Source organism: Streptomyces sp. NPDC045955, from assembly GCF_056430805.1.
Genome location: NZ_JBWKKY010000005.1, coordinates 286,363 through 401,705, shown reverse-complemented (window position 1 = coordinate 401,705; position 115,343 = coordinate 286,363). Strand labels below are relative to the sequence as shown.

The 115,343-nt window shown below is 70.8% G+C and carries 96 protein-coding genes, 4 tRNA genes and 1 pseudogene (1 of these 101 running past the window's edge); 29 read left to right on the top strand and 72 right to left on the bottom strand.

The genetic code is table 11. The annotated features are described in order from the left end of the window. The 4 genes from AC07F0_RS13325 to leuS all read right to left on the bottom strand — a co-directional run. Nucleotides 1-384 carry the 5' portion of a ComEA family DNA-binding protein gene (locus AC07F0_RS13325; RefSeq protein WP_478978022.1) on the bottom strand. 633 nt of this gene lie to the left of the window's left edge, so 384 of the gene's 1,017 nt are visible here — the first part of the coding sequence; it begins with the start codon at nt 382-384; its stop codon lies off the left edge, out of view. 129 nt (nt 385-513) lie between these two features. After that, nucleotides 514-1,359, bottom strand: a complete 846-nt coding sequence (locus AC07F0_RS13320) for a DegV family protein (protein ID WP_436727042.1) — start codon at nt 1,357-1,359, stop codon at nt 514-516. A 72-nt stretch (nt 1,360-1,431) separates the two neighbouring features. Beyond that, nucleotides 1,432-2,193: a hypothetical protein gene (locus AC07F0_RS13315; protein ID WP_478978019.1), complete on the bottom strand. Its 762-nt coding sequence runs from the start codon at nt 2,191-2,193 to the stop codon at nt 1,432-1,434. A gap of 138 nt (nt 2,194-2,331) precedes the next feature. Next, on the bottom strand, nt 2,332-5,211 hold the full coding sequence (gene leuS, locus AC07F0_RS13310) for a leucine--tRNA ligase (protein ID WP_478978016.1): 2,880 nt from the start codon (nt 5,209-5,211) through the stop codon (nt 2,332-2,334). Between the two features lie 468 nt (nt 5,212-5,679). On the opposite strand from leuS, the gene AC07F0_RS13305 reads away from it, so the two are divergent. Together AC07F0_RS13305 and AC07F0_RS13300 are read left to right on the top strand one after the other, a co-directional pair. Then, a complete protein-coding gene (locus AC07F0_RS13305) occupies nt 5,680-6,945 on the top strand; it encodes a cytochrome b/b6 domain-containing protein (RefSeq protein WP_478978013.1) in 1,266 nt (421 codons plus the stop codon). Then, on the top strand, nt 6,942-8,558 hold the full coding sequence (locus tag AC07F0_RS13300; protein WP_478978010.1) for an NADH-ubiquinone oxidoreductase-F iron-sulfur binding region domain-containing protein: 1,617 nt from the start codon (nt 6,942-6,944) through the stop codon (nt 8,556-8,558). Before AC07F0_RS13305 ends, AC07F0_RS13300 begins: the two co-directional genes overlap by 4 nt. A 126-nt stretch (nt 8,559-8,684) precedes the next feature. Here AC07F0_RS13300 and AC07F0_RS13295 read toward each other — a convergent pair. The 10 genes from AC07F0_RS13295 to AC07F0_RS13250 all read right to left on the bottom strand — a co-directional run bounded on the left by AC07F0_RS13295 (nt 8,685) and on the right by AC07F0_RS13250 (nt 13,891). Further along, nucleotides 8,685-8,757, bottom strand: a tRNA-Ala gene (locus AC07F0_RS13295). 127 nt (nt 8,758-8,884) lie between these two features. Continuing rightward, nucleotides 8,885-9,118, bottom strand: coding sequence for a hypothetical protein (locus AC07F0_RS13290; RefSeq protein WP_006136074.1), 234 nt, complete (start codon nt 9,116-9,118; stop codon nt 8,885-8,887). Nucleotides 9,119-9,121: 3 nt separating this feature from the next. Then, a complete protein-coding gene (locus tag AC07F0_RS13285) occupies nt 9,122-9,295 on the bottom strand; it encodes a hypothetical protein (protein WP_356924112.1) in 174 nt (57 codons plus the stop codon). A 203-nt stretch (nt 9,296-9,498) separates the two neighbouring features. Beyond that, nucleotides 9,499-9,571, bottom strand: a tRNA-Ala gene (locus AC07F0_RS13280). A 75-nt stretch (nt 9,572-9,646) separates the two neighbouring features. Beyond that, nucleotides 9,647-10,321, bottom strand: coding sequence for a histidine phosphatase family protein (locus tag AC07F0_RS13275; RefSeq protein ID WP_478978007.1), 675 nt, complete (start codon nt 10,319-10,321; stop codon nt 9,647-9,649). After that, nucleotides 10,312-10,758 (bottom strand): ribosome silencing factor, encoded by a 447-nt coding sequence (gene rsfS, locus AC07F0_RS13270; protein WP_436727048.1) that lies wholly within the window; start codon nt 10,756-10,758, stop codon nt 10,312-10,314. The genes AC07F0_RS13275 and rsfS overlap by 10 nt, the downstream gene beginning before the upstream one ends. A gap of 104 nt (nt 10,759-10,862) precedes the next feature. Continuing rightward, nucleotides 10,863-12,557, bottom strand: coding sequence for an LCP family protein (locus AC07F0_RS13265; protein WP_478978004.1), 1,695 nt, complete (start codon nt 12,555-12,557; stop codon nt 10,863-10,865). 16 nt (nt 12,558-12,573) lie between these two features. Then, nucleotides 12,574-13,317, bottom strand: coding sequence for a nicotinate-nucleotide adenylyltransferase (nadD, locus tag AC07F0_RS13260; protein WP_399408900.1), 744 nt, complete (start codon nt 13,315-13,317; stop codon nt 12,574-12,576). An 85-nt stretch (nt 13,318-13,402) separates the two neighbouring features. Further along, nucleotides 13,403-13,567 (bottom strand): hypothetical protein, encoded by a 165-nt coding sequence (locus AC07F0_RS13255; RefSeq protein ID WP_010041970.1) that lies wholly within the window; start codon nt 13,565-13,567, stop codon nt 13,403-13,405. A gap of 162 nt (nt 13,568-13,729) precedes the next feature. Next, a complete protein-coding gene (locus AC07F0_RS13250) occupies nt 13,730-13,891 on the bottom strand; it encodes a hypothetical protein (RefSeq protein WP_356924107.1) in 162 nt (53 codons plus the stop codon). A 125-nt stretch (nt 13,892-14,016) separates the two neighbouring features. Between AC07F0_RS13250 and AC07F0_RS13245 the strand changes: the two genes are divergently transcribed. Beyond that, a complete protein-coding gene (locus AC07F0_RS13245; RefSeq protein ID WP_478978239.1) occupies nt 14,017-15,141 on the top strand; it encodes a M48 family metallopeptidase in 1,125 nt (374 codons plus the stop codon). Nucleotides 15,142-15,216: 75 nt separating this feature from the next. Here the strand turns inward: AC07F0_RS13245 and AC07F0_RS13240 are convergent, their stop codons facing one another. From AC07F0_RS13240 to proB, 5 genes are all read right to left on the bottom strand, one after another. Then, nucleotides 15,217-16,287 carry an SCO2583 family membrane protein gene (locus tag AC07F0_RS13240; protein WP_478978001.1) on the bottom strand — a complete coding sequence of 357 codons (1,071 nt, stop codon included), beginning with the start codon at nt 16,285-16,287 and terminating at the stop codon, nt 15,217-15,219. Between the two features lie 90 nt (nt 16,288-16,377). Further along, nucleotides 16,378-16,953 carry an SCO2584 family spore wall biosynthesis protein gene (locus tag AC07F0_RS13235; RefSeq protein WP_478977998.1) on the bottom strand — a complete coding sequence of 192 codons (576 nt, stop codon included), beginning with the start codon at nt 16,951-16,953 and terminating at the stop codon, nt 16,378-16,380. A 157-nt stretch (nt 16,954-17,110) separates the two neighbouring features. Continuing rightward, nucleotides 17,111-18,397 (bottom strand): glutamate-5-semialdehyde dehydrogenase, encoded by a 1,287-nt coding sequence (locus tag AC07F0_RS13230; protein WP_478977995.1) that lies wholly within the window; start codon nt 18,395-18,397, stop codon nt 17,111-17,113. An 84-nt stretch (nt 18,398-18,481) separates the two neighbouring features. Then, nucleotides 18,482-18,940: a hypothetical protein gene (locus tag AC07F0_RS13225; RefSeq protein WP_478978236.1), complete on the bottom strand. Its 459-nt coding sequence runs from the start codon at nt 18,938-18,940 to the stop codon at nt 18,482-18,484. A 134-nt stretch (nt 18,941-19,074) separates the two neighbouring features. Further along, a complete protein-coding gene (gene proB / locus AC07F0_RS13220) occupies nt 19,075-20,181 on the bottom strand; it encodes a glutamate 5-kinase (RefSeq protein WP_478978233.1) in 1,107 nt (368 codons plus the stop codon). Nucleotides 20,182-20,506: 325 nt separating this feature from the next. Between proB and AC07F0_RS13215 the strand changes: the two genes are divergently transcribed. Beyond that, nucleotides 20,507-22,579 carry a hypothetical protein gene (locus AC07F0_RS13215; protein ID WP_478978230.1) on the top strand — a complete coding sequence of 691 codons (2,073 nt, stop codon included), beginning with the start codon at nt 20,507-20,509 and terminating at the stop codon, nt 22,577-22,579. A gap of 127 nt (nt 22,580-22,706) precedes the next feature. Here AC07F0_RS13215 and AC07F0_RS13210 read toward each other — a convergent pair whose 3' ends face one another. The 26 genes from AC07F0_RS13210 to AC07F0_RS13085 all read right to left on the bottom strand — a co-directional run bounded on the left by AC07F0_RS13210 (nt 22,707) and on the right by AC07F0_RS13085 (nt 60,418). After that, nucleotides 22,707-23,915 (bottom strand): glycosyltransferase family 2 protein, encoded by a 1,209-nt coding sequence (locus AC07F0_RS13210; RefSeq protein ID WP_478977992.1) that lies wholly within the window; start codon nt 23,913-23,915, stop codon nt 22,707-22,709. A gap of 204 nt (nt 23,916-24,119) precedes the next feature. Beyond that, the gene (locus tag AC07F0_RS13205; protein WP_478978227.1) at nt 24,120-26,201 is read right to left on the bottom strand and encodes a hypothetical protein; all 2,082 of its coding nucleotides are present in this window, start codon (nt 26,199-26,201) and stop codon (nt 24,120-24,122) included. 202 nt (nt 26,202-26,403) lie between these two features. Next, nucleotides 26,404-27,900, bottom strand: coding sequence for a bifunctional cytidylyltransferase/SDR family oxidoreductase (locus AC07F0_RS13200; RefSeq protein ID WP_193505205.1), 1,497 nt, complete (start codon nt 27,898-27,900; stop codon nt 26,404-26,406). A 573-nt stretch (nt 27,901-28,473) separates the two neighbouring features. Continuing rightward, nucleotides 28,474-30,024, bottom strand: a complete 1,551-nt coding sequence (locus AC07F0_RS13195; protein WP_478977989.1) for an alkaline phosphatase D family protein — start codon at nt 30,022-30,024, stop codon at nt 28,474-28,476. 168 nt (nt 30,025-30,192) lie between these two features. Next, nucleotides 30,193-31,677 carry an FG-GAP-like repeat-containing protein gene (locus AC07F0_RS13190; RefSeq protein WP_478977986.1) on the bottom strand — a complete coding sequence of 495 codons (1,485 nt, stop codon included), beginning with the start codon at nt 31,675-31,677 and terminating at the stop codon, nt 30,193-30,195. Nucleotides 31,678-31,733: 56 nt separating this feature from the next. Beyond that, on the bottom strand, nt 31,734-33,254 hold the full coding sequence (locus tag AC07F0_RS13185) for an FG-GAP-like repeat-containing protein (protein ID WP_478977983.1): 1,521 nt from the start codon (nt 33,252-33,254) through the stop codon (nt 31,734-31,736). A gap of 83 nt (nt 33,255-33,337) precedes the next feature. Then, a complete protein-coding gene (locus tag AC07F0_RS13180) occupies nt 33,338-34,789 on the bottom strand; it encodes an FG-GAP repeat domain-containing protein (RefSeq protein WP_478977980.1) in 1,452 nt (483 codons plus the stop codon). 242 nt (nt 34,790-35,031) lie between these two features. After that, a complete protein-coding gene (gene obgE, locus AC07F0_RS13175; protein ID WP_478977977.1) occupies nt 35,032-36,468 on the bottom strand; it encodes a GTPase ObgE in 1,437 nt (478 codons plus the stop codon). Nucleotides 36,469-36,594: 126 nt separating this feature from the next. Next, complete coding sequence (gene rpmA / locus AC07F0_RS13170; RefSeq protein WP_059424124.1) at nt 36,595-36,849, bottom strand: 50S ribosomal protein L27; 255 nt, start codon at nt 36,847-36,849, stop codon at nt 36,595-36,597. A 14-nt stretch (nt 36,850-36,863) separates the two neighbouring features. Continuing rightward, nucleotides 36,864-37,184, bottom strand: coding sequence for a 50S ribosomal protein L21 (rplU, locus tag AC07F0_RS13165; RefSeq protein WP_004931419.1), 321 nt, complete (start codon nt 37,182-37,184; stop codon nt 36,864-36,866). Nucleotides 37,185-37,451: 267 nt separating this feature from the next. Next, on the bottom strand, nt 37,452-41,663 hold the full coding sequence (locus AC07F0_RS13160; protein ID WP_478977975.1) for an Rne/Rng family ribonuclease: 4,212 nt from the start codon (nt 41,661-41,663) through the stop codon (nt 37,452-37,454). 254 nt (nt 41,664-41,917) lie between these two features. Then, nucleotides 41,918-42,700, bottom strand: a complete 783-nt coding sequence (locus tag AC07F0_RS13155; RefSeq protein ID WP_478977973.1) for a TIGR03936 family radical SAM-associated protein — start codon at nt 42,698-42,700, stop codon at nt 41,918-41,920. Nucleotides 42,701-42,748: 48 nt separating this feature from the next. After that, nucleotides 42,749-43,936 (bottom strand): hypothetical protein, encoded by a 1,188-nt coding sequence (locus AC07F0_RS13150; RefSeq protein WP_478977971.1) that lies wholly within the window; start codon nt 43,934-43,936, stop codon nt 42,749-42,751. Between the two features lie 98 nt (nt 43,937-44,034). Then, nucleotides 44,035-44,505: an N-acetyltransferase family protein gene (locus AC07F0_RS13145; RefSeq protein WP_478977969.1), complete on the bottom strand. Its 471-nt coding sequence runs from the start codon at nt 44,503-44,505 to the stop codon at nt 44,035-44,037. A gap of 144 nt (nt 44,506-44,649) precedes the next feature. After that, entirely contained in the window at nt 44,650-46,614 is a 1,965-nt protein-coding gene (locus AC07F0_RS13140) for a TIGR03960 family B12-binding radical SAM protein (protein ID WP_478977966.1), read from the bottom strand. A 98-nt stretch (nt 46,615-46,712) separates the two neighbouring features. Then, nucleotides 46,713-48,218, bottom strand: coding sequence for a CYTH and CHAD domain-containing protein (locus tag AC07F0_RS13135; RefSeq protein WP_478977963.1), 1,506 nt, complete (start codon nt 48,216-48,218; stop codon nt 46,713-46,715). Between the two features lie 132 nt (nt 48,219-48,350). Beyond that, complete coding sequence (locus AC07F0_RS13130) at nt 48,351-48,485, bottom strand: hypothetical protein (protein ID WP_478977960.1); 135 nt, start codon at nt 48,483-48,485, stop codon at nt 48,351-48,353. A 30-nt stretch (nt 48,486-48,515) separates the two neighbouring features. Next, entirely contained in the window at nt 48,516-49,718 is a 1,203-nt protein-coding gene (gene rodA, locus AC07F0_RS13125; protein ID WP_478977957.1) for a rod shape-determining protein RodA, read from the bottom strand. Beyond that, on the bottom strand, nt 49,715-51,961 hold the full coding sequence (gene mrdA / locus AC07F0_RS13120; RefSeq protein WP_478977954.1) for a penicillin-binding protein 2: 2,247 nt from the start codon (nt 51,959-51,961) through the stop codon (nt 49,715-49,717). Before mrdA ends, rodA begins: the two co-directional genes overlap by 4 nt. Nucleotides 51,962-52,163: 202 nt before the next feature. Next, nucleotides 52,164-52,835: a rod shape-determining protein MreD gene (gene mreD, locus AC07F0_RS13115; RefSeq protein ID WP_307175164.1), complete on the bottom strand. Its 672-nt coding sequence runs from the start codon at nt 52,833-52,835 to the stop codon at nt 52,164-52,166. 13 nt (nt 52,836-52,848) lie between these two features. Further along, nucleotides 52,849-53,796 carry a rod shape-determining protein MreC gene (mreC, locus tag AC07F0_RS13110; RefSeq protein WP_478977951.1) on the bottom strand — a complete coding sequence of 316 codons (948 nt, stop codon included), beginning with the start codon at nt 53,794-53,796 and terminating at the stop codon, nt 52,849-52,851. 144 nt (nt 53,797-53,940) lie between these two features. Continuing rightward, nucleotides 53,941-54,960: a rod shape-determining protein gene (locus AC07F0_RS13105; protein ID WP_030569938.1), complete on the bottom strand. Its 1,020-nt coding sequence runs from the start codon at nt 54,958-54,960 to the stop codon at nt 53,941-53,943. Between the two features lie 265 nt (nt 54,961-55,225). Then, nucleotides 55,226-55,639, bottom strand: a complete 414-nt coding sequence (gene ndk / locus AC07F0_RS13100; protein WP_274816273.1) for a nucleoside-diphosphate kinase — start codon at nt 55,637-55,639, stop codon at nt 55,226-55,228. Between the two features lie 65 nt (nt 55,640-55,704). Then, nucleotides 55,705-56,061, bottom strand: a complete 357-nt coding sequence (locus AC07F0_RS13095) for a DUF4233 domain-containing protein (RefSeq protein ID WP_478977948.1) — start codon at nt 56,059-56,061, stop codon at nt 55,705-55,707. 5 nt (nt 56,062-56,066) lie between these two features. Further along, a complete protein-coding gene (folC, locus tag AC07F0_RS13090; RefSeq protein ID WP_478977945.1) occupies nt 56,067-57,590 on the bottom strand; it encodes a bifunctional tetrahydrofolate synthase/dihydrofolate synthase in 1,524 nt (507 codons plus the stop codon). 203 nt (nt 57,591-57,793) lie between these two features. Beyond that, nucleotides 57,794-60,418, bottom strand: coding sequence for a valine--tRNA ligase (locus AC07F0_RS13085; RefSeq protein WP_478977942.1), 2,625 nt, complete (start codon nt 60,416-60,418; stop codon nt 57,794-57,796). Between the two features lie 138 nt (nt 60,419-60,556). On the opposite strand from AC07F0_RS13085, the gene AC07F0_RS13080 reads away from it, so the two are divergent. Beyond that, nucleotides 60,557-61,531 (top strand): hypothetical protein, encoded by a 975-nt coding sequence (locus AC07F0_RS13080; protein ID WP_478977939.1) that lies wholly within the window; start codon nt 60,557-60,559, stop codon nt 61,529-61,531. 60 nt (nt 61,532-61,591) lie between these two features. On the opposite strand, the gene clpX is transcribed toward AC07F0_RS13080, so the two are convergent. The 5 genes from clpX to AC07F0_RS13055 all read right to left on the bottom strand — a co-directional run bounded on the left by clpX (nt 61,592) and on the right by AC07F0_RS13055 (nt 66,416). Further along, the gene (gene clpX, locus AC07F0_RS13075) at nt 61,592-62,878 is read right to left on the bottom strand and encodes an ATP-dependent Clp protease ATP-binding subunit ClpX (protein ID WP_010041898.1); all 1,287 of its coding nucleotides are present in this window, start codon (nt 62,876-62,878) and stop codon (nt 61,592-61,594) included. Between the two features lie 182 nt (nt 62,879-63,060). After that, entirely contained in the window at nt 63,061-63,768 is a 708-nt protein-coding gene (locus AC07F0_RS13070) for an ATP-dependent Clp protease proteolytic subunit (protein ID WP_020271909.1), read from the bottom strand. A gap of 109 nt (nt 63,769-63,877) precedes the next feature. Continuing rightward, on the bottom strand, nt 63,878-64,483 hold the full coding sequence (locus AC07F0_RS13065; protein ID WP_030240055.1) for an ATP-dependent Clp protease proteolytic subunit: 606 nt from the start codon (nt 64,481-64,483) through the stop codon (nt 63,878-63,880). A 259-nt stretch (nt 64,484-64,742) separates the two neighbouring features. Further along, nucleotides 64,743-66,146, bottom strand: a complete 1,404-nt coding sequence (tig, locus tag AC07F0_RS13060) for a trigger factor (RefSeq protein ID WP_436727078.1) — start codon at nt 66,144-66,146, stop codon at nt 64,743-64,745. Between the two features lie 193 nt (nt 66,147-66,339). Beyond that, nucleotides 66,340-66,416: transfer RNA gene (locus AC07F0_RS13055), tRNA-Pro, on the bottom strand. Nucleotides 66,417-66,582: 166 nt separating this feature from the next. Between AC07F0_RS13055 and AC07F0_RS13050 the strand changes: the two genes are divergently transcribed. Beyond that, nucleotides 66,583-66,653 (top strand) — tRNA-Gly (locus AC07F0_RS13050). A 131-nt stretch (nt 66,654-66,784) separates the two neighbouring features. Here AC07F0_RS13050 and AC07F0_RS13045 read toward each other — a convergent pair. From AC07F0_RS13045 to AC07F0_RS13030, 4 genes and pseudogenes are all read right to left on the bottom strand, one after another. Then, a complete protein-coding gene (locus AC07F0_RS13045; protein WP_478977936.1) occupies nt 66,785-67,183 on the bottom strand; it encodes a squamosa promoter-binding protein 15 in 399 nt (132 codons plus the stop codon). A 10-nt stretch (nt 67,184-67,193) separates the two neighbouring features. After that, entirely contained in the window at nt 67,194-67,487 is a 294-nt protein-coding gene (locus AC07F0_RS13040; RefSeq protein WP_478978257.1) for a PQQ-binding-like beta-propeller repeat protein, read from the bottom strand. A 156-nt stretch (nt 67,488-67,643) separates the two neighbouring features. Further along, nucleotides 67,644-68,171, bottom strand: a pseudogene (locus AC07F0_RS13035) (protein kinase domain-containing protein); the annotation flags it as partial. 92 nt (nt 68,172-68,263) lie between these two features. Next, the gene (locus tag AC07F0_RS13030; RefSeq protein WP_031114136.1) at nt 68,264-68,458 is read right to left on the bottom strand and encodes a hypothetical protein; all 195 of its coding nucleotides are present in this window, start codon (nt 68,456-68,458) and stop codon (nt 68,264-68,266) included. A gap of 694 nt (nt 68,459-69,152) precedes the next feature. Between AC07F0_RS13030 and AC07F0_RS13025 the strand changes: the two genes are divergently transcribed. Continuing rightward, nucleotides 69,153-70,271: an acyltransferase family protein gene (locus tag AC07F0_RS13025; RefSeq protein ID WP_478977933.1), complete on the top strand. Its 1,119-nt coding sequence runs from the start codon at nt 69,153-69,155 to the stop codon at nt 70,269-70,271. Nucleotides 70,272-70,286: 15 nt separating this feature from the next. Here the strand turns inward: AC07F0_RS13025 and AC07F0_RS13020 are convergent, their stop codons facing one another. Further along, nucleotides 70,287-70,748: an HD domain-containing protein gene (locus tag AC07F0_RS13020; protein WP_478977930.1), complete on the bottom strand. Its 462-nt coding sequence runs from the start codon at nt 70,746-70,748 to the stop codon at nt 70,287-70,289. Nucleotides 70,749-70,778: 30 nt separating this feature from the next. Beyond that, nucleotides 70,779-71,957 carry a SpoIIE family protein phosphatase gene (locus tag AC07F0_RS13015; RefSeq protein ID WP_478977927.1) on the bottom strand — a complete coding sequence of 393 codons (1,179 nt, stop codon included), beginning with the start codon at nt 71,955-71,957 and terminating at the stop codon, nt 70,779-70,781. Between the two features lie 161 nt (nt 71,958-72,118). On the opposite strand from AC07F0_RS13015, the gene AC07F0_RS13010 reads away from it, so the two are divergent. After that, entirely contained in the window at nt 72,119-73,375 is a 1,257-nt protein-coding gene (locus tag AC07F0_RS13010; RefSeq protein ID WP_478977924.1) for a GNAT family N-acetyltransferase, read from the top strand. Between the two features lie 13 nt (nt 73,376-73,388). On the opposite strand, the gene AC07F0_RS13005 is transcribed toward AC07F0_RS13010, so the two are convergent. After that, entirely contained in the window at nt 73,389-74,198 is an 810-nt protein-coding gene (locus AC07F0_RS13005) for an Fpg/Nei family DNA glycosylase (protein WP_478977921.1), read from the bottom strand. A gap of 757 nt (nt 74,199-74,955) precedes the next feature. After that, complete coding sequence (locus tag AC07F0_RS13000) at nt 74,956-75,441, bottom strand: ribose-5-phosphate isomerase (RefSeq protein WP_478977918.1); 486 nt, start codon at nt 75,439-75,441, stop codon at nt 74,956-74,958. 276 nt (nt 75,442-75,717) lie between these two features. Between AC07F0_RS13000 and AC07F0_RS12995 the strand changes: the two genes are divergently transcribed. Next, the gene (locus AC07F0_RS12995; RefSeq protein ID WP_478977915.1) at nt 75,718-77,226 is read left to right on the top strand and encodes an amino acid permease; all 1,509 of its coding nucleotides are present in this window, start codon (nt 75,718-75,720) and stop codon (nt 77,224-77,226) included. 57 nt (nt 77,227-77,283) lie between these two features. On the opposite strand, the gene AC07F0_RS12990 is transcribed toward AC07F0_RS12995, so the two are convergent. After that, nucleotides 77,284-79,179, bottom strand: a complete 1,896-nt coding sequence (locus AC07F0_RS12990; protein ID WP_478977912.1) for a serine/threonine-protein kinase — start codon at nt 79,177-79,179, stop codon at nt 77,284-77,286. Between the two features lie 253 nt (nt 79,180-79,432). Between AC07F0_RS12990 and AC07F0_RS12985 the strand changes: the two genes are divergently transcribed. After that, nucleotides 79,433-80,173: a hypothetical protein gene (locus AC07F0_RS12985; RefSeq protein ID WP_478977910.1), complete on the top strand. Its 741-nt coding sequence runs from the start codon at nt 79,433-79,435 to the stop codon at nt 80,171-80,173. 119 nt (nt 80,174-80,292) lie between these two features. On the opposite strand, the gene AC07F0_RS12980 is transcribed toward AC07F0_RS12985, so the two are convergent. Next, a complete protein-coding gene (locus tag AC07F0_RS12980; RefSeq protein WP_436727569.1) occupies nt 80,293-80,874 on the bottom strand; it encodes a biotin transporter BioY in 582 nt (193 codons plus the stop codon). A gap of 381 nt (nt 80,875-81,255) precedes the next feature. Between AC07F0_RS12980 and AC07F0_RS12975 the strand changes: the two genes are divergently transcribed. After that, nucleotides 81,256-82,638 carry an amino acid permease gene (locus AC07F0_RS12975; RefSeq protein ID WP_478977907.1) on the top strand — a complete coding sequence of 461 codons (1,383 nt, stop codon included), beginning with the start codon at nt 81,256-81,258 and terminating at the stop codon, nt 82,636-82,638. 149 nt (nt 82,639-82,787) lie between these two features. After that, nucleotides 82,788-83,435 (top strand): superoxide dismutase, encoded by a 648-nt coding sequence (locus AC07F0_RS12970; RefSeq protein WP_436727571.1) that lies wholly within the window; start codon nt 82,788-82,790, stop codon nt 83,433-83,435. Between the two features lie 128 nt (nt 83,436-83,563). Here AC07F0_RS12970 and AC07F0_RS12965 read toward each other — a convergent pair whose 3' ends face one another. From AC07F0_RS12965 to AC07F0_RS12955, 3 genes are read right to left on the bottom strand one after another with little or no spacing between them, the layout of a single operon-like run. After that, a complete protein-coding gene (locus tag AC07F0_RS12965; RefSeq protein ID WP_478977904.1) occupies nt 83,564-84,340 on the bottom strand; it encodes an SAM-dependent methyltransferase in 777 nt (258 codons plus the stop codon). A gap of 13 nt (nt 84,341-84,353) precedes the next feature. After that, entirely contained in the window at nt 84,354-84,977 is a 624-nt protein-coding gene (locus AC07F0_RS12960) for a histidine phosphatase family protein (protein WP_478977901.1), read from the bottom strand. Beyond that, nucleotides 84,974-86,485: an FGGY-family carbohydrate kinase gene (locus AC07F0_RS12955; RefSeq protein WP_478977899.1), complete on the bottom strand. Its 1,512-nt coding sequence runs from the start codon at nt 86,483-86,485 to the stop codon at nt 84,974-84,976. Before AC07F0_RS12955 ends, AC07F0_RS12960 begins: the two co-directional genes overlap by 4 nt. 162 nt (nt 86,486-86,647) lie before the next feature. Between AC07F0_RS12955 and AC07F0_RS12950 the strand changes: the two genes are divergently transcribed. The 10 genes from AC07F0_RS12950 to AC07F0_RS12905 are packed head-to-tail and all read left to right on the top strand — an operon-like array spanning nt 86,648 to nt 96,490. Then, entirely contained in the window at nt 86,648-88,069 is a 1,422-nt protein-coding gene (locus AC07F0_RS12950) for an ABC transporter substrate-binding protein (protein WP_478977897.1), read from the top strand. Between the two features lie 2 nt (nt 88,070-88,071). Continuing rightward, nucleotides 88,072-88,947, top strand: a complete 876-nt coding sequence (locus AC07F0_RS12945; RefSeq protein ID WP_478977894.1) for a carbohydrate ABC transporter permease — start codon at nt 88,072-88,074, stop codon at nt 88,945-88,947. Further along, on the top strand, nt 88,948-89,772 hold the full coding sequence (locus AC07F0_RS12940; RefSeq protein ID WP_086601815.1) for a carbohydrate ABC transporter permease: 825 nt from the start codon (nt 88,948-88,950) through the stop codon (nt 89,770-89,772). Continuing rightward, nucleotides 89,769-90,857: an ABC transporter ATP-binding protein gene (locus AC07F0_RS12935; protein WP_478977891.1), complete on the top strand. Its 1,089-nt coding sequence runs from the start codon at nt 89,769-89,771 to the stop codon at nt 90,855-90,857. The genes AC07F0_RS12940 and AC07F0_RS12935 overlap by 4 nt, the downstream gene beginning before the upstream one ends. After that, nucleotides 90,854-91,678 (top strand): DeoR/GlpR family DNA-binding transcription regulator, encoded by an 825-nt coding sequence (locus tag AC07F0_RS12930; protein WP_436727579.1) that lies wholly within the window; start codon nt 90,854-90,856, stop codon nt 91,676-91,678. Before AC07F0_RS12935 ends, AC07F0_RS12930 begins: the two co-directional genes overlap by 4 nt. Beyond that, entirely contained in the window at nt 91,656-92,735 is a 1,080-nt protein-coding gene (locus tag AC07F0_RS12925; protein ID WP_478977888.1) for an ABC transporter ATP-binding protein, read from the top strand. The genes AC07F0_RS12930 and AC07F0_RS12925 overlap by 23 nt, the downstream gene beginning before the upstream one ends. Continuing rightward, the gene (locus AC07F0_RS12920; protein ID WP_478977885.1) at nt 92,732-93,763 is read left to right on the top strand and encodes a 2-hydroxyacid dehydrogenase; all 1,032 of its coding nucleotides are present in this window, start codon (nt 92,732-92,734) and stop codon (nt 93,761-93,763) included. Before AC07F0_RS12925 ends, AC07F0_RS12920 begins: the two co-directional genes overlap by 4 nt. 20 nt (nt 93,764-93,783) lie before the next feature. After that, nucleotides 93,784-95,208 carry an FGGY family carbohydrate kinase gene (locus AC07F0_RS12915; protein WP_478977882.1) on the top strand — a complete coding sequence of 475 codons (1,425 nt, stop codon included), beginning with the start codon at nt 93,784-93,786 and terminating at the stop codon, nt 95,206-95,208. A gap of 26 nt (nt 95,209-95,234) precedes the next feature. Then, nucleotides 95,235-96,269, top strand: coding sequence for a glycerophosphodiester phosphodiesterase family protein (locus AC07F0_RS12910; RefSeq protein ID WP_478977879.1), 1,035 nt, complete (start codon nt 95,235-95,237; stop codon nt 96,267-96,269). Further along, complete coding sequence (locus AC07F0_RS12905) at nt 96,269-96,490, top strand: hypothetical protein (RefSeq protein WP_306966953.1); 222 nt, start codon at nt 96,269-96,271, stop codon at nt 96,488-96,490. Before AC07F0_RS12910 ends, AC07F0_RS12905 begins: the two co-directional genes overlap by 1 nt. 3 nt (nt 96,491-96,493) lie before the next feature. Here AC07F0_RS12905 and AC07F0_RS12900 read toward each other — a convergent pair whose 3' ends face one another. Continuing rightward, nucleotides 96,494-97,132, bottom strand: coding sequence for a mycothiol-dependent nitroreductase Rv2466c family protein (locus tag AC07F0_RS12900; RefSeq protein WP_478977876.1), 639 nt, complete (start codon nt 97,130-97,132; stop codon nt 96,494-96,496). 137 nt (nt 97,133-97,269) lie between these two features. Between AC07F0_RS12900 and pepN the strand changes: the two genes are divergently transcribed. Further along, complete coding sequence (gene pepN / locus AC07F0_RS12895) at nt 97,270-99,849, top strand: aminopeptidase N (RefSeq protein WP_478977873.1); 2,580 nt, start codon at nt 97,270-97,272, stop codon at nt 99,847-99,849. A gap of 195 nt (nt 99,850-100,044) precedes the next feature. Then, a complete protein-coding gene (locus tag AC07F0_RS12890; RefSeq protein WP_478977870.1) occupies nt 100,045-101,085 on the top strand; it encodes a hypothetical protein in 1,041 nt (346 codons plus the stop codon). A 68-nt stretch (nt 101,086-101,153) separates the two neighbouring features. Here the strand turns inward: AC07F0_RS12890 and AC07F0_RS12885 are convergent, their stop codons facing one another. From AC07F0_RS12885 to AC07F0_RS12875, 3 genes are all read right to left on the bottom strand, one after another. Then, a complete protein-coding gene (locus tag AC07F0_RS12885; protein ID WP_478977867.1) occupies nt 101,154-102,293 on the bottom strand; it encodes a serine hydrolase domain-containing protein in 1,140 nt (379 codons plus the stop codon). A 91-nt stretch (nt 102,294-102,384) separates the two neighbouring features. Beyond that, entirely contained in the window at nt 102,385-104,139 is a 1,755-nt protein-coding gene (locus AC07F0_RS12880; protein WP_478977864.1) for a TIGR03767 family metallophosphoesterase, read from the bottom strand. A 232-nt stretch (nt 104,140-104,371) separates the two neighbouring features. After that, complete coding sequence (locus tag AC07F0_RS12875) at nt 104,372-104,830, bottom strand: NUDIX hydrolase (protein ID WP_478977862.1); 459 nt, start codon at nt 104,828-104,830, stop codon at nt 104,372-104,374. A 224-nt stretch (nt 104,831-105,054) separates the two neighbouring features. Here AC07F0_RS12875 and AC07F0_RS12870 point away from each other — a divergent pair, with 224 nt between their 5' ends. After that, a complete protein-coding gene (locus tag AC07F0_RS12870) occupies nt 105,055-108,360 on the top strand; it encodes a S8 family serine peptidase (RefSeq protein WP_478977859.1) in 3,306 nt (1,101 codons plus the stop codon). A gap of 109 nt (nt 108,361-108,469) precedes the next feature. On the opposite strand, the gene AC07F0_RS12865 is transcribed toward AC07F0_RS12870, so the two are convergent. Next, nucleotides 108,470-108,976, bottom strand: coding sequence for a hypothetical protein (locus AC07F0_RS12865; RefSeq protein ID WP_478977856.1), 507 nt, complete (start codon nt 108,974-108,976; stop codon nt 108,470-108,472). After that, nucleotides 108,964-109,668, bottom strand: a complete 705-nt coding sequence (locus tag AC07F0_RS12860) for a hypothetical protein (protein WP_478977853.1) — start codon at nt 109,666-109,668, stop codon at nt 108,964-108,966. The genes AC07F0_RS12865 and AC07F0_RS12860 overlap by 13 nt, the downstream gene beginning before the upstream one ends. A 238-nt stretch (nt 109,669-109,906) precedes the next feature. Here AC07F0_RS12860 and AC07F0_RS12855 point away from each other — a divergent pair, with 238 nt between their 5' ends. The 3 genes from AC07F0_RS12855 (at nt 109,907) to AC07F0_RS12845 (ending at nt 111,732) form a co-directional block, all read left to right on the top strand. Beyond that, the gene (locus AC07F0_RS12855; RefSeq protein ID WP_478977850.1) at nt 109,907-110,887 is read left to right on the top strand and encodes a LuxR C-terminal-related transcriptional regulator; all 981 of its coding nucleotides are present in this window, start codon (nt 109,907-109,909) and stop codon (nt 110,885-110,887) included. Between the two features lie 113 nt (nt 110,888-111,000). Continuing rightward, nucleotides 111,001-111,393 (top strand): hypothetical protein, encoded by a 393-nt coding sequence (locus AC07F0_RS12850; protein ID WP_478977847.1) that lies wholly within the window; start codon nt 111,001-111,003, stop codon nt 111,391-111,393. Nucleotides 111,394-111,471: 78 nt separating this feature from the next. After that, on the top strand, nt 111,472-111,732 hold the full coding sequence (locus AC07F0_RS12845) for a hypothetical protein (protein ID WP_478977844.1): 261 nt from the start codon (nt 111,472-111,474) through the stop codon (nt 111,730-111,732). Between the two features lie 104 nt (nt 111,733-111,836). Here the strand turns inward: AC07F0_RS12845 and AC07F0_RS12840 are convergent, their stop codons facing one another. Beyond that, on the bottom strand, nt 111,837-112,697 hold the full coding sequence (locus tag AC07F0_RS12840) for a hypothetical protein (RefSeq protein ID WP_478977841.1): 861 nt from the start codon (nt 112,695-112,697) through the stop codon (nt 111,837-111,839). 1 nt (nt 112,698) lies between these two features. Beyond that, on the bottom strand, nt 112,699-113,223 hold the full coding sequence (locus AC07F0_RS12835) for a sigma-70 family RNA polymerase sigma factor (protein ID WP_478977838.1): 525 nt from the start codon (nt 113,221-113,223) through the stop codon (nt 112,699-112,701). 536 nt (nt 113,224-113,759) lie between these two features. Between AC07F0_RS12835 and AC07F0_RS12830 the strand changes: the two genes are divergently transcribed. Next, nucleotides 113,760-114,776, top strand: coding sequence for an aspartate-semialdehyde dehydrogenase (locus AC07F0_RS12830; protein ID WP_478977835.1), 1,017 nt, complete (start codon nt 113,760-113,762; stop codon nt 114,774-114,776). Here AC07F0_RS12830 and AC07F0_RS12825 read toward each other — a convergent pair. Beyond that, nucleotides 114,773-115,273, bottom strand: coding sequence for a DUF1203 domain-containing protein (locus tag AC07F0_RS12825; protein WP_478977832.1), 501 nt, complete (start codon nt 115,271-115,273; stop codon nt 114,773-114,775). The two genes, AC07F0_RS12830 and AC07F0_RS12825, sit on opposite strands and share 4 nt — an antisense overlap. Nucleotides 115,274-115,343: the final 70 nt, after the last annotated feature.

Below are 115,343 nucleotides of genomic sequence, written 5' to 3'. Positions count from 1 at the left end.
CTCCCCGTCGGCTGTTCCGGCGCCCGCCCCACCGTCGACACCGACATCGACACCGACGGGGACACGGACGGACTCCGCATCAGGTTCCACACCGGCTTCCGCGATGGCCCCCGGCCGATCCAGTCCGTGCCCAGCACGTCCTACCGCAACCGTCTCCTCGGGCGGGCCATGCCCCGACTCCCGCCGCTCCCCGGCCCCTTCGGCATGCTCGCCGAAGAGCGCCTCCGCGCGTCGGCGGAGTTCCTCCGCCGAGGCCTGACGATGCCGTGCCCGGCCGCGCGCGACAGGCCGGTGGCGACGGTGGCGGACGCGGCCGTCGGACGCCGGTCCACGGCCCGGCCCGCTGGTCGCAGTCGCTGTGCGTGAACGTGATCGAAGTGCCATGCGACGAGGATCGGCCACCTCGGCACACTCGCGATGATCTTGGTCAATTCCCGGGGACAACAGCCGGCTTGTGGATAACGCGGCCACTCACACGGGTGATCAGAGGCCGCAGTGTCCCGCCGTGACCGTTCACTGCGGCGAAACCACGACCCCCAGCAACCCGGGCCCCGTGTGTGCGCCGATCACCGCCCCGACTTCGCTGACATGCAGATCGGCGAGCCCGGGCACCCGTGCCCGCAGCCGGTCGGCGAGGGCCGACGCCCGGTCCGGGGCGGCGAGATGATGGACGGCGACGTCGACCCGGGCGCTGCCCGCACGCTCGGCCGCGATCTCCTCGAGGCGGGCGATCGCCTTCGACGCGGTCCGCACCTTCTCCAGCGGTTCGATACGGCCGTCGGCCAGTTGCAGCAGCGGTTTCACCGCGAGCGCCGAGCCCAGCAGGGCCTGCGCGGCACCGATACGGCCGCCGCGGCGCAGGTAGTCGAGAGTGTCGACGTAGAAGTAGGCGGACGTGCCCGCGGCCCGCTTCTCCGCGGCCGTGACGGCCTCGTCCATGGTGCCGCCCGACTCCGCCGTCTCCGCCGCGGCGAGCGCGCAGAAGCCGAGCGCCATCGCGATCATGCCGGTGTCCACCACCCGCACCGGCACCGGCGCCTGCCGCGCGGCGACGACGGCCGCGTCGTACGTACCGGAGAGCTCGGCGGAGAGATGGAGGGAGACGATGCCGGTGGCGCCGGACTCGGCGACCTTGCGGTACGTCTCCTCGAAGAGGACAGGGCTGGGCCGCGAGGTCGTCACCGGGCGCCGCTTCTGCAAAGCCTGGGCGAGGGCGCGGGTCGAGATCTCGGTGCCCTCCTCCAGCGCGCGGTCGCCGAGGACGACGGTCAGAGGTACCGCTGTGATGCCATGGCGCTCCATCGTCCGGGCCGGCAGGTAGGCCGTTGAATCGGTGACGATCGCGACATGGCGGGACATGAGCTGGAGGTTACCTGCCGTAGTGCCCGTGCGGCAGCCCGGCCCCCGCGCCTTGTGACGCGAGTGGCCGGATCAAGTGGTGCTCTCGGGGCGGGGCTTCTTCTGCCAGGGGTAGGTCGGGCGCGGTCCCGCCGGGCTGATGGCGGGCCGTGCCGGCTCGTGCGCCGGGCTCGGCTGCGGGGTCTCCGGCCAGGTCTGCCCGGCCGTGGCGGCGTCGGCGGCGGGGGCCTCGGGCCACGGCCTCGCGGCCGGCTCCGGCTTCTGCGAGGCGGCGGGCCGGGACTCCGGCCCCGTCGTCCAGTGCCGCAGCGCCCCGGCCTCCATGTCGATCTGGGCGCTGAGCGTGTCCAGGTCGTCCCCCGCGAAGCGGTGGGCGCGGTCGCGGGCCGCCCAGCGCAGGGCGTCCGCCGACTGTGTGATGCGGTCGGCGCGCTCACGCAGCTCGGGCAGCCGCTCGGTGAGCGTGGCGCGGTCGGGCTCGGACTCCAGGCGTTTCAGCTCGTCGTCCAGCTCGTGGCCGTGCGCACTGAGCCGTTCGAAGAGGCCGACGGACTCCTTCAGGGACTCGTCCTCGGCGACGGCCGCGTGCAGCGCCTCCTGGGTGGCACGCATCGACGTACGCAGTTTCAGCCGGAGTTGGGCGAGCTCCCCCGCGGCGCCCGGCTGGGCGAAGGACTTGGCGCGCAGGGTGTGGTCCTCGACCGTGCGGCGGGCCTGGGTGAGGCCGCGGTCCACGCCGCGCTTGGCGGCGCCGACCACCTTCACCGTGGCGTACGCGCCCAGCCCGAGAAAAAGTACGAAGAGCAGGGCGAATACTGCGATCACTGCTTCCACCGGCTCCTCCTCGGGGCGTCTCGGGACATCTCACGCCGCTCTTCAACGGTAAACGCAACAGGCAGGCCCGGAGTTCCAGAAAAACCCCGAACCTGCCCGTAGGGGACCACCCCGAGAGGGTTCCGCGGTGCCCGGCGCCTACGCGGGAACGATGTTCACCAGCTTCGGCGCCCGCACGATCACCTTCCGGATCCCGGCCCCGCCCAGCGCGGCGACGACCTTCTCGTCGGCCAGGGCGACCTTCTCCAGCTCGTCCTCGGCGATCGACGGCGGGACCTCCAGCCGCGCCTTGACCTTGCCCTTGATCTGTACGACGCAGGTCACGGTCTCGTCGACCACGTACGCCGGGTCGGCCACCGGGAAGTCCTGGTGGACCACCGAGTCCTCGTGTCCCAGCTTGCGCCACAGCTCCTCGGCGATGTGCGGGGCCAGCGGGGCGACCATCAGCACCAGCGGCTCGGCGACGGACCGCGACACCGGCCCGCCCGTCTTGGTCAGGTGGTTGTTCAGCTCGGTGACCTTGGCGATGGCGGTGTTGAACCGCATGCCCTCCAGGTCCCCGCGCACGCCGTCGATCGCCTTGTGCAGGGCGCGCAGCGTCTCCTCGTCCGGCTCGGCGTCGACGACGGTCACCTCGCCGGTCGCCTCGTCGACGATGTTGCGCCACAGCCGCTGCAGCAGCCGGAACTGGCCCACGACCGCGCGCGTGTCCCAGGGCCGGGAGACGTCCAGCGGGCCCATCGCCATCTCGTACAGTCGCAGCGTGTCGGCGCCGTACTCGTCGCAGATCTCGTCCGGAGTGACCGCGTTCTTCAGGGACTTGCCCATCTTGCCCAGCAGCCGGGAGACCTTCTCGCCCTGGTAGTAGTAGGCGCCGTCGCGCTCCTCCACCTCGGCGGCCGGCACCGCGATGCCACGGCTGTCGCGGTAGACGTAGGCCTGGATCATTCCCTGGTTGAACAGCTTGTGGAACGGCTCGGCCGAGGAGATGTGCCCCAGGTCGTACAGCACCTTGGACCAGAAGCGCGCGTACAGCAGGTGCAGCACGGCGTGCTCGGCGCCGCCGACGTACAGGTCGACACCGCCGTGCGGCTGCCCCTCGCGCGGGCCCATCCAGTACCGCTCGATCTCCGGGTCGACCAGCTGCTCGCTGTTGTGCGGGTCCAGGTAGCGCAGCTCGTACCAGCAGGAACCGGCCCAGTTGGGCATGGTGTTGGTCTCGCGCCGGAACGTGCGCGGACCACGGCCGTCGCCCAGATCCAGCGTGACGTTGACCCAGTCCTCGTTACGCGACAGCGGCGTCTCGGGCTGGGTGTCGGCGTCGTCCGGGTCGAAGGTGCGCGGCGAGTAGTCCTCGACCTCGGGCAGTTCCAGCGGCAGCATCGACTCGGGCAGCGCGTGGGCGATGCCGTCCTCGTCGTAGACGATCGGGAAGGGCTCGCCCCAGTAGCGCTGACGGCTGAACAGCCAGTCCCGCAGCCGGAAGTTGACGGTGCCCTCGCCGATGCCGGACCGCTCCAGCCACTCGGTGATGCGCGTCTTGGCGTCGACGACCCCCAGGCCGTCCAGGGAGACGCCCTCCCCCGTGGAGTTGACGATCTTCGCGTCGTACGACACGAAGGCGGCGTCCCACGTCGAGGTGTCGGTGCCGCGGCCGTCGGTCGGCTCGACGACGCAGGTGATCGGCAGCTCGAAGGCGCGCGCGAACTCGAAGTCACGCGTGTCGTGTGCCGGGACCGCCATGATCGCGCCGGTGCCGTAGCCCATCAGCACGTAGTCGGCGATGAAGACCGGGATCTGCTCGCCGTTGACCGGGTTGGTCGCGTACGCGCCGATGAAGACGCCGGTCTTGTCCTTGGCCTCGGCCTGCCGCTCCACGTCGGACTTGGACGCGGCCTGCGCACGGTAGGCGGCGACGGCATCCCCGGGGGTCGCGTGGCCGCCGGTCCACACCTCGTGGGTGCCCTCCGGCCAGGCGGCCGGGGTGAACTTCTCGACCAGCGGGTGCTCGGGCGCCAGCACCATGTAGGTGGCGCCGAACAGGGTGTCCGGGCGGGTGGTGAAGACGGTGATGCGCTCGCCGTCGATGGGGAAGTCGACGCGGGCGCCCTCGGAGCGGCCGATCCAGTTGCGCTGCTGCAGCTTGATGGCCTCGGGCCAGTCCAGCTCCTCCAGGTCCTCCAGCAGCCGGTCGGCGTAGGCCGTGATGCGCATGTTCCACTGGCGCAGCTTGGCCTTGAAGACCGGGAAGTTGCCGCGCTCGGAGCGGCCGTCGGCGGTGACCTCCTCGTTGGCCAGCACCGTGCCCAGCCCGGGGCACCAGTTGACCGGCGCGTCGGAGGCGTAGGCCAGCCGGAACTCGCCCAGGACGTCGGCCTTCTCGGCGGCGCTCAGCTCGCTCCACGCGCGCGTGTGGCCCGGTACGGGCCGCTCACCCGACTCGAACTGCCCGATCAGCTCGGAGATCGGACGGGCCTTCTTCGCTTCGTGGTCGTACCAGGAGTTGAAGATCTGCAGGAAGATCCACTGGGTCCACTTGTAGTACTCCGGGTCGATCGTGGCGAACGACCGGCGGTTGTCGTGGCCCAGGCCCAGCCGGCGCAGCTGGGACTTCATGTTCTCCATGTTGGCTTCGGTGGACGCGCGCGGGTGCGTGCCGGTCTGCACCGCGTACTGCTCGGCGGGCAGGCCGAAGGCGTCGAAGCCCAGGGTGTGCAGGACGTTGTGGCCGGTCATGCGCTGGAAGCGGGCGAAGACGTCCGTGGCGATGTAGCCCAGCGGGTGGCCGACGTGCAGGCCCGCACCCGAGGGGTACGGGAACATGTCCATGATGAACTTCTTGGGCTTGGCGACGGTCCCCTGGTCGCCCGCCAGGTCACCCTTCGGGTTGGGCGCGCCGTAGGTGCCGTCGGCGTCCCAGAAGTCCTGCCAGCGTGCTTCGATCTCGGCAGCCGTCGCGGCCGTGTAGCGGTGCGGCGCTGCCACCTCGGAGGCGGCAGCGGGGTTCGTCTCGCTCATGATCCTCAAAGCTCCATCGATCGTCTCTGCCTGCGGCTGTGTCGTTCGAGAAACGAAAAATCCCCTCACGCAGGAGGGGACGCCGCGCCGATTCCGGCCACTCGACTCGTCCGGTGGCCGGGACTGATCAGCGCGGCCCGCTAAGCAGAAGGCGTACGGCACGCATGGCGTTAGGGTACCGCAGCCCCCCAGCGCACCGCGACGCGCTTCCGACTGGGCTGTCTCGGCACCCAAAAAGCTGAACATGGGTCAAAAGTTACTTCGCGTAACAACCGCTATGGGACATCACAGCAGCCACATTGTCCTTTGGTAACAACGCAATAACTCAAACCTCGTACTCATGGGTATGGCGCCGCTTAGAGTGCGACAGCGGGACCGCTTTCCCGAACCGCTCGGAGTTGCCCCCATGAACCCTCATCGCAGTAACACCTCGCTACGCCCGGTCACCGGGATGCGAGGAGGCCGGCCGTGACGAACTACGACTCCACGGCAGACGACACGTTTGCCGAGTTCCTCAACTTCGGCGCCGGCGTGCTGTCCCTCGTGTTCCTCACCTGCTCGGTGATCTGGGGCCTCGTCGCCCAGGACCGGGTCCTGCTGGACACGCGCAGGCGCATCCTGGCGCAGGCCGTGCACCGGACCACGGCGGTCGCCTCGATCGTCTTCCTCCTGGTGCACATCGGAGTCAAGCTGGCTCTCGCCCACACCACGTGGGTCGCGGTGTTCATCCCCTTCGGGCTCATCGCCAGCGACAACGACGAGCTCATGGGCCGGTCGTTCCTCGTCGGCCTCGGTACCCTGGCCAGCATGCTCATGATCTTCGTGGGCGTCACCGGCGTGCTGCGCAACCGTTTCGCGTCCCCGGCGCCCGTCGCGGCCCGCTGGCGGGCCATGCACATGCTGGCCTACCCGGCCTGGTGCGCCGCCCTGATCCACGGCCTCTACGCGGGCCGCCAGGCCAAGCCGATCTTCGTCATCCTGTACTGCCTGTCCCTGGCCGGCGTGGCCGGAGCCCTCGCCCTGCGCGCCGCTCCGCGCCCGGTCAAGCGCAAGGTCGCCGACAAGTTCGCCCAGTTCATCGGCCCCGGGGAGGGCCAGGGACGCAGGGACCTGGAGGAGAGCCGGGCCCGGGCGCGCACGGGCTCCGCGCTGCCCGGCTTCGAGAGCCGGGACACGCCCGTGGGGGCCATGGCCTCCCCGTCGGGCCCGCTGTACGAGAAGGCGGAGCGCCCCGCGCCGCAGGAGTCCACGAATGGCTTCGCCGCGGCGTACCGGGCCGTCTCGAGCCCGCCCCTGGGTCAGCAGGCGTTCGCACCGGGGCCGACCGACCGCGCGGAACTGCCGCTGGACATGCAGCCCACCCAGACCATCCCGACCGTGGACGGCCCCTCCAGCACCTCGGGCAACTGGCCGATCCCGTCCCCGCCGCCGGTCGGCGAGGCCCCGCCGTCGGCCTACGACCCGCTCCAGGACACGGGCTTCAACATCCCGCCCTACGACCCCCTGCAGGACACCGGACAAAGCATCCCGGCCTATGGCAATCCAGGCGCCGCCGGCTATGGATCGAGTGACGTGTACGACACGGGTGAGACGAACGCCGTCTACGACACGTACTACCCGAACGACACGTACAACAGCGGTCCCGCCACTGAAACACTGCCCGGTGCGTCCTACGACTTCGACGCACCGGGATCGGGCGAACCTTGGAACACGCCTTCCGGAGGCTTTAAGTGAACGAGGCTTTGCCTGACGTACCCGAAGTCCGCGTGGTCGGCCTTCCCCAGCTCACGTCTGGCTTCGACCTTGTCGATCGGCTCGATCTGCCCATGCACCTGAAGGTGCATGGGCCACTCGAGCCGATGGGCGGCGAGCAGCTCGCGCAACTCGCCGAACGCATCAACCTCAAGGGCCGCGGCGGCGCGGGCTTCCCCTTCCACAAGAAGCTGCGCTCGGTCGCCGAGGCGGCGATCAAGCGCGGCGTCCGCCCGGTCGTCGTCGTGAACGGCAGCGAGGACGAGCCGGCCTGCCGCAAGGACACGGTGCTCATCAACCGTGCCCCGCACCTGATCCTGGACGGCGCGCTGCTGTGCGCCGAAGCACTGGGTGCCCGCACGCTCGTGGTGGGGGTCACCCGTGAGTCCACACAGCGCTCCATGGAGGCCGCGCTCGCCGAACGCGGGCTCAGCAACGGCCGCAGATCGGCTCTGCGCGCGCGTGTGCAGCGCAACCCGGTCCGTATGGTCACCGGCGCCGCCGCGTCGCTGATCCGCTCCATCGACGGTGGCCCGGCCATCCCGCCGGGCCGCAAGGTCAGCGCCTCGCAGAACGGCGTCGGCGGCGCGCCCACGCTGCTGTCCAACGCCGAGACCTTCGCCCAACTGGCCATCGCCGCCCGCATCGGCCCGGAGCGCTACGGCAACACCGGCCTGTACGACGAGCCGGGCACGGTCATGCTCACGGTCTCCGGTGCGGTCGCCCGCCCCATGGTGATCGAGGTCCCGACGGGCGTGCCGCTGCGGTACGTCCTCCAGCTCGCCGGCGCCCCGCCGGTGCCCCAGGGCGTGCTCACCGGCGGCTACCACGGCAAGTGGATCGACGCGGCGACGGTCAACGAGGCGATCGTCTCGCGCAATTCCCTGGACGCCGTGGGCGGTGCGCTCGGTGCCGGCGCGATCCTGCCGATCACTCAGGACACCTGCCCGCTGGGCGAGTCACTGCGCGTGGCCCAGTGGCTGGCGGAGGAGAGCGCGGGCCAGTGCGGTCCCTGCTACCTCGGCCTGCCGGCCGCCGCGCGCGGCATGGAGGACATCCTCAACGGCGGCGGACCGGCCGCCCTGGAGGCGCTCAAGCAGGTCGCCAAGAACGTGAAGCGGCGCGGCGCCTGCTCGCACCCGGACGGCTCCGCGATGTTCCTGGAGTCGACCATCAAGGCGTTCACGGACGACCTGGCCGCCCATGTCCTCGGAAACGGCTGCGGACGGCCCGTGGAGGGCGTGCTGCCGCTCTTCGAGGGCGGCAGGGCCCCTGCGGGCATCCCGGGCGGCGGCGAGTCCGAGGAGAACGGCCCCAGCCGACAGAAGATCTACGTCGACTGGACGCTGTGCCGGGGCCACGGCCTGTGCGCGGACATCCTCCCCGAGGTGTTCCAGCTCGGCGCGGACGGATTCCCCACCGTGGCGCAGGCGCAGGTGCCGCGGTACGCCGAGGCCAAAGCTCTACGCGCGGTGCGCCGCTGTCCGGCGCTGGCCCTGCGCATCGAGGAGGACACGCGCGCTCAGGGCGGCGCGCCGTCCCGCAACCTCCCTGTCCTGTCCCAGGGCCGCGGCCGCCGCGCTCTCGGCCGCTGAACAGACGTCGTACGGCGGGCTTCCCCCAGGGGAGCCCGCCGTAGGCGTACCAGGACTACCGCGCCTGGAGACCGCACACGAAGAAGGCGGGCCATCCGATCGGATGGCCCGCCTTCTCATCTGCTGTGGAGCTAAGGAGAATTGAACTCCTGACCTCCTGCATGCCATGCAGGCGCTCTACCAACTGAGCTATAGCCCCTTGCTGCGCCCCTCCGGGTTTCCCCGGCGGCGACGCCAACATTACTGGTCCTCCGGGCCCAACACCAAATCCATTTCGCCTCGCACGGAGATGCCCGTTATGCCCGACTTGCGCCAACCGTGCGGAGCTAAGCCGTGACGAACGAATAGAACCGCTTGAGCGTGCAGTGCTCCTCCAGAAGCCGGCCGTAGATCGGCTCACCCTCCAGCTCGCGGTACGTCTCGATCGGGTCGCCCTTTATGATCAGCGCCCGTGCGCACTCCTCGCACCAGTACTGGTAGTCGGGATTGATCGGCTCCATGTCGCGGACGATCGGAGTCCCGCTGCCACACCAGTCGCATTTCCGCCTGTGTGCACCCATCGATCAGCTCCAGCTGTGGCCGCAGGCCGTGCACACGTAGGAGATCCCGCCGTTGTCGCCGAGCATCTGGGCCACGTGCGCGGATCCGCAGGAAGGGCAGCTGAGGCGGGTGGACATCTCCCATGTCAACGCTGCTCCGAGGAGGTGGTCGACCTCCTCGAGGATGCTCGCAGGCATCGCTACTCCCTCCCGTCGGGCCGCGCCCCCTTCCGGCCGTTTGATTCTGCCACGACCGGACCAATACGGTCAGCGACGCCTCAGTACCAGTCCGGACACGGCAACCCGGCGGGGCCGTAGAGGTATACGCCTCAGAGTGCCCCGGTGACTCAAGAGGGAGCATGAAAAATCCCGCCCCCTGACGGGAACGGGATCTTGAAGCGTGGAGCTAAGGAGAATTGAACTCCTGACCTCCTGCATGCCATGCAGGCGCTCTACCAACTGAGCTATAGCCCCTCATGTTCCTTCCCGGCGGGCCGGGCGAACAAGAAGAACTTTAGCCTGCGACCTGCCGGAAAGTGAAATCCGGGGTCAGTCGTCGTCGCCGAGCACCGGTTCCGGCAGGGTGCCGGCGTTGTGCTCCAGCAGGCGCCAGCCGCGGGCGCCTTCACCGAGGACGGACCAGCAGCAGTTGGAGAGTCCGCCGAGGCTCTCCCAGTTGTGGGAGTCCAGCGCGAGGAGGCGGCCGATGGTGGTGCGGATGGTGCCGCCGTGGCTGACCACGACGAGCGTGCCGTCCTGGCGGAGCTTCTCGGCGTGCCGCAGCACCACGGGGGCGGCGCGGTCGGCGACCTCGGTCTCCAGCTCGCCGCCGCCACGGCGCACCGGCTCGCCGCGCTTCCAGGCGGCGTACTCGTCGCCGTACCGGGCGATGATCTCCTCGTGCGTCAGGCCCTGCCAGGCGCCCGCGTACGTCTCGCGCAGCGCCTCGTCGTGGGTCACGTCGAGGTCCGTGAGCGCGGCGAGTTCGGCGGCCGTGTCCGCGGCGCGCTTCAGGTCGGAGGCGACGATCGCGTCCGGCTTCAGGGCGACCAGCAGCCGGGCCGCGCGCCGGGCCTGGGCGACGCCGGTCTCGGTGAGCTCGACGTCCGTGGTGCCCTGGAAGCGGCGCTCCACGTTCCACGCGGTCTGGCCGTGCCGCCAGAGGATGATGCGGCGGCCCCGGCCCGTGCCGGCGGACGCCTCAGTGAAGGAGGTCACCGCCACTCACCGTCCAGCTCCGCCGCCTCCTCGGCCGCTCGCAGCTTGGCGTGCTCCTCGGCCTTGCCGCGGGTGGCCTTGGCGTCCTCGGGCAGCTCCAGCTCGGGGCAGTCCTTCCACAGCCGCTCCAGGGCGTAGAAGACGCGCTCCTCGCTGTGCTGGACGTGGACGACGATGTCGACGTAGTCGAGCAGCACCCAGCGGGCCTCGCGGTCGCCCTCGCGGCGCACCGGCTTGGCGCCGAGCTCCTTGTTGAGGCGCTCCTCGATCTCGTCGACGATCGACTTGACCTGGCGGTCGTTGGGCGCGGAGGCCAGCAGGAAGGCGTCCGTGATGGACAGCACGTCACTGACGTCGTAGGCGACGATGTCGTGTGCCAGCTTGTCGGCGGCCGCCTGGGCGGCGGTGTTGATCAGCTCGTGAGAGCGGTCGGTCACGGTCACTACAAGGCTTTCCGTCGGCGGTCACTTGCCACCAAGGGTCTCACGGACCGCCGTGCGCCCCCCACGCGATTACGTGGACCACGTGGGGAGCGCACTCCTGCCGGCTAGTCGGACGACGGCTTGTAGTCCTGCCCGAGGACGACGGCGACGTCGGCGCTCGCCGAGACCCTGCCCTTGGTGACGGAGCCCGGGGGCAGGCCCAGGGTCTTGGCGACCTCGGCCGCGTCGGCCTTGTCGGCGGCGTCGGAGTAGGTGACCTTGGACGTGGCCTGGGCGGAGCCGGGCGTGCCGCCCTCCAGGAAGGTGAAGCCGCCGTTGAGGAGCACGACGCGGGCCTTCTCCGTGTTGTCCTTCACACCGCTGGCGTTCTGGACGGCGACGCTGACGGCGGCGCCCTTGTCGGGGCTCTTGGCGGTGCCGCCGAGGACGTTCTTGACCACCCCCGCACTGGCCTGGGCGCTGAGCGTGCCATCGCCCTGGACGGGCAGCAGGTCCGTCCGGTAGTCGCCGCCCTTGGCCAGGTCGGAGAGCCCGGCGAGGAAGGTGCCGAGGTCCTTGTCGGTCAGGGACGGGTCGAGGATCTGCTGCAACGTCTGGATCGTGGTCGTCGCGGCCTGCGGGTCGGAGGACAGCTTGCGCAGGACGCCCTGCAGGACCTGCCCGAAGCGCTCCAGCTGGGCGTTCTGGGCCTCGCCCGGGGCGCGGTAGGTGGCGTAGGCGACGGCCATCTTGCCGCTGAGGGTCTGGGCCTTGCCCTTGTTGACCAGGGGGGCCTCGCCCTTCTTCTTGGCGTCGGGGTCGGGTACGGCCGTGTCGGTGTCGACGTCGATGTTGCCGACGAGGTCGACGAGGTTCTGCAGGTAGGGGGTGTCCAGGCGCCAGGTGCCCTCGATGTCGGTGCCGAGGACCGTGTCGAGCGCGTCGCGGGTGCCGTCGGAGCCGTCGTCCTCGACCGACTTGGCGAGCGTCGTCGTGGTGCCGTCGTCACTGGTCAGGGCAAGGGAGTTGGGCAGCAGGACGGTGGTGCCCCGCTTGGTGGTCGTGTTGTCCACGAGGAGGGCCGTGGCGGTGCCGCTGCCCTTGATGTCGTGCAGGTGGACGACGATCACGTCGCGCTTCTGGGCGCCCGCGGCCGTCGCCGTGCCCGTCGCGGGGCCGTCGGAGGACAGGCCGGGCAGCTTCCCCGCGTACCAGAGGTAACCGACGCCTCCGACCGCGGCGAGCGCGAGGACGACGGCGAGGGCGACGATCCGGCTGCGGGCGCGGCGCCGGGCCTCCTCGCGGCGCTCGGTGCGGTTCTCGGTGAACTTCAGCCAGTCGATGACGTCTTCGGAGTTGTCGTCGGGCTCCTCGACGAAGGCGAACTGTTCGGTGTGGTAGTCCCGCTGGGGGCCGCCCCGGACGTCACCTTCGTCGGCCGGGCCCGCCTGCTGGGGGATGTGGGCGGTCTGCTCGGCGACGCGGGGCTGCTGGGCCGTACCGGCGCCGGCCGCGGCCCGGCCGTAGGGGTCGTGAGCGGCGGTGCCGCCCTGGTGCTGCCCGGAGGCGTAGGGGTCGTAGGAGCCGTAGCCGGGCTGCTGCCCGCTCGTGCCGTAGTCGTACGCGGGCGGGTGCTGCTGCCCGGCCTGGGCGTACGGGTCGTAGCCGTAGCCCTGCTGTTGCTGCTGGGCGTACGGGTCGTACGGCTGCTGCTGGGTCTGCTGTGCCTGGACCTGCCGGTAGACAGGCCGGCCGTACTCGTCGTAGCCGACGAGTTCGTACTGGTCGCCCCCGTACCCCGGGTCGTATCGGTCGTTCACCGGTGCCCCTCTCGGCTCACTCGCCGCGGTACAGCTCGCGCTTGTCGATATAGCGCACGACTCCGTCCGGCACCAGGTACCAGATGGGGTCGCCCTTGGCGACTCTCGCACGGCAGTCCGTGGAGGAGATGGCGAGGGCGGGCACCTCGACGAGCGAGACACCGCCCTCCGGGAGTCCTGGGTCGTTCAGGTGGTGCCCCGGCCGGGTGACCCCGATGAAGTGCGCGAGGGAGATCAGTTCCTCGCTGTCCCGCCAGGTGAGGATCTGGGAGAGCGCGTCGGCGCCGGTGATGAAGAACAGGTCCGTGTCGGGGTTGAGCGCGCGCAGATCGCGCAGCGTGTCCACCGTGTAGGTGGGGCCGCCGCGGTCGATGTCGATGCGGCTCACGGAGAACTGGGGGTTCTCCGCGGTCGCGATGACCGTCATCAGGTAGCGGTCCTCGGCCGGGGAGACCTTGCGGTGGCTCTTCTGCCAGGGCTGGCCGGTCGGGACGAAGACCACCTCGTCGAGGTGGAACGCAGCGGCGACCTCGCTGGCCGCCACCAGGTGCCCGTGGTGGATCGGGTCGAAGGTGCCGCCCATGACGCCGAGGCGGCGCTTGCCCGGCTGGGGCCGGCCGTTTCCGGGACCGTCGATCTGGCGGTGCTCCGTCGCGGCACGCCGGGGCTCCGAGTGTCGCTCGGTGCCGCTCGCCGTGTCCTGTGCCGGGTCGTACGGCGTCTCGTTCGCCGGACCGGTAGGCATGTCCTGCTCTCCCATGCGTGCAGACCCTACCGGCCCCGCCTGAGGGCTCCGGCCGCCCCCGTGGTCCCCGGGGCGCCCCGCGCGGGGCGCCCGGCCGGGCTCAGCGGTCGCGGTTGAAGCGGGTGGTGATCCACAGCAGGAGCAGCAGGGCGAAGAGGGCGCCGCCACCGGTGAGGTAGGGGCTGAGGCTCTCGTGGTTACCGCCGTGCTCCTCGCCCTCGGCGGCGAGGGTGACCAACTGGGCAGCGGTGCTGTGGAAGCTCATCTTCGGCAGGACCTATCGCGTGTGGGCGGGTTAAAGACGTCGGCTCATCGTAAGCGGGCGCCCCGACCGCGATCACCCCGACTCCGCCTGTTGTGACACGGAGACGGTGCGCGGTCCCGCCCGGCCCGGTCCCGGGGCCCGGCGGGGAACCTTCCCGGTGGCTCAGTCGTCCTTCCGTCTGTAGCCACGCAGCAGGAACCACGCGGTCAGCACACAGCCCACGATCATCACGAGCAGGACGTACCGCAGCATCCCCGGCCCCCCTTGCCGCTCGGCGGCGGTCGCGGCCTCGGCGAGCCAGGCGGCTGCGGGGTGGTGCTCCATGGCGGTGGTCTCCTTCGCTGCACTGCCCGACCACCGTAACTCCGCCTAGGCTGGGCTCTGCCTCGGGGAAGCAAAAGGCCGCACAAGGGGCCGCAAAGGCCATACAGACGCACATGGGGGAAGACATGTCCGACGGCCACGAGCACAACGGGCACGAGCACGTGCCGAGCAGGCAGCGCAGGCGCTTCCCCGGAATCTCCTCGCGTACGTACGAGCACCCGGCCGACCGCTCCGCCCTGGTCGCCCTGCGCAAGCTGAGCGGTTTCGACACGGTGTTCAAGGCGCTCAGCGGCCTGCTGCCCGAGCGCAGTCTGCGGCTGCTGTTCCTGTCCGACTCGGTGCGGGTGTCGGACCAGCAGTTCTCGCATCTGAACGTGATGCTGCGGGACGCCTGCTACATCCTGGACCTGGAGAAGGTCCCGCCGATGTACGTGAACCAGGACCCGCAGCCGAACGCGATGTGCATCGGCCTGGACGAGCCGATCATCGTCGTCACGACGGGGCTCGTCGAGCTGCTCGACGAGGAGGAGATGCGGGCGGTCATCGGGCACGAGGTGGGGCACGCGCTGTCCGGGCACTCGGTCTACCGAACCATCCTGCTGTTCCTGACCAGCCTCGCCGTCCGGGTCGCCTGGATCCCGCTGGGCAACCTCGCGATCATGGCGATCGTGACCGGGCTGCGGGAGTGGTTCCGCAAGTCGGAGCTGTCCGCGGACCGGGCGGGGCTGCTGGTCGGGCAGGACCTCCAGGCCTCCATGCGGGGCCTGATGAAGATCGCGGGCGGCAACCACCTGCACGAGATGAACGTGGACGCGTTCCTCGCCCAGGCCGATGAGTACGAGGCCGGGGGCGACCTGCGCGACTCGGTGCTGAAGATCCTGAACGTGCTGCCGCGCTCCCACCCCTTCACCACCGTGCGGGCCGCCGAGCTGAAGAAGTGGGCGGAGTCGCGGGACTACCAGCGGATCATGGACGGCCACTACCCGCGGCGCGACGAGGACAAGGACACCTCGGTACGGGACTCCTGGCGGGACTCGGCGAACCACTACACGACCCATGTGAAGAACTCCAAGGACCCGCTGATGAAGCTGGTCACGGACCTCGCCGGAGGCGCCGGCGACCTGGGCGACCGTGTCCGCCGGGGCTTCGGCGGTTTCGCGAACCCGGCTCAGAAGCCGCCCCGGGGGCCCGAGACGCCGGGCCCGTCGGACTCCCCGGGAGACGACCAGCCGCCGCGGGACGACAGCTGAGGAGCTCGGAGGAGCACCGGGAAGACCACAGCGTCAGCGCCGACGGGAGCGCCCCGGAAGCCCGGAAGCCCGCCCTCACACCCTCGGCTGCGCGCTCGTCGCCAGGGTGCCGCACAGGGCCGTGGCGCTGCCCGTGGCGTAGGGGTCCGTGCCCGCGGGGCCGCCTTCCTTGGCCGTCTGGCCGGCCAGGAGGGGGCGCAGGTGGTTCGTGGAGTCCTCGGCGCAGGAGAGCGGGCCGGCCTGGACATAGGAGACGACCAGCTGGCCCTGGTGCAGGCGCAGGTCGTCGCGGTCGAAGCGGAAGTGCAGCTCGCGCCGGACGGTGAACAGGGACACCTCGGCCTTGCCACCGGCCCCGGCCGGCCGCAGCGCGTACACGAGCGTGTGGTCGGCGGTGACCTCCAGCGTGGACGAGTCGACCTCGGCGGCCTGGAGCGTGCCCTGGACCCGCACCCTGCGGTCGGCCAGCTCGGCGCGGGAGGGGTCGAAGCGGACGAGCCAGCCGGTGGGCGCGTGGCGTCCGTCCGCGGTGGGCCGGGCGAAGCTCTGGTCGAACTGGTCCAGCTGGTCGGGGTCCAGCAGGACGCGGACGGCGCGGACCTCACCGCCCATGAGCACGTCCGGGTCGAGGGCGGAGCGGACGACGTAGTCCTTGGCGGTGGTCAGGGCGCTGACGACCTGGCTGTCCGAGAAGTGCGCGGTGCGCCGCGAGGCGGGCAGCGGCACGCCCTCCGCGCCGCTCTTGAACTGCGCGGCGGGGCTGCGCTCGTACAGGTACGCCGTGTCGGCCGTGCCGGGCACCTTGCCCTCGGGGGCGAGCGGGATGACGGTCATCCGCAGGGGCTCGGCGGACTCCCGGGCGGCGGGGGTCTGGTAGGGGTGGCGTACCCCCATGTAGATCGCGGTGCCGAAGGCGACGGCGATCAGCAGGACCAGGACCAGTGCCTGCCGGGACAGGCCCCGACGCAGGGGCGGCCGGCGTCGCACGGCGGGCGCGTGGTCGGCGATGCGCTCCTGCGCGGAGAACTCCTGGAGGCGGGCAGCACGGACGAACGACTCGTCGAAGACGACGGATCGATACTCGTCCTCTCCACCTCCGGGAGCGCCCTCTGGTGTCCCCTCAGGTGGGTCTCCAGGCCCGCCCATATCTTCAGGGTAGGTCTCCGGAAGCTCGGGTAAACGCCCGGCCACACCACAAGTTCTGACAGGTCCTCACCAGGACGGGGCGGGTTCCGGTCAGGGGTTGCGCGGGATCACCGAGACGGCAGGCTGGGAGTAGTCGGCGGAAGCGGAGGGAGCCGCCCCGCTGCCCTGTTCCAGCCCGGTCGAGGTGGGCGCCGGCACGGGCTCCTCGCGGTTGGAGGACGCGCCCCGGTAGACCGCGGTGAAGGCCAGCGCGACCATGCCGATGCCCATCACGAGGGCGAGCAGCCAGGCGACGGGGCGGTGCCAGCGGACCTGTTTGGAGTACGGCCCCGTGCCGCCGTAGCGGTCCTCGAGGATGTCGGGGTCGTCCAGCTCGTCCGGTTCGGGATCATGGCCGAAATCGCCGTGCCCGTCCGGGCCGTACCCGTCGTCGTACCGCTCGCCTCTGGAGTGGGCGCGGCGCGCCTCCGCCTCGGAGGCCTCGGCTCTCGCCCTGGCGGCGGCCAGGAGGCGCTCCACGGCGGTCGGCTCGTGCACCACGGCCGCGCGTACGAAGGCCTCGTCGAAGACCACGGAGGCGAACTCTTCGTCCGACACCCCGCGGTCGTGGTCGTCGTCGGGCTCCCGGCCGTCAGGAAACGGCGTGCCCCCCACGTCCTCCGGCACGCTTCCAGAGTAGACCTGGGGTGTCATTTTGGGCAGACGGTAGGGAGATTCATCCGCCGGTTGAGACGGCGTTCACGGGGTGCCGCACGGCGCACGCGCGGCCCGGCCACCCCCGCCGCACACACATGCGCCGCCTTGCAGACCCCGCGGCGGGCGCTCAGCGCCGCACGTGCCCGTCCCCGGTGACGATGTACTTCGTGCTGGTCAGCTCGGGCAGCCCCATCGGGCCGCGGGCGTGCAGCTTCTGCGTGGAGATGCCGATCTCGGCGCCGAAGCCGAACTGGCCGCCGTCGGTGAATCGGGTGGAGGCGTTGACCGCGACCGTGGTCGAGTCGACCAGCTGGGTGAAGCGGCGGGCGGCCTGCTGGGAGGTCGTGACGATGGCCTCGGTGTGGCCGGAGGTCCACAGCCGGATGTGCTCGACCGCCTTGTCCAGCGAGTCCACGACGGCCGCGGCGATGTCGTACGACAGGTACTCCGTCTCCCAGTCCTCGGCCGTCGCCTCGACGACCGTGGCCTTGGAGTCCTTGGCGTGGGCCAGGACACGCTCGTCGGCGTGTACGGTGACCCCGGCCTCCGCGAGGGCGTCCAGGGCCCGCGGCAGGAACTCGGCGGCGATGTCCTGGTGGACCAGCAGGGTCTCGGCGGCGTTGCAGACGCCGACGCGCTGGGCCTTGGAGTTGATCAGGATCTCGACGGCCATGTCGAGGTCGGCCTGGGCGTCGACGTAGACGTGGCAGTTGCCGGTGCCGGTCTCGATGACCGGGACGACGGACTCCTGGACGACCGTGTTGATCAGGGAGGCGCCGCCGCGCGGGATGAGCACGTCGACCAGGCCGCGGGCGCGCATCAGCTCGCGCACGCTGTCGCGGCTCTCGCCGGGCACGAGCTGGATGGCGTCGGCGGGCAGCCCCGCCCCGCCCACGGCGTCGCGCAGGACGCGCACGAGGGCGCTGTTCGACTGGTACGCCGAGGACGAGCCGCGCAGCAGGACGGCGTTGCCGGACTTCAGGCAGAGGGCGGCGGCGTCGACGGTGACGTTCGGCCGGCCCTCGTAGATGATCCCGACGACGCCGAGCGGCACGCGGACCTGGCGCAGGTCGATGCCGTTGGGCAGCGTGGAGCCGCGCACGACCTCGCCGACCGGGTCGGGCAGCGCGGCGACGTCGCGGACGTCCGAGGCGATGGCGCGGACCCGCTCGGGGGTGAGCGTGAGCCGGTCGATCATGCCCTCGCTGATTCCGGCCTCGCGGGCCTTGGCGACGTCCTTGGCGTTGGCCTCGACGATCTCGCTCGTGCGGACCTCCAGCGCGTCGGCGATGGCGAGCAGCGCGTCGTCCTTGTCGGCCCGTGGCAGCGGCGCGAGGCTCGCGGCGGCGGCCTTGGCGCGGTAGGCGGCCTCGGTGACCGGGGACATGGAGTCGTACGGCGAAAGCGTGGTCATAAGGGAAGCGTAGTGTGCCGGGCTGGACCGTTCACGGCGCGTTCCACACCCCGAGACACCTCCCGAGACATCCGCCGGAGCGGGTCAGAACGGATGAACTCCGACCGGCGACGCCGGCGGGGGCCCGTAGCCCTCGGCGATGCGCTGGTGGTAGGTGGCTCGGTCGATGACCTCCAGGCCGACGATCTCCCAGGGCGGCAGCCCGGCGCTCTGCCGGTGCTCGCCCCACAGGCGCAGGGCGACGGCGGCCGCGTCGTGCAGGTCGCGGGCCTCCTCCCAGTAGCGGATCTCCGCGTGGTCGACGGCGTATCGGCTGGTCAGGAGGAAGGGGTGGTCGTGGGCGAGCTGTTCCAGGGCACGCCGGACCTCGGGGAGCGGGGCCTCCTTGCCGGAGACGCTGAGGGTGACGTGCCACAGGCGCGGGGTGTCACCGGGCTCCTCGCCCTCGAAGCGGCCCCCCGCCGCCACGCTCGTCAGGGCCCGCTCCTCACCGGCCGCGCGGGAGCCGGTACCACCACGGGACGCCGCGGCCCCAGGGCGCACTCGTCTCACGACGGCCTCCTTTGCACTGTGGCGCTGCTGCGGAATATGTCCCCGGGACAAAGTTGAGCAGGCCGCAGGAGATCGCGGGGCGGTTTTGCGGAACGTCCACCACCGGGGGCGGACGTTTCGACACATTACGGGTGCAGGAGCACCAGGTCGTCCCTGTGTACGACCTCGCGTTCGTACGCGGGTCCGAGTTCACGGGCGAGTTCCCGGGTGGAGCGGCCGATCAGCCGGGGGATCTCCTTGGCGTCGAAGTTGACGAGCCCGCGGGCGACGGCGTGCCCCGTGTCGTCCCGCAGCTCGACCGGGTCGCCGGCGCTGAACTCGCCCTCGACGGCGGCGATGCCGGCCGGGAGCAGCGATTTGCGGCGCTCCACGACGGCCTGGACGGCGCCGTCGTCCAGGGTGAGGGAGCCCTGCGGGGTGGAAGCGTGCTGGAGCCACAGCAGCCGGTCCGCGGAGCGTTTGCCGGTGGGGTGGAAGAAGGTTCCGGTGTCCTGGCCGGTCAGGGCGTCGGCCGCGTGGACGGCGCTGGTGAGCACGACGGGGATGCCTGCGGCGGCGGCGATCCGGGCGGCCTCGACCTTGGTGACCATGCCGCCGGTGCCGACGCCGGCCTTGCCCGCGCTGCCGATCTCGACGCCCGCGAGATCGGACGGGTCACGCACCTCCGCGATGCGGGAGGTGCCGGGCTTGCCGGGGTCGCCGTCGTAGACGCCGTCCACGTCGGACAGCAGGACCAGCAGGTCGGCGCGGACGAGGTGGGCGACGAGGGCGGCGAGGCGGTCGTTGTCACCGAAGCGGATCTCGTCCGTGGCGACGGTGTCGTTCTCGTTGACGATCGGGAACGCGCCCATCGCTAGCAGCTTGTCCAGGGTGCGGGAGGCGTTGCGGTGGTGGGCGCGACGGCTCATGTCGTCGGAGGTCAGGAGCACCTGGCCGACGCCGACGCCGTAACGGGCGAAGGAGGCGGTGTAGCGGGCGACCAGCAGGCCCTGGCCGACGCTGGCGGCGGCCTGCTGCCGGGCGAGGTCCCTGGGGCGGCGGCGCAGGCCCAGCGGGGCGAGGCCCGCGGCGATGGCGCCCGAGGAGACCAGGACGATCTCGCGCTCCCCACCGCTGCGCACCTTGGCGAGCACGTCGACCAGCGCGTCCACGCGGTCCGCGTCCAGGCCGCCCGAGGCGGTGGTCAGCGAGGAGGATCCGACCTTGACGACGATCCTGCGGGCCTCGCCCACGGCCTGCCTTGCCCCTGCCACGTCCCCGTCCGTCCCCTCGCGTCGATCCGTTCGCTCACCAGGAAATCTACGGGACGGGCGGAGCGGGCGCGGCGCCGGTCCACGCTACGGACGGTGCTGCTCACGTCACGGGAGCGCCGTCGCCCTGCTTCGGTGCCACCCCACCCCACGACAGGAACGTGATCTTCCGCTACGGTCCACGACACGCGGGACGGCAGCCACCCCCACGCCTTGACGACACGCGCGTGTCGTCGGGAGGTCGCCGCACGTTAACCCGGACGGCCGACCTGCGCCGCGCCGAACCGACGCTCCTGGAGTGACCGCAGTGCCCCTACCTCTCCCCCGCCCACCGGCCCTGCTGAAGGGGCTGGTCACCCTCGTCCTGGCCGCCGCGTTCGCCGCTCAGGCGGCCGCGGCGCTGCTGCCCCACGTGCCCCTGCTGCTCGCCGCGACCACCGTCTCCCTGGCCACCGAGGGCGTTCTGTACCGGTGGCAGCGCGGGGTGCTGTCGCTGTTCGCCAAGTCGCACGCGGACATCACCGTGCGGCACGTCATGCGGGACCTGCTGCTGGTCGTGGGTCTGCTACGGCTCGGCGAGCAGGACCGGGAGACGGTGTACGCCCCGCTCGTGGCCGGCCTGCTCGCCTTCTACGTGCTGCACTGCGCGATCCAGGCGCTCTCCGTGCTGGTGCGCCGGACCCGCACCCTGCCGGTGGTGACCCGCAACATCGACGCCTCGGCCCTGCGGCTGTCCCCGGCCCCGTCCATGCTGCTGCGCCGCCCCGGCCACCGGCTCCTGGTGTTCGGCCTGCCGGCGACGGCCGGGCTGCTGGCCGCCGCGCCGGGCGACGAGCCGGTGTACGCCGCCGCGGGCATCGCGCTCTCCCTCGCGCTCGCGCTGACCGGCCTCGGCGCACTGCTCCTCCGGCTGCTGCCGGGACGCCGCCCGGCGGGCGAGGAGGAGGTGCTCGCCTGGTTCGACGCGTGGCTGGCCGAGTACCGGCCGACCGTGGGTCTGTACTTCTCCGGCGGCGCCTCCTCGGCCTACCAGGCGAACATGTGGCTGGAGCCGCTCGCCGGGCTCGACGGGAAGCCGGTCATCGTGCTGCGCGAGCGGTTCATGGTGCAGAAGATCGCGGCGACGGACATCCCGATCGTGTGCCTGCCGAAGGTGTCGACGCTGATGCGTCTGGAGCACTCCACGCTCCAGGTCCTCATCCACCCGTCGAACTCCGGCAAGACCTCCCAGGTGCTGCGCATCCCCACGATCCGGCACACCTTCGTCAACCACGGCGAGAGCGACAAGCTCTCCTCGTGCAACCCGTACGCGAAGGCGTACGACGAGGTCTGGGTGGCCGGTCCCGCCGCGCGCGAGCGCTACGCGCTGGCCGAGGTGGGCGTCGAGGACAAGGACGTGGTGGAGACGGGCCGCCCGCAGCTGGACGGCGTGCTCCCCTACGCGGGCCCGCCGACAGGGCCGTACACGACCGTGCTGTACGCGCCGACCTGGGAGGGCTGGGACGGCAACCCCGGCAACACGTCGGTGATCGCGGCCGGCGAGAACCTGGTGCGGGCGCTGCTCGCGGACCCGGGCGTGCGGCTGCTGTACAAGCCGCATCCGCTGACGGGCTCGGTGGACCCGCGCGCGGGCGCGGCCGATCTGCGCATCCGGGAGCTGATCCGGACGGCCAACCGGGAGCGCACGGGGGCGCGTCGCCCCACGGCCGGTGCCGAGCTGACCCGTCTCACCGAGGAGCTGGACCGGCTCACCACGGCCGACTTCCGGTCCGGGGCCGACACAGTAGAGCGGATGCTCGTGCAGTCGGCGCCGGAGCCGGGCCGGGCGGAGGCGGTGGCACGGGCGACGGCGGCCTGGGAGGAGGCGTACTGGGCCTCGCTGCCGGAGGGCGAGCACCAGATCATCACGGACGCCCGGCCCGCGCTCTACTCCTGCTTCAACGTGGCCGACCTGCTGATCAGTGACGTGTCGAGCGTGATCAGTGACTTCCTGGCGAGCGAGAAGCCGTACGCGGTGGCCAACACCAGCGGGCTGCCCGAGGATGCCTTCCGTACGGCGTTCCCGACGGTGGCGGCGGCGACCGTGCTGACACCGGACGCGGCCGGGGTGCCGAGCCTGCTGGAAACGGTCCGGCATCCCGAGATGGACATGCTGGCCGAGGCACGCGCCGCGTTGAAGCTGCGCCTGCTGGGCCCGGCCGACCCGCCGTCGCAGGAGCGCTTCAACGCGGCCGTACGGGCCCTGTGCGCTCAGGCCCGGGACCACCGGGCACGGGTGGCGGAGCGCCTGGCGGCGGAGCGCCCGGCCGCGGAACTGCCCGGCCAGCGCACGCAGCCGGCGAGCGGCGGAGCCGGCCTGCCGACGACGGCACCGCGCTAGCAGCACGGCAACACGGGCCGTGATGGTCGGGAACTGCCCGGTTGCGGGACGAACAGGAATCAGCAGAAGAACCGACCGGGCAACCGCGGGGCCGGTGGGCGATCGCCCACCGGCCCCGCGCCCGCGTTCACGCCGCCGGCCGCACCTCACGCGACGTCAGCACCCGCCGCGCCTTGCGCACCGCCCGGCGTACGAACGTGTCGACGCCGCCCTCGCGGTAGCCCGGGAAGGCACGGGCCTCGCGCGGCTCGGCGAGGTACACCGAGTCGGGGATGCCGGCGGCGCGGTCGCGAAAGTGCGGGTAGACCAGGTAGACGCGGCGGCCCTTCTTCTCCAGCAGCGCCGCCGCCTGCTTCTTGGCCTTGACGAACTTCACGACGTCCAGCAGCAGTTCGGGACGCTGTTCGGCTACCAGATGCAGCCGCAGCCGCTCGTGCACCTTGAGGCGCTGGGCGACGCCCTCGGTCCAGTACGCGTCCATCAGCGGCTTGGCCAGCTCGAACTTGTGCCGGCGTATCTCCTCGCTGTCCGTCAGGTACTTGGGCCCGAACTGCGGCAGCAGCGTGACGAGGAACGGCCGGACCATCAGCTGGTCGCGTCGGCCGCCCGCGGGGACGAGGTCGGCGATCAGGTTCATCAGGGCGCGCGCGGAGTCGAAGCGCAGCGTGTAACTGCCGCTCTTGGTCACGTGCTTGCCGTCGTCCCGGCCGACCAGGTAGTAGCAGGTGTGGTCGGCGACCACGGAGACGCCGTCCGCCCGCAGGTACGCCTCCATCGTGAACAGGGCGTCCTCGCCGGTGAACAACGACTCGTCGAACCGCATGCCGTGCCGGTCGAGCAGCGCGCGGCGGAACAGCTTCTGCGCGCTGAGCGTGAACTTGATGTTGGACGAGTAGACGTCCGTGCGCTCCACCGTCTTGCCCCACATGGACTTCGGCGCCGAGCGGTTGACGCCCTCGACCTTGCCGAGGACGACGTCCGTCCCGGCGCGGTCGGCCATGTCGACCATCCGCTCCAGGGCCTCGGGGCCCAGCCGGTCGTCGGCGTCGAGGAAGAAGACGTAACGCCCGGTCGCCTTGCCCAGACCGACGTTGCGCGGGCCGCTGGGACCGCCGGAGTTCTCCTGCCGGATCACCAGGACGTGCATGGGAGCGCGCTCGGCGAACTCCTCCAGGTACTCCCCTGTACCGTCCGTCGATCCGTCGTCCACCGCGATGACCTCGACGCGCTCCGGATCGATGGTCTGGGCCTCGACGGAGGAGAGGCACTCGATCAGATAAGGCATCGCTTCGTACGCACCGATGATCACACTCACATCAGGTTGCGCAACGGTCACGTTTCCCCCTAGTCAATGGGATATTCCCCCTGTATCGCCTCATTCGCTACTTGGTAGACGGGTGATCGGGACAAGCGGTTGCCTCGATCACCCGTTTTAGTGAGTCACCTCACATGGTGAACCGTCAGGAAGCGGGAAACCGAAAGAGTCCGGCCCCCGAGGAACGCTCCTCGGGGGCCGAACTCTGAAGCGGACGGCGGCGGTTCAGCCCGTGCCGACACCGTCCGTGTCACCGGCGGAGGACACCCGCTGCCCGGGCACGGCGTTCGCCAGTTCCGACTCGGCCGTGGCGGCCGCGACCCGTGACTCCTGGCCGACGTTGCGCGTCTCGGCCTTGAGCGCCAGGTTCGCGACGGCGGTGTTGAACTGGTCGATGGAGGCCGGCTCGTCCGGGCCCAGCAGGTACTGCTTGAGCTCCTTGCGGTCCTCGGCCAGCGGATCGGCGGCCGGGTCCCGCACGGCACTGAGCAGCTCGCCCAGCTCGTCCGCGCTGTTGGACAGGATCACCGCGGCACGCACGGCCGTGTTGTTCCGCTTGAACTCCTCGGCGCCCACCTCCGCGGAGTCGGTGACCGCGTACGGCTTGCCGCTCGCGATGAAGTCGGAGACCACGCTGGAGATGTCGGAGACCATCGCGTCGGAGACGTTGAAGCAGTCGTACAGCCGCGGCTCGGCGCCGGTGATGACGCGGTGCTCCCAGGTGGGGAAGGAACGCCAGTAGACGTCGTTCCACTCGGCGCGCAGCCGGGCGACCTCCTCGTGCCGGGCGACGTCGACCTGCCCGTCACGGGTGGCCTCGGCCTCGTCGCGGCCCTTGTCGCCGCCGTTGCCGACCAGCTGGGCGATCCGGGCCTCGATCCGGGCCAGCTCGGTCTTGGCCTGCGCCTGGGCGGCGCTGTCGGTGACGAAACGCGAGTCGGTGGCGCGCTCGGCGGCGGCCTTCCGGACCAGGGCGGTGATGCGCTGGTGGGCGGCCTTGGCCTCCTTGCTGCGCGTGCCGGTGAACGGGTGCGGCTTGTACAGGACGCGCACCGGCGGGTCGGCCGTGACCAGCTTCTGCACGATGTTCTCGCCGGCCAGCAGGATCGAGGTGTTGCCGGGGTTGTCGTCCCAGCCCTCCCAGGTGGGGGCGTACAGCACGGTCGGGATGCGGCCCTCGGGGACGCCCTGCCAGGTCTGGATCGGGGCGAGCTGCGGGCGGCCGACCTCGACGATGTCGTCGTCGCGGACACCGACGTCGGCGATGGCGTAGCGGTCGCGGCCCGCGCGGCCGGCCGTCCACACCTCGTCGTAGACCTTGCTGAACGGGTTGACGCTGGCGAGCTTGTCGCTGTCGCCGTGGCCGATGAAGACGTGCTTGATGGTGGGCACGCGCAGCATGTGGATGTTCTTGCCGACGTTCGCCGCGTAGAGCGCGACCCGCACCGTGGACAGGTCCATGTTCATCAGGTGCACCCCTCCGGGCACGCAGATGACGGGGACCGTGGTCGGTGCGAGGTTGTTCAGGATGGCCCGCTCACGCAGGATGATCAGCGGCTTGGAGTCCAGCTTCTCCATGGTGTCCAGCCACATGTTCACCTGGTACGCGGAGTCCTTGGAACCGGAGAAGTACAGGACCGTCTCCGGCTTGTACGCGCCCAGCCAGTCGTCGACGGCGGCCAGCACCTTCTCCGCGTTCGGCGGGATCCTCCGGCCCCGGACGTACGGCATGAGCGCGAGGACGTACAGGGTGGCGACGGCCACCGTGATGCCGATGCCGACGAAGCCGACGAGGGCCGACTTCACCTGCGCGGCGAGCAGGATACCGGCGACCGCGAAGAGGTCGAGGTGCAGCATCTTCTCGGCGGAGCGGTGCAGCAGCTTGCGCGGCGGGGCGTCCGGGATGCGGATGCGCGACTTCAGGTCGACGTTGCGGGTGGCGACCGGCATGCGGCGGCGGTTGCGGATCAGCTGGACCAGCGCGCCGTGCGGGGCCTGCAGACCGTAGAAGGCGATGAAGCAGGCGATCGCCCCGTAGTAGATCAGGTTGTCCGCGAGGGACAGCCGGGCCAGCAGCAGGACGAGGAGCAGCTGCCGGATCAGGAAGCGGATCGACAGGCCGGCCCGCACCTTGCTGAGGCGGTTGATCAGGTAGCTGCCCTTGCGGTGCAGATAGTGGTCCGCCAGGTACGTCACGGCGGCCGCTGCCGTGAAGGCGGGGACGCTCGGGACGAGCGCGGCCAGCATGAGGGCGGGGAAGCCCGCCATCATGAGGACCGCCGCGGCCAGCTGGGCCGCGCTGCCCACCCGGGCGACGCGAATAGCGGTGGATATCACGGAGAAACCTGCTCTTGGGAGGGGTGTGCCGGTCTTGGTTCTGAAATGCGGCTGGTCTGTGAATATTCGCGAGACGGTATGGATTCAGGCCCCTGCGAACACCCCTGTTGACGAAGCCGTTAACAGAAGGGCGCAGAGGCCTGAATTACCGAAGTCTATTTGGCGCCAATTATTACACGCCGTCCTGCCGGTCCAGCACCGAGGCGAGCGCCTGCTCGAAGCCGGAGGCGCGGGCCGCACCGGCGGTCGGGTCCTGCTGGCGGACGTCGATGACGTGGCCGGTCAGCTCGGACAGCAGCACGTCGAGCGAGGTGCGGGCCACGGCCTCGGAGGACAGCAGCGAGCCGGCCGGCTCCTGGCCGAACGCCTTGGTGCGCATCGGGGTGGCCGTGCGCTCGGGGTTGATGCAGTTGACGCGGACTCCGTCGCCGGCCCACTCGTCGGACAGGGCCTGGGTGAGGTTCACCATGGCGGCCTTGGTCGAGGAGTAGAGGCTGTACTCGGCGCGACCGCGGGTGTAGCTGCTGGAGGTGTACAGCAGCAGCTGGCCCTTGGTCTCGGACAGGTACTTGTACGACGAACGGGCGATCTGCACCGGGGCCAGGTAGTTGACCTTCAGCGCCTCTTCGATGGTGGCGTTGTCGGTCTCGGCGAGCTTGCCGATGCGCAGCACGCCGGCGGTGTTGACCACGTAGTCGATGCGGCCGGTCTCCGCGTAGGCCTTGGACAGGGCGTCGTCGACCTCCTCCGGGTTCTCCACGTGGGTGCCGGTGGTGGAGCGGCCCAGCGCGTAGACCTTGGCGCCGTAGGACTCGGCGAGTTCGGCGATGTCCTTGCCGATGCCGTAGGAGCCGCCGAAGACGACGACCGTCTTGCCGGTCAGCAGCTCGCGGTAGGCCTCCTCGGAGACCTGCTCGGGCGCGGCCGTGGAGGCCAGCTGGAAGAGCTTGTCGGCGATGAAGACGTCGACGGGCTGGGTGACCTTCATGTTGTACTCGTCACCCGCGACGACGTGGATCGGCACGTCCGGCAGGTACTTGAGCACGACGGAGCAGTCGTCGGTGGCCTGGAAGTTGGGGTCGCCGGCGGCGACCTCGTAGGCCCGCTTGATCGTGGACAGCTTGAAGGCCTGCGGGGTCTGGCCGCGGCGCAGCCGGGAGCGGTCCGGGATCTCGGTGATGAACTCGCCGTCCTCGCCGTGCGTGCGCGTGACGATGATGGTGTCGGCGGAGGGGATGGCCACGTCGACGGCCTGGTAGCGCTCCAGCGCGGTGACGCAGTCGTCGATGACGCGCTGCGACAGCAGGGGGCGCACGGCGTCGTGGAAGAGGACGTTGGCGTCCTCGCCCTCGGCCAGGCCCTCGCCCAGGGCCGAGATGGCGCGCTCGGTCGTCTCGTTCCGCGTGGCGCCGCCCTCGATGATCTTCGAGACCTTCTTGAATCCGGCCTTCGCGACGATCTTCTCGATGTCGGGCACGTAGCCGGGTGCCATCAGCACGATGATGTCGTCGATCGAGTCGGCGTTCTCGAAGGTGGTCAGCGTGTGCTCGATGACTGCCTTGCCGGCGATCTTCAGCAGCTGCTTGGGGATCGACAGACCCACCCGCTGACCGGTGCCACCGGCCAGGATCACTGCGGTGGTACGGGGCTTGGCTATGTGCTGGGACACAGGTGACCTACCTTGGGGCGACAGGGAACTTGGAAATGGTCCCACTTGTGGTTACCGCAGTGCAAGGTGAGCGACCTCCGCCGCATATGTGCGCGCAACCTGTCATTCACCTCCCACTCCTGGTGATTGGTGAGACGGCTGCGCGGGCCCCGGGGAAATGCGCTGTGAGTAACTCCACAGATGCTCAGCGACGTCGGAGCCGCTCGGGACGGCGGTGACCGAGGACCTTCACGAGTTCCTTGGACGATGTCCGGTGCACGGTACGCGCTTTGAAGGTGCGCTGCGTACCGGCCCCGCCGCTCGCCGCGGCGGACCCCGCTGCCCTGGTGCGCGGATCTTCACGTCCCGGGGCGAGGGGTTGCACGCGTTCTTCATAGGCCCGGGCGCGAATACGGCTCGCCCGGCCGTTCATTGCCGCGGAATTCCTGATTAAGATTCCGCAGCATTTCGGTCTCGGCGAGAGCAATAGGCCGGCAGCCCGGGTCGGACTTCTCACACGGCTCACGCGCCGCGTACGAGGAAGAGCCCGGCACTCCGAGGAGTACCGGGCTCACGCCTGCGTCAGGGGCCGGGTCAGACCACCTCGACGCCCGGCCGGCCCGCCTCGACCCGCAGCCTGGCCAGCGTGCTCGGCGTCGCCGATGGCTGCCGTACGGTGTCGACCACCCTCACCTGCGCGTCGATGCCGGCGCGGCCGATGTCGAAGAGGTGGTAGCCGCGGTGGGCGTCGAGCAGCTTCCAGTGCGGGTTGTCCGGACGCCGCGGGTCCCACTCCTTGCGGAAGGCCGCCTGGTCCTGGTCGCCGTTGCTGGAGATGGAGGTGCCGACGAACTCGGCGCCGACGACCGTGGAGTCCGGGTCGGCGTAGTCCTCCTTCAGGTCGCTGATCATCGTCAGGTGCCGGTCGCCGGAGAGCACGACGGGGTTGCGGACCTGCTTGAACTCCTTCAGGAAGCGGTTGCGTTCGGCCTGGTAGCCGTCCCAGGCGTCGTAGAACCAGAGCTTGCCCTCGCCGACCTGGAGGTCCGTCTCGGCCATCATGATCTGCGAGGCGATCAGGTTCCAGCGGGCCGGCGAGTACTGGAGCCCGTTCAGCAGCCACTGCTTCTGCCGTGCTCCCAGCATGGTCAGCGACGGGTCCTGCGCGCCGGCCTGGCTGGTGGCCTGGTCGCTGCGGTACTGCCGGGTGTCCAGGACGTTGAGCCGGGCCAGCCGGCCGAACTCCAGGCGGCGGTACATCCGGATGTGCGGGCCGTCGGGGACGGCGGTCGCACGGACCGGCATGTGCTCGTAGTACGCCTGGTAGGCCGCGGTCAGCCGGGCCACGAACGCGTCGTGCGGCTGCTTGTCCGGGTCCTGCGGGATCTCGCCGGCGAAGTCGTTGTCGACCTCGTGGTCGTCGAAGCTCACCACGAACGGGGCGTTCGCGTGCATCGCCGCGAGGTCGGCGTCGGTGCGGTACTGGGCGTACCGGTTGCGGTACTGGGCGAGGCTGAACGGCTCCCCGGTCCCCTCGTGCCGCCGCAGCGCCGTCGCCGACGGCGTGGACTCGTAGATGTAGTCGCCGACGAACACCACGACGTCCGGGTCCTGCTGCAGCATGTCGGCGTATGGCGTGAAATAGCCGTGCTGCCAGTTCTGGCAGGAGGCCAGCGCCATGCGCAGGGAGCCACCGGAGCTGTAGGGGTGGGGCGCGGTGCGGGTGCGGCCGACGGGCGAGAGCTGCCCGCTGGTGCGGAAGCGGTACCAGTACGCACGGCCCGGCCGCAGCCCGCGTACGTCCACGTGAACGCTGTGCCCGTACTCGGGCCGGGCCTGGGCGGTGCCCCGGCGGACGAGCTTTCTGAACCGGTGGTCCTCGGCGAGCTGCCACTCCACGGGCACCACCCGGTCAGGCATACCGCCGCCGTTCAGCGGGTCCGGGGCGAGCCGGGTCCACAGCACGATGCCGTCCGGCAGCGGGTCTCCGGAGGCGACGCCGAGGCTGAACACGCCGTCGGGCAGCGGCGTCTCGGCCCCGTGGGCGGTGGCCGGAAGCCACAGCTGGGCGGAGGCCGCCGCGCCGAGGACCGCGGCACCGGCGGTCAGAAAACGGCGTCGGTCGGGGGATACTGCTCCGGTCATCGACTGACTCCCTTACCTCGCTGGCCACTTGGACACTGGGAAGCTTCACGCTCGCGGGCGGTCCGCCCGCTGAACGCCGGAGTTCACGTACATGACAACTAAGCAGACAAAAGAAGACCCACCGCCAGCGTCGGAACAAGCCGTTGCCGGGGCGGGTCTGACGGGTGATCAGTAAGCGAAGCCGGCGCCCAGCCGGGCACCCGTGGCGGTCGTGCCGAGAAGCGTGTTGCCGAAGGCCGTGGTGGCGTTGGGGCTCACGACGGTCGTGGGGCCTGACCTGAAGTACCACACGGACCCGGCGTTGCCGTTCTCCCCCGGCGCACCGGCGGCCAGGTCGGCCAGGCCGTCACCGTTCGCGTCCGCGAGGTGCACGGCCTTGCCGAAGGCGTCGAGTCCCTCCGCGGAGCCCGGCACGTTGGGCGTGTTCTGCGTGACCACCTGGGCGCCGGTGCCGCTGAGCCCGCGCGCGGTGCCGCGCAGTACGACGACAGCTCCCGCGTCGGCCACACTGCCGAGGTTCTCACCGGGCAGCCCGGTCGCCACATCCGGGTATCCGTCGCCGTTGACGTCGGCGATCTGGACGTCCGTCCCGAAACCGTCGCCCTTCTCGGCACTGCCCGGCACGCCGGCGCTGTCCTGATTGAGGTGCGTGGCCTGCACGCCGTCGGGGCCGTCAGGGCCGCCCGGGATCCAGGTGACCCGGCCGCCCTTCGCTGCTGGGGTGTCGAGGTCGCTGTCGTACCCGTCGACGGCCCGGCCGACCACGATGTCGTCGTAGCCGTCCCGGTCGACGTCCCCGATGTCGAGGTTCTCGCCGCCCTTGAGCCGGTAGCCGTCAGCGCCCTGCACGGTGGTGTACGGCGTGAGCCCCTGCTCGGTGCCCAGCCAGTACACGACCCGGCGGGCGTCGAACTCATCGCCGTCGTTCTCGGTGGCGGCGACATCGGTGACACCGTCGCCGTTGAGGTCACCGGTGGCCAGGTCCAGGACGCGGCTGTCGAACTCGTCCGTCACGATCTGCTCGCCCTGGGCCGTGGAGCCGTCCCGGGCGAAGGGGCCTTTCAGCACGCGGAGGTTGAACTGGTTCTCCACGGTCACCAGGTCCTCGGCACCGTCACCGTTGATGTCCCCGACGGTCAGGCGCCCCTGGCCGCCGAGCCCGTCGTAGGCCTTCCCCGTGGCCAGGACGGCACCTGCGGACAGTCCCTTCGCACCGCCCCACAGGACCTCGACCAGCCCGGATTCGGTGCCGCCGTCAGCCGTGTCCTCCCGGCCCACGCCGACGACCAGGTCCGCGAATCCGTCGCGGTCCAAGTCGGCGGTGGTCAGCGCGCTGCCGAACGCGTCGCCCACCTCGGGGCTTCCGGGCACACCGGCCGTGCTCTGGCTGAGCACCTGCCTCGTCGTCGTGTTCAGCCCGTTCTCCGAGCCGTAGACCACGGCGAAGTAGCCGGCCCCCTTCTGGCCGCCGACAGTCGCGGCCGGAGCGGCCACCGCGAGGTCGGCGTAGCCGTCCCCGTTGAAGTCGTCACGGAGTTCGGTGGTGGCCTGGCGCGTGTCGGCGTTGGCGTGTGCGGCGGGGAGCGCGACGCCGCCGGTCACCGCCATGACGACGGCGAGCCCGGTGCGCCACGTTCCTCGGTGCCTGCTCATCCGGTGGTTTCTCCTGTCGTGGTCAGATTCGTGGTCGTACGTGGACATGGCCGGCGTCAGTCCGCCAGCCACGCCCCGAACCGGGCCCCGGTCGCGGGCAGGCCCATCGTGGCCGAGCCGAACGAGAGGGAACCGGTCGCGGTGATGCCGGTGGACGTCGCGGAGAAGAGCCAGACGGCGCCGTTGTCCGCGTTCTCGGCCGGGTCGCCGACGACCAGGCCGTCCTTCTTGTCCGCGTCGGCGTCGACGAGGGCGGTCCGCGCGCCGAACTTGTCGCCCTTCTCGGCGCTTCCGGGGACGCCGCCGGTGTTCTGGCTGAAGGACTTGGCGCCGGTGCCGGTCAGCCCGTTCGCGCCGCCGCGCAGGACGAGGACACTGCCCGCGTCGGTGATGCCGTCGAGGTCCTCACCGGGCAGGCCGGTCGCCACGTCGAGGTAGCCGTCGCCGTTGGTGTCGCCGATCGACAGGCTCGAGCCCATGCCGTCGCCGAGTTCGCCGGTGCCCGGCACACTCGTGGTGTCCTGGTTGATCCACACCGGTTTGCGGGTGGTGGAGACGCCGCCCGGGCCGCCGTAGACGACGCCCAGCGCGCCGCCCTTGGTGGGCAGGCCGAGGGCGGCGTCGTATCTGTCGTCGGAGTGCCCGACGACGATGTCGCCGTACCCGTCCTTGTCCAGGTCGCCGATCGCGACCTCCTCGCCGCCGACGCTGCGGCCCTGGGCGTCCTTGAGCCAGCCCTTGGGGGTGAGGCCGTTCGCACCGCCGGTGAGCAGGGCGACCCCACGCGAATCGGACGTGCCGGAGCTGCCGGCGCGCACGGCGATGTCGGCGATACCGTCGCCGGTCACGTCACCGGCCGTGAGGGACTTGTAGCCGTCCCGCTGCGGGTCCACCTCGAAGTAGGTCTTCTTCGCCTCGAGGTGTTCCCGGGTGAACGGACCGTGCCGCACCGTGCCGTCCCCGTTGTCGGTGTCGGGGGTCTCGTCGAGCCAGGCGTCCGCGCCGAACGTCACCAGGTCCGGGTGCTTGTCACCGTCGACGTCGCCGACGGCGAACTGGCCCTGCGACTCGTTGTACGGGCTCCAGGTCAGGGTCCGCGCGGACGACGAAAGGCCGCCCGGCCCGCCCCAGTTGACGACGACCGCGTAGCCGTCGTCGACGTCCATCATGTACTGGTGGACGGACGAGAGCAGATCGGCGTATCCGTCACCGTCGAGGTCCGCGCTCGCGATGTTCGTGCCGTACGAGCCCGAGCCGTACTCCGCGTCCGGAGCGCCCGGCCACTGCACCACCTGCTTGCGGGAGGTCGACAGCCCGCTGGAGGAGCCGTACAGCACGCTGACCGCCCCGGCCGAGCGCTGGCCGTTCACCGTGGTGCCCGGCGCACCGATCGCCAGGTCGGCGTAGCCGTCGCCGTTGAAGTCGTCGTGCAGACGCTTGGCGCTGGGCGTGGTGGCGGTCGTGGCCGAGGTCACGGCGCCGGCGCCGGGTATCGCCAGGGCGCCGGCGACGAGGGTGACGCCGGTGGCGACGACGAGGCGTCTGCGCGGGGAACGCCGGCGGGAACGCGAGGTCATGTGATTCCTGTCGTGGAAAGAGGTGTTCAGCGTGTGAAGCCCGTACCGAGGGTGCCTGTGGCCGGTTTTGTCGCAGTCGGGGGTCAGCGCGGGAAGGTGCCGAGGTGGGCTCCGTCGGGCATGGCCATGCCGAGGGCACGGGGGCCGAAGGAGAAGGAGCCCTCGGCCGTGACGCCGTCGGAACCGGACCGGAACACCCATACGGCACCGGCGACCGCGTCCTCCTCGGTCGCCGCCACCACCGGCTCCGCCCGGCCGTCGCCGTTGCCGTCGACGAGGTGGACATTGCCCCCGAAGAGGTCCCCGCTCTCGGCGGTGCCGGGCACATCGGCGCTGTTCTGGCTGAGCACCTTGGTGCCGGCGCCGGTCGGCCCGTTCGCGCCGCCCGGTACGACGGCGAAGGTGCCGGCGTCCCGCAGCCCGCCGAAGTCCTCGTGGGGGATGCCGGCGAGCACGTCCCCGAACCCGTCGCCGTCGACGTCCCCGACCGAAAGCGCGGCGCCGAAGTCGTCGGTGCTCTCCTGCGCGCCCGGCACGCCGGGGGTGTCCTGGGTGATCACCTGGGGCGTCGCGGCGGCCGGGCCGTTCTGGGTGCCGTAGACGATCCGCAGGGCGTTGCCGCCCATGACGAGGTCGGCCCGGCGGTCGCCGTTGAGGTCGCCGAGGGCCAGGGTGGCGTTCTGCGGGTCGAGGTGTTCGCCCTGCCCGTCCTTCAGGATGACGGGCGGCTGCAGGCCGTCGCGGCTGCCGCGCACGTAGTTGAGGTAGTAGCCGTACTCGTGATCGTCGTCCCAGTCGTACGCGCGGGACATCGTGACGAGGTCGGTGATGCCGTCGCCGTCCGTGTCCCCGGCCACCGTGGCGAGCTCGTACATGTCGCCGTCGATGAGCGGCGCACCGCTCTGGGTGGAGGCGGGCACGCCGTCACGCCCGAAAGGCCCGAAGCGCACGGGCCCGAATCCCGCCAGGTCCTGGTGCCCGTCGCCGTTGAAGTCACCGGCGGCGAACTTACCGGCCTGCCACGAACCGCTGCCGACGGCGGGCAGCACCTTGCCTGAGGTGAAGCCGCCGGGACCGCCCCACAGCACGGTGTGGTTGCCGTTGCGCGCGTTGCCGCCCTGCACCCACGACTCGCCGGAGGCCTCGACGACCAGATCGGTGAACCCGTCCCCGTCCAGATCGGCCACGGTGAGCCGGGATCCGAAGTGGTCGTACGCCTCAGGGGCCCCGGGAACTCCCGGGGAGGCCTGGGTGTACACCTTCCTGGAACCGGCGTTCAGCCCGCTCGCGCCCCCGTACAGCACGGCGACATACCCGGCCTGGTGCACGCCGTTCACGGCTCCGTCGGGCGCGGCGACGGCCAGGTCCTGGTACCCGTCCCCGTTGAAGTCCTGCCGCAGCCCCGAGGGAGCGGACGGCTCCGCATGAGCGGCGGGCAGCGCACCACCGATCGCGGCGAGAAGCGCTGTGGCGACGACCAGGGCACGCCGTGTTCCGGGCGGCACGGGCTTGGCGGGCTGGAGGGACAGGGTCACGTCGACTCCGGGAATCCGAGAGGCAGTTGACCGCGCAGAGGAACAAGATCCTCATCCGCGTTGCCCCGTACGACTCCCGGGGCAACCGGTTGGTTGCCCTCACCTACCCCACGACTTCACCGACCGTTAGGGCCCTTCTGATGGATCTCCGTGGAGGAAGGAGCGGCGTGCGTGCCGGGCGTCGCGACGCCGCGGAGATCCATCAGAAGGGCCCTAACGCCGGCCCAGGGATCCGGCGCCGGTCAGAACGGCTCGAAGTCGTCGAACTCCCGCTGCGCCTCGTCCCGCTCGGCCTGCCGGTCCCTGCGGCGCTGCGCGGCCGGGCGCGCCTCCTCCAACCGGTGGTCCTCACCGCGTCGGCCGAGCATTTCGGCCCCGGCCATCACGGACGGTTCCCAGTCGAAGACCACGGCGTTCTCCTCGGGACCGATCGCGACACCGTCGCCGCCCCTGGCCCCGGCCTTCATCAGTTCCTCTTCGACGCCGAGCCGGTTGAGCCGGTCCGCCAGATAGCCGACCGCCTCGTCGTTGTTGAAGTCGGTCTGCCGCACCCAGCGCTCGGGCTTCTCACCGCGCACCCGGAACAGCCCATCGTCCTCACGCGTCACGGTGAAGCCCGTGTCGTCCACGGCCTTGGGCCGGATCACGATCCGCGTGGCCTCTTCCTTCGGCTTCGCGGCCCGCGCCTTCGCCACGAGCTCCGCGAGCGCGTACGACAGCTCCTTCAGCCCCATGTGCGCCACGGCCGACACCTCGAACACGCGGTACCCGCGCGCCTCCAGGTCGGGCCGCACCATCTCGGCCAGGCCCTTGCCGTCCGGTACGTCGATCTTGTTCAGGACGACGATCCGCGGACGGTTGTCCAGCCCGCCGTACTCCCGCAGCTCCGCCTCGATGGCGTCGAGGTCGGAGGCCGGGTCGCGGTCCGACTCCAGCGTGGCGGTGTCCAGGACGTGCACGAGCACACTGCACCGCTCCACGTGCCGCAGGAACTCCAGGCCCAGGCCCTTGCCCTGGCTGGCTCCCGGAATCAGACCGGGCACATCGGCGATCGTGTACACCGTCGAGCCGGCCGTGACGACACCGAGGTTCGGCACGAGCGTGGTGAACGGGTAGTCGGCGATCTTCGGCTTGGCGGCGCTCAGCACCGAGATCAGCGACGACTTGCCGGCGCTCGGGTATCCGACGAGCGCCACGTCGGCGACGGTCTTCAGCTCCAGGACGACCTCGCGCACGTCTCCCGGCTCGCCGAGCAGCGCGAACCCGGGCGCCTTGCGCCGCGCGGACGCCAGCGCCGCGTTGCCGAGCCCGCCCCGGCCGCCCTGCGCGGCGACGAACGACGTGCCGTGCCCGACCAGGTCAGCGAGGACGTTGCCCGCCTTGTCGAGCACCACCGTGCCGTCCGGCACCGGCAGGACCAGGTCCTGTCCGTCCTTGCCGAAGCGGTTGCCGCCCTCGCCCGGCTTGCCGTTGGTGGCCTTGCGGTGCGGGGAGTGGTGATAGTCGAGGAGCGTGGTGACGGACTGGTCGACGGTGAGGATCACGTCCCCGCCACGACCGCCGTTGCCGCCGTCGGGCCCGCCCAGCGGCTTGAACTTCTCACGGTGGACGGAGGCACAGCCGTGACCTCCGTTACCCGCGGCGACATGCAGCTCGACGCGGTCCACGAAGGTGGTCATGGTGGGTGCCTCCAGTGATGTACGGCCGTTGTGTACGGGTTGTACGGGGTTGTTCTCTGCGTAACACGCGAAAGGCGGACCCGCTTCCCGTGAGGGAAGTGAGGTCCGCCTCGCGAAAGCTTCCGGTCAGGCGACCGGAACGATGTTCACGACCTTGCGGCCACGGTGGGTGCCGAACTGCACCGAACCGGGCTGGAGGGCGAACAGCGTGTCGTCGCCGCCGCGGCCGACACCGGCGCCCGGGTGGAAGTGGGTGCCGCGCTGACGGACCAGGATCTCACCCGCGTTGACGACCTGACCGCCGAAGCGCTTCACGCCGAGGCGCTGAGCGTTGGAGTCACGACCGTTACGGGTGGACGATGCGCCCTTCTTGTGTGCCATCTCTCCTCAGTCCCTTACTTCGCAGCCGCGGGGATCTCAGTGACCTTGATCGCCGTGTACTGCTGGCGGTGGCCCTGACGACGGCGGTAACCGGTCTTGTTCTTGTAGCGCAGAATGTCGATCTTCTGGCCCTTGTGGTGGTCCACGACCTCGGCCTGGACCTTGATGCCGGCCAGCACCCACGGGTCGCTGGTCACGGCGTCGCCGTCGACAACGAGCAGGGTCGAGAGCTCGACCGTGTCGCCAACCTTGGCAGTGGAAATCTTGTCAACCTCAACGATGTCGCCGACAGCAACCTTGTGCTGGCGACCACCGCTGCGCACGATGGCGTACACGCGGACTCACTCTCTCGCTCGGGGAAACGGCACCCCCGCAGGCCAGCCGCCCGACACGAAGAGCGGCCTCTCCTGGGCGCCCGGCGCCCGGAGGATGAGGTTTACGGGGATGTGACGCGTCATTCGACACGCCGACGGTCAAGGTTACGGGGCCGCGGCCAAGAGGGTCAAACCGAGCCGGGCCCGCCGCCTGTGCGACCGGTCACGCCGGTCGCGTCCGCCGGGGCGTACGCAGGTTCGCGCACGCCCCGGCGGACGTCGAGGCGGTCAGTCCTCGTCGGTGGAGGCCGAGACGGAGGAGCGGGACTGCTCCGCCGCGACGGTCTTCTTCGACGTGGTCTTCTTGGCGGCGGTCTTGGTCGTCTTCGCCGCCGCCTTCTTGGCCGTCGTCTTCTTGGCCGCGGTCTTCTTCGCCGCGGTCTTCTTGGCGGCGGCCTTCTTCGCCGTGGCCTTCTTGGCCGTCTTACGGGCCGTCTTCTTGGCCGGGGCCGACTCCTCGGCGGCCTCCTCGGCGGCCTCCTGCGGGGCGGCACCGTCAGCCGCGGCGGCGGCCTCAGGGGCCTCCTCCGGGGCTGCCGACGGGACGACCACGACGGCCGCCTCCTCGGGCGCGGTGGACACGGTGGGCTTGCGCACGGCGCGACGCCGCGGACGGGCCGGAGCGGCGCTCTCGGCGGGCGCCTGTGCAGCCGCCTCGGCAGCCGCCGCGGGCTGTTCGGCCTGCTCGGGCACCGGTGCGGCCTCGGCCGCGGCGGGCGCGGTCTCGGACACCGTCACCACGGCCGCCTCCGCACCCGCCGGAGAACCGGCCGGCGCGGACACCTTGCGCGTCGCCCGCCGGCGGCCACGGCCCTTGGGCGCGGCCTCCTCGGCGGCCGGGGCCTCGACGACCGGGTCCTCGACGGCGCTCGGCTCGGCGTGCGCCTCGGCGGCCGGCTCCGGCTGCACCGGACGGGCGACCTCCTCGGCGACGGTCACGTCCTGAGCCGTCGCCACCTCGGCCTGCTCGGCCCTCCTGTCCTGCTCGGCCTTCGGCTCCGCCGTCTCACCGCGCGGCGCGCCCGCCGGAGCCGACGCCCGCCGGCTCGCCCGGCGCCGCGACCGACCGCGCGTGGCCGCGGCCTCCGCCTCCGCGGCGCTGCCGTACAGCTCCTCGTCGGGCTCGAAGGCCGGCTCGGGCAGCGCGATCGGCTCGGCGATCTCGGCACCGACCTCGGCCTCGGTCTCCGCCTCCTGCTCGGCGGTCTCGACGGCCGCCTCGTGCACGTGCGGCTGATCGGCGGCACCGGCACGCGCACGCTTCTTGCGCTTGCCGCCGCCTCCGCCGGCGCTGGTCGGCTGCTCCATGTGCACGATGACACCGCGTCCGTTGCAGTGGACGCAGGTCTCGGAGAAGGACTCCAGGAGCCCCTGCCCGACCCGCTTGCGGGTCATCTGCACGAGCCCCAGCGAGGTCACCTCGGCCACCTGGTGCTTCGTACGGTCCCGGCCCAGGCACTCCAGCAGGCGCCGCAGCACCAGGTCCCGGTTGGACTCCAGCACCATGTCGATGAAGTCGATGACGATGATGCCGCCGAGGTCGCGCAGCCGCAGCTGGCGGACGATCTCCTCGGCCGCCTCCAGGTTGTTCCTGGTGACGGTCTCCTCGAGGTTGCCGCCCTGACCGGTGAACTTGCCGGTGTTGACGTCGACGACGACCATCGCCTCGGTCCGGTCGATCACCAGCGAACCGCCGCTGGGCAGCCAGACCTTGCGGTCCAGCGCCTTGGCGAGCTGCTCGTCGATCCGGTACGTGGCGAAGACGTCGACCTCGGAGGTCCACCTCTGGAGCCGCTCGGCGAGGTCCGGCGCGACGTGCGAGACGTAGCCGTGGATGGTCTGCCATGCCTCGTCTCCGCTGACGACGACCTTGGAGAAGTCCTCGTTGAAGATGTCGCGCACGACCCGGACGGTCATGTCCGGCTCGCCGTACAGCAGCGTCGGCGCGCTGCCGCCGTTCTTGGCCTTCTTCTGGATCTCCTCCCACTGCCCCTGGAGCCGCTCGACGTCCCGGCGCAGCTCGTCCTCGCTCGCGCCCTCGGCAGCGGTGCGCACGATGACGCCCGCGTCCTCGGGGACGATCTTCTTGAGGATCGTCTTCAGCCGCGCCCGCTCGGTGTCCGGCAGCTTGCGGCTGATGCCGGTCATGGAGCCCTCGGGCACGTACACGAGGTAGCGCCCGGGGAGGGAGACCTGGCTGGTCAGGCGCGCGCCCTTGTGCCCGATGGGGTCCTTCGTCACCTGGACGAGCACGGACTGCCCGGACTTCAGGGCGGACTCGATGCGCCGCGGCCCGTTGGCCATGCCGAGCGCCTCGAAGTTGACCTCACCGGCGTACAGCACCGCGTTGCGGCCCTTGCCGATGTCGATGAAGGCGGCCTCCATCGACGGCAGCACGTTCTGCACCTTGCCGAGGTAGACGTTGCCGACGTACGAGACCGCCTGCTCCTTGTTGACGTAGTGCTCGACGAGCACGCCGTCCTCCAGGACGCCGATCTGCGTACGGTCGCCGTGCTGGCGGACGACCATCACGCGCTCGACGGCCTCGCGCCGGGCCAGGAACTCGGCCTCGGTGATGATCGGGACGCGCCGGCGGCCCTGCTCGCGGCCCTCCCGGCGGCGCTGCTTCTTGGCCTCCAGACGGGTCGAGCCCTTGATGGACTGCACCTCGTCGGACGGTTCGGCCTTGGGACGGGGCTCACGGACCTTGACGACCGTGCGCTCCGGGTCGTCCACGGACGGCTCGGCCTCGGGCGCGCTGTCACCGGCACGGCGACGGCGGCGACGGCGACGGCGGCTGCTGCTGGAGCCCCCGCCGGACGACTCGTCGCGGTCAGCACCCTCGTCGGACTCGTCCTGGTCCTCCTCGGTCTGCGCCGCGGTGTCGTCGGCGTCCTGCGCGGCGGCGACCTGCTCGGACTCGGCGTCCGTGCCCTCGCCCGCCTCGGCGTCGGTCTCGGCGGACTCACCACGCCGACGGCGGCGGCCGCCCCGGCGGCGGCGACGGCGCGAACCGCCGCCCTCGGAGTCGTCCTGGTCGTCGCCCTCGGCGGACTCCTCGGGCTCCTCCTCGTCGACGCCGCTCTCGGCGGCGGCACTCTCGGCGGGAGCCTCGGCGGCCTGGGCCTCGGGCTCGTCCGCGGCACCCCGGCGGCGACGCCGGCGGCGCGGTCCGCTGGGCTGCTCCTCCCGCACCTCCGCCGGCGCGGACTCCTCCGCCTCCTCGGGCTCCTCGGCCCCGGCCGCCTCGGCGGCGGCTGCGGCGGCGGCCCTCTCCGGCGTCTGGAACTGGGGCTCGGTGAACACGGGCGCCTGGAACAGGGCGACGGCGGGCCGCGCGGGCCGCACCGACGTCTCGTCCTCACCGGCGGCCTCGGCACCGGCGGCGCCCCGCGCGGACTTCGAACCCCGGGAGGCCCGGGAGGACTGCGCGGGCTCGGCGAAACCACTGGCGGCCCGGCGGACGACCCGGCGACGGCGCCGCGGGGCGGCATCCTCGGCGGGTTCGGACGCCTGGGCGGCGGCTTCGGCGGGGGCCTCGGCGGCAGCGGCCTCGTCGGCTCCGTCGGACTCGGCGGCAGGGGATTCGGTCACGGGTGCCTTCGCCTCCTCGGCGGGCGTGCCGGCGGGGGCCTCGGCAGGCCCACCGGACACGGCGGCGGCCTCGGCGGGCGCGTCGGTCGTGGTGACGGAGCCGGACAGGCCCGCGTCGGCGGTTGCTTCCGCCGCCTGCGCGGCGGCGGGTGCAGCGGTGGGGGCGGTCACCCGGCGCGTGGCACGACGGCGAGTCCTGCGCGGCGCAGCCTCCTCGGCGGTCTCGGCGCCGTCGGCGGCCGCGGCGGCCTCGGGGGCGCTCGGCTCGGCCTGCGCGGCGGCGGCAGCGGGCGCCGCCGTCTCCACCGCCTCCGCCGGAGCCGCGGCGGGCGAGGTCACCGTGCGCGTCGCACGACGCCGGGTGCGCCGAGGAGCAGCGTCCTCGGACACCTCGGCGGGCGCGGCGGTCTCGGTCTGCTCCGGCGCCTCGGAGGCGGCGGGAGCACCTGCGGTCACCGGCACCACGGTCTCGGCGGCCTCAGCGCCCGCCGGAGCCCCTGCGGGCGCGGCGGCACGGCGAACCGCCCGGCGCCTCTTCGGGGCGGCAGGCGCGGCCTCCTCGGCGCTCTCGGCGCCCTCGGGAGTCTCCTGCGCCGCCGCGGCGGTCTCCTCGGCGGCGGTCTCCTCGATCTCGCCGGCCTCTACGGCGTCGGCCGCGAGGTCGTCGGGCTCCGCGGCCGGTATGGCCGGCGTGACGGTCTCCACGGGAGCGTCGGAGGAGGCGCCGACGGGCGGACCCGCCGGGCGGGAAGCGGCACGGCGCCGCCGCCGGGGCGGCAGGGTGTCGCTGGGGGTGTTCCGTTCGGAGTCCGTGGCGGACTCTGTGGGTTCGGTCGGTCCGAGCATGCGGGCTTTTCTCCCGTCAGGCTCCCGGGCGCCGCACCTGGTCCGGCTGTGCCGGTGACGTCCGCGGCTCGCGCTGTGCGCGTCGCCGCCGTCCGGGGCGCGGGCGCCGCACGGGAGCTCTCTGTGTCCTGTCTCGCCGGTTCCGTACGCCGAATGCGTACGGCCTGGCGAAAGTCTTCTGGTCGGTGCGCTGCCCGACCCAGGTGGCTCCCGAGTCCGAGGGCGGCGCTACGACGTCCGTCCCTTCGCGGAACCTACGCCGGCGCCGTCGCGGCGGCAGGCGGTTCGGCCGTTGAGCGGGCCTCCGCTGCCTCGCGGTCGGGCGCGAGCGGGTCGGTCACCGTGCCGGTCTCTTCATCGAACAGCCCCTGCGCCAGCCTGGTCACCGCTGCGGGGACCGGCGGCGCCAGGTCGGCCACGGCGCGGAGACCGGACAGGACGTCGTCGGGTCGTACGGCAGGCGTCACGTGCCGAACAACCAGCCGCAGTATCGCACAGGGCTGGTCGGTCGGCCTATCAGCCTGGGAACTCTGTGTTTCCGTGAGGCCGGGGATCTCCAGGCTCACCACGGCGGAGCGGGCGTCGAAGGTGCGGACGCCGTTCTTCATGAGGCGCTGGACCTCGACGGTCTCGGCCGCGTTGAAGGCGTCCACCGCCCGGCGGGCGTCCTCCTGCGACACGCCGTCCAGTCGCAGCTCCCACACGGAAGCCGTCAGCCGGTCGGCCAGCCCCGAGGTGTGGGCCTCGACCGCCTCGACGATGTCGAGTCCGGCGGGCATCGACTCGTCGAGAAGGGCCCTGAGCTGCTCCGGGTCGCGGGGCGCGGTGAGCGCGATCTCCAGGTACTCCGCCTCACTGCCCGTGCCGGTGGGTGCGGCATTGGCGTACGACACCTTCGGGTGCGGTGTGAAGCCCGCCGAGTACGCCATCGGCACCTCGGCACGGCGCAACGCACGCTCGAAGGCGCGCTGGAAGTCACGGTGGCTGGTGAACCGGAGGCGGCCGCGCTTGGTGTAGCGCAGTCGGATGCGCTGCACCGCGGGTGCGGGCGGCGGGCCTTCGGGCTGTCGCTTGCCCAGTGTCGTTCAGTCCTTCGTGAGAGCGGTCGTACTACTACCAAGAGTACGTGCCTCGCGGCCCGAAGGTTCCCCGAGGTCGACCGGCCCCGGCTGCCCGGGCTCGCCGAAGAGCATCCGCCGGAAATCGGCACGCGCCTGACGTACGGATTCCCGGGCGGAGGCCAGCGCCTGCCGCGTGGCCCGTCCCACACTGCGGGCGGCCTCGGCGGCGGGCCGCAGGACTGCGTCCCGCACGACGTGCCCGACGGGCGTCAGCACGCTCCGGTACACCCAGCGCACCGGTTCGACGAAGATCCACCTCAAGAGTGTCGCGAGGAACCGCCCGACGGCGAGCGAGATGTGCCCGGCGATCCGCCAGGCGTGCCCGAGAGCGTCCCCGACCTCCCGCCCGACGACGGCGAGGACCCGCCCGACCGGCGTGAGGACCCAGCGCCACACGGCGAGCGCGGGAAGGACGAACAGGATCCGGGCGATCCAGTGGAGAGCCGTCCCGACGCCGGTGACGACCATGCTCGCCAGCCACACCAGCCCCTTGACGCACCAGGCGATCGCCCGCCCCACGGGCGCGAGCACCCACGTGTACAGCCACACAGCGGGTACGACGACGAGATACCGGGCGAGCCACGCCACGACCGCGAACACGCCGGCCCCGACCGCGGCGAGCACGGCGCCGAGCCCCTTCAGCACCCACATCACGCCACGCCCGACCGGCGTGAGCAGATACGAGTACACCCCGCCGAGCGCGGCGCCGACGCCCCTGGCGGCCCAGGTGGCGGCCCAGGCGACCGCGTGGCCCACCGGCGTCAGCACCTGCCGGTAGAACCACACCAGCGGCACGACGAGCAGGACGTTCCCGAGCCACCCGAGCGCCTTGGCCACGGGCACGACGACATACCGCCACAGCCCCACGAACGGCCAGACGAACACCGCCCGCCCGAGCCACAGCAGCGCCCGGCCCAGCGGCCGCAGCAGCACGTCGTTCAGGAACCGCCCGGCCACGACGAGCGCGTCCCACACCATCCGTACAGGCACGACCAGCACGAGCACGACGATCCGCACGGGAATCCGGATCGCGACGGCGAGACACCCCTCGGGCGCCGCCTCACGCACCGGCGGCGCGGACGGTTCAGGCACCCGTTTCCGCAGATCGACTCGCGTCCCGGAGCCCTCGCGGGCCGGTTTCTCCAGATCCATACCGTCGTAGACGCCTCAGCGGCCCGTCCGGATCCAGCACCGCACAGCCCCGCCCCGTTCTTCCGCAGATCCTCCACCTGGCGTCATGATCATACGGCTCACGCGCCCGCGATCCGCGCCTGCAGCAGCCGGGGCGACTCCTGGAAGCCGCACCGGGCGTAGGCGGGAATCGCCCGCGGGCTCGAGTGCACGGTCACCCGTTCCAGCCCGAGCTCCCGGGCCCCGTCCAGCACGGCCCTGATCAGCGCACCGCCCACCCCGCCGTCGCGCGCCCCGGGTACGACGTACACGCACTGCAGATCGCCGGAGGCCCGCCGGGGCGCCCGCGGCGTGGGCACCCGCTGCACCACCGCCAGCCAGGCCATACCGATGACGACGCCGTCGTCCCGCACGACCACCGTGCACCGGTGCGAACCTGCGTTGTCCCGGGCCCAGGCGACGAAGTGCCGTAAGAATTCCTCGCGTTCGCCGAGGGCCTCGCCACCGTTCTCGACGAGCCACTCCCAGCGAAGTGCCGCCACGGCCGCCAGTTCGGCGGACCGAGCCGGGCGGATGCTGATGTTCTCCATCAGTGCATTGTCCGGTCGGTGGCCAGGAGCGGGACCATCACCCACTGCACGAACAACGACCAGCTTCCCGAAAAAGAGCCCCCTCCGAGTCGGAGGGGGCTCCCCGTGCGGCGAGACGGATGCGGTGCCGCCGCCGGACGGCCGTCAGTGCGCGTGACCGCTCGGCGCCGGGGCCGCGTTCTTGACCGTCAGGGGCAGGAGCTTCTTGCCCGTCGGGCCGATCTGGATCTGGGTGTCCATCTGCGGGCAGACCCCGCAGTCGAAGCACGGCGTCCAGCGGCAGTCCTCGACCTCCGTCTCGTCGAGTGCGTCCTGCCAGTCCTCCCAGAGCCAGTCCTTGTCGAGGCCGGAGTCCAGGTGGTCCCAGGGGAGGACTTCCTCGTACGTACGCTCGCGCGTCGTGTACCAGTCGACGTCGACGCCGAAGGGGGCCAGGGCCTTCTCGGCGCACCGCATCCAGCGGTCGTACGAGAAGTGCTCGCGCCAGCCGTCGAAGCGGCCGCCGTCGTCGTAGACCGCGCGGATGACGGCGCCGATCCGGCGGTCGCCGCGGGACAGCAGGCCCTCGACGATGCCGGGCTTGCCGTCGTGGTAGCGGAAGCCGATGGAGCGGCCGTACTTCTTGTCGCCGCGGATCTTGTTGCGCAGCTTCTCCAGGCGGGCGTCCGTCTCCTCCGCCGACAGCTGCGGCGCCCACTGGAAGGGGGTGTGGGGCTTGGGGACGAAGCCGCCGATCGAGACCGTGCAGCGGATGTCGTTGGACTTCGAGACCTCACGGCCCTTGGCGATGACCTTCGTCGCCATGTCGGCGATCTGGAGGACGTCGTCGTCGGTCTCCGTCGGCAGGCCGCACATGAAGTACAGCTTCACCTGGCGCCAGCCGTTGCCGTAGGCGGTGGCGACCGTGCGGATCAGGTCCTCTTCCGAGACCATCTTGTTGATGACCTTGCGGATGCGCTCCGAGCCGCCCTCGGGGGCGAAGGTGAGGCCGGAGCGGCGGCCGTTGCGCGTGAGTTCGTTCGCCAGGTCGATGTTGAAGGCGTCCACGCGGGTGGACGGGAGGGAGAGGCCGACCTTGTCGTCCTCGTAGCGGTCCGCGAGGCCCTTGGCGATGTCGCCGATCTCCGAGTGGTCCGCCGAGGAGAGGGACAGCAGGCCCACCTCCTCGAAGCCCGTCGCCTTCAGGCCCTGCTCGACCATGTCGCCGATGCCCGTGATGGAGCGCTCGCGGACCGGGCGGGTGATCATGCCGGCCTGGCAGAACCGGCAGCCGCGGGTGCAGCCGCGGAAGATCTCCACGGACATGCGCTCGTGGACGGTCTCCGCGAGGGGGACCAGGGGCTGCTTGGGGTACGGCCACTCGTCGAGGTCCATCACCGTGTGCTTGGAGACGCGCCACGGGACACCGCTGCGCTTCGGTACGACGCGGGCGATACGGCCGTCCGGCAGGTACTCGACGTCGTAGAAGCCGGGCACGTACACCCCGCCCGTCCTCGCCAGGCGGAAGAGGAGCTCCTCGCGGCCGCCGGGGCGGCCCTCGGCCTTCCAGGCGCGGATGATCGCAGTGACCTCCAGGACGGCCTGCTCGCCGTCACCGATCACCGCGCAGTCGATGAAGTCCGCGATCGGCTCGGGGTTGAACGCGGCGTGACCGCCGGCCATGACGATCGGGTCGTCCAGGCCGCGGTCCTTGGACTCCAGAGGAATCCCGGAGAGGTCCAGGGCCGCCAGCATGTTGGTGTAGCCCAGCTCCGTGGAGAAGGACAGGCCCAGCACGTCGAAGGCCTTCACGGGCCGGTGGCTGTCCACCGTGAACTGCGGGACGCCGTGCTCCCGCATCAGCTCCTCGAGGTCCGGCCACACGCTGTAGGTGCGCTCGGCGAGGACGCCCTGCTGCTCGTTGAGCACCTCGTAGAGGATCTGGACGCCCTGGTTGGGCAGGCCGACCTCGTAGGCGTCCGGGTACATGAGCGCCCAGCGGACGTCACAGGAGTCCCAGTCCTTGACCGTGGAGTTGAGTTCTCCGCCGACGTACTGGATCGGCTTCTGCACGTGCGGGAGCAGAGCTTCGAGCTGCGGGAACACCGACGCAGCGACTTCGGCAGGCATGTCGCGCACCTTCGTGGGCTGGACTGAACGGACAGGGTGACCATCCAGACTAACGCGCCCCGGACGCACCTTCGTACGCGCGGAAGATCAGCGGAGGATCACAGGCCCGCCGCCCCGTTCTTGATCCGGTCCCAGAATCCGGGCAGCTCGGTCTCCACGCGCGCCGCCCGCTGCTCCTCGCGCTCATGGAGCAAGCCGTAGGTGAATGCGCTCTCCCCGGCCGCGTGGGCGACCGCCGACAGCTCGCGCAGTGCCTGCCGGGCCATCACGCTGTCCTGGTGCTCGCCGAGCAGGGCCTGGAGCGCCTTCATGGACTTGACCAGGCCCTTGGCCGGCTTGCCGAGGGCCGGCCGGGCCGCCTCTGCCGCGTAGCGGGCGCGCTTGGTCTTCTTGCGGGCCTCGTGGATCGCGACGTCGCGGTCGGTGCCGGGCTCCAGTTCCACGGCCCGCTCGACCAGCCCGGCGACCCTGCGGAAGTCCTTCTTCACGGCTCTGGTGATCGGCTTGCGGGGCTTCTTGCCGGCCGCCTTCCGCAGGGGCGGGTCGGTGATCAGCGCGTCGAGGGTGTCGAGCAGGGCGAGATAGCGGCGGGAGTCCAGGACGCCGATGAGCCGGCTTCGGGCCCCGCCGTGCTCGGTTCTCGCCCAGGTGTGCAGCCGCTCGCCGACCGGGCCGCGCACCAGGGTGGCCGGCACCTCGTCGAGGGCCGCCGTGAGCCGTTCGGTCAGCACTTCGCGGTCCCGGTCCAGGCCCAGCTCACCGGCCAGCCATTTCAGCTCGTCGCCGACCGGGTCGGTGACGGTCCGGTCGAGGATCTCGCCGTAGGACTTGAAGGCGCTGCGCAGCCTGCGGGTGGCCACGCGCAGGCTGTGCACGGAGTCCTCGGCATCCCGCCGCACGGCCGGGTCGAGTTCGACGAGGGCGTCCCGCTGGGCGCGCACGTACGCCAGGACGTGGTCCGAGGCCGTCACCGGTTCCGCGGCGGGGGCGGACGCGCGCTGGTCGTGCGGCGCCGTCTCCGCCAGGGCCCGCGCCAGCTTCGACGCCGAGGCCGACGGCCGGACGCCCGCCTTGCGCAGCCGCTTCTCCACTGTGTCGAGGAAGGCCGGGTCTCCCCCGTCGGCGAGCTCCACCTCGATCTCCGTCCACTGCGCTGCACCGCCGCCGGCCGTGAGCCGGTCGGCCTGGACGGCGTCGACGCTGACCTCGGCGAGCAGCCGGCCGTCGGCGTCGACGAGGTGACGCACGTCACGGTCGGAGCGCAGCCGGACGACGGGCAGCAGTTCGCCACCGCGGACGCGGGAGCGAACGAGCCCGGCGAGGTCGTCCGGGAGGGTGTCGGAGAGCGGGGCCCGGATCTCGTCGCGGACGCCGGGGGCGACGGGGAACTTCAGATGCCAGCCCGCGTCCGAGCCGCCGGTGCGGCGGCGCAGGGTGACGGACGACGCGGCGAGGCGTTCGTCGGCGGTGTCGTAGTAGGTGGCGTCGAGGTGGGCGACACCCTTGTCGAGCACGGCCGCGACCCCGGCGACACCGGTCAGGTCGGGAAGCCCGCTGTCTTCGGACTCGTACTTCCGCTCGACCTCGCGCTTGGTCTCCGCCATGACATTGAATCTAGTGGCAGACCGGCCGGGACGGCAGTGGTCGGGGCCCTCACGAGGGGCGTCGCGTTCAGGTCGTCAGCAGGGCCGCAGTGAACTCCGGCCGCAAGGCGCCCTCCTCGCTGGTCCAGCCGGTCAGGGGCGCCCAGCAGTCCTCGCCGAGCAGGCCCCGTCGACCGAGTAGAGGTAGGCGACCGGCAGGTGGAGCGAGCCGTCGCCGTCGCAGGTGACGAAGTGGCCCTGCGGGGTGACGTGGGTGGCTTCGGGCACATCGACTGTGTCCTCGTACGCCGGTCCCCGCTAGGCCGACATCGGTCGTTGTACCCGGATCGACTGCAGCAGACCGACCGCTATCCACACGGCGAACATCGACGAGCCGCCGTACGACACGAACGGCAGCGGCAGGCCGGTGACCGGCATGATGCCGAGCGTCATACCGATGTTCTCGAACGTCTGGAAGGCGAACCAGGCGACGATGCCGGCGGCGACGATCGTGCCGTACAGGTCGCTCGTCTCGCGGGCGATACGGCAGGCCCGCCACAGGAGGATGCCGAGCAGCAGGATGATCAGGCCGCCGCCGAGGAAGCCCAGTTCCTCCCCGGCCACGGTGAAGACGAAGTCCGTCTGCTGCTCGGGCACGAACTGGCCGGTGGTCTGCGAGCCGTGGAAGAGGCCGGAGCCGGTCAGGCCGCCGGAGCCGATGGCGATGCGGGCCTGGTTGGTGTTGTAGCCGACGCCGGCCGGATCGAGCTCGGGGTTGGCGAAGGCGGCGAAGCGGGCGATCTGGTAGTCGTCGAGCACCCCGATCTGCCAGACGGTGACCGCGCCGATGGCGCCCGCGCCGAGCAGCCCGAACACCCACCGGTTGGTGGCACCGGAGGCGAGCAGGACGCCGAGCACGATGATGACCATCACCATGACCGACCCGAGGTCGGGCATGAGCATCACGATCACCATGGGCACGGCGGCCAGGCCCAGGGCCTGCATGACCGTGCGGTGGTCGGGGTACTGCCGGTCGCCGGCGTCGACTCTGGCCGCCAGCAGCATCGCCATGCCCAGGATGATCGTGACTTTCACGAACTCCGAGGGCTGGAGGGAGAAGCCGCCGGGGAGCTTGATCCACGAATGGGCGCCGTTGATCGTGGAGCCGAGCGGGGTGAGCACCAGCAGGATCAGCAGGACCGAGAAGCCGTACAGGACCGGCACGGCCGTGCGCAGGCCGCGGTGGCCGAGCCAGATCGTGCCGGCCATCAGGGCGAGGCCGATACCGGTGTTGAGCAGGTGCCGGATGAGGAAGAAGTACTGGTCGCCCTGGTTGAGCTCCGTGCGGTTGCGGGTCGCCGAGTAGACGAGGAGCGTGCCGAGCAGGGACAGGGCCATCGCCGACATCAGGATCGGCCAGTCCAGCCGCCGCGCCACCGAGTCGCGGGCGAGGAGTCTGGTCCAGCCGGAGCGCTCGGGGCCGTAGCCGGAGACCTGAAAGCTGTTCACACCGCCGGTCATGTCGGCAACCTCCGGCTTCCCCGCCGGCGCCGACGCCTTCGGGTGTCTCGGTTCTCCGGCGACGGCGGGGCCGACGTGGCCGGCTGGAGCGGGTCGGCCGGGGCGTTCGGGTCCTTCTTGTCCGCCTGCCGGTCCTTGGCCGGGTCCTTGGGGACCTTCGGGGAGGCGATGGTGCCGTCCGTCTTGACCTTCGGCAGGGTCGTCTGCGGGTTGGGCAGCAGGGCCTTCTTCCGGTCGATGTCGCCGTCCGGGGAGACGCCGTACAGCGCGTTGTAGATGTTGCGGACGGCGGGGCCCGAGGCGCCGGAGCCCGTACCACCCTGGGAGATCGTCATGACGATCGAGTAGTCCTTGGTGTACGTGGCGAACCAGGAGGTGGTCTGCTTGCCGTAGACCTCCGCCGTACCCGTCTTGGCGTGCATCGGGATCTTGTCCTGCGGCCAGCCGCCGAACCGCCAGGCGGCCGTACCGCGGGTGGCGACTCCCGCGAGGGCTTCGTCTATCGCGTTACGCGTCTCCTGCGTCATCGGCAGCTTGCCGTGCGACCGGGGCTTGATCGGCGTGACGGTCTTGCCGTCGGCGCTGATGACGGCCTTGCCGACGGAGGGGTTGTAGAGGGTGCCGCCGTTGGAGATGGCCGAGTAGATGGTGGCCATCTGGATGGGCGTGACGAGGGTGTCGCCCTGGCCGATGGAGTAGTTGACGGAGTCGCCGGCGCGCATGCGGTTGCCTTCGAGGCAGTTCTCGTAGGCGATCTTCTCGGCGTAGCTGCCGTCGCGCTTGCCGGTGCGGCACCAGGCGTCCTTGTTGGCCTTCCAGTAGTCCAGCTTCCACTTGCGGTCGGGGACGCGGCCGGTGACCTCGTTGGGCAGGTCGATGCCGGTCTCCTTGCCGAGGCCGAACTGGTGGGCGGTCTTGTAGAACCAGTCGCTCGGGTGCTTCTTCGGCTTGGTGCCGCCGTCCTTCTTCCACTCCTCGTGGGAGAGCCGGTAGAAGACCGTGTCGCAGGAGACCTCCAGGGCGCGGCCGAGGCTGATCGGGCCGTATCCCTTGGACTCGAAGTTCTTGAAGACCTGGCCGCCGATCGAGTACGAGCTGGAGCACTGGTAGGGGCCGTCGAAGGAGTAGCCCGCGTTGACCGCGGCGGCCGTCGGGATCACCTTGAAGACGGAGCCGGGGGCCGACTGCCCCTGGATCGCGCGGTTGAGCAGCGGGTAGTTGGAGCTCTTGCCGGTGAGGCGCGCGTAGTCCTTGGCGGAGATGCCGCCCACCCAGGCGTTCGGGTCGTACGTCGGGTTGGAGGCCATGGCCACGACGCGGCCGGTCTTGGCCTCCATGACGACGACGGCGCCGGAGTCGGCCTTGTAGTTCGTGCCCGTGTTGCGGTCGTGCTCCTTGCGGGCCTGCTTCATGGCCTCGTTCAGCTCGTACTCGGCGATCCGCTGGACGCGGGCGTCGATGCTGGTGACGAGGTTGTCACCGGGGTGGGCCGGGTCGGCCTCGGCCTGGCCGATGACGCGGCCGAGGTTGTCGACCTCGTAGCGCGTGACGCCGGCCTTGCCGCGCAGCTGCTTGTCGTACTGGCGCTCCAGGCCGGAGCGGCCGACCTGGTCGGAGCGCAGATACGGCGAGTTGGTGTTCTGCGCCTTCTTGATCTCCTCGTCGGTGACCGGCGAGAGGTAGCCGAGGACCTGGGCGGTGTTGGCCTTGCCCGGGCTCGGGTAGCGGCGCACGGCCTCGGGCTCGGCGGTGATGCCGGGGAAGTCCTCGGCGCGCTCGCGGATCTGGAGGGCCTGCTTGGGGGTGGCCTCGTCGGTGATGGGGATGGGCTGGTACGGCGAGCCGTTCCAGCAGGGCTGGGGCGTCTTGGCGTCGCAGAGCCGGACCTTCTCCTGGACTTCCTTGGGCGTCATGCCCAGGACTCCGGCGAGCTTGGTGAGGACGTCCTTGCCGTCGTCCGGCATCTTCAGCAGGTCGGTGCGGGAGGCGGAGACGACCAGTCGCGTCTCGTTGTCGGCGAGGGCCACGCCGCGCGCGTCCAGGATGGAGCCGCGGACTGCGGGCTGGACGACCTGCTGGACGTGGTTGCCCGACGCCTCCTTGGCGTATGCCGCGCCCTCACGGATCTGGAGGTACCACAGGCGTCCGCCGAGGGTGAGCAGGAGGGACAGGACGAGGACCTGGATGACGACGAGCCGGATCTGGACCCGCGGATTCCGCCCGGTCTCGGGGATGTTGGTCACTGCGGCTGCCTCCCCCTCTCAGTGCGCGTACGGATGTGCTTGTACAGAGCCGGGCCCGAGCTCGAGACAGGGTCCGGGTGCGAAGCCAAGCCCGGGTGCGAGCGTCTGTCCGGGCACGTGTGTGCGGATACGAGTGAGGAACGACGGGCCCACGAGCCGTCGTTCCGACCGGAGGGATCCGTTCGGGTGAACTTCCCTGTGTTCACAGCCGCTTGACCCCCTTGATGCGCCCGGCCCGCGCCATCCGCGCCCGGGCCGCCTTCACCCGCAGCCCGTTCCGCTGGCTGCCGATCTTCAGACCGGTGCCGCCGGAGAGCCAGCCGGAGGAGATGTCCGTGGCCTTCGCCCCGGAGCCGGTCTCGGCGAGCGGATCGTTCTCGGCGCGTCTGGCCAGCGCCATCACTCCCGGCACCACGAACGGGGCGAGCAGCAGGTCGTACAGGGCCGCCGTGAACAGCAGACTGCCCAGGCCCACATGGCGGGCGGCGGTGTCCCCGACGAGGGCACCGACCCCGGCGTACAGCAGGGTGGAGCCGAGGGCGGCGGCGACCACCACGACCATGGGGCCGGTGGCGGACTTCAGCTGACCCGTCTCCGGCTTCACCAGACCCGCGAGGTAGCCGATGACGCACAGCACGAGCGCGTAGCGCCCGGCGGCGTGGTCGGCCGGCGGGGCCAGATCGGCGAGCAGGCCCGCGCCGAAACCGACGAGGGCGCCACCCACATGGCCGTACACCAGGGCCAGGCCGAGGACGGTGAGGAGCATCAGGTCGGGCACGGCGCCCGGCAGGTGCAGGCGGGCGAGGACGCTCACCTGGATCACCAGGGCGACGACGACCAGGGCGGAGGAGAGCAGGATCCGGTTGACGCGCATGGGGTGACAGCTCCTACTGCTCTTGCTGGTTCTGGCCGTCTGCGGGGGCCTCGGCGGACGGCGCCACGGTCACCGTCACCGTCGGCCTCGGAGTCGGCTTCGGCTTGGGCGGGAGCACCGTGTCGCGCGGGTCCTTCTTCGGGGCCTCGACGACGACGCCGACGATGTCGAGCTTGCTGAAGGCGGCGTACGGCGTGACGTAGAGCGTGCGGGTCAGATTGCCGCCGGACGGGTCGACGCGGGAAACCACACCGACGGGCACGCCGGGTACGAACGGACGGTCGGCCTGCGAGCCGAAGGTGACCAGGCGGTCGCCCTTCTTCACCTCCGCCTTGCCGTTGAGGAGTTCCACGCGCAGCGGGCGGTCGCCCTGCCCGGAGGCGAAGCCCAGCTCGTCACTGGCCTCCATCCGGGTGCCGACCGTGAAGTCGGGGTCGCTGGCGAGCAGGACCGTGGCGGTGTTGGGTCCGACGGTGGTGACCCGGCCGACGAGCCCGTCCCCGTTCAGGACGGTCATGTCGCGTTTGATGCCGTCGTTGGCGCCGACGTCGATGGTGATGGTCCAGGAGAAGCCCTGCGCGGCCCCGATGGCGATGACCTCGGCGCCCTTGATGCCGTACTGACCCTGGCCGGCGATCTTCAGCATCTTGTCGAGCTGCTTGAGGCGGCTGCGGCTGCGGTCGTCGCTGCCGAGCCGCGCCTTCAGGGCCGCGTTCTCCTCTTCCAGCGCGGCGAGCCGGTCATGCCGCTCACCGGACTCCCGGATGGCGGAGACCGCGTTGCCGACCGGGTCGACCGCGGCCGACACACCGCTCTCGATCGGGCCGAAGACCGCCGCCGCGCCCTGCCGGGCACCGTCGACCGGGGAATCCTCCCCACCGCGAATGTCCACCGTGATCAACGCGAACGCGATGGCGATCAGCAGCACCAGGAGCAGCCGGCTCTCTCGTGTGTCCCTCACGTGCGGCGGCCGTGCCCTTCCTCATAGGAATTCGGGAAGCCCCAGGGAAACCCGAGGGGCTGCATTGTGGGAGCTTATGCATCTATATCAACGATCCGCCGTACGAGAGGAGATCGTCCCGTACGGCGGAATCGAAGAGTTACGTCATCTGCGCGGCTGAGCGTCCAGCACCTGCTGGAGCGCCTCGAACTCCTCGACGCACTTTCCGGAACCGAGCGCCACACTGTCCAGCGGGTCCTCGGCGATATGGATCGGCATGCCGGTCTCCCGGCGCAGCCGCTCGTCCAGGCCCCTCAGCAGCGCTCCGCCGCCGGTCAGAACGATTCCTCGGTCCATGATGTCGCCGGACAGCTCCGGCGGGCACTTGTCGAGGGTCGTCTTGACGGCGTCGACGATCGCGTTGACCGGCTCCTCGATCGCCTTGCGGACCTCCGCGGCGGAGACCACGACGGTCTTCGGCAGCCCGGAGACCAGGTCCCGGCCGCGGATTTCGGTGTGCTCGTCGGTGTCCAGGTCGTACGCAGAACCGATCGTGATCTTGATCTGCTCGGCCGTGCGCTCACCCAGCAGGAGGGAGTACTCCTTCTTGATGTGCTGGATGATCGCGTTGTCCAGCTCGTCGCCCGCGACACGGATGGACTGGGCGGTGACGATGCCGCCGAGGGAGATGACCGCGACCTCCGTGGTGCCGCCGCCGATGTCGACCACCATGTTGCCCGTGGCCTCGTGGACCGGCAGGCCGGAGCCGATGGCAGCGGCCATGGGCTCCTCGATGATGTGCACCTGGCGGGCGCCGGCCTGGGACGACGCCTCGATGACGGCACGGCGCTCGACGCCCGTGATGCCCGAGGGCACACAGACGACGACCCGCGGACGAGCCAGATACCGCCGCTTGTGGATCTTCAGGATGAAGTAGCGGAGCATCCGCTCGGTGATCTCGAAGTCGGCGATCACACCGTCCTTCAGCGGACGAACGGCAACGATGTTGCCGGGCGTGCGCCCGATCATCTTCTTCGCTTCGGCACCGACCGCGAGGATGCCACCGGTGTTGGTGTTGATCGCAACGACGGACGGCTCGTTGAGTACGATCCCGCGACCCCTGACGTACACCAGCGTGTTGGCGGTCCCGAGGTCGACAGCCATGTCACGGCCGATGAACGACATTGAGTTCCCCATCAGGATTCGTCTGGCCTTCCCACTAGCTTTTGAGGGCTTTTCAGGTAGGCAAAGGTGGGTGCTGTGACGTGAAGGCTTCCATCGTAGACGCGCCTTCGCGAACACTGCGGGAGGGTCTCCGCCATTGTCAGCAGATGCTGTGCGGGTTCGCTTGTGGAGACGGGCGTTCGGGGACCATCGTTCCCTCGATCGCCACGCATATGCCAGAAAAGTCCGGGAGCCGCGGCTCCCAGACTTCCCTCACCGTTTCACTTCAGGCGCGACCCGGGAAGAAGATCTTCACCTCACGCTCGGCGGACTCCTCCGAGTCGGAGGCGTGGATCAGGTTCTCCCGGACGATGACGCCGTAGTCGCCGCGGATGGAGCCCGGGGCCGCGGCGATCGGGTCGGTCGGCCCGGCGAGCGCGCGCAGCCCCTCGATGACCCGCTCACCCTCGACGATCATCGCCACGACCGGGCCGGAGGCCATGAACTCCACCAGCGGCTCGTAGAAGGGCTTGCCCTTGTGCTCGCCGTAGTGCTGCTCCAGCGTGTCCTGGTCCAGGGTGCGCAGTTCCAGCGCGGTGATCGCCCAGCCCGCCTTGCGCTCGATGCGGCTGATGATCTCGCCGGTCAGGCCGCGACGGACGGCGTCGGGCTTGAGGAGGACGAGGGTGCGCTGGCTCACGACGGGCTCCTTATGTATCAAGGTTGTGCGGTGGGACGAGATTACCCGGCGTGTCACGGAGCCTGTTACGCAGCGTCAGGTGTGGAGGAGCTGGACTGAGCCGCGAATCTCGCCTTCGCCTCGTCCACCTTCCGCCCGTAGTGCACGGACGCCCACCACAGGGCCGCGAAGACCACGCCCAGGAAGAACATCATCGGCACGGCGAAGCCCGACGCGATGAGCGCGATCTGCAGCGCCCAGCCGAGCGCGACCCCGCCCGGGCGCGTCACCAGACCGCACAGCAGCAGGCACAGGAACATCGCGACACCGCTGACCGTCCACACGGTCGTCATGGACAGGTCGGGATCCTTCATGGCGACCAGACCGGCGAAGCCGATGATGAAGAACTCGCCGATCAGGGTCGAAGAACAGAGCGTACGCACGGATCTCAGCCCCTCCCCAGGAGCAGTCGGGCCTCGCCGACGGTGATGACGGAACCGGTGACGAGCACACCGCCGCCCGCGAACTCGCCCTCCTCCTCGGCCAGCGTGATCGCGGCCTCCAGCGCGTCGGGCAGCCGCGGCTCGACCTGGACGCGCTCCTCGCCGAACACCTCGACGGCGATACCGGCCAGTTCGTCGGCGTCCATCGCGCGGTGACTGGAGTTCTGCGTGACCACGACCTCGGCGAACACCGGCTCGAAGGCCTCCAGCAGCCCCCGCACGTTCTTGTCGCCGCTCGCGCCGACGACACCGATGAGCCGGCTGAACTGGAAGGCCTCACCGATCGCCTCGGCGGCCGCCCGGGCGCCCGCCGGGTTGTGGGCGGCGTCGAGCACGACCGTCGGGGAACGCCGCACGACCTCCAGCCGGCCCGGTGAGGCGACGGCCGCGAACGCCTTGCGGACCGTGTCGAAGTCGAGCGGCTCGGCCCGCTGCGCGCCGACACCGAAGAACGCCTCGACGGCGGCGAGCGCGACGGCCGCGTTGTGCGCCTGGTGCGCGCCGTGCAGCGGCAGGTACACCTCCGGGTACTCGCCGCCCAGGCCGCGCAGCGTCAGCAGCTGACCGCCGACGGCCACCTGCCGCTCCACGACACCGAACTCCAGGCCCTCCCGGGCCACCGTCGCGTCCACCTCGACGGCCCTCTTCAGCAGCACCTGCGCCGCGTCGACCGGCTGCTGCGCAAGGATCACCGTCGCGCCCTGCTTGACGATGCCGGCCTTCTCGGCGGCGATCTCCGCGTGCGTGGTGCCGAGCCGGTCGGTGTGGTCGAGGTCGATGGGCGTGACGACGGCGACGTCGGCGTCGATCACGTTCGTGGCGTCCCAGGAGCCGCCCATGCCGACCTCGACGACGGCGACGTCGGCGGGCGCGTCGGCGAACGCCGCGTACGCCATGCCGGTCAGCACCTCGAAGAAGGACAGCCGGTACTCCTGCGACGCGTCGACCATCTCCAGGTACGGCTTGATGTCCTGGTACGTCTCGATGAACCGCTCGGGCGCGATGGGGGCGCCGTCGAGGCTGATGCGCTCGGTGATCGACTGCACGTGGGGCGAGGTGTAGCGGCCGGTCCGCAGCTCGAAGGCGCCGAGCAGAGCCTCGATCATGCGGGCCGTGGAGGTCTTGCCGTTGGTCCCCGTGATGTGGATCGACGGGTACGAGCGCTGCGGCTCCCCCAGCACGTCCATCAGCGCGGCGATCCGGCTGACGGAGGGCTCCAGCTTGGTCTCGCCCCAGCGCGTGGCGAGCTCCGCCTCGACCTCGCGCAGGGCCTTGTCGACCTCGGGGTCGGCGGGCCGGGTCGGGATGTCGGCGTCGGGCGGGCCGCCCTGGGTGCGCAGGGTTCGGCTGCCGGCTTCGATGACCGCGAGGTCGGGGTCGCGGGTGGTCTCCTCCGCGATGATCTCGTCGAAGGTGTCGAGGGGGTCGGGCTGGTCGTCGGCGCTGTGGTCTGGAGGGAGCTCGCTCACGGGGCCCAGTCTACGGAGCGGGGGTGACAGAGGTCGGGGGTGGTTTGTGTCGTCGTGTGTGTGCGGGTTGTGTGTGGCCGGTCGCGCCCACGCGGCGGAGCCGCACATCGATACAGCCCCGCGCCCCTGAGTACGTGCCCCTGAGCCACGTCAAAGGCCCCCGGACCTGACTGCTCCGGGGGCCTCCACGACCGTACGAACCTCTAGGCCTGCGGCAGCCTCTCCAACTGTGCCTGGATCCGGGCGATGTCCTCCTCCGCCTTGGCCAGGCGGGTGCGGATCTTGTCCACGACGTGGTCGGGGGCCTTCGCCAGGAACGCCTCGTTGCCGAGCTTGGCGTTCGCCTGCGCCTTCTCCTTCTCCGCCGCCGCGAGGTCCTTCGCGAGGCGCTTGCGCTCCGCCGCCACGTCGATCGTGCCGGACAGGTCGAGGGCGACCTCCGCGCCCGCGACCGGCAGGGTCGCCGTGGCCGTGAAGGCGTCGCCCTCCGGCTGGAGCCGGAGCAGCTGGCGGATGGCGGCCTCGTGCGTCGCGAACGGCGTGCCGTCCAGGGTCAGCCGGGCCGGGACCCGCTGGCCGGGCTGGAGGCCCTGGTCGGCGCGGAAGCGGCGGACCTCGGTGATGACCGACTGGAGGCTCTCGATCTCACGCTCGGCATCGGCGTCCCGGAAGCCACTGTCCTTCGGCCAGTCGGCGATGACGACCGACTCGCCGCCGGTGAGCGTGGTCCACAGGGTCTCGGTGACGAAGGGGACCACCGGGTGCAGCAGCTTCAGCGTGACGTCGAGGACCTCACCGAGGACGCGCTTGCTGACCTCGGCCGCCTCGCCGCCCGCCTGGAACGTCGTCTTGGACAGCTCGACGTACCAGTCGAAGACCTCGTCCCACGCGAAGTGGAACAGGGCGTCGGACAGCTTCGCGAACTGGTAGTCGTCGTAGTACGCGTCGACTTCCGCGACGACCGTGTTCAGGCGGGAGAGGATCCAGCGGTCCGTCGGGGACATCTTCGACGGGTCCGGCAGCGGGCCGTCCACCGTCGCGCCGTTCATCAGCGCGAAGCGCGTCGCGTTCCAGATCTTGTTGGCGAAGTTGCGGGAGCCCTGGACCCAGTCCTCGCCGATCGGGACGTCGACGCCCGGGTTCGCGCCACGGGCGAGGGTGAAGCGCAGGGCGTCGCTGCCGTACTTGTCCATCCAGTCCAGCGGGTTGACCGCGTTGCCGAAGGACTTCGACATCTTCTTGCCGAACTGGTCGCGGACCATGCCGTGCAGGGCGATGGTGTGGAACGGCGGGGTGCCGTCCATCGCGTACAGGCCGAACATCATCATCCGGGCGACCCAGAAGAAGAGGATGTCGTAGCCGGTGACCAGGACCGAGTTCGGGTAGAACTTCGCGAGCGACTCGGTCTGTTCGGGCCAGCCCAGCGTGGAGAACGGCCACAGTCCGGAGGAGAACCAGGTGTCGAGGACGTCGGTGTCCTGACGCCAGCCCTCGCCGCTCGGGGGCTCCTCGTCGGGTCCGACGCAGACGACTTCCCCGTTCGGGCCGTACCAGACCGGGATGCGGTGGCCCCACCACAACTGCCGCGAGATGCACCAGTCGTGGAGGTTGTCGACCCAGTCGAAGTAGCGCTTCTCCATCTCCTGCGGGTGGATCTTGACCCGGCCGTCGCGGACCGCGTCACCGGCGGCCTTCGCGAGCGGTCCGACCTTGACCCACCACTGCATGGACAGGCGCGGCTCGATGGTCGTCTTGCAGCGCGAGCAGTGGCCGACCGAGTGGACGTAGGGCCGCTTCTCGGCGACGATCCGGCCCTCGGCGCGCAGCGCGGCGACGATCGCGGAGCGGGCCTCCAGGCGGTCCTGGCCCTGGAAGGGGCCGTGGGCCGTGATGACCGCGTGCTCGTCCATGATCGTCAGGGCCGGGAGGTCGTGGCGCTGGCCGATCTCGAAGTCGTTCGGGTCGTGGGCCGGGGTGACCTTGACGGCACCCGTGCCGAACTCGGGGTCGACGTGCTCGTCCGCGACGACCGGGATGGAGCGGTCGGTCAGCGGCAGCTTCACCAGCTTGCCGACCAGGTGCTTGTAGCGCTCGTCCTCGGGGTGAACGGCGACGGCCGTGTCACCGAGCATCGTCTCGGCGCGGGTGGTGGCGACGACGATGGTGTCGTCCCCGTCGCCGTACTTCATGGAGACGAGCTCGCCGTCGTCGTCCTGGTACTCGACCTCGATGTCCGAGATGGCGGTCAGGCACCGGGGGCACCAGTTGATGATGCGCTCGGCGCGGTAGATCAGCTCGTCGTCGTAGAGCCGCTTGAAGATGGTCTGGACGGCCTGGGAGAGGCCCTCGTCCATGGTGAAGCGCTCACGCGACCAGGCGACGCCGTCTCCCAGGCGCCGCATCTGTCCGCTGATCTGCCCGCCGGACTCGCCCTTCCACTGCCAGACCCGCTCGACGAAGACCTCACGGCCCAGGTCGTGCCGGGACTTGTTCTCCTTCGCCAGCTCGCGCTCGACGACGTTCTGCGTGGCGATACCGGCGTGGTCCATGCCGGGCTGCCACAGCGTCTCGTAGCCCTGCATCCGCTTACGGCGGGTCAGGGCGTCGATGAGGGTGTGTTCGAAGGCGTGCCCGAGGTGCAGGCTGCCCGTGACGTTCGGCGGCGGGATGACGATCGTGTAGGGCGGCTTGTCGCTCTTCTCGTCCGCCTCGAAGTAACCCCGCTCTACCCAGCGCTCGTACAGCGGCCCCTCTACGTCGGCCGGCGCGTACTGGGTCGGCAGGTCGGTGCTGGGCGCTGGTGGCTGCTGCTGAGCGTTCTCGGTCACGGGGGTCAGTTTAGAGGTGTCACTACCCCGTCCCGAAACGCGTTTGCTTTGTAACGGTGGAGGCCCCGATGCCATGCACACGACGGGTCTGCGCCAGGATGTCTCGAACGCACAAGCATCTGGAGGGGAACCCAGAAGATGAGCTACAACCAGCCGGGCCCGTACGGCGGGCAGCCCCAGCAGCCCGGACCGTACGGCCAGCCCGGTCCGTACGGTCAGCAGCCGCAGGCGCCCCAGCCCGGCTACGGCTACCCCCAGCAGGCCCCTCCGCCCCAGCCCGGCTACGGCTACCCGCAGCAGGCCCCGCAGGGCGCCCCGCCCCAGCCGGGCCCCTACGGCCAGCAGCCCCCGTACGGCCAGCAGCCCCAGTACGGCCAGCAGCCGCCCCACGGCCAGCAGCCCCAGTACGGCGTCCCCCAGCCCCCGGCCCCGGGCGGCGGCAAGAAGAAGACAGGCATCGTCATCGGCGCGGTCGCGGTGGTCGCGGCGATCGCCGTGGGCGCGTACTTCGTGATCGGCGGGGGTGGTGGCGGCCTGGAGGACGACGGTCCGCACAAGCTCACGACGCCGGCGACGGTGCTCAGCGACTACAAGCGCACCACGAAGGACGGGTCCACCGTCGGCGCCGACTCGACGGCGGAGCTGGAGAAGAGCGGCGTCAAGAACGCCAAGTCCGCGGCGGGGCTCTACAACACGGTCGACCTGAGCGACTACGACCCCGACGACCCGGCGTCCGCGGCGAAGATGGCGACGGCCAAGACCCTTTCGGTGGCCGGTGCCTACGGTGAGATCTCCGACCCGGAGGCGACTCTGGACCTGTTCTTCGCCAACTTCAAGAAGTCGGCCGAGAAGGAGTCCTCCACCGGGTCCGGCAAGCCCGAACTGATCGGCGAGCCCGAGGCGGCCGACCTCGACGGCGCGGTCATGAAGTGCCAGTCGGTCAAGGGGCAGAACCGGGCGACCAATAAGGAGCAGACCAACTGGTTCTGCGCGTGGGCCGACTACAGCACGATCGCCATCGTGTCGCCGGGTGACGCGGCGCAGGACGTCACCAAGGACGTCGCGATCGACCTCACCACCAAGGTCCGCGGGGAAGTCCGCGTCAAGGCCTGACGCCGGAAACGACGAAGGCGCCCAGCGGAAGTGCTGGGCGCCTTCGCGTGCAGTGAGTGACTAGGCCGTCTTCTGCTCTCCCGGACCGCGTCCGCGCGCGTCCCGCGGAATCAGGGTCGGGTTGACGTTCGACTGGACGACGTCCGCCGTGATGACGACCCGGGCCACGTCCTTGCGGGACGGGACCTCGTACATCACGCCCTGGAGGACTTCCTCCATGATGGCGCGCAGGCCTCGCGCGCCGGTCTGGCGGAGGATGGCCTGGTCCGCGATCGCTTCGAGGGCCTCGCGCTCGAAGTCCAGCTCCACGCCGTCGAGTTCGAAGAGGCGCTGGTACTGCTTCACGAGCGCGTTGCGCGGCTCGACGAGGATCTGGAGCAGGGCCTCGCGGTCGAGGTTGTGGACCGAGGTGATCACGGGCAGGCGGCCGATGAACTCGGGGATCATGCCGAACTTGACCAGGTCCTCCGGCATGACCTCCTGGAACTGGTCCTTGGACTCCATCTCGCGCTTGGAGCGGATCTGCGCGCCGAAGCCGATGCCCTTGGCGCCGGCCCGGGACTCGATGATCTTCTCCAGGCCCGCGAAGGCACCGCCCACGATGAACAGCACGTTCGTCGTGTCGATCTGGATGAACTCCTGGTGCGGGTGCTTGCGGCCGCCCTGCGGCGGGACGGAGGCCGTGGTGCCCTCGAGGATCTTGAGGAGGGCCTGCTGTACGCCCTCCCCGCTCACGTCGCGCGTGATCGAGGGGTTCTCACTCTTCCGCGCGACCTTGTCGATCTCGTCGATGTAGATGATCCCGGTCTCGGCCTTCTTGACGTCGTAGTCGGCGGCCTGGATCAGCTTGAGCAGGATGTTCTCGACGTCCTCGCCGACGTATCCGGCCTCCGTGAGGGCCGTGGCGTCGGCGATCGCGAAGGGGACGTTCAGCATCCGCGCGAGGGTCTGCGCGAGGAGGGTCTTGCCTGAGCCCGTGGGGCCGAGGAGGAGGATGTTGGACTTCGCCAGCTCGATGGCGTCGTCGCGGCCGTTCGCCCCGCCGTTCTCACCGGCCTGGACCCGCTTGTAGTGGTTGTAGACCGCTACGGAGAGGGCCTTCTTGGCGGCCTCCTGGCCGACCACGTACCCCTCGAGGAACTCGTAGATCTCGCGGGGCTTCGGGAGCTCCTCCCAGCGGACCTCGCTGGTCTCCGCCAGCTCTTCCTCGATGATCTCGTTGCAGAGGTCGATGCACTCGTCGCAGATGTACACACCGGGCCCTGCGATGAGCTTCTTGACCTGCTTCTGGCTCTTGCCGCAGAACGAGCACTTGAGCAGATCGCCGCCGTCACCGATGCGTGCCACGGTGTGCTTCCCCTTCGCCTGGGAGACTCCTGGACGCCGACGTCCAAGCGGACTCCTGGTGCTGCCTTATGTCCGACGGTACCTTGCCGGGCCCCTCGTTCGGGCCCCCCTTGGCGCGGTTCACTTTGACGTGGACCGTCCGAAACCGTGCCAAGGGGCGGCAGACGATACAGCCTCTCGCCTCAGCGCAGGCTCGAGTTGTCCATCTTCCGGGTGGTGATGACCTGGTCGATCAGGCCGTAGCTCAGCGCGTCCTCGGCCGTGAGGATCTTGTCGCGCTCGATGTCCTCGCGGATCTTCTCGATCGTCTGCGTGGAGTGCTTGGCCAGCATCTCCTCCAGCTGCGAGCGCATCCGGAGGATCTCGTTGGCGGCGATCTCCAGGTCGGACACCTGGCCGCGGCCCGTCTCGCTGTAGGGCTGGTGGATCAGCACGCGCGCGTTCGGCAGGGCCATGCGCTTGCCCGGCGTACCGGCGGCGAGCAGGACGGCGGCGGCGGAGGCCGCCTGGCCCATGCAGACCGTCTGGATGTCCGGCTTCACGTACTGCATCGTGTCGTAGATCGCCGTGAGCGCCGTGAAGGAGCCACCGGGGCTGTTGATGTAGACCGAGATGTCACGGTCGGGGTCCATCGACTCCAGGCACAGCAGCTGCGCCATGACGTCGTTGGCGGAGGCGTCGTCGATCTGGACGCCGAGGAAGATCACGCGCTCCTCGAAGAGCTTCGCGTACGGGTCGTACTCGCGGATGCCCTGGGAGGTGCGCTCGACGAAGCGCGGGATGACGTAGCGGGACTCGGCCTGCGGGCCGGTGTACTCGCCCTGAGCGGCACGCATGTCCTGCACGGCGTGCATACGGTCGTAGATCCCGCTGCCGGGGAACTGGTTCACGGTGTCTCCTGAAAAGGGCTGAGGCGGTCGGCTGGGGCTGTCTGGGGTCTCGGGGGCCCGGGAGGGCTCCGTGGGCCTCACGGGGCGCCACAGGCCCCGTGGGGACCTCTCAGGCCCCGGTGCCGCCGCCGCCCGGCATGCCGGCGGCCGTGGGGATCACGTCGTCGATGAGGCCGTACTCCTTGGCCTCGAAGGCGTCGAACCAGCGGTCGCGGTCCGAGTCGCGGGTGATCTGCTCGACCGTCTGGCCGGTGTGCTGGGCGGTGAGCTCGGCCATGCGCTTCTTGGTGTGCAGCAGCCGCTCGGCGTGGATCTTGATGTCCGATGCCGAGCCCGCCAGGCCGGCGGAGGGCTGGTGGATGAGGATCTCGGCGTTCGGCAGCGCGAAGCGCTTGCCGGGGGTGCCGGCGCTGAGCAGGAACTGTCCCATCGAGGCCGCGAGGCCCATGGCGATCGTCACCACGTCGTTCTTGATGAACTGCATGGTGTCGTAGATCGCCATGCCGGCCGTGATCGAACCGCCGGGGCTGTTGATGTACAGGTAGATGTCCTTGTCCGGATCGGCGGCAAGGAGCAGCAGCTGTGCGGTGATCTTGTTCGCGATGTCGTCGTCGACCGGCTGGCCGAGGAAGATGATCCGCTCGTTGAGCAGCCGGTTGTAGACCTGGTCGCCGAGGCCACCACCGATGGAAGGCTCGCCGGCGGCTGAAGGCATCAGATTCGTCACGTATCCACCTGCTCGTCTTACGACGGCGCCGGGCCGTCTCACGTGTTCCCTGCGGGGCGGGAGCCGTATCGGAGACTCCACTGCCCTGGTATTCATGGACCCTAACGCGCGGGTCCCTTCGGGGAATCCCGGAGATGGGAGTGTTCGCCGGGGGCGTAGCGACTCGGGGGCCGGTAACGCGACGGGCCCCGAGAAGCACTGTGTGTCTCGGGGCCCGTCCTCACGGCGTTGCGAAGTGCCCGGGGGCTCAGCCCTCGGTCTTCTCCTCGGCCTTCTCCTCGGCGGCCTCGGCCGGGGTCTCCTCGGCGGAGGCCTCCGTGGCCTCGGCCTCGGACTCCTCCTCGTCGTCGAGGTCGATGATCTCGCCGTTGGTGTCCTTGACCGTGGCCTTCTCGACCACGACGGCCAGGGCCTTGCCGCGGGCGACCTCGCCGACCAGGAGCGGAACCTGGCCGCCCTCGACGACCGCCTGGGCGAACTGGTCGGGGGACATGCCGGAGGAAGCGGCACGCCGCATGAGGTGCTCGGTGAGCTCCTCCTGGTTGACGTTGAGCTTCTCCTGCTTGACGAGCTCGTCGAGGACGAACTGGGTCTTGATGCCCTTGACCGCGGCCTCGCGGGTCTCGGTCTCGAACTCCTCCTCGCTCTTGCCCTGGATCTCCAGGTACTTCGCGAGGTCGAGACCCATCTGGCCGAGCTGGTGGTGCTCGAGGTTGTGCTTGCGCGTGTTGACCTCGTCCTCGAGCAGCTTCTCGGGGACGGGGACCTCGACCAGCTCGAGCAGCTTCTCCAGGACGCGCTCCTGGGCCTGCGTGGCCTGGTCGTACTGCTTCATGTTCTCCAGGCGCTTGCGGCTGTCGGCGCGCAGCTCCTCGATGGTGTCGAACTCGGAGGCGAGCTGCGCGAACTCGTCGTCCAGCTCGGGCAGTTCACGCTTGGCGACCTGGGTGACCTTGACGGTGACCTCGGCCTCCTTGCCGGCGGCGGAGCCACCCTTGAGCTCGGAGGTGAAGGTGGCCTCGCCACCGGCCTCCAGGCCCTTCACGGCGTCGTCGATGCCGTCCAGCAGCTCGCCGGAGCCGATGGTGTAGGAGACGCCGTTCGCGACGCCGTCCTCGAGGACCTCGCCCTCGACCTTGGCCTCCAGGTCGATCGTCACGACGTCGCCGTCCTCGGCGGCACGCTCGACCGGGGCGGTGGTGGCGAAGCGCTCACGGAGCTCCTCGACCGCCTTGTCGACGTCCTCCTCGGTGACCTCGACGGCGTCGACCTCGACCTCGATGCCGGAGTAGTCCGGGATCTCGATCGCGGGGCGGATGTCGACCTCGGCGGTGAAGTTCAGCGTCTCGCCGTCCTTCAGCTCCGTGATGTCCACCTCCGGCTGGCCCAGGGGGTTGAGCTCGGCCTCGTTGACCGCGTCGGTGTAGAACTTCGGCAGCGCGTCGTTGACGGCCTCCTCCAGCACCGCACCGCGGCCGAACCGCTGGTCGATGACCCGGGCCGGGACCTTGCCCTTGCGGAAGCCCTTCACCGTGACCTGCTGGTTGATCTTCTTGTACGCCGCGTCGAGGCTGTCCTTGAGCTCCTCGAAGGGCACCTCGACAGTGAGCCGAACCCGAGTCGGGTTCAGGGTCTCCACGGCGCTCTTCACGGTTCGGTCTCCTTGTGGCTGACTTCTTGGGTTCTGCCGGTGCCAGAGCGGCCCGGCGGATTTCGCCGCCCGGAGGACTTCAGACGATGAGACACACGGGCGTGCAGCTTGCATAGTAACGGCAGCGACTACACCGCCCAAAAGGCGATCACGCGAGTGATCAGGAGACGATCACGCGAGGTGACCGGGTGGCTGGTCGGGGTGGCGGGATTTGAACCCACGGCCTTCCGCTCCCAAAGCGGACGCGCTACCAAGCTGCGCCACACCCCGTCTGGTGCGACACGTAGGGTACATGCCGCCAGGCGGTGGGGCCGCCGCATTTCCACAGGGCCCTGTGCCGCGTCGGCCACGGCGGGAATGCGGTGTGCGACGGACGGGGCCGACCCGCTACGATGCCTTCAGTGCCGCGGTCCATCCGACCTGCGGCGCGCGCTGTGCGGGCGTAGCTCAATGGTAGAGCCCTAGTCTTCCAAACTAGCTACGCGGGTTCGATTCCCGTCGCCCGCTCTTACGGCTCAGGGCCAGGTCAGAGGGTCATTCCTCGGCCTGGCCCTGATCGTTTGCCGGTGCGTCGACGACACGACGCCGGCGGTTGTGGAACGCTTCCGCCTCGTCGCCGGCCTTCGCCCCTCCGACGATCAGGTCAGGTAGAAGCCGGCGTCCTCTTCGGACGGGGTCAGGGGCGCGTACTGCCTCAGTTCGCCGCCCCGGATCATCCACAGGCGGAAGAACGATTCCTCCTGGTCCATGACGAAGAGCTGCACCACGTTCGGCTCCCGCCAGGGTGTCTCGGCGACCCGTTTCCTGAGCGCGTCGAGGTCGCAGTGGTTGAGAGCTCCGGCCCACACCCGGCACTCGGGCCACTTCCAGCCACCCCATCCGGGGTCCTGGTCGGTGAGCAGGTTGAGGTCGCCGACCCCGGAGGCGTCCGGCTGCCCGCGGTACGGAGCCTCCTCGCGCAGCCAGGCGCTCAGTGCCTCGACGTTGGCCCGATCGGCGTCGGCGGCAGAGACCATCACGTTGGCAACCCAGCTCATGGCGTTCGTTCTATCCCGCCGGCGCTCGACCGGTCGAGCGATTTCGGCCTGATCCGGCGGACGGGGTTCGCAGGTCCCCTACGTCGACGGTGCGGACCGAGCGCTCGCCGTACGGGACGTACAGGGCGTCGCGGACCGGGGTGAGGGGGGCGCCGGAGGTGTTGGCGGTCCGGCCGCCGTCGTCGCGTCCGGAGCGGGTGCCCTCGACCTTGCCGGTGACGGCGTCCAGGGCGGCCACCCGGCCGCTGGGGGACGCGAGGTACAGGTGGGTGGCTGAGGCGGCCCGGGGGCGCTGCCGTTCCACGGTGGGGTCGCTGTCCCACAGCGCCCGGCCGGTGCGCGGTGGGCGCGCTCGGCCGCAGCGCGCAGCAGGCAGTCGTCCGCTCCGTGCCGATGATCGCGCCTCGTCGAAGGCGGAGCCGTCCGGCGCGGTGGGGTCGACGAACCGGGTCGAGCGGGAGGTGCCCCCATCCCGGCCGGTCTGGGTGAGGACGTCGGAGGCGGCGAACTCGGCGGCGCGGGCGATGCCGAGGTCGATGACGCGGGGGGGGGCCGTCGTCGGCGAGCTTCACGTGGGCCGGCTTCAGATCGCGGTGGACGACTCCGGCGCGGTGCATGTCGCGCAGCGCCTCGGCCAGGCCGGCGGCGAGTTCGCGCAGGCGGGGCGGGGGAAGCGGGCCGTGCTCGTGGACGTGGCTGCCGAGGTCGATGCCCGGGATGTAGAGCGTGGCCATCCAGGGGCGCGGCGCGGCGGCGTCCGCGTCCACGACGGGGGCCGTGAAGGCTCCGCCGACCTGGCGGGCGGCGGCCACCTCGCGGCGGAAACGGGCGCGGAACTCGTCGTCGTCGGCGTACTGGCCGTGCACGGCCTTGATCGCGAGGGGCCGGCCAGAGGCCGAACGGGCCAGGTAGACCCACCCATGCCGCCAGGGCCGAGGCGGTCCTCGATGCGGTGGCCGCCCAGCTCGGCCGGGTCCGAGTCGCGCAGCGCCCTCCCCGTTACGTTCCCCCGTCACGCACCGTCCCCTGGTCGGGGAGGGGCGTATCCGCACGTGCGCCGAGCCGACAGCAGCGGCCCGGTCAGAAGCTGATGGAGTTGATGGTCTCCGCTATCGAGTTGAGGAATCGCTGGATGGAGGGGGCCATGCCGGTGGAGGCGAGGAAGAAGCCGAAGAGGATCGCCACGATCGCGGGCCCTGCCTTGATGGATCCCCCTCTCAGCAACACCACAAGGATGATCGCCAACAGCAGCACCACAGACAGTGAAATGGCCACAACTGATCACACCCTCGGTCGGTCCGCTCTCCCGGCCCGGGGACGCGACCCCGCGCACCCCGCCAGAACCATCGTGCCACCAACCCGGCCGGGCTATGCGGATCGTGACGCATCGACCACCTCACTCGTGTCCGGACCGGTGCGCGACGCTTGCGGCCGGAGGCCGAACGGCAGGGACTCGTAAGGGAATTCGAGCCACCACCCGCACAGGGAATTCGACCGAATCGTTTCCACGCCCACACAACGCGTTCGCAGCTAATTCGAATTGCCCCCGCAAGTTCCCAACGACCCCGCGGGCGAACTCCGGAGAGGCACGGAAGGGGACATTCCGCCGGAGTCGCCTGCTGGTCTTATGCACCGCATAGTCCGGAAGTATCATGACAAGCAGGGCGGGGTGCAATGGACCCAGCCGTCGCCGGACGATGTGTTGGTCATCACTCCCGCAAGGACGTCAACTACCCGAAATCCGGGGTACCCACAGCGAATAGCCAGGATTCACATCCGGCGTTTTACGAATAGCCGCAGGGAACGCTAGGGTGCCTCAGATGTTCCACGCTGCCTCGTCCCCCGCAAGCGCAGCGAGGTCCCGGATCGTCTCCCCGAGCTCCTGGTGGGAGGGTCTGTGACGAACTCGCTGCGACCGAACGGCGACCGCAGGGCGCCACTTCCCCCGGCACAGTCCTCTGCCGACGGAGTGCCGAGCCCGCGCTCGCCGCAGAGCCCCCAGAAGACGCAGAACGGCAAGCAGCGCGACGCGTTCTTCGACAACGCCAAGTACCTCGCGATCGTGCTGGTCGCCATGGGCCACGCCTGGGAACCGCTCAAGGGCGACAGCCGGATACTCGAGGCCGCGTACCAGGTCGTCTACGCGTTCCACATGCCGGCGTTCATCATCATCTCCGGCTACTTCTCGCGCAGTTTCGACATGCGGCCCGACCGGCTCAAGCGCCTGATCACCGGTGTGGCCGTGCCGTACATCGTCTTCGAGACGGCCTACCCGCTCTTCAAGCGGTTCATCGACAACGATCCGCACCAGGACATCAGCCTCCTCGACCCCTGGTACCTGACCTGGTTCCTGTGCGCGCTGTTCATCTGGCGGCTGACCACGCCCATCTGGAAGATGGCGCGCTGGCCGCTGCCGCTCGCGCTCGGCCTCGCGATGCTCGCGACCGTCTCCCCGGAGATCGGTGACGACCTCGACCTCCAGCGGGTCCTGCAGTTCCTGCCGTTCTTCGTGCTGGGCCTCGTGATGAAGCCCGAGCACTTCCACATGGTGCGCCGGCGTTCCGTGCGGATCGCCTCGGTGCCCGTCTTCGCCGCCGCGCTTGCCTTCAGCTGGTGGGCCGTGCCGCGCATGAACACCGCCTGGTTCTACCACCGGGACGCCGCGCAGGAGCTGGGCGCGCCGTGGTGGACCGGCCCGGTCATGGTGCTCGCGATGTTCGGCTGCTCCCTGGTGCTGACCGCCTGCTTCTTCGCCTGGGTGCCGCGCCGCCACATGTGGTTCACCGCGCTCGGCGCCGGCACGCTCTACGGCTACCTGCTGCACGGCTTCCTGGTGAAGGCCGGCGACTACCAGGGCTGGTTCGAGCCGGCGTGGATGCACCGGCCGCTCGGTGAGATCGCCGTGACCGTCGCCGCGGCCGCCGTCGTGACGGTGCTCTGCACCAAGCCTGTGCAGCGGGTCTTCCGGTTCGCGATGGAGCCGAAGATGGAGTGGGCCTTCAAGCGGGACGCGGCCGAGGTCGCCCGTGAGCGCCAGAGCGCCGAGCGGCGCGAGCGCGAGCGCGAGCGCGAGAAGGTCAACGCCTGACGCCCCTACCCCGGTTCATCCGACCAGACCGAGAAGTGCGCGCATCCGCGTGTACTTCTCGGTCAGTCGTTTGCGGGTGGCCTCGTCGAGGACCGCGAGGCGTGCCGGGTCCGCGTTGTGCGCCAGGTCCGACTCCTTCACCAGCAGCGCGCCGGGCGTGGCGAGGATACGCGCGGCGTACGCCTCGGGCGGCTCCCCGGCCCGCTTGGTGACCGCCAGGACGATGTCCTTGGTACGGCTGCTCAGCACGGCCTGGCGCAGCCACTCGGGTGAGAGCGCGTCGTCCTCGACGGCGTCGTGCAGCCAGGCTGCCGCGATCTGCTCCTCGTCGCCGCCCCGCGCCCGGACGCCCTCCGCGACGGCCTGGAGATGCTCCGCGTAGGGCCGTCCGGCCTTGTCGGTCTGGCCTGCGTGCGCGGCGCGGGCGGTGGCCTCGACCTCGGCCAGGGTCAGCGGGGTGCGGGGTGTCTCGGTCACGGCTCCAGTGTGCATCCGCAGAAGCGCACTTCAGCGGGGAGCGGCGGCCGTCGGGCCCTCCCGGCAGATCAGCAGCAGCGCCCGGTCGTCGTTGACGTCCTTGGCCACCGCCTCGATGAGGTGCCAGGCGGCGCCGTGGAAGCCGCCCGCCACGTACCGGTCGGCCTCGCCGGTGAGACGGTCGATGCCCTCGACGATGTCGCGGTCGGAGGTCTCCACCAGGCCGTCCGTGAACAGCATCAGCACGTCACCCGGGCGGAGCGAGCCCTTGACCGGGTCGAACTGGGCGCCGTCGTACACGCCGAGGAGCGGGCCCTCGGCCGTCTTCTCCTCCCAGCGGCCGCTGCCCGCGCTGAGCTGGAGGCCCGGCGGGTGGCCGGCGGAGTAGAGCTCGTAGTCGCCGGAGTCGAGGTCCAGGACCAGATGGATGGAGGTGGCGAAGCCCTCGTCCCAGTCCTGGCGGAGCAGATAGCCGTTCGCTGCCGGCAGGAAGGCGTGCGGGGGCAGCGAGCCCAGGAGGCCGCCGAACGCGCCGGACAGGAGCAGGGCGCGGGAGCCCGCGTCCATGCCCTTGCCGGAGACGTCGGTGAGGACGACCTCAAGCGTACGGCCGCCGTTGGTGCGGGCCGCCACCACGAAGTCACCCGAGAAGGACTGGCCGCCCGCCGGGCGCAGCGCCATCTCCCGGTGCCAGCCGTCCGGCAGGCCGGGCAGCTTGCTCTGCACCCGGATGCGTTCACGCAGGTCGAACAGCATGGTGCCGCCGCGCCGCCACGGCACACCGACCCGGCTGCGGAACTGCGCCAGCAGCAGCCCGAAGAAACCGCACGCCGCGACCACGAGCACCACGCCCGGGGTGACCCTGGACGGGCCTTCCGTGTAGGGGCCGAGCCGCACCGACTCCACGATCAGGGCCGTGGCCGCCGCCGCGTACAGGCCGAGCAGGCTCGCCGGGCGCAGCACCAGGCCGCCCACGACGACCGGCAGGACCAGCGCGGCCGGCGAGAACCACACCGAATTGGCCAGCGTCGCCGCCGCGACCAGCGGGACCATCAGGAGCAGGCCGGCCAGGGCGATCCAGTCCGAGCCGTCGCCGCGGAAGTAGTCCACGGCGGCCCGGCGCACGCCGACGCGGGCCCGGTGCCACTGCTTCTTCAACCGGGCCGTGAACGTCTCGGCTTCCGCGCGCCGCTCTCGTCCTGCTGCCATTAGTTCGGGACCCTATCCATCGGACCGGCCACTTGGCACGGGAGGTCCTACTTGTCCCCCGTCAGAGGGCCGATTTCCCAGTGACCTTCGTGGTGCGCCGCCTGTCGCCGGCCGGGAGAAATTCCCTCGCTCGTCCCGCATTGCCCTGATAGGCATGGGCCATGGTGACTGACACGACCGGCCCTGCGGCGACCCTGCGGGTGCTTCAGCGGGACGACTGGGACAAGTGGTACGACACTCTCATTCGCGCCTTCGGCGGAGTGCCCGAGTCCGCCGAGGAGCGGGAGTTGTGGGACTCGCTGACCGAGTGCGACCGTTCGCTCGGTGTGTGGGAGGGGGACGCCTGTGTGGGGACGGCGGGGGCGTTCTCCTTCCGGCTCACCGTGCCCGGCGGGGCCTCGGTGCCGGCCGCGGGCGTCACGATGGTGAGCGTGGCCGCCACGCACCGCCGGCGCGGTGTCCTGACGTCGATGATGCGGCGGCAGCTGGACGACGTCCGTGCGTGGGGTGAGCCCCTGGCCGTGCTGACGGCCTCCGAGCCGGCGATCTACGGCCGGTTCGGATACGGCGCGGCCACCTTCCAGTTGAACGCCGAGATCGACACGAGCCGGGTGCGGCTGGCCTCGCTGCCGGCGGGTACGGACGACATACGCCTGCGCTACGCCGATCCGGCCGAGGTCGTCGACGTGTGCGAGGCCGTGTACGCGCAACTGGTGCCGTCACGGCCGGGGATGCTGGCGCGGCAGCCCGGTTGGGAGCGGGTCGGGGTGCTCGATCCGGAGAGCGAGCGGGCCGGGACGTCGCCGCTCCAGTGCGTCCTCGCCGAACGGGACGGCGAGACGGTCGGGTACGCCCGGTACCGCGTCAAGCCGGGCTGGGAGTACACCGGGGCCAACGGCACGGTGACGCTGGAGAACTCGGCCGCGCTGGATCCCGCGGCGGACGCGGCGCTGCTGCGGTTCCTGTTCGGTATCGACCTGACGTCGACGCTGGTGCTGCGGGGGCGGCCGGTCGACGACGCGTGGCAGTACCTGGTGTCCGACATACGGCGGTGTCAGCCGCGGTTGCGGGATTCGCTGTACGTACGGCTGGTGGATGTCGGGGCCGCGCTGGAGGCGCGGACGTATCAGACGCCGGTGGACGTGGTGTTCGAGGTGGAGGACGCGTTCTGTCCCTGGAACAGCGGGCGTTGGCGGCTCAGCGGCGATGCGAAGGGGGCGTCCTGCGAGCGTACGGCGGACGCGGCTGATGTCGCGTTGTCCGTACGGGAGTTGGGGGCGGCGTATCTCGGTGGGGTGAGCCTCGGGGCGTTGGGGGCGGCGGGGCGTGTGCGGGAGGTGCGGCCGGGGGCCTTGGCGGAGGCGTCGCTGGGGTTCGGGAGCGGGGCGGTGGCGCCGTGGTTGCCGCACGGTTTCTGACATCGGGGGATTCTCAGGGGCGTTGGCAGGCCGGGCACCAGAAGAGGTTGCGGGCGGCGAGATCGGCGGTGCGGATCTCGCCGCCACAGATGTGGCAGGGCTGGTTGGCCCTGCGGTAGACGTACACCTCGCCGCCGTGGTCGTCCACGCGGGGTGGGCGGCCCATCGCCTCCGGCGTGTGCTCCGGGCGGACCGTGTCGATGCGGTTGTTGCGGACGCCCTCGTGCATGAGCTCGACCAGGTCGGTCCAGATCGCGTGCCACTCGGGCGGGGTGATGTCCTTGCCGGGGCGGTACGGGTCGATGCGGTGCCGGAAGAGGACCTCGGCGCGGTAGACGTTTCCCACGCCGGCGATGACCTTCTGGTCCATGAGGAGGGCGGCGATGGTCGTACGGCTGCGGGAGACACGGCGGTACGCGGTGTCCGGGTCGGCGTCGTCGCGCAGGGGGTCGGGGCCGAGGCGGTCGTGTATCGCCTGCTTCTCCGGGGGTGTGATGAGGGCGCAGGTGCTGGGGCCGCGGAGGTCGACGCAGGTCGTGTCGTTCGCCAGGCGGAGGCGGATCGTGTCGGTGGGTGGGGGTGCGGGGGTGGGGGCGAAGGTGACCTTGCCGAAGAGGCCGAGGTGGATGTGGATCCAGTCGGTGGTGCGGAAGCCGAGGAAGAGGTGTTTGCCGTGGGCTTCCGTGTGGGTGAGTTCCGAGCCGGTGAGGAGGGTGGCGGCGGCGGTGAACTTGCCCTGGGGGCTGGTGATGCGGGGGGTTGTGCCGAGGAAGGAGGTGGCGTAGTCGTGGGCCAGTCGATGGATGGTGTGGCCTTCCGGCACGGGTGCCTCCTGTGTTTGTCGCCTTGCGAGCTCTCCCACCCGCCCGCCCGAAGCAGTTCCTCAAGGGGCCGAGGTCGAAAGCCCCGGGGCTCCGCCCCGGACCCCGGCGGGGACTGCGTCCCCCGCACCGGCCGAAACAGTTCCTCAAGGGGCCGAGGTCGAAAGCCCCGGGGCTCCGCCCCGGACCCCGGCGGGGACTGCGTCCCCCGCACCCCTCGCGGGGCTCCGCCCCTGCACCCCGAAGAGGGGCTGCGCCCCTCGTCCCGCATCGGGCCCGGATGTGCTGGACACCCGCACGCGGCCCGGATGTCCGGCGTCCGCCGGAGCCCGAGTCTGCTGGACACCCGCGTCCGGCCCGAGTGCGTTGGACACCCGCGTCCGGGGCCGAGTGCGATCGGTCACCGCGGCCGGCTCCGGATGCTCCGTGCCCTCGCATCAGGCTCGGATGCGCTGGGTGGGCTCGAGGGCTCAAGTCCCTCGTTGGGCTCAGCCCGCGTGGAGGTCATTCGGGCCCCACATGGGGCCCGGGCCCCCCGAGGGTAAGCCCCTTGGGGGCCGAGCCCACGGTTGAGCTCGGGTCCGTGATGCGTTCGGGCGTTGCGCTCCGCTTCGGGTCAGACGCTGGGGACCCGGTCCGGCTCGGAGGCCGGAAGCGGGGTGGGGGGGAGCCCCGCCTCCGGTTGGGGCGTGGCCCGTCGGGCCGGGCCCTGTGCCGCGTGGAGCAGCCGCCTGCCCCCAGGGGGTGGGGCTGAGGGGCTTACTGCTGGGGGTGGTGGGGCGGGATGGGCGGGAGGTCGCCGGTCGACTCGTACGTGTCGAGCATGTCGATTCGGCGGATGTGACGTTCGTCACCGGAGAACGGCGTGCTGAGGAACGTCTCGATGAACGCCGTCGCCTCGTCCTGCGAGTGCATGCGCGCGCCCACGGCGACGACGTTCGCGTTGTTGTGCTGGCGGCCGAGCGCCGCCGTCTCCTCGCTCCAGGCCAGGGCCGCGCGGACGCCCTTGACCTTGTTCGCGGCGATCTGCTCGCCGTTGCCGGAGCCGCCGATGACGATGCCGAGGGCGTCGGGGTCCGCAGCCGTCCGCTCCGCGGCGCGGAGGCAGAAGGGCGGGTAGTCGTCCTGGGCGTCGTAGATGTGCGGGCCGCAGTCGACGGGGTCGTGACCCGCCGCCTTCAGCCACTCGACGAGGTGGTTCTTGAGTTCGTAGCCCGCATGGTCCGAGCCGAGGTACACGCGCATGGGACGAGTGTGACACGGGTGTTTCGGGGCAGGCGCGCGGGGTGGCGCTCATGAAAACTTGACGTGAGTGTGAGCCGGATTACGGAAGCTCAGGAAAACCTCAAGTAACAATCTGGATTCAAAGGTTCTCCTATCCGTTCGCCTCCGATTCACTGGACCGGCTCGTACACCGCTCGTATGGGCCCCTGTACACCGTCACCCCGCGACCTACCCCGTTCGTGCGGCTGTGGCGGTCCGTACGGAAAACAGCTCCCCGGCGCAAAGGAAATCCGTTCCATGACCTCGCAGCCGACTCTCAAGAACACAGGACACGAACGCGGAGGGCCCGGAGACCCCGGTGACGGCTCCGGGCTCCAGGCCGGGCTGAAGAGCCGGCATCTGTCGATGATCGCCATCGGTGGCGTCATCGGGGCGGGCCTGTTCGTCGGGTCCAGCTCCGGCATCGCCACCGCCGGGCCCGGCATCCTGCTGTCGTACGCCCTCGTCGGCACGCTCGTCGTGCTGGTGATGCGGATGCTCGGTGAGATGTCGGCCGCCAACCCGACGTCGGGTTCCTTCTCCGCGCACGCCGACCGCGCGCTCGGGTCCTGGGCCGGTTTCTCCATCGGCTGGCTGTACTGGTTCTTCTGGGTGGTCGTGCTGGCGGTCGAGGCGACCGCCGGTGCGGTGATCCTGGAGGGGTGGATACCGGCCGTGCCGCAGTGGGCCTGGGCCCTGATCGTGATGCTGGTGCTCACCGCCACCAACCTCGTCTCCGTCGGGTCGTACGGAGAGTTCGAGTTCTGGTTCGCCGGGATCAAGGTGGTCGCGATCGCCGCGTTCATCGTCATCGGCGGGCTGGCCGTGTTCGGGCTCCTGCCGGGTGTGGACAGTGAGCAGGCCGGGCTGAGCAACCTCACCGAGCACGGGGGCTTCCTGCCCCACGGTCCCGGGGCGATCCTCACCGGTGTGCTGCTCGTCGTCTTCTCCTTCATGGGCAGCGAGATCGCCACCCTGGCCGCCGGTGAGTCCGAGAACCCGCAGCAGGCCGTCACCAAGGCCACCAACAGCATCATCTGGCGTGTCGCCGTGTTCTACCTCGGCTCGATCTTCGTCGTGGTGTCCCTGCTGCCCTGGGACAGCAAGTCCATCACCAAGGACGGCTCGTACGTCGCCGCGCTCGACTCCCTCGGTATTCCGCACGCCGGCCAGATCATGAACTTCATCGTGCTGACCTCGGTGCTGTCCTGTCTCAACTCCGGCCTCTACACCGCCTCCCGCATGGCCTTCTCGCTCGGCCAGCGCGGTGACGCCCCGAAGGGCTTCGCCCGGACGACCGCCAACGGCGTGCCCCGCACGGCGATCCTCGCGTCCGTCGCCTTCGGATTCGTCGCCGTGTTCTTCAACTACAAGTTCCCCGACTCCGTCTTCCTCTTCCTCGTGAACTCCAGTGGCGCTGTCGCCCTGTTCGTGTGGCTGGTGATCTGCTTCTCCCAGCTGCGGATGCGGAGGATCATCCAGGCCGAGGCGCCGGAGAAGCTCGTCGTGAAGATGTGGCTGTACCCGTACCTGACCTGGGCGACGGCCGCGCTGATCGTGTTCATCCTCGGTTACATGCTCACCGACACCGAGCACGACGGCCGCGAGACCATGCTGCTGTCGCTGCTCGTCGCGGCGCTCGTCCTCGTCGTCGCCTTCGTGAAGGAGCAGGTCCTCGGGGGGCGGCGGGCCGCCGCTGCCGCCACGCAGGCGCAAGGACAGGCGCAGGCGCAGGACGACAGGCGGGATGAGGTTTCGGCCGGCTGACCGGCCTTTTCCCGATGCCCCCCGTTCGTGGTGAACGGGGGGCTTTTCCGTTGCCGCCTACAGCACCGTGAAGCTGTCCTTGACCTTCTCGTACGTGCGGAGGGCTTCCGGTTCGATGCCGGAGTCGTACCAGGTGTTGATCTGGTACGACTTGCCGCCCGAGTTGAAGCCGAGCAGGCGGGCGTGCCAGTGGACGCCCCTCAGCGTGAACGTGTACTCCCAGACCACCGCCGGATGGCCGCGGAACGTCGTCTCCTCCAGGCGGACCTTCCGGTAGTCCTCGCCCTGCTGGGCGTTGCGCTCCGAGGTCTGCCAGGTCTCCAGCAGGTCGCCGCGGGCCAGGGACGACTTGCCGACGAGTTCCTGGGTGCCGTCCGGGGAGGTGTAGTGCACCTCCGCGCCCGTCTTCACGTCCCGCCGCCAGCCGTCAGGGGTCGCCCAGGCGAATCCTCCGGCCTCCCGGTGCGCGCCCGGCGGCAGGCTGTGCGGCCTGGATGTGCCCTCGACGGTGGGTGAAGGGGTGGAGTCGGAGGTGGAGTCAGGGGTGGAGTCGGAGGTGGGTGGTGCGGAGGCCGAGGTGCCTGCGCGGGGGGCGTCGTCGCCTGCTGAGCCGGATGTCGTCGCCAGCACGATTCCTACGACGGCGCCGACCGTCGCGACCGTGGCTGCCGCGGCGGCGAGCATCGTACGGCGGTGGCCGGCGCGGGGGCGGGCTGCGGCCGGTGTGGCGGGGCCGGGGAGTTCGCCCGGCGGCATCGCGGTGGGTGCCGGGTGGGGGCGGCACTCCGTCGCCGCCTGTGCTCGGCTGAGGGAGACGGGGCTCGGGCGGGGGGTGGTCGGGGTGGCGTGGGGCGCTGTGGTGTGTGGCGTAGGGGTGGTGGCGGGGGTTGGCGAACCGGCCCTGTTCGGCTGGGGCTTCGCCGGGGGTGTGGGGGTCGGGGTGGGGTGTTCGTCCGGCTGCGGGTGTTCGTGCGCGTCGGGGGGCTTGTCCGGGTCGGGTGCGGGCTCGGGCTCGGGCGTGGGCTGGCGGTCCGGCCTCGCGGCGGTGGGGTCCTGAGCGGGGGCCGCATGCGACACCGGCTCCACATCCGACGGCTCCGGCTCCGGCAGCCCCGCAGTCCGCTCGAGCCGTTCCCGTATCGCCCCCACCGGCACCGTGGGCGTCGGTGCCGGGAACGCGACCGGCTCCAAGGCCGCTTCCAGTTCATCCAAACCCGGGCGGACCGACGGTTCCTTTTCCAGCAGGGACGTCAGGATGCCGCGCAACGGGCCGGACGTGGCGGGGAGTTCGGGCTCCTCGTACAGGACCGCGTGCAGGGTCGCGAGCGTGGTGTCGCGGGCGAAGGGGGAACGGCCGCCGAGGGCCGCGCAGAGCGTCGCGCCGAGGGACCAGACGTCGGACGGTGGGCCCTGCGGGCGGCCGGAGATGCGCTCGGGGGCCATGTAGTCGGGCGAGCCGACCAGCATGCCGACCATGGTGAGCGCCTTGGCGTCCTGGATCGCGGCGATGCCGAAGTCCGTGAGGACGACGCGCCCGGAGGCGGTGCCGCGTCCCGGCCCGGCCGATCCGCCCCAGGTCTCCACCAGCACGTTGCCCGGCTTGATGTCCCGGTGCAGTACTCCCCGCGCGTGCACCTGCCGTAGCGCCGCGACCAGGCCGAGTCCGAGCCGGGCCGTGTCGCCGCGGGTCAGTGGGCCGCCCTCCGCGAGGATCCGTTCGAGGGAGCGGCCCGCGACCAACTCCATGACGATCCACAGGCGTTCGCCCTCGTCGACCACGTCGTAGACCCGTACGACATTGGGGTGGTCGATCCGGGCCGTGGCCCTGGCCTCGCGCAGGGTGCGTTCGCGGCGCGTCCCGCTGTCCTCCGCGTCGAGGCCGTCGATACGCATTTCCTTGACGGCGACCTGCCGGTCGAGTATTTCGTCGGTGGCTCGCCACACCCGCCCCATTCCCCCCTGGCCGATACTTTCGACCAGCCGATAGCGCCCCGTCACCAATATCCCTGGAACACCGCCGATGTTCGCATTCCCCGGCAATCCGATGCACCCCCTCCGCGACGCCGCGACCCACTCCAGTGAAACACAACGGTCACACTTCGTGCCGTATCAGGATAGTGCCGGGAAATCTTGTGGTAGCTCTTTCAGTACTGGCGAATTCTGGTGCAGGCCAGGGCAGTCCAGGGGGACGCAAAGGGGGGCGAACATGAGTTCTCGTCGCGCGGCGGCGGTCGCGGGATCGCTGGTGGCGGCATCCTTCACGGCCGTAGTGATCCTTTCCGGAACGGCCGGAGCGGAAGACGAAGGGCCCGCGAGCAGCAAGGGGGGAAAGGTCGTCGACGAGGCGCCGGCGGGGGTGAAGCTGACCACGCTGCTGCCCGAGAAGATCTCGGTCGACAACGGCTCCGAAAAATCAGCACTCACCGCCACGGTGAAGAACGAGGGGACCAAGGACAGCGGGAAGATCCAGCTTTTGGTCGTCGGTTTCGACGGGCTCACCGTCAAGAACGTCCAAGGGTGTTCCCCGATAGCCGAGAACAACCTTCCGGAGGGTTCGAACAGCGGTTTCAGCTGCCCCCTCGACAATCTCGCGGCCGGTGCGTCGAAGTCGTACTCCGTCGACGCGACGTACGACCTGGGCAAGACCGGGAAGATCTGTCTGCCCGTGCAGACGGGCGACGGGAAGAAGACGTTCTGGCAGCAGGGCCCGGTGCCGTTCGGCACGACGAATCCGTCACCGGACGCACCGGCGACGCCGCTGCTGCTCGGCACCGACAACGAGCCGGTGTCCCCCGGCAAGCCGGATTCCCCGGGCGGCAAGGAGCTGCCGAAGACCGGTCCGGCGCGCGATCTGCTGCCGCTGGGGGCGGCCGGTGCGTCGCTGCTCGCGGCGGGCGTGGCGGGGATGTGGTGGTCCCAGCGGCGGCCGGCGCGGCAGGGGGTCTGAGCGGGCGGGCTGACGCGACACACAACAGGAGAGGCTCGCCGGGGAGTTTCCCTCCCCGGCGAGCCTCTCCGTCGGCCGAGTACGTCACGTACTGCGGCCTCACCGCTTGTACTACGGCCTCACCGCTTGTCGGCGAACTTCCATGCCGTCGGCAGCGCCCCCATCGCCAGCGCCGCCTTCAGCGCGTCGCCGATCAGGAACGGCGTGAGGCCGGCGGCGATCGCGGCGGTGGCGGACATGCCGGTGGCGAGGGCCAGGTAGGGCACGCCGACGGCGTAGATGATCGCCTCGCCCACCAGCATCGTGCCCGCCATGCGCAGCATCGAGCGGTCGGCACCGCGGCGGGCCAGGGCGCCCACCACCGTGGAGGCGAGGATCATGCCGAGGATGTAGCCGAAGGAGGGGGCGACGCCGGAGGTGCCGCTCGCGAACCACGGCACACCGGCGAGGCCCGCCACGGCGTACAGCGCCAGCGCGAGGAAGCCGCGGCCGGCACCGAGGGACGTGCCGACGAGCAGCGCGGCGAAGGTCTGGCCGGTCACCGGCACCGGGGAACCGGGCACGGGCACCGAGAGCTGCGCGGCGAGGCCGGTGAGCGCCGCTCCGCCGAGCACGAGGGCCGCGTCCCGGACACGGGATGCGGGCAGCAGGTCGGCGAGGACCTGCCCGGTGCGGGCGGGTGTGGCAGCAGCGGTGCTCATGGGGACTCCGCGGGAGTGAGGGCCGTTCGGGACACCGTGACGCTATCCCGGCGCGCTCGCCGGGTTCACCGTCAGCGCTCGACAAAGGCGCGAACGCGCGGTTGGTTGACTCCGGACAAAAGGTGGGGGGTACACCGGGCGTGAAGTGATGCCGGTCACGGAGGCAGCGAGGCTTCGGTCACGGGGCGGGCGGGCAGGACGACTGTAGGGTTTCGCCAAATCGCCTTCTGGGCGGTTGTCAACCCTCCGGTTACGGACACTCACAGCGCGCGCTCCGGGTGTCCGCATCATGGACAGCCCTCCCTGCCGGACGGAGGGACCGCCCAGACTGGCGGCGTTTTTGCCCTCTCACGCCTCTCACGCATTGGACGATCCGCGCCCATGCCCAGCAGCACCACCACAGAGACACCGCCCAGCACGGACGACGTCTCCCTCTCCCATGGCCTGAAACAGCGCCACCTGTCGATGATCGCTCTCGGCGGGGTGATCGGCGCCGGACTGTTCGTCGGTTCCGGCGCGGGCATCGCCGCCGCCGGTCCGTCGATCGTGGTCGCCTACGCCCTCTCCGGCCTCCTCGTGATGCTGGTGATGCGGATGCTCGGCGAGATGTCGGCCGCGTATCCGTCGTCGGGTTCGTTCTCGGCGCACGCGGAGCGGGCGATCGGCCCCTGGGCCGGATTCACCGCCGGATGGGCCTTCTGGGTGCTGCTCTGCACGGCCGTCGGCCTGGAGGGCATCGGTGCCGCGAAGATCGTGAGCGGCTGGCTGCCGGGCACGCCGGAATGGGCGTGGGTGGCGCTGTTCATGGTCGTGTTCTGCGGCACGAACCTCGCGGCCGTGAAGAACTTCGGCGAGTTCGAGTTCTGGTTCGCGGCCCTGAAGGTCGGCGCGATCACCCTGTTCCTGGCGCTCGGTGTCCTGGCGATCCTCGGGATCCTGCCCGGCACGGACTCCCCCGGCGCCTCGCACCTCGCCGACTTCCTCCCCAACGGCGGCGAGGGCCTGGTCATCGGTCTGCTCGCCTCGGTCTTCGCCTACGGCGGGCTGGAGACGGTCACCATCGCGGCGGCCGAGTCGGAGAACCCCGTCAAGGGCGTGGCGAGCGCGGTCCGTACGGCGATGTGGCGTATCGCGCTGTTCTACGTCGGCTCGATGGCGGTCATCGTCACCCTGGTGCCGTGGGACTCCAAGGAGGTCGTCGAGAAGGGCCCGTACGTGGCCGCCCTCGACCAGCTCGGCATCCCGGGCGCCGGCCAGCTGATGAACGTCGTCGTGCTGGTGGCGCTGCTGTCCGCCATGAACGCCAACATCTACGGCGCTTCGCGCATCGCCTACTCGCTGGTGGAGCGCGGTCAGGGCCCGAAGGTGCTGGGCCGGGTCTCGGGCGGGGTGCCGCGGATCGCCGTGCTGGCCTCCTCCGTCTTCGGGTTCCTGTGCGTGCTGCTGAGCTACTGGCGGCCGAACGACGTCTTCTCCTGGCTGCTGAACATGATCGGCGCGGTGATCCTGGTCGTCTGGATCTTCATCGCCGTCTCCCAACTGCGGCTGCGGCGGCGCCTGGAGCGGGAGACGCCGGAGAAGCTGGTCGTGCGGATGTGGGCGTTCCCGTGGCTGACGTGGGTCGCGCTGGCCGGCATGGCCGCCGTCTTCGTCCTGATGGCCCGCCAGCCCGACACGCGGGTGCAGTTGTACTCGACGGGCGGGATGACGCTGGTCCTGGCGGCCGTCGGGTACGGGTGGCAGAAGGCGCGCGCCCGGCAGTAGGACCCCCTGGCGTCTCTTGGCGCCCCTGACGGAAGGCCCCCGCGAGACACGCGGGGGCCTTTTTGTGTGCCGTGACACCCGGCGCCTCCTCTCTTGCTGTTAGCGTGCAGTTGCAAGCTCATCGCAATAAGCCGGAGGGGATCCCGCCCATGCCCGTCTACACGCTGCCCGACCTGCCGTACGACTACTCCGCGCTCGCCCCCGTGATCAGCCCCGAGATCATCGAGCTGCACCACGACAAGCACCACGCCGCCTACGTGAAAGGCGCCAACGACACGTTGGAGCAGCTTGCGGAGGCGCGGGACAAGGGGACGTGGGGGGCGGTCAACGGGCTGGAGAAGAACCTGGCCTTCCACCTGTCCGGGCACATCCTGCACAGCATCTACTGGCAGAACATGACCGGCCCGAAGGACGGCGGCGGTGAGCCGCTGGCGCAGGACGGTGTGGGTGAGCTCGCGGACGCGATCGCCGAGTCGTTCGGGTCGTTCGCGAACTTCAAGGCACAGTTGTCCAAGGCGTCGGCGACCACGCAGGGCTCGGGCTGGGGCGTGCTGGCCTACGAGCCGCTGAGCGGGCGGCTGATCGTGGAGCAGGTCTACGACCACCAGGGCAACGTGGGGCAGGGCGCCACCCCGATCCTGGTCTTCGACGCCTGGGAGCACGCCTTCTACCTGCAGTACCGCAACCAGAAGGTGGACTTCATCGAGGCGATGTGGCAGGTCGTCAACTGGCAGGACGTGGCGCGGCGTTACGAGGCCGCCAAGTCCCGGGCGGACGTGCTGCTGCTGGCTCCCTGAGGGCGGTCCTGTGAAGCGTCCTGCCTCGTGATCGTCTTCTCACCCTTCACGCACGGCAGGCGGAAAGAAGGAAGCCCCCGCGAGGACGTGACTCGCGGGGGTTTCCCGTGTGTGTGCGGCGGCGGTGGTCAGGGCTTGCGGCCCAGCCCTCCGTGCTGGCCGATCGGTTCCGTCGGCCCGCCCGGCTCGGGGTGCCACAGCGGGACCGACACCACCCCCGGCTCCACCAGCTCCAGGCCCTCGAAGAACGCCTCGATCTGCTCCACCGGCCGCAGGAAGTACGGGACGGCGCCCGTCTCGTTGTAGGCGTCCTGCGCCTGCTCGTAGGCCGGGTCGGTGCCTCGGGAGCCCTCGTTGAGGGAGAGGTAGCTGCCCGAGGGCAGTCCTGCCATCAGGCGGCGAACCAGGTCGCGGGCCTTCTCGTAGTCGGCCACGTGGCCCAGGATGCCGCTGAGGATCAGGGCGGTGGGGCGGTTGAGGTCGAGTGTCCTGCCGGCGGCCGCGAGGATCTCCTCGGGCTCGTAGATGCTGATGGGCTCGTACGCCGTCGCGCCCTCGGAGGTGGAGGTGAGCAGGGCGCGGGCGTGCGCGAGGACCAGCGGGTCGTTGTCGACGTAGACGATCCGCGCCTCGGGGGCCAGGCGCTGGGCGACCTCGTGGGTGTTGTCGACGGTGGGCAGGCCGGTGCCGACGTCGAGGAACTGCCGTACGCCCGCCTCCCGGACCAGGTGGCGGATGCTGCGGCCGAGGAAGGCGTGGCTGCCGCGGGCGATGGTGACGATGCCGGGGAAGACGGCGGTGTAGGCGTCACCGGCCGCCTCGTCCACCGGGTAGTTGTCCTTGCCGCCCAGCCAGTGGTTCCAGATCCGGGCCGAGTGCGGGACCGACGTGTCGATCTGCGTCATGGGCCCCATAGTGCTACGGCATGTCGGGCTCGCACGGCACATTGAGTGAGAGGAGTGCGGCGGAACCGTCGGAGTTCATGCGCAGTTCGCTGATCGCCGCGTTCCGCAGCCGCGGGAGCACTCTGCGGTACTCCCTCGCGGGGATCGACAGCAGGCTGCACAGCACCAGGCGGAGCAGGGTGTTGTGGGCGACGACCAGGACGCGTCCGCCGGGGTGGGCGGCGGCGATCTCCCGCAGGGCGCGGACGCCCCGGGCCGCTGCCGCCGTGGGGTCCTCGGCGCCGGGGAAGGCGTTGGCCACCGGGTCGGCACGGTAGGCCGCGGCCCACTCCGGGTCCTCGGTTGCGAACTCGGCGAGCGTGCGGCCCTCGACCACGCCGAAGTCGCATTCGCGCAGGCCCGGTTCGCGCTGCGGGGTGAGGCCCAGGGCACGGCAGGCGGGCTCGGCGGTGGCGACGGCCCGCGAGAGCGGGGACGTCCAGATCGCGTCGACGGGGTGGGCGGCGGCCCAGCGGCCGAGGGCGTCGGCCTGGGCGCGGCCGGTGTCGGTGAGGCCGATGTCGCTGACGCCGGCGTACCGGTTCTCGGCGTGCCAGACGGTCTGCCCGTGGCGGGCCAGCAGGAGCGTGGTGGTCATGACTCCCCAGTGTCCGGGTGCAGACGGGTCAGGGCGTGTTCCGCTACGGGGGCGGGCAGCCAGCCGCGTTCCCGCAGGGCGTGGACGAGGCGGGCGTACGGCTCGGCGAAAGCCGCCGTGCGCTCGGGGTGGGGTTCCAGGACGGTCCGGACGCGGACCATCCGGTCGGCGACGTCCGCGAGGGCGTCCGCCCCCGACGCCCCGTACGCGGCCAGCGCGGCCATGCCCAGGGCCGGTTCGGTCTGCTCGGGGACGCGGGCCGGCCGGGCCAGGATGTCGGCGCGCAGCTGGTTCCAGTAGCGGCTGCGCGCGCCGCCGCCGGTGAAGGTGAGCGGGCCGTCGAGCGGGGCGCCGAGGTGGTGCAGGTAGTCCAGACAGAGGCGTTCGGCGAAGCCGACGCCCTGGAGCAGCGCGGCCCACAGGCCTGCGTCGCCCTCGGGTTCGCCCAGGATCAGGGCGGTCGCGTCCGGCGCCCGGAACGGGAACCGCTCCCCCGCCGAGACCAGCGGGTAGGCGACCGCACGGGAGGGCTCGAACGCCGCCGCCCGCTCGTCCATCGCGGCGGGGTCGGCGTCCGGGAAGTGCGCCGTGAGCGCCCCGGCGCCGACGCTCGACGCCCCGCCGGGCAGCCAGGTGCCGTCGGGGGCGCGGTGGTTGTAGACCACTCCGGTGGGGTCCCGGACCGGGTCGCGGGCCGCTCCCTTCAGCACGAGCGTGGTGCCGAGCACCGAGTTCCACGAGCCCGGGCGCAGCGCGCCCGAGGCGATCTGGGCCGCGCAGCCGTCCGTCATCCCGGCGAGCACCGGGGTGCCGGCGGGGATGCCGGTGGCGTCGGCGGAGGCCGGGCAGACCTCGCCCAGGCGGGTGCCCGGGCGGACGACGCCGGGCAACAGGCGGTCGGGGACGCCGAGTTGCGCCAGGGCGGCCTCCGGCCAGGCCTCCGCGTGCAGGTCGTAGCCGGTCTTGAGGGCGTGGCTGGAGTCCGCCGGGGGCGGTTCGCCGGTGAGGCGGGTGATGACCAGGTCGGGCTGGTGGGCGAGGCGGAGCCGGGGGGCGGGTGTCCGCCCCCCGGCCGCCCGGCCTCCCTTCGCGCCGCCGCCGTACTCCCCCACCAGCCACAGCGCCTTCGGCAGCGCCCAGGTGTCCTGCACCGCGAGCCCCGTCTCCCGGGCCCGCGCGGCCTCCGCCGCCGCGCGGCCGTCGTCGTACATCAGCGCGGGGCTCACCTGTCGGCCCGAGGCGTCCGTCAGCAGGACCGTGCCGGACGTGCCGCACACCGCGAGGCCGCCGACCGGCACGCCCGGCGCGGAGCCGAGTGCCGCCCGGGACGCCGTGCACAGTGCCGACCACCACTGCTCCGGGTCCTGCTCGTGCCGCACCCCGTCCCGCCGCCCCGTCAGCGGGGCCGAGCCGCTGCCGAGGACCCTGCCGGCGGCGGTGACGAGCAGCACGCGGACGCTCTGTGTGCCCAGGTCGATGCCCAGCCAGCCCGCACCCTCGTCCGCCATCCGGGACCTCCCACGACGTCGCAGCCGGATCTGTGAACTTCTCACTGTGCCCCGATATTTTCCCGTGCGCGAGGGATTGACGCCCAACTTCAGCCGTTCCACCCTCTGTTAGCGAGTCGACTCGACGTGTTAACCAGCCCCAGCCCCCACGTGGAGGTACGGATGGACACGCACGTGCACGACCGGCGGCGCTTCCTCGCGCTCGCCGCCGGGGCTGCCGCGGCCCCGCTGCTCACGGCCTGCGGCGCCGGCTTCGGCGGCGACGACGACAAGAGCGACGGGTCCGCCGCGGACGACGTCACCGGCTCCTTCGACTGGAAGCGGGAGCAGGGCACCACCGTCAAGGCGCTGCTCAACAAGCACCCGTACACGGACGCGTTGATCGCCGACCTGAAGTCCTTCACCGCGAAGACCGGCATCAAGGTCGAGTACGACGTCTTCCCGGAGGACAACTACTTCGACAAGCTCACCGTGGACCTGTCCAGCGGGCGTGCCTCCTACGACGTGTTCATGCTCGGCGCGTACATGGTGTGGCAGTACGGTCCGCCGAACTGGCTGGAGGACCTCGGGCCCTGGATGCGCAACTCCTCGGCGACGGGCGCCGAGTGGGACCAGGCGGACTTCTTCCCGAACCTGCTCCAGGCCGACCAGTGGTCGCTGAAGGCGGGCGCGCCGCTGGGGCAGGGCGGGCAGTACGCGCTGCCGTGGGGCTGGGAGACGAACGTCGTCGCCTACAACACGGAGGTGTTCGGGAAGCTGGGCCTGAAGCCGGCCGAGACCTTCGAGGAGCTGACCGAACTCGCCGGCACCATCAAGCAGCGGGCGCCGGGCGCGGGCTTCGACGGGATGTACGGGATCGCCGTACGCGGGTCCAGGAGCTGGGCCACCATCCACCCCGGCTTCATGACGATGTACGCCCGCAACGGGCTGACGGACTTCACCGTCGACGGCGGGAAGCTCACCCCCGCCATGAACAGCGCCGACGCCGTCGCCTTCACGGAGGACTGGGCCGGCATGGTCAAGCGGGGCGGGCCGCCCTCCTGGACGTCGTACACCTGGTACCAGTGCTCCAGCGACCTGGGCGCGAAGAAGGCCGGGATGCTGTTCGACGCCGACACGGCCGCCTACTTCCAGGCGGTGAAGGGCGCCAGCCCGGCCTCCGGGAAGATCGCCTTCCATCCCGGCCCGAAGGGGCCCGACGGGTCCCTGGCCACCAACATGTGGATCTGGTCGCTCGGCATGAACGCCAAGAGCAAGAAGAAGAGCGCCAGTTGGCTGTTCCTTCAGTGGGCGACCGGCAAGGAGCACCTGCGCAAGAGCGCGATCACGCACAACCACATCGACCCGGTGCGCAAGTCGGTCGCCGACGACGCCGCGTACAAGGACAAGATGCGGCATCTGCCGGGCTTCCTGGAGACCTTCGAGACGGTCGTCGACCAGACGAGGATCCAGTTCACCCCGCAGGCGCAGTTCTTCGACGCGACGACGAGCTGGGCCGCCGCCCTCCAGGAGATCTACGGCGGCAAGGACGCGAAGTCCGTCCTGGACGGGCTGGCGGACGACCTCGCCGACAAGGTGCGTTAGCCATGCGGCTGGCGCTGCGTCCGTACCTCCTGATCGTGCCCGCACTGCTGCTGACCTGCGGGATCCTCTACCCGTTCGGGCTCGGCCTGTACTACACGCTGTTCGACTTCTCGGCGAGCAAACCGCAGCCGGACATGGTGCGGTTCGAGAACTACGCGACCGTCTTCACGCAGGAGGCGTTCTGGAACTCGGCGTGGGTGACGGTGCTGTACGCGGTCGGGGCGGCCGCCGTCGAGACCGTGCTCGGGGTGGCCGTCGCCCTGCTGCTGCACCGGTCGAGTCTCCTCGGCCGGATCCTGGAGAAGATCCTCATCCTGCCGCTGATGATCGCCCCGGTGATCGCGGCGATCATCTGGAAGCTGATGCTCCAGCCCTCGGTGGGAGTGGTCAACCACCTGCTGAGGCCCTTCGGTCTGGGTGGGGTGCAGTGGACCGACACCCCGACGGGCGCCCTGCTGTCGTCGATCGCCGTGGATGTGTGGGTGTACACGCCGTTCGTGGCGATCCTCGCCCTCGCCGGTCTGCGGTCGCTGCCCACCTCCCCGTTCGAGGCGGCGGCCGTGGACGGCGCGGGGTGGTGGTACACCTTCCGCCGGCTGACGCTGCCGATGCTGTGGCCGTACGTGCTGGTGGCGGTGATCTTCCGGTTCATGGACTCGCTGAAGGTGTTCGACATCATCTACGCCCTCACCGAGGGCGGACCCGGCGACTCGACCGTCGTCCTCCAGATCCGGGCGTATCTGGAAGCCATCCGCTTCCAGCGCTACTCCTTCGGGATCAGCTACACGATCGTGCTGTGGGCCGTGGTGTATCTGGCCGCGATGGTGCTGGTGAAGCACCTGGGGAAGATCCAGCGCCGGGCCGCGGAGGTGACCTGAGTGAAGAAGCGTGTGCTGGGGTGGCTCGCGGACGCCGCCCTCGTCCTCTACTTCGTCTTCGCGCTGTTCCCGATCGCCTGGATGGTGATCCTGTCGCTGAAGCCGGCGGACCAGCTCTTCTCCACCTACTTCTCCTTCTCCCCCACCCTCGACGGTTACCGGACGGTCCTCGGCGACAGCGAGGGCATCCCGTTCGTGCGGTTCTTCGTCAACAGCCTGGTGGTGTCGGTGGGGGCGGTGGTGCTGTCGCTGGTGGTCGGGCTGCCCGCGGCGTACGCCTCGGCGCGGTGGCGGTTCAAGGGCTCGGAGAACCTGATGTTCACACTGCTGTCGTTCCGCTTCGCGCCCGAACTGACCGTGATCATCCCGCTGTTCGTGCTGTACCAGAAGCTCGGGCTGTTCGACACGTACGTCGGCATGGTGTGGGTGCTGCAACTGGTCACCCTGCCGCTGATCGTGTGGATCATGCGGTCGTACTTCGCCGATCTGACGCCGGAGCTGGAACAGGCGGCGCTGCTGGACGGCTACACCCGCAAGCAGGCGTTCTTCAAGGTCGCCCTGCCGCTGGTCAAACCCGGTATCGCGGCCGTGTCGCTGCTGGCCTTCATCTTCGCCTGGAACAACTTCGTCTTCCCGCTGATCCTCACCTCCAACGAGGCCCAGACGGTGACCGTGGGCGCGCTGTCCTTCCTCGGCGGCGATCGGCCCAAGTACAACCTGACGGCCGCCGCCGCGCTGGTGTCCGTCGTACCGCCGCTGCTGCTGGCGCTCACGATCCAGCGGTATCTGGTGCGGGGCCTGTCGTTCGGGGCGGTGAAGTCATGATCCGGCTGAGCGGGATACGGAAGACGTACGGGAAGACCGTCGCGCTCGACGAACTCGAACTGGAGGTCCGCGAGGGCGAGTTCTTCTGCCTGCTCGGCCCGTCGGGCGCGGGCAAGACCACGACGCTGAAGACCGTCGCCGGGCTCGAACAGCCCGACTCCGGCACGGTCGTGCTCGACGGCGAGGACATGCGGGGTGTGGAGCCGTACGACCGGGGTGTGGCGATGTGCTTCGAGAGCTACGCCCTCTACCCGCACCGCTCGGCCTACGACAACCTGGCCTCGCCGCTGCGTTCACCCCGGCACCGGCTGCCCGCCGCCGAGGCCCGGCAGCGGATCGGCGCGATCGCCGAACTGCTGGGGATCTCGGGGCTGCTGGAGCGGCCCGTGGGCCAGCTGTCCAACGGGCAGCGGCAGCGCGTCGCCCTCGGCCGGGTGCTGGTCCGCCCCGCCCGGGCCTTCCTCCTCGACGAGCCGCTCTCCCACCTCGACGCCAAACTCCGCCAGCAGATGCGGGCCGAGCTGAAGGCGATCGGGGCCGTGCAGCACACCACCACCCTCTACGTCACCCACGACTCCGTCGAGGCGCTGGCGCTCGGCGACCGGATCGGGGTGATCCGGCAGGGGCGCATCGTGCAGACGGGCACGCGGGAGGAGATCTGGTACCGGCCGTACGACACGGAGGTCGCGCGGGCCTTCGGGCGGCCCCGGATCAATCTGCTGCCAGGGGTGGTGACGGAGAGCGGGGTGCGGTCGGACGGCGGGGTCGAACTGCCGGTCCGCGCGCAGGCCACGCCCGGCACCGAGGTCCTCGTCGGCATCCGCCCCCGGGACATCGCCCTGCACGGCGAGGGCCACGAGCTCACCGGGACCGTGTACGTCACCGAGGTGCTCGGCCGGTCCGTCGAGGTCACCGTCCGGCTCGGGACCGGCGAGCAGCGGGTGTCGCTGGTGGCGCCCCGGGCGGACGCGGCGCGCCTTCGTCCGGACGATCCGGTACGGCTCGCGGTCCGGCCTGAGAACCTGCTGCTGTTCGAGGCCGACCGGCCGGAGCGACCGGGACGACGGATAGAGACACAGCGATGAGCAGCAGCAGTGGTGGACAGCAGGGACCGGCGGCGCGGCAGGCCGCCATGGCCGAGCAGGTGCTGGCCGACGGATCGGCGACGGCGGCGGAGCTCGCCGAGCGGTTCGGGGTGAGCCTGATGACCATCCACCGGGACCTCGACGAGCTCGAACGGCAGGGCATCGTACGCAAGTTCCGGGGCGGGGTGACCGCGCAGCCGTCGGGGGTCTTCGAGTCGAACGTGCAGTACCGGCTGAAGACCATGCGGGCCGAGAAGGCCGCCGTCGCCGAGCACGCGCTGCGGATGGTGGAGCCCGGCATGGCGATCCTGCTGGACGACTCCACCTCCACCCTGGAGATAGCCCGGCGCCTGCGCACAGGCGAGGTCACGCCGCTGACGGTCGTCACCAACTTCCTGGAAGCGATCAACCTGCTGGCCGACCAGCGGGGCATCCACCTGATGGCGCTGGGCGGCGACTACGACCCGCTGCACTCCTCCTTCCTGGGGGTCTCCTGCGTGGAGGCGGTCGAGCAGCTGCGGGTGGACGTGTGCTTCGCGTCGACGTCGGCGGTGCACCGTGGTTACGCCTACCACCAGGAGCAGCACATCGTGTCCGTGAAGCGGGCGATGCTCGACGCGGCCGCGCGGAACGTCCTGCTGATCGACCACACCAAGCTCGGCCGGGTCGCCCTGCACCGGGTCGTCCCGCTGTCCCGTTTCGACACGCTCCTGGTGGACGACGGGGCGTCGGCGGAGGCGCTGCGGGACCTGGACGAACACAAGGTCCGTTACGAGGTCTGTGCGACGAAGGGCAGCGATGACCGAGCTGGAGCTACGTGATCTGCGCAAGACCTACCGGGCCCGGGGGCGTCCGGGCGTGGACGCGGTGCGCGGTCTCGACCTCGCGCTGCGTTCCGGGGAGCTGCTCGGACTGCTCGGGCCGTCCGGCTGCGGCAAGTCGACGACCCTGCGCATGATCGCCGGGCTGGAGTCCGTCACCGGCGGGGACATCCTGGTCGGCGGGGCGTCGATGGTCGAACGGCCCGCGCAGCAGCGCAACATCGGGGTCGCGTTCGAGAACTACGCGCTGTATCCGCCGCTGTCGGTCGCGGAGAACCTGGCGTTCGGGCTGAAGGCCCGGGGACGTAAGGCTCGTGGGGACGTCGACCGCAAGGTGAAGGAGATCGCCGAGCGGGTCGGCCTGACCGACCTCCTCGACGCCCGCCCGGCCGGCCTGTCCAGCGGCCAGAAGCAGCGCGTGTCGCTGGCCCGGGCCCTGATCCGCGAACCGGACGTGCTGCTCCTCGACGAGCCGCTGTCCCACCTGGACGCGGCCCAGCGGGACACCACCCGCCGCGAACTCAAGCGCATCCAGAAGGACCTGGGCCACACCACGATCCTGGTCACCCACGACCAGGAGGAGGCCCTCTCCCTCGCCGACCGGATCGCCGTGATGAAGGACGGCGTCATCCAGCAGCTCGGCACCCCCTACGAGATCTACGACAGCCCGGCCAACGTGTTCGTCGCGGACTTCGTCGGCGAGCCCGCGATCACCCTGCTGCCCGGTATCGCCGACGGCGACGGCCACGCCCGCCTCTCCGACTCGGTGCGGATCGCGCTGCCCGTGCCGGTGGAGGAGGGCCGGGAGGTGGTGGTCGGGATCCGCCCGGAGGACGTCCGGCTCACCGCCGAAGAGGGCCTGCCCGCCCGGGTCGTCGCCCACGAACCCCTGCTGGAGTCGGGCCTGGCGACCCTCGCCCTCGACGGGGTCGAACGGCACCTGGTCGTCCTCACCGACCCCGAGGTGCGGCTCGCCCACGACGAGCGTGTCCGGGTCGCCGCCGACCTCCGGCACACCCATGTCTTCGACGCCGAGACAGGAGAAGCCCTGCGATGACTGCCGGAAACAGCGTGCGTGTGGTGGCCGCCGGTGACCACTTCGTCCTGCCCTCGCTGATCGCACGGGCGGTGGAGCACGAGGTGGAGCGGGCTCAGGTGACGGAACTGAGGCTGGACTGGCCGCTGGAGCCGTTCGGGCCGGTCGCCGAGGTGCAGGAGGCCAGTGACGCCGAGGACGAGATGATCGAGGCGCTGGCCGGGGCGCAGGTGCTGGTCACGCAGATGGGGCCGGTCACCGAGAAGGTGCTCGCCGCCTGCCCGGATCTGAGGCTGGTCGTGGTCTGCCGGGGCGGGCCGGTCAACGTCAACCTGGACGCGGCGAAGCGGCGTGACGTGCGGGTGTGCTTCGCGCCCGGCCGCAACGCCGCCGCCACCGCCGAGTTCACCGTAGGCATGATGCTGGCCGCGCTGCGCCGCATCCCCCAGGCCCACGACCCGCTGGCCCGGCAGGGCAGCTGGGAGGGCGCGACGTACTACACGTACGAGCAGAGCGGTCTGGAGCTGGAGGACCTGCCCGTCGGGCTCGTCGGGTACGGCGCCGTCGGCAGCCGGGTGGCCCGTGTGCTGTGCGCCTTCGGGGCACGGGTGATGGTGTACGACCCGTATGTGCACGGCGAGATCCACGGACTGCGCGTGACCTCGCTGGACGAACTCCTGCGCCGCTCCCGGGTGATCACCCTGCACGCCCGGCTCACCCCCGAGACCCGGGGGCTGATCGGCGCCCGGGAGCTGGGGCTGCTGCCGTCCGGCGCGGTGGTGGTGAACGTGGCCCGGGGACCGCTGCTGGACGAGGGCGCGCTGTGCGACGCGCTGGAGAGCGGGCAGGTGTCGGCGGCGGCGCTCGACACGTACGAGCGGGAGCCGCTGCCGGCGGATTCCCGGCTGCCGGGGCTCTCCGAACGCGTGGTGCTCACCCCCCACTTGGGCGGCGCCTCGCGCGCGGTGGCGGAGAAGGCGGCGCGGATCGCCGCCGAGGAGGTGGGCCGCTGGGTCCGTGGAGAGCCCCTCGCCCACTGCCTGACCTGACGGAGCCGGAGGAGAGCCGCATGTACGTCGGAATCGATGTGGGCACGTCCATGGTCAAGGCGGCGGCCTTCGACGGCACGGGCCGGGAACTGGCCGTGTCGTCCCGCCCGGTGGACCTGAGACTGCACGGCGGGTTCGTCGAGCAGGACATGGAGGAGGTGTACGGGGCGGTCGTCGCCGTGCTGGACGAACTCACCGGACGCGTACCGGGGCCGGTCGAACTGGCCGGGCTCACCGGGCAGGGCGACGGGGTGTGGCTGGTCGACGGCGAGGGGCGGCCGGTGCGGGCGGCGGCCTCCTGGATGGACGGGCGGGCGCACGAACTGGTCGACCGGTGGCTGGCCGACGGCACGTTCGAGACGGTGTTCCGGCGGACCGGCAGCGCGATGTTCCCGGGCTGTCCCGGGCCGCTGCTGGCCTGGCTGGACAGCAACGAGCCGAAGGCGCTGGATGCCGCCAAGGCGGCCCTGTACTGCAAGGACATGGTGTTCCAGCGGCTGACGGGGGCGGGTCCGGCGACGGATGTGTCGGACGCCTCGATGCCCTTCCTGGACCCGCGCACCCGGACGTACGACAACCGGGTCGTGGAGCTGCTGGGGCTCACGCACCGGCGCGGGTTGCTCGCCCCGGTGAGCGACCCGGTCGCGACGGCAGAGGCACGGGGTGAGGGCCTGCCACCGGGCACCCGGATCGCGAACGGGCCGTACGATCTGCCGGCCTGCGCACTGGGCGCCGGGGTGACGGACCCGGGGGACGGTCTGCTGATCGTCGGCACCTGTCTGGCCAGTCTGGTCGCCACGACCGAACTGGACCTGACGGGCGAGCCGGCGGGCCTGTACATCTCCACCGACCGGCCCGGCCACTGGCTGCGTGCCATGCCCGCGATGGTCGGCACGGCGGCCCTGGACTGGGTGCTGTCGACGACGGGCGTGCGGCACGAGGAGGTGGACGGCCTGCTGGCCGAGACCCCGCCGGGTGCGAACGGCGTGCGTGTGCTGCCGTACTTCGCGCCCTCCGGCGAACGCGCCCCCTTCGTCGAGCCACGGCTGCGCGCCGAACTCACCGGCGTCTCCCTGGAGTCGACCAGGGGCGATCTGGTCCGCGCCACCTGCGAGGGCATCGGGTACGCGGCCCGCCACTGCCTGGAGGCGGCGGGCCTCACAGGGAATCTGGCCGTGTGCGGCGGCGGCACCCGCAGCCCCGCCTGGATGCGGCTGCTCGCCGATGTGCTCGGCCGGCCGCTGCGGGTCGTCGAGGGCGAGGTGGGAGCCCGGGGCGCGGTCCTCGCGGCGGCCGAGCGGTACGGGGTGCCGCTGGACGCGCGGGGGTGGACGCGGCCGACGCAGGTCGTCGAGCCGGACCCGGCACGGGCCGCGTCCTACAGCAAGGGCTACGAGGAGCATCTGGTCCTGCTCGCGCAGGCTCGGGCCCGGGCACGTGCATGAATCCACCTACCGGGAAAGGGAGTCGCATGCGGCTCGGACGGAGATCTCTGCTACTCGCGGCGGCCGCGGGACCAGCCACAGCCGCCACAGCCACCCCGGCGGTGGCCGCACCCCGTGGGAGCGGCCCGGTGGTCATCGGCCACCGCGGCGCGGCCGGCTGGCGCCCCGAGCACACGGCCGCCTCCTACACGTACGCCGTGCAGACGGGCGCCGACTGGATCGAACCGGACCTGGTGCCGACGAAGGACCATGTGCTGGTGGTCCGGCACGAGAACGAGATCTCCCAGACCACCGACGTGGCCCGCCGGCCGGAGTTCGCCGGCCGGCGCACGACGAAGACGGTCGACGGCCGGTCCGTGACCGGATGGTTCACGGAGGACTTCACCCTCGCCGAGCTGAAGACGCTGCGGGCGGTGGAGCGGCTGCCGCAGGTCCGCAACCGCAACACGGTCTTCGACGGGCGCGAGGAGGTCATGACCTTCCAGGAGGTCGTCGCTCTGGCACGGAGGCTGTCGAAGGCGCACGGCCGGACGATCGCCGTCTTCCCGGAGACCAAGCACCCGACGTACTTCCGGTCCATCGGCCTGCCGCTGGAGCCGAAGCTGGCCGCCGCGATCCGCCGGGCCCGGCTCGGCCCGCGCGAGTGCGTCGTGCAGTCCTTCGAGCCCACGAGCCTGAAGCGCATGACGGGCCTGGGCGTACCGCTGTGGCAGGCCCTGGGGACCACGGGCGGGCCGTACGAGCTGCCCACGACGACCTACCGGCAGATGATGACGCCGGCCGGGCTGGCGGACATCGCCGGGTACGCGGACTGGATCGGCCCGGACAAGTCCTCGCTCGTCGGCACGTCACTCCTCGCGGACGCCCACGCGGCGGGCCTGCGCGTGGGGCCGTACACCTTCCGGGCGGAGAACCAGTTCCTGCCGGCGGAATTCCGGCGCGGCACCGGAAGCAGCGATTTCGGGGACGCGTTCGCGGAATACGCGCTGTACTACCGCATGGGGGTCGATGCGGTCGTAACCGACTTCCCGGACCTGGCGGTGATGGCGAGGAGGGGCTGATGTTCTTCAGGGACAAGCACTGCCCGACCTGTGGCGGCAGCGGAACGCAGGTGTTCGCGCCGCTCAAGCCCGAGGAGAGAAAGGCGCTCGGGACACATCGCACCGACCTGTGGCGCTGCACCGCCCCGGGCTGCCGGTGGTATCAGCCCTGGGGCCATCAGGCCGGCGGGGGCCGGCTCCCGGAGGAACTGCAGAACCCGGGAGCCGACGCCTCGGTGTGAGACTTACAGGTTGGAGAAGTCCGGCCCCTTGGTGCGGGTGCGCTTGATCTCGTAGAAGCCGGGCACCGAGGCCACGGCGAGGGTGCCGTCCCAGAGGCGGGCGGCCTCCTCGCCCTTGGGGGCCGGGGTGACGACCGGGCCGAAGAAGGCGATCTGCTCGCCGTCATCGCCGGGGACGGCGATGACCGGGGTGCCGACCTCCTGGCCGACCTTGTCGATGCCCTCCTTGTGGGAGGCGCGCAGCTCGGGCTCGTACCGGGTGCCGTCCCAGTGCTCCATGAGGGACTCGGGCAGGCCGACGTCCTTCAGGGCGGCGGCGACGGTCTCCTTGCCGGGGCCCTCGCCCTGGTTGTGGATGCGGGTGCCGAGCGCGGTGTAGAGGTCGCCCAGCACCTCGGCGCCGTGCTCCTGCTGTGCCGCTATGACGATCCGGACGGGACCCCACGCCTTGGTCTCGAGCAGCTCGCGGTACTCCTCGGGCAGCTGGTCGAGCTTGTCCTCGTTGAGCACGGCGAGGCTCATGACGTGCCAGCGGACCTGGATGTCCCTGACCTTCTCCACCTCCAGCACCCAGCGGGAGGTCATCCACGCCCAGGGGCACAGCGGGTCGAACCAGAAGTCGACGGGGGTCTTGTCCGACATGTCTCTCCTCATGAGGAAACCGTTTCTCCGGCAACGCCACCGCTCGCGCCGGTCATTCCCGGCTGCCTCGCTTCAGGGGCACGTGGCAGGATCGGTGCTGTTCAGCCGTATCCGACGACGCTTGAGGAGTTCCGCCCGTGCCCGGTGAGAATCTGTCCCGCGACGAGGCCCGGGAGCGGGCCGCCCTGATCGGCGTCGACGGGTACGAGGTGTCCCTCGACCTGCGGTCCGCGGTCGGTGAGGACGGCACCGGCGGGCCCCGCACGTTCCGGTCGGTCACGACGATCCGGTTCCGCTGCAACGAGCCCGGCGCGAGCAGCTTCGCCGATCTGATCGCCCCGAGTGTGACGGCCGTCTCACTCAACGGCCGGGATCTGGACCCCGGCGAGGTCTTCGACGGCTCCCGGATCACGCTGGAGGACCTGGCCGCCGACAACGAGCTGGTCGTCGACGCGCAGTGCGCCTACTCCCGCACCGGCGAGGGCCTGCACCGCTTCGTCGACCCCGAGGACGGCGAGGTGTACCTGTACACGCAGTACGAGCCGGCCGATTCCCGCCGCGTCTTCGCGAACTTCGAGCAGCCCGACCTCAAGGCCCCGTTCCGCTTCGAGGTACGGGCACCGGAGGACTGGACGGTGTGGAGCAACGGCGTGGGCGAACAGGCCGACGGGGTGTGGCGGTTCGCCGAGACCAAGCCGATCTCGACGTACATCACGTGTGTGGTGGCGGGCCCGTACCACTACGTGACGGACAGCTACTCCCGTACGTTCGCCGACGGCACGAGGCTGGAGATCCCCCTCGGCGCCCTGTGCCGCAAGGGTCTCGCGCCCTACTTCGACGCCGAGGACGTCTTCCTGGTCACCAAGCAGGGCCTGGACTTCTTCCACGACCACTTCGACTACCCGTACCCGTTCGGGAAGTACGACCAGGCGTTCGTGCCCGAGTACAACCTGGGCGCGATGGAGAACCCGGGCCTGGTGACGTTCCGGGAGGAGTTCATCTTCCGGGGCAAGGTGACGCAGGCGTCCTACGAGGGCCGGGCCAACGTCATCCTGCACGAGATGGCGCACATGTGGTTCGGCGACCTGGTCACCATGGAGTGGTGGGACGACCTGTGGCTGAAGGAGTCGTTCGCGGACTTCATGGGCGAGTTCTCGCTGGTCGGCGCGACCCGCTTCGTCAACGGCTGGATCACCTTCGCCAACCGCCGCAAGTCGTGGGCCTACCGGGCCGACCAGCTGCCCTCCACGCACCCGATCACGGCGGACATCCGGGACCTCCAGGACGCCAAGCTGAACTTCGACGGCATCACCTACGCCAAGGGCGCGTCGGTGCTGAAGCAGCTCGTGGCGTACGTCGGCCAGGACGCGTTCCTGGAGGGCGCCCGGCGCTACTTCAAGCGGCACGCGTACGGCAACACGCGCCTCGGTGACCTGCTGTCGGTGCTGGAGGAGACCAGCGGCCGGGACATGAGCGCCTGGGCGCGGTCCTGGCTCCAGACGGCCGGCGTGAACGCGCTGACCCCGCAGCTGCTGCTGGACCCGCAGGGCCGCGTCGAGGAGCTGGCGGTGGTGCAGGAGGCGGCGGAGTCGCATCCGGAACTGCGGCCGCACCGGGTGGCGGTGGGCCTGTACCGGGCGACGGACGACGGGGCGGTCGAGCGGTACGCACGCGCCGAGGTGGACGTCGACGGCCCGCGCACGGTCGTGGCGGAACTGACCGGCGCCGAGGCGCCCGACCTGGTCCTGGTCAACGACGACGACCTGACGTACTGCAAGATCCGTTTCGACGAGACCTCGCTGGCGACGCTGCGCGAGCACCTGGGGTCGGTGACCGACCCGCTGGCGCGCGCCCTGTGCTGGTCGGCGCTGTGGAACATGACCAGGGACGCGCTGCTCCCGGCGGGGGACTTCGTCGACCTGGTACTGCGGTTCGCGGGAGGCGAGTCCGAGATCGGCGTGGTGCAGATGCTGCACGCGTGGGCCGAGTCGGCGGTCACGCACTACGCGGCGCCCGCCCGGCGCGAGACGACCGCCCGCCTCCTCGCCGAGGGCGCGCGGCGCGAGCTGTACGCGGCCGAGGCCGGCAGCGAGCACCAGCTTGCGTGGGCGCGTTTCTTCGCCCGGACGGCCACCGCCGAGGCGGACTTCGAGCTGCTGGGCGACCTGCTGGCGGGCACGGCGTCGATCGAGGGCCTCGACCTGGACCAGGAGCTGCGGTGGGTGTTCCTGGAGCCGCTGGCCGCGCACGGGGCGGTGGACGAGAAGGCGCTGGCCGAGGAGCTGGCCCGGGACGACACGGCATCCGGCAAGCGCCACCAGGTGCGCTGCCTGGCGGCCCGTCCGTCGGCGGCGGTCAAGGCGCAGGCGTGGGCGCAGGTCGTGGAGTCGGACGCGCTGTCCAACGCCATGGTCGAGGCGACCATCGCGGGCTTCTCCCAGGGCTCGCAGCGGGAGTTGCTCGCGCCGTACGCGCAGAAGTACTTCGCGGCGATCGAGCGGGTGTGGGACCAGCGGTCGATCCAGATCGGTATGCACGTGGTGCAGGGCATGTTCCCCTCGCTCCAGCAGTCCCGGGAGACCCTCGACGCCACGGACGCGTGGCTGGAGACCCACCGGGAGGCGGCTCCGGCCCTGCGCCGGCTGGTGCTGGAGGCCCGGGACGACCTGGCGCGGGCCCTGCGGGGACAGGCGTGCGACGCGGCCTCCGGCGAGTAGCTTTGGCCTGAGATCTGGGCGGTTCCTGATCGTTACGAGATACGTGCCCCGCGAGCCGTAACCCTGGTCCGCACCCGAACGGACCAGGATCTTTCGACATCCGAACACCCGTCCTTTAGTGCTGGGTTGTCCGTATTTGTCGACGGGCTTGTAACAGCGGTTAAAGGGCGGTCGAGGCGCGGGAAATTGCGGGTCATGACCCACAACACCCCGCTCTCCCCCGGCCCCCTGCACGACCTGTCCGGCCGCGGCCGGCTCCGCGTGATGACGGTCGCGCAGCTCCGCTCGCACGGCGTGACGACGTTCGAGACGAACGAGCAGTGCCGTGCCGGCGGACCCTGGCAGCAGCTCCTCCCGGGCGTCGTCCTGCTCCACCCGGGCCCGCCGACCAGCGAGGAGCGGCTGCGCGCGGTGCTGATGTACGCGTCGCGGGAGCGCGGCGCGGGTGTCCCCGCCCAGCCCGGCGCCAGCGGGGGGCACGCCCCCGCCCACCCGGATGCGATGATCACGGGTCTGGCCGCCCTGACGCTGCACGGCTTCTCCTCCACTCCCCCGCTGCCGTCCCTGGAGGCGATCGACGTCCTGGTCCCGCGGCTGCGCCGGCTTCGCTCGACGGGCTGTGCGCGCATCGTCCGCAGTGCCGCGCTGCCGGACCCCGAGCAGGTCGCGGGCCTGCCGGTGGCCCCGGTCGCCCGCGCGCTGGCCGACGCGGTGGCCGAGCTCGCGGACGCCGGCACCGTGCGCCGGCTGATGACGGAGGCGGTGCGCGGCGCCCACTGCGAGCCGGCGGCGGTGGTGCGGGAGCTGAACCAGGCGCGGCTGCTGAGCCGTCCGCACGTGGTGGACGCGGTGGAGTCCCTGCTGGCCGAGAGCCGGGCGATCGCGGAGGACCGCCTGTACCGGATGGTGCGCGAGTACGGCCTGCCCGACCCGGTCTGGAACGTGGATCTGCGCCTGCCCGGCGGCCCCTGCCTCGGGGGCCTGGACGCGTACTGGCCCGACCAGGCGGTGGCGCTGGAACTGGACACACGGGCGCCCCGGCAGGACGCCGACGCCCTGTGGTCCGAGCACGCCCGCAAGCGCGAGCACCTGGAGCGCCTCGGCATCACCGTCGTCCACATCACGCCCAGGAAGCTCCGCGACTCACTGGAACAACAGGCGACGGTGGTCCGCACGGCCCTGATGGCCTCGGCCGACCGCGAACCGGCCGTGTATGTCGTGGTAATGCCCCGGTAGTGCGGACCGGGGGCAGGACCAGGAACGGAGAGGAGGGGCCGCCGGGTTTTCCGGGCCCCTCCACGTCGCTACTCGCCGCAGAACTCCGCCTCGATGATCGCGTCGGTACTTCCCGACCAGTCGCCGTTGAAGTTGACGGCCAGGGAGTGCCGGCCGTCCTCCGTCGTCACGGCGTCCGAGTTCGAACCGAAGATGCCGCCGTCGTGGCCCCAGACGTGGACGCCGCAGTCGAGCTCGCGGTCGACGAGCCCGAGGCCGTAGCGGCTGGTCTCCCGGCTGGAGGGAACCGTGGTCTTCATCTCCTTCAGCTGCTCGGGCGGCAGCAGCCTGCCGCGGAGCAGGGCCGAGTAGAAGCGGTTCAGGTCGGCCGAGCTGGAGACCATCTGGCCCGAGCCGTAGGCCAGACCCGCGTTCAGTTCCGTGACGTCGTACGTCGGGCCGGTGTCCGTCCGGGCCAGCTTGGAGTAGGCGCGGCTGCCGGGCCGGGGCAGGGTGACGCGGGTGGTGGGGACGGACGTGGAGGTCAGATGCAGCGGGGCGATGATGCGCCGGTCGATCTCGTCGCCGTAGTCGTTGCCCGTGGCCTTCTCGATCACCCGCGCGGCCAGGAGGTAGTTCGTGTTGGAGTACTCGAACGACGTGCCCGGCGCGAAGTACGGCTCGTGCGCCAGGGCGTAGGCGAGCAGCTCCTCCGGGTCCGCCTCGTCGAACCGGTGCTTCATGAAGCCGTCCGCGGTCATGTACGTCCGCTGGAAACCGGCGTCCGCCAGGTAGTCGAAGATGCCGCTGGTGTGGTTCAGGAGCTGGCGGAGGGTGATCTCTCGGCCGTCGTGTCCGTGGCCCCGGACCACGCCCGGCAGCCACTCCTCCACCGTGTCGTCGAGTGAGAGCTTTCCCTCCGCTTCCAGCTGCAGCACGACCGTGGCCACGAACGTCTTGGAGATGCTGGCGACCCGGTAGTGGTCCCGCGTCGAACGCGGCTTGCCCGTCTTGAGGTTGCCTACTCCGGCCGTGGCCGCCCAGGCGCCGTGCCCTTGCTGCACTCTGACGGTCACGCCCGGGACGCCGTCGGCGACCGCCGCCCGCACCGCCTGCCGGGTCGCGTCGTGGCCGCCTCCGGGCGGGGCCGCGACCGCGGGGCCCGCCAGGGCCGCCGACAGCGCCACGGCCGTCGCCGCCGTCAGGATCGTGCGTGCGCGTCTGTTCATGTCCCGTACCCCCGTCACGTCGAGCGGTGTCAGGGGGTGGGACCCGAGCCGCCGGGCCGGAGTTGACCGGCCCGGGCGGGTTGGGCGGGTTTCAGCCCTTTTTCAGCACCAGCTCGGTGTTGCGGTCCGCCGGGTCGCCGCCGAGGGTCGTGCTCGCGCCGGGGGCGTTGAGGGACAGCTCGCGGTAGAGGGCGGCGAGGCCGGTCTGGGAGAGGTCGGAGAAGTCCGTGCGGTGCGGGGCCGAGGACTCCACCAGCGTGGTGAACAGGGAGACCGTGCCGTCCTTGTTGTCGGTCAGCTCGATGATGCGGGCGAGCTGGGGGTAGTCGACGTGGGAGGCCGTGGAGATCTCCCAGAAGGAGCCCACGGAGGACATCGCGTGCGGGGTGATGACGTTCTTGTGGATGTGGCCGTTCACCCAGGCGAGCACGTTGCGGTGACCGCCGAGGAGGGCGAGGACCTCCTGCCCGTTGTGGCGGCGCTCCTCGGGTCGGGCCGGGTCGATGCGGGTGTTCGTCATCGTCTTGCTGGTGTGATGGCTGAAGATCACCGCGTGGGAGTCCTTGTTCTCCCGCAGCGTCCGGTCGAGCCACTTCAGCTGGGCCGTGCCGAGGGAGCCCTCGTAGTGGCCGCCCGCGTCGGTGGTGTCCAGGCTGATGCCGATGACGTCGTCGGAGATGCGGAAGGCGTAGTACTGGGTGCCCGCGTCGAGGTTGGCGGAGGAGTAACCGTGCCCGGCCGGGCCGAGGCCGCGGTAGGCCGGGTCCAGGTGCGCCCGGAGGTACTCGGCGGGGGTGAAGGGGGCGCGGCTCTCGTCGGGGGTGACCGAACGCATGGCGCGGGCGTGGGACTTCAGGAAGTCCTCGTAGCGGACGCCTTCGGGGTCCCTGGCCTTCTTGATGAGGGTCAGCAGCCGCTGCGCCTCGGCCGCGGACACGTCCATCAGTTTCTTGCCGCCGACGGCGAGTTCGGTGAGGTAGGAGTCGCCGTGCGAGGCGTAGCAGCCCATCGGCAGGGAGTCGTGGTTGCCGACGGTGGAGTACCACGGCAGGTTGAGGCCGGGGCTGCGGACCTCGCGGATGGCTGCCTTCAGGAAGCCGTCGAGGTGGGGGAAGCCGTCCTGCTTGTCGCTGTCGCGGACCGCCGCGTCCGGCTGCCAGTACTGCTTGAGGCCGCTGTTCTGGACGCCCTCGTAGCGGCGCGGGTCCCCCGAGTTGGGGGTGATGCGCCCACCGCTCATGACCTTCAGGAACCACTCCAGCTCGGACTTGGCGTTGTTGTCCGTGTTGTCGCCTGTGGTCATGGCGAAGTGCAGCGGGGTGCCGGTGACGGGGGCGCCGCGGAGCGCGTTGATCCGCTCCACGAGCGCGATCGCGCCCTGCACGGTCAGCGCCTCGTGCGGCCGCCAGGCGTGGATGTCGGCCGAGCGCAGGTACTCCAGGCGCAGCGGGTGCTGGGCGTCGATGATGTGCAGGTCGGTGAGCTGCACGAACGCCGCGAGCGCGGTACGGCGCCCGGCGCGGCCGGACTTGGGCGCGGCCAGGTCGGAGCGCACGACCCGCTGCCAGCCGGGTCCGTCGCCCAGGCGCCGGTAGCCGGAGCCGCGCGGGGTGGCCACGGACGCCACGGTCGTGCCCTTGGTGTAGGGAGCCAGCGGCGCGGCGGGTGCCCGGCGCGAGGAGGCGGCGACGGCCTCGGTGGTCTCGCCGGCGGTGGCGGCCTGGCTGTCGCTGGGCCGCAGGGCGTAGCCGACGCCCCCGGACAGGGCGACCGCTCCGGTGGCGGCGAGGACGGAACGACGGTGGATGCCCTGGCCGGAGCCGGCGACTGAGCGTGTGCGCGACATGCGCTTCTCTCCCCGAGTGCGAACGCGTCGGCAGTGGTCGCGGGATGCTCGGCAAGGCGAACTTCCCGCTCGTACTGGATCGTTGGCACCGGGAATGACCTGCGCGTAAACGGGGCGGCAACGCGCAGCGCCGATCACCGAACGTGGATCTTGGACTACCCTGCGCGTCGTCGCCTGCTCCGGGACCGGCCCGGAGCCGGTCACGCGGCGTTCATCTTCCGGGGTACCACACCTACTCCGGGGTCCTGGACAGCCGTCCGGTGACCGGGCGCTCGCGCCACATGCGCAGGGCGATGTCGACCATCGGCACCCGGACGAGACCGGGCACGGCGTCCAGGTCCTGCCAGGCGGCGAGGTCGGTGGAGCCGTTCACCTCGTTGCGCAGTTCGCCGCCGGTGATCCGGCCCTCGTAGACGAACCGGACGCCGTGATGGTCGACCGGGGGCCGCAAGCCCTCGCGGAAGACGCGGTGGGAGGAGTCCACGCCGAGCAGCCCGGTCACCTCGATGTGGTATCCGGTCTCCTCCTCCACCTCCCGCACGACGGTGTCGTAGGGATCCTCGCCGTGCTCCATGCCGCCGCCCGGCAGGACCCACTCGGGGGTGCCGTCCCGGGCGGGCGAGCGGGCGAGCAGGATCTGTCCGTCCCGGACGCATATGGCGTAGGCCGCCACCCTCAACTTCTGTCGCACTTGGGGACGTTAACCGATTTCTTCGCCACCTTCAGGACTGATGCTCACAAAACGCATCGCGGGTTTTCCCCATGGATCCATTGCGTTTCGGTCAACCCTCCCCAAAGAACTTCCCCTTGCGTAAGGCTGTGCGATCGTCCGGGCTTGCCGTTCGGACCGTTGACGACCTGGCCCGATCGGACCCGGTCGCTTCCCGCTCGTTCCTTTACCTACAAGGGATGCCGATGACCCCTCTCACCCCGCGCGATCAGATATCGGGCCCGAGACGCGTGGCCCGCATCGCCGTGGCCGCCGGCCTCGTCGCCGCGCTCTCCGCGGCCGGGCCGATCCCCCTGGCCTTCTCCGCCGACGGTCCCGGCACGGACGCCCCGGCCGACTCCGGCGTCAAGTCCGCGCACCCCAAGCTCGGTTCGGACGACGCGGACCTGCTCGCGGAGGCCAAGGCCGACGGCGACAAGACCGTCACGATGATGATCGCCACCGCGCCCGGGAAGACCGAGCAGGTCGCCGGGCAGCTGGAGGCGGTGGGCAGTTCGCTGATCGGCAAGACCGACGACCGGCTCGGTTACGTCCGCGTCACCCTCCCCACCAGCAAGGCCGACAAGACCATCGAGTCGGTGCAGAAGCTCTCCTCCGTGCAGGCGATCGACCTCAAGGAAGAGATCGAGCTGGACGACCCGGTACCGGGGGGAGCGAACTCCGGCGGGACCATGGCTGCGGGAGCGGGGTACGCGGCACCTGACAAGAACACGCCGGCCACCAACCCGTACAACCCGTCGTTCGAGACCGGTGCCGTCTCCTTCGTCCAGGACCACCCGAAGTACGACGGACGCGGGGTGACCATCGGCATCCTGGACTCCGGTGTCGACATCGCCCACCCCGCACTGCAGAAGACCACCACCGGCGAAAGAAAGATCGTCGACTGGGTCACGGCCACCGACCCGGTCTCCGACCGGGACGGAACGTGGCTTCAGATGACCGGCTCGGTGACCGGTCCGGTGTTCACCGCCGCCGGCCGCACCTGGAAGGCGCCCGCGGGCTCCTTCCAGTTCCGAACATTCGCGGAGTCGGCGGCCGCGGGCGGCGACGTGGCCGGTGACCTGAACCGGGACGGCGACAAGACGGACGTCTGGGGCGTGCTCTACGACCAGGCCGCGGGCACGGTCCGGGTTGACCTCGACAACGACGGTGACTTCACCGACGACGAGGCGATGAAGCCGTACAAGGACGGCTTCCAGATCGGCTACTTCGGCACGGATGACCCGAACACGGCGATCGCCGAACGCATCCCCTTCGTGATCGAGATCCGCAAGGACGTCACCTACAACCCGGCCGGCGACAAGGCGGACTACGTCAGCATCGGCGTCATCACCGGCCGGCACGGCACCCACGTCGCCGGTATCGCTGCTGCCCGCAGCCTGTTCGGCGGGAAGATGAACGGCGCCGCACCCGGCGCGAAGCTCGTCTCCTCCCGTGCCTGCAACTGGACCGGTGGCTGCACCAACATCGCCCTCACCGAGGGCATGATCGACCTCGTCACCAAGCGTGGCGTCGACATCGTCAACATGTCCATCGGCGGCCTGCCGCCACTGAACGACGGCAACAACGCCCGTGCCCGCCTCTACACGCGGCTCATCGACGAGTACGGCGTCCAGCTGGTGATCTCCGCCGGCAACTCCGGGCCGGGCACCAACACCATCGGCGACCCCGCCCTCGCCGACAAGGTCATCTCCGTCGGTGCCTCCGCCTCGAAGGAAACCTGGGCCGCCAACTACGGCTCGGTGGTGGAGAAGAAGTACGCGATGATGCCGTTCTCCTCGCGCGGCCCCCGGGAGGACGGCGGCTTCGCGCCGACCCTCACGGCGCCGGGTGCGGCCGTCAACACCATTCAGACGTGGGCGCCCGGCGCCCCGGTCGCTGAGGCCGGCTACTCCCTGCCGCCCGGCTACGGCATGCTCCAGGGAACCTCGATGTCCTCCCCGCAGGCCGCCGGCGCCAGCGCGCTGCTCCTGTCCGCCGCCAAGCAGCGGAAGATCGATCTGTCCCCGCTCGCCCTGCGCACCGCGCTGACCAGCACGGCCCGTCAGATCAAGGGCGAGCAGGCCCATGAGCAGGGTGCCGGTCTCATCCGCATCGTGCAGGCCTGGGACGCCATCAAGGACGGCGCCACCGCCCACAGCTACACGGTGAGGGCCCCGGTCGACACCGCGCTCGACCAGTCCCTGAAGGAGCCCGGCTTCGGCACCGGACTCTACGACCGTGAGGGCGGCCTCAAGGCCGGTCAGAAGAAGACGTACGAGGTGACCGTCACCCGTACCACCGGTCCCGACCGCCCGCTGCGGCACGAGCTGGAGTGGGAGAACAACGACGGCACCTTCCGGCTTCTCGGCGACGACGACGTCGTGCTGCCGCTGAACAAGCCGGTCACCGTCAAGGTCCAGGCCCGGGCGAAGACCGCGGGCCTGCACAGCGCCATCCTGCAGGTGGATGACGAGCGTACCGAGGGCGTGGACCACCAGATGCTCGCCACCGTGGTCGCGGCACACCCCCTGGCGAAGCCTTCGTACTCTTTCAGCGCCGCCTCCTCGGTGCAGCGCAACAACAGCGTGTCCTACTTCATCACGGTCCCCCAGGGTGCGAAGACACTGGAGGTGGCGCTGAGCGGTCTGAAGGAGAAGAGCCAGACGCGCTTCATCTCCCTGCACCCGGCGGGGCTGCCCGTCGAGGACTCGGCGACGATCTACTGCTACCCGCACTACTCGCTGCCTTCCGACCCCAACACCTGCCGTCCCGACCTGCGGACCTACACCGACCCGCAGCCCGGCGTCTGGGAGGTCGAGATCGAGTCGCGGCGTACCTCCCCCGACCTCGACAACCCCTTCAAGCTGGACGTGTCGGTGCTCGGTACCGCCTTCGATCCGACGGTGACCAGGATTGCCGAGGTGAAGCCCGGCACGCCGGTCGCCGCCACGTGGACCGTGAGCAACGATTTCGCGGCTCTGGAGGGCAAGCTGGAGGGCGGCTCGCTGGGTTCCGCCGTGCTCGACACGCCGAGCATCGGTCACCAGCAGGTGCGGACGACGACCGTCGAGGTGCCCGCGGGCGCGGAGCGACTGGACGTCTCCATCGGCAAGGTCTCCGACCAGGGAGCGGACCTCGACCTGGCGGTGGTCAAGGACGGTGTGACGGTCGGTCAGTCCGCCGACGGTGACTCGGAGGAGGCCGTCCGTCTGGACAAGCCCGCCGCCGGTACGTACACGATCCGGGTGGAGGGCTACAGCGTGCCGTCCGGTTCGACGACGTACGCCTACCAGGACGTCTACTTCACCTCAGCCCTGGGCTCGGTGAACGTCGCCCCCGGCAGCAAGGTCTCGCTGCCCGCCGGCGCCTCCGCCAAGGTCACCGCCGACGTGCTGGTCAAGGCGGCCGGTCCGGCGGGCCGTCAGTTCTTCGGCGAGGTCAAGCTGGTCAACGCCCGCGGCAGCGCGGCGGGCCTGGGCACGGTCGTCATCGAGAAGGTGACCGGCTGACGCCTGTCCCCGCCACATGATGAGGGGCGGGTGCTCCCCTGCGGCACCCGCCCCTCACCTGTGCCCCGCCCCACTGCCGGCGCGGGGCCTCTTCTCGCCGGCGCCACGCTCACTGCCCGACGGACAGCGCCCAACGGACTCCGGAGCCGGCGGTCACCTGAAGCACGGCGTCTTCGCGCGCCTTCTTCAGGGCGATCTGGTTGTAGGTGCTGCTTACCTCACCGTCGACACACTCCAGGGGGAAGTCCAGGCCCACGGGCCGCAGTTCCACCTTCAGTGTGCCCTCGCCCTGGCAGTTCACGGCGATGGACACCGGGCCGCTCCGCACCCCGCCGTCCAACGGCACGGTCCGGTTCCCGCGTGCGTCCTTCACCGACGTGATCAGCTCGCCGTCGACGACCTTGGGCGCTTCGGTCACGGTCTCGCCCTCGATGTGCTCGGCCCGGTCCGTGGGCTTGGAGGACTCCTCGGAGGGCGTGCTCTTGTGAGGTGTGGCCGCGGGCGTGGTCTCCTGCCCGGAGCCGTCCTGGGTACAGGCGCCGCTCACCGCCATCGCAAGGGCGACCACCGCGAGGACGGCGGCCCGGCGAGGAGTTCGCGAACTCAGCTCTCCCACAAGTACCAGCCCACCTTCATCGGCGAATAGCTGGTGACCGTCTTCTTCGGCGAGGTCCGGCAGTTGCTGTAGATGGTGTAGCTGACGCCGGTGTTCTTGAGCCGGTACACGCCGTACTTGGCGTTCGTCGTCCTCTTCGCGGGGGTGCTGACGCTGATCTTGTTGCCGAGCTTGGCCGTCAGCGAGGCCGACAGGTTGACGTCGTACTTCCCCTCGATCTTGGCGAGCATCGCCTTGACGCTGACTGTGAGACCACCCGTGACACTGACGCCGACCGTGCCGGTCACCTCGGAGGTGAAAGTCGACTTGGCGGTGCGGGGGGTGCCGTTGTAGTTGGACTGAGTCGCCCCGACGCCCTTGTGGTACTGCTTGCCCTTGGTCTGCGGGGTGTAGACGTTCGTGGTGCCGCCACAGTGCTCCGCGTCGGGCTTGTCGACGGGAGGCTTGCCCGGCAGCGGCACCTCAGGTTCCGTCACCGGCTCCTGATCCACCTGCCCCTCGGGCACATCGACGACTTCCTCCTCCGGCTCCGTCGGCGGCTCCGTACCGATGACGATCTCGTCGGTGGCCGGGTCCGTCCCGTCCGCGTGGGCGGTCGCCGGCCCGACGGCGGCCAGTGTGGTGGCTGCGGCGACCGTCACGGCGATCTGAGTGGCCTTGCGCCAGGCGGATCTGTGCGAGCGCTGAGACATGCGTGAACTACTCCGGGGTTGGGGGACGGTGAGAGCCGGAGACGAAGCGAAACCGTGTTCGCTTTCCGGCGCCTTCGACACTAGGCCCGCCGAGCGGGCTCCGGAGCCCCCGTCGCCTGGCACACGGGGGCCATGGCACAGGGATGCCAACGCTCCGCATCCCAGGGGTTCGTACGCCTGATCGGGTAGCGTCAGCCCACTGACCTGACCAGTCAACGACCTTGCCCAGAGGGGAACCGTGCTGGAGACCATCGGCATCGACACCGCCGCCCACGACGTCTACCGTGCCCTGCTGCTCCATCCGTCCTGGACGCTGAAGGACATCTCCCAGGACACCGGCCTCACCGACGACGAGGTCCGCTCGGCCCTCGATCGGCTCGCCCAACTGTCCCTGCTGCATGAAGCCGCCGATCATCAGTTCGTTCCCGTCAGCCCCGATGTCGCCCTCTCCCCCCTGCTGCTGCGCAAGGAGGCCGAACTGGACGAGCGGCGTGCGCGGCTTTCCCAGGAACGAGCCGCACTGGCCGCTCTCACCTCCGAGTACGCCGCCTGCGCCACGGGCCGCACCGACAGTGGGGTGGAGAGACTCGAAGGAGTCGAGGCCGTGCGGGTGCGGCTGATGGAACTGGCACACCGGGCCCACTCCGAGGTACTCACCTTCGTGCCCGGCGGGGCGCTCAGCGCCGCGGCTCTCCAGGCCGGCAGGCCGCTCGACGAGCAGCACCTCGCTCGCGGGGTCCGGATGCGGACCGTCTATCTGGACAGCGTCCGCAACGACTCGGCAACCGTCGAGTACGCCACGTGGCTCGCCTCCGTCGGCGGTGAGACCCGCACCGCGCCGACGCTGCCCATGCGCATGATCCTCTGCGACCACGAGGCGGCCGTGATCCCCATAGACGCCGACGACAGCAAGAAGGGCGCCCTGCTGATCCGCTACCCCAGCATGGTGCGCGCGTTGGAGGAACTGTTCGATCTGGTGTGGGAGAGTGCGCGGCCGCTCGGCACCACGCCACAGGACGTTTCCGAGAGCGTCCCGACCGACCGGGAGGCGGCCCTGCTCAGGATGCTCGCTGCAGGGCTGACCGATGAGGGAATCGCCCGCAAGATGGGGGTCTCGCTGCGCACGGTCCGCCGCAACACCGCCGACCTGCAGAGGCGTCTTGGGGTGCAGAGCCGGTTTCAGGCAGGCGCCGAGGCCGTCCGGCGCGGCTGGATGTGACCTGCCGGGGCCGGCCTCATGACGTCGCCCGCGCTGGCCGCTCTCTGCCATGACCGGGGGCTGACAGATTCCGGGTGGCCGCCCGGCTGTGTCTCGTTCCTAAGGTCGGACGGGTGTACGCAGTCAAGGTCCTTCTCCGGCCCTCGCCCTGGCCCGCCGCTCCCGAGATTCCCGGCCTGCCCGTGGTGATGCCCGGTGACCGCGAGCTCAGTGAACTCGCCGAACAGCGCCGCACCGACCCGCAACCGGGCATCGTCCATGTGGCGCTGGCCCATTGGGGGGCACGCCTGGTCGGCATGACCTTCGTCGAGGCCACGGATCTCGACGAGGCCCTGTTCCTGGCCCGGCACGCCTGGGACCGGTGGCTGAGGCGGCCCGGGGTGTTGCCCGACTGGGTGATGGAGGGCTGTGAGGCCGACCGCTACCTCAACGCGCGCCGCCGGGAACCTCCCCCGCCGCGTGGCATGACGGTGCCAAGTCCCCCTGAGGCCAGCGAGACCTGCTGACACCGGCAGCCGCACTCTGCATGATCGTGCTCAGACAAACGCGCTGCGCCACACGAAGCAAGGAAGACAGAGGCACAGATGAGACACATCACCGGGCGAGCCGTCCGACTGGCTGTGGGCACCGCGGCGGCCATCGCCGCTGTGGGACTGCCCCTTGTATCCGGAAGCGTTCACGCAGCCGCTTCCGAGCCGGCCACGGGAGCATCCGTCGTCCAGGCCGGGGAGGCGGTGGGCGCCGACGCCAACGGAACCGAGGAGCCGGTCGAGCTCACGTTGCCGAAGCCGAAGGATCCCGGCGACGGCAAGGGCAGCTGGGTGTGGGACAAGGAGAAGCCGTAAGGGTCTGCTTCCCGGTCGCGGGAGAGGGGGGAAGGGGCAGGGCCTCGGAGTTCCCGCGACGGGGAACAGGTGGGGGCGGGCGTCCGTACGGGCGCCCGCCCTTCTCACTGAGCCCGCCGGCAGGGGATCGTGCGGGACTGCGGCAGGGCGGCGGTGATCCACGCCCGGTCGCGGGCGATCTCCTTCTCTCCCGTGGTCCACAGATCCGGCTCGCCCTGCCCTCGTGTGATGCCGACGAGGACGTGGTCGCCGGGACGCGGCCGGGGGGCGATGTCCTCGGCCAGGGCGAAGACGACCTGGTCCCACACCTCGGCAGGCTTGTAGGAGCGGTCCACGTCCAGCGTGACGCGGTCCTGCCCGGTGCCGGAGGCAGGCTCGACCTCGGCGACGGTGCCCTCGACGACCAGCCGGGCACAGGCGAGGTAACCGGCGTGGCCGAGCTTGCCGCTCTCGTGGCCGTGCTGCCGCTCGGCGGCGCTGTCGGCGGCGGAGTTGGCCCCGTTGTCGGCACCCGCCCCCGTACCGCTCTGCGCGACGAGCCAGCCCATCGCTATGACCGCGCCAGCCGCCGCGGCGGCGGCGAGGCCGCGCAGGGCCACGGTCAGCGGCCGGGGGCGGCCGCGCCGCGGCCCAGCGCCCGCCGCACCCACCGCCCGAGCCGCCCCGCGCCACCGGCGCAGGTACGGCAGCGAGGTCACAGCCGGGCCGGTACCGGCGCCCGGCCGCGGGGACGGCTCGGCGTCCAGCGCCAGCCGGTCTCCGATCAGCCCCAGCTGTTCCCGCAGCAACGCCACATCGGCCTCAGCCGCACTGTGGGCCGCCATGAAGCCGGCGTCCCGCCGGACGTCCTCCGGCAGGGGGTCTCCGACGAGCACCGCCATCAGCGGATCCGTGTGGTCGGTGTGGTCCATGCCTTCGGACACGCCACCGGCGCCACCACGGTCGTCATCGTTCCGGGCGGTCATGTCACACCACCTCGTCCTCGTGCAGGCGGACACGCAGGGCCCGCACCGCCGTGTGCAGCCGGCTCTTGACCGTGCCCTCCGGGACGCCGAGCTGCTCGGCGATGGACCGGACCGGCAGGTCGGCGTAGAAGCGCAGGACGACGACCTGCCGCTGGGCGTCGGGCAGCTCGTCCAGGCCCTGGGCGACGGCGACGGACAGCACACTGCTGTCCTCGCCGGACGGGTGGGCCGACTGGCGCAGGGCGGCCAGCCGCTCCCCGAGCCGCTCCTGGCGGCGCTTGGCCCGGTGCCAGTCCATGGCGAGGTTGGAGGCGACGACCGCCGCCCACGCCGAGACGTCCCGCGGCGCCTCCCGGCCGCTCGCCGCCCGCTCCAGCAGCCGCAGGCGGACCTGCTGTACCCCGTCCGGCAGGTCCGCCTGCGGCACACCGCCCAGCGCCAGCACCGCCCGCACCCGGCGCTCCTGCGCCGCATCCAGCGGATCAGCCGCCTCCAGCCGGTCAACCACCTCCAGCCGATCAACCACCTCCGGCGGTTCAGCCGCAGCCGGAGCACGGGCAGCGCTCCGGCCGACCGCTACCGGAGCATCAGCCGCTCTCCGCCCATCAGCGGTCCTCAGCCCATCAGCGGCCGTCTGCCCATCAGCCGCAGCCGGCGGACCGTCGCCGGCATCGGGCCGCGGTGCCTCCCGGGCGCGCCGGGCCCTTCCGCGCAGCAGCACAAGCCACCCCCCTCACCGTGTTTCTCCTACGACGCCGGCACCGCCCGGAACGTTCGGTCCCTTTCCGGTCTCCTGCGGAGAGACAGAGGTATACGTCACACTTCCGTGTGGCCGAGACCGACATGGGCAGGCGAGCTTGCGGCGCACGACCCCCGCCGGACGAATTCCTCCAGCTCAGCGGGGTCGACACCGCAGGTCCGCAACTATGGGACGGGACGAGCCGTCCCACTCTCCGGGCAGACCGGGGAAAGAAGTGGACAGGTGGGCCTTGGTCGGCCGCATGATGGAAAAGCCTCGGCCAAGCAACGAGCACGTGAAGAGACGCAGGAGAGGGAGTCACCGTGAGGGTCGGAATCGTCGGAGCCACCGGACAGGTGGGCACGGTCATGCGCAGGATCCTCACGGAACGGAACTTCCCGGTCACGGAGCTGCGCCTGTTCGCCTCGGCCCGCTCGGCTGGCACGCAGCTGGACGGGGTGACGGTGGAGGACGCGGCGACCGCGGACTACACCGGCCTGGACATCGTGCTGTTCTCCGCGGGCGGTGCCACGTCCAAGGCGCTGGCCGAGAAGGTCGCCTCCCAGGGCGCCGTCGTGATCGACAACTCCTCCGCGTGGCGCAAGCACCCGGAGGTCCCGCTGGTCGTCTCCGAGGTCAACCCGCACGCGATCGCGAACCGCCCCAAGGGCATCATCGCCAACCCGAACTGCACGACGATGGCAGCGATGCCGGTCCTGCGCCCGCTGCACGCGGAGGCCGGCCTGGAAGCCCTGGTCGTGGCCACGTACCAGGCGGTCTCCGGCTCCGGCCTCGCAGGCGTCGCCGAGCTGCACGGCCAGACGCAGAAGGTCGTCGCCGAAGCGGACAAGCTGACGCACGACGGCGCGGCGGTCGACTTCCCCGAGCCGGGCGTCTACAAGCGGCCCATCGCCTTCAACGTGCTGCCGCTCGCGGGCAACATCGTCGACGACGGTCTGAACGAGACCGACGAGGAGCAGAAGCTCCGCAACGAGTCCCGCAAGATCCTGGAGATCCCCGAGCTGAAGGTCTCCGGCACCTGCGTGCGCGTCCCGGTCTTCTCCGGCCACTCGCTGCAGATCAACGCCCGCTTCGCCCGCCCGATCTCCCCGGAGCGCGCGACGGAGCTGCTGACGGACGCCCCGGGCGTCGAGCTCTCGGACATCCCCACCCCCCTCCAGGCCGCCGGCAACGACCCGTCCTACGTCGGCCGCATCCGCCGCGACGAGACGGTGGACAACGGCCTGGCCCTCTTCGTCTCCAACGACAACCTCCGCAAGGGCGCGGCCCTCAACGCGGTCCAGATCGCGGAACTGGTGGCGGCCGAGCTGAAGGGCTAGCCCCCGCGCACCTCACAGCCCCTGCGCACCTCGTAGAGGAAACACCCGTACTCGACGGCCCGGACGTGGACGAGCGCCACGGCCGGGTCGTCGAACGCTTCCCTGAAGGCCCGCTCGAAGGCATCCGGCTCCTCGACCAGCCGACCGCCCAGGATGTGCCCCTCGGCGGAGTAGCGGCGGACCGTGCGGTGGGCGTTGGTGAAGGGCAGGGCGGCATCGGCGTCCGGTCCCGGACAGTCGTCGGCGTGGATGAAGACCGGGCCCATCTCGTCGTACGCGCCGGGGTCGACGCCCTGTTCCGCCGCCCAGCGGCGCAGCGGGGCGTACGACACCAGGGCGATGCGCGCGCCGGGCTCGCTGCGGCCCAGGCAGCAGCGGAGGGGTGCCCCGCCCTCGGCGTCGGTGAAGGGGGCCGGGGGACGGCCCGCGTCGTCCGTCGCGCGCAGGTTCTTCAGGGTGTGCGGGTCGATGGGGCGTGCCGTGTACGTCGTCGTCATGGTCATCAGACTTGCTCGCCCGGGCCCTCCGGACCGGCGGGATCCGGACGTCGTATTGCCCTGTCCCGGG

Excerpts from the sequence above, each read along its gene's own strand:
- AC07F0_RS13320 (WP_436727042.1), bottom strand. The coding sequence starts at position 1,359 with ATGTCCCGCCATGTCGCGATCGTCACCGATTCAACGGCCTACCTGCCG.
- leuS (WP_478978016.1), bottom strand. The coding sequence starts at position 5,211 with ATGAGCGAGACGAACCCCGCTGCCGCCTCCGAGGTGGCAGCGCCGCAC.
- AC07F0_RS13290 (WP_006136074.1), bottom strand. The coding sequence starts at position 9,118 with ATGGGTGCACACAGGCGGAAATGCGACTGGTGTGGCAGCGGGACTCCG.
- AC07F0_RS13285 (WP_356924112.1), bottom strand. The coding sequence starts at position 9,295 with ATGCCTGCGAGCATCCTCGAGGAGGTCGACCACCTCCTCGGAGCAGCG.
- nadD (WP_399408900.1), bottom strand. The coding sequence starts at position 13,317 with ATGGGAGAGCAGGACATGCCTACCGGTCCGGCGAACGAGACGCCGTAC.
- AC07F0_RS13255 (WP_010041970.1), bottom strand. The coding sequence starts at position 13,567 with ATGAGCTTCCACAGCACCGCTGCCCAGTTGGTCACCCTCGCCGCCGAG.
- AC07F0_RS13250 (WP_356924107.1), bottom strand. The coding sequence starts at position 13,891 with ATGGAGCACCACCCCGCAGCCGCCTGGCTCGCCGAGGCCGCGACCGCC.
- AC07F0_RS13245 (WP_478978239.1), top strand. The coding sequence starts at position 14,017 with ATGTCCGACGGCCACGAGCACAACGGGCACGAGCACGTGCCGAGCAGG.
- AC07F0_RS13240 (WP_478978001.1), bottom strand. The coding sequence starts at position 16,287 with ATGGGCGGGCCTGGAGACCCACCTGAGGGGACACCAGAGGGCGCTCCC.
- AC07F0_RS13230 (WP_478977995.1), bottom strand. The coding sequence starts at position 18,397 with ATGACCACGCTTTCGCCGTACGACTCCATGTCCCCGGTCACCGAGGCC.
- AC07F0_RS13195 (WP_478977989.1), bottom strand. The coding sequence starts at position 30,024 with ATGACCGGAGCAGTATCCCCCGACCGACGCCGTTTTCTGACCGCCGGT.
- AC07F0_RS13190 (WP_478977986.1), bottom strand. The coding sequence starts at position 31,677 with ATGAGCAGGCACCGAGGAACGTGGCGCACCGGGCTCGCCGTCGTCATG.
- AC07F0_RS13185 (WP_478977983.1), bottom strand. The coding sequence starts at position 33,254 with ATGACCTCGCGTTCCCGCCGGCGTTCCCCGCGCAGACGCCTCGTCGTC.
- obgE (WP_478977977.1), bottom strand. The coding sequence starts at position 36,468 with ATGACCACCTTCGTGGACCGCGTCGAGCTGCATGTCGCCGCGGGTAAC.
- rpmA (WP_059424124.1), bottom strand. The coding sequence starts at position 36,849 with ATGGCACACAAGAAGGGCGCATCGTCCACCCGTAACGGTCGTGACTCC.
- AC07F0_RS13160 (WP_478977975.1), bottom strand. The coding sequence starts at position 41,663 with ATGCTCGGACCGACCGAACCCACAGAGTCCGCCACGGACTCCGAACGG.
- AC07F0_RS13150 (WP_478977971.1), bottom strand. The coding sequence starts at position 43,936 with ATGGATCTGGAGAAACCGGCCCGCGAGGGCTCCGGGACGCGAGTCGAT.
- AC07F0_RS13145 (WP_478977969.1), bottom strand. The coding sequence starts at position 44,505 with ATGGAGAACATCAGCATCCGCCCGGCTCGGTCCGCCGAACTGGCGGCC.
- AC07F0_RS13140 (WP_478977966.1), bottom strand. The coding sequence starts at position 46,614 with ATGCCTGCCGAAGTCGCTGCGTCGGTGTTCCCGCAGCTCGAAGCTCTG.
- AC07F0_RS13135 (WP_478977963.1), bottom strand. The coding sequence starts at position 48,218 with ATGGCGGAGACCAAGCGCGAGGTCGAGCGGAAGTACGAGTCCGAAGAC.
- rodA (WP_478977957.1), bottom strand. The coding sequence starts at position 49,718 with ATGACCGGCGGTGTGAACAGCTTTCAGGTCTCCGGCTACGGCCCCGAG.
- mreD (WP_307175164.1), bottom strand. The coding sequence starts at position 52,835 with ATGCGCGTCAACCGGATCCTGCTCTCCTCCGCCCTGGTCGTCGTCGCC.
- AC07F0_RS13105 (WP_030569938.1), bottom strand. The coding sequence starts at position 54,960 with ATGTCGTTCATCGGCCGTGACATGGCTGTCGACCTCGGGACCGCCAAC.
- AC07F0_RS13080 (WP_478977939.1), top strand. The coding sequence starts at position 60,557 with ATGAGCTACAACCAGCCGGGCCCGTACGGCGGGCAGCCCCAGCAGCCC.
- AC07F0_RS13065 (WP_030240055.1), bottom strand. The coding sequence starts at position 64,483 with ATGCCTTCAGCCGCCGGCGAGCCTTCCATCGGTGGTGGCCTCGGCGAC.
- AC07F0_RS13045 (WP_478977936.1), bottom strand. The coding sequence starts at position 67,183 with ATGAGCTGGGTTGCCAACGTGATGGTCTCTGCCGCCGACGCCGATCGG.
- AC07F0_RS13015 (WP_478977927.1), bottom strand. The coding sequence starts at position 71,957 with ATGGCAGCAGGACGAGAGCGGCGCGCGGAAGCCGAGACGTTCACGGCC.
- AC07F0_RS13010 (WP_478977924.1), top strand. The coding sequence starts at position 72,119 with ATGGTGACTGACACGACCGGCCCTGCGGCGACCCTGCGGGTGCTTCAG.
- AC07F0_RS13000 (WP_478977918.1), bottom strand. The coding sequence starts at position 75,441 with ATGCGCGTGTACCTCGGCTCGGACCATGCGGGCTACGAACTCAAGAAC.
- AC07F0_RS12995 (WP_478977915.1), top strand. The coding sequence starts at position 75,718 with ATGACCTCGCAGCCGACTCTCAAGAACACAGGACACGAACGCGGAGGG.
- AC07F0_RS12990 (WP_478977912.1), bottom strand. The coding sequence starts at position 79,179 with ATGGGGCGGGTGTGGCGAGCCACCGACGAAATACTCGACCGGCAGGTC.
- AC07F0_RS12985 (WP_478977910.1), top strand. The coding sequence starts at position 79,433 with ATGAGTTCTCGTCGCGCGGCGGCGGTCGCGGGATCGCTGGTGGCGGCA.
- AC07F0_RS12980 (WP_436727569.1), bottom strand. The coding sequence starts at position 80,874 with ATGAGCACCGCTGCTGCCACACCCGCCCGCACCGGGCAGGTCCTCGCC.
- AC07F0_RS12975 (WP_478977907.1), top strand. The coding sequence starts at position 81,256 with ATGCCCAGCAGCACCACCACAGAGACACCGCCCAGCACGGACGACGTC.
- AC07F0_RS12970 (WP_436727571.1), top strand. The coding sequence starts at position 82,788 with ATGCCCGTCTACACGCTGCCCGACCTGCCGTACGACTACTCCGCGCTC.
- AC07F0_RS12965 (WP_478977904.1), bottom strand. The coding sequence starts at position 84,340 with ATGACGCAGATCGACACGTCGGTCCCGCACTCGGCCCGGATCTGGAAC.
- AC07F0_RS12960 (WP_478977901.1), bottom strand. The coding sequence starts at position 84,977 with ATGACCACCACGCTCCTGCTGGCCCGCCACGGGCAGACCGTCTGGCAC.
- AC07F0_RS12955 (WP_478977899.1), bottom strand. The coding sequence starts at position 86,485 with ATGGCGGACGAGGGTGCGGGCTGGCTGGGCATCGACCTGGGCACACAG.
- AC07F0_RS12950 (WP_478977897.1), top strand. The coding sequence starts at position 86,648 with ATGGACACGCACGTGCACGACCGGCGGCGCTTCCTCGCGCTCGCCGCC.
- AC07F0_RS12945 (WP_478977894.1), top strand. The coding sequence starts at position 88,072 with ATGCGGCTGGCGCTGCGTCCGTACCTCCTGATCGTGCCCGCACTGCTG.
- AC07F0_RS12935 (WP_478977891.1), top strand. The coding sequence starts at position 89,769 with ATGATCCGGCTGAGCGGGATACGGAAGACGTACGGGAAGACCGTCGCG.
- AC07F0_RS12930 (WP_436727579.1), top strand. The coding sequence starts at position 90,854 with ATGAGCAGCAGCAGTGGTGGACAGCAGGGACCGGCGGCGCGGCAGGCC.
- AC07F0_RS12925 (WP_478977888.1), top strand. The coding sequence starts at position 91,656 with ATGACCGAGCTGGAGCTACGTGATCTGCGCAAGACCTACCGGGCCCGG.
- AC07F0_RS12920 (WP_478977885.1), top strand. The coding sequence starts at position 92,732 with ATGACTGCCGGAAACAGCGTGCGTGTGGTGGCCGCCGGTGACCACTTC.
- AC07F0_RS12915 (WP_478977882.1), top strand. The coding sequence starts at position 93,784 with ATGTACGTCGGAATCGATGTGGGCACGTCCATGGTCAAGGCGGCGGCC.
- AC07F0_RS12910 (WP_478977879.1), top strand. The coding sequence starts at position 95,235 with ATGCGGCTCGGACGGAGATCTCTGCTACTCGCGGCGGCCGCGGGACCA.
- AC07F0_RS12905 (WP_306966953.1), top strand. The coding sequence starts at position 96,269 with ATGTTCTTCAGGGACAAGCACTGCCCGACCTGTGGCGGCAGCGGAACG.
- AC07F0_RS12900 (WP_478977876.1), bottom strand. The coding sequence starts at position 97,132 with ATGTCGGACAAGACCCCCGTCGACTTCTGGTTCGACCCGCTGTGCCCC.
- AC07F0_RS12890 (WP_478977870.1), top strand. The coding sequence starts at position 100,045 with ATGACCCACAACACCCCGCTCTCCCCCGGCCCCCTGCACGACCTGTCC.
- AC07F0_RS12885 (WP_478977867.1), bottom strand. The coding sequence starts at position 102,293 with ATGAACAGACGCGCACGCACGATCCTGACGGCGGCGACGGCCGTGGCG.
- AC07F0_RS12880 (WP_478977864.1), bottom strand. The coding sequence starts at position 104,139 with ATGTCGCGCACACGCTCAGTCGCCGGCTCCGGCCAGGGCATCCACCGT.
- AC07F0_RS12870 (WP_478977859.1), top strand. The coding sequence starts at position 105,055 with ATGACCCCTCTCACCCCGCGCGATCAGATATCGGGCCCGAGACGCGTG.
- AC07F0_RS12860 (WP_478977853.1), bottom strand. The coding sequence starts at position 109,668 with ATGTCTCAGCGCTCGCACAGATCCGCCTGGCGCAAGGCCACTCAGATC.
- AC07F0_RS12845 (WP_478977844.1), top strand. The coding sequence starts at position 111,472 with ATGAGACACATCACCGGGCGAGCCGTCCGACTGGCTGTGGGCACCGCG.
- AC07F0_RS12840 (WP_478977841.1), bottom strand. The coding sequence starts at position 112,697 with ATGACCGCCCGGAACGATGACGACCGTGGTGGCGCCGGTGGCGTGTCC.
- AC07F0_RS12825 (WP_478977832.1), bottom strand. The coding sequence starts at position 115,273 with ATGACGACGACGTACACGGCACGCCCCATCGACCCGCACACCCTGAAG.